This window comes from Photorhabdus akhurstii (assembly GCF_018448925.1).
Taxonomy (GTDB): domain Bacteria; phylum Pseudomonadota; class Gammaproteobacteria; order Enterobacterales; family Enterobacteriaceae; genus Photorhabdus; species Photorhabdus akhurstii.
The window spans coordinates 57,672-173,014 of the sequence record NZ_RCWE01000007.1 but is presented as its reverse complement, the minus strand read 5'-3'; the positions used below and the strand labels follow the sequence as shown (position 1 = coordinate 173,014).

The 115,343-nt window shown below is 41.6% G+C and carries 108 protein-coding genes, 1 other RNA gene and 1 pseudogene (1 of these 110 only partly in view); 46 read left to right on the top strand and 64 right to left on the bottom strand.

Annotated features, from left to right (window positions below):
* Positions 1-1,420, top strand: partial view of a tRNA uracil 4-sulfurtransferase ThiI gene (gene thiI / locus EAE93_RS11020; protein WP_214039656.1) — the 3' portion only. 29 nt of this gene lie to the left of the window's left edge; only the last 1,420 of its 1,449 coding nucleotides appear in the window; the start codon falls outside the window, past its left edge; its stop codon occupies positions 1,418-1,420.
* Positions 1,421-1,498: 78 nt separating this feature from the next.
* On the opposite strand, the gene yajL is transcribed toward thiI, so the two are convergent.
* Positions 1,499-2,089 carry a protein deglycase YajL gene (gene yajL, locus EAE93_RS11015; protein ID WP_214039655.1) on the bottom strand — a complete coding sequence of 197 codons (591 nt, stop codon included), beginning with the start codon at positions 2,087-2,089 and terminating at the stop codon, positions 1,499-1,501.
* Between the two features lie 2 nt (positions 2,090-2,091).
* A complete protein-coding gene (panE, locus tag EAE93_RS11010) occupies positions 2,092-2,964 on the bottom strand; it encodes a 2-dehydropantoate 2-reductase (RefSeq protein WP_214039654.1) in 873 nt (290 codons plus the stop codon).
* 134 nt (positions 2,965-3,098) lie between these two features.
* Here panE and EAE93_RS11005 point away from each other — a divergent pair, with 134 nt between their 5' ends.
* Complete coding sequence (locus EAE93_RS11005) at positions 3,099-3,590, top strand: YajQ family cyclic di-GMP-binding protein (protein WP_036775093.1); 492 nt, start codon at positions 3,099-3,101, stop codon at positions 3,588-3,590.
* A gap of 119 nt (positions 3,591-3,709) precedes the next feature.
* On the opposite strand, the gene EAE93_RS11000 is transcribed toward EAE93_RS11005, so the two are convergent.
* The 9 genes from EAE93_RS11000 to EAE93_RS10960 all read right to left on the bottom strand — a co-directional run bounded on the left by EAE93_RS11000 (position 3,710) and on the right by EAE93_RS10960 (position 13,502).
* A complete protein-coding gene (locus EAE93_RS11000; RefSeq protein ID WP_214039653.1) occupies positions 3,710-5,089 on the bottom strand; it encodes an MFS transporter in 1,380 nt (459 codons plus the stop codon).
* A 155-nt stretch (positions 5,090-5,244) separates the two neighbouring features.
* Positions 5,245-6,129, bottom strand: coding sequence for a heme o synthase (cyoE, locus tag EAE93_RS10995; protein ID WP_011148018.1), 885 nt, complete (start codon positions 6,127-6,129; stop codon positions 5,245-5,247).
* 12 nt (positions 6,130-6,141) lie between these two features.
* Positions 6,142-6,474, bottom strand: a complete 333-nt coding sequence (locus EAE93_RS10990; protein WP_036775099.1) for a cytochrome o ubiquinol oxidase subunit IV — start codon at positions 6,472-6,474, stop codon at positions 6,142-6,144.
* On the bottom strand, positions 6,474-7,088 hold the full coding sequence (locus EAE93_RS10985; protein WP_214039652.1) for a cytochrome o ubiquinol oxidase subunit III: 615 nt from the start codon (positions 7,086-7,088) through the stop codon (positions 6,474-6,476). The genes EAE93_RS10990 and EAE93_RS10985 overlap by 1 nt, the downstream gene beginning before the upstream one ends.
* A complete protein-coding gene (gene cyoB / locus EAE93_RS10980; protein WP_036775101.1) occupies positions 7,078-9,069 on the bottom strand; it encodes a cytochrome o ubiquinol oxidase subunit I in 1,992 nt (663 codons plus the stop codon). Before cyoB ends, EAE93_RS10985 begins: the two co-directional genes overlap by 11 nt.
* 4 nt (positions 9,070-9,073) lie before the next feature.
* Positions 9,074-10,009, bottom strand: a complete 936-nt coding sequence (gene cyoA / locus EAE93_RS10975; protein ID WP_110085833.1) for a cytochrome o ubiquinol oxidase subunit II — start codon at positions 10,007-10,009, stop codon at positions 9,074-9,076.
* Between the two features lie 349 nt (positions 10,010-10,358).
* Positions 10,359-11,120: a nucleoside-specific channel-forming Tsx family protein gene (locus EAE93_RS10970; protein ID WP_036775106.1), complete on the bottom strand. Its 762-nt coding sequence runs from the start codon at positions 11,118-11,120 to the stop codon at positions 10,359-10,361.
* A 243-nt stretch (positions 11,121-11,363) separates the two neighbouring features.
* Positions 11,364-12,851: a muropeptide MFS transporter AmpG gene (gene ampG / locus EAE93_RS10965; protein ID WP_214039651.1), complete on the bottom strand. Its 1,488-nt coding sequence runs from the start codon at positions 12,849-12,851 to the stop codon at positions 11,364-11,366.
* 72 nt (positions 12,852-12,923) lie between these two features.
* Positions 12,924-13,502 (bottom strand): lipoprotein, encoded by a 579-nt coding sequence (locus EAE93_RS10960; RefSeq protein ID WP_036775110.1) that lies wholly within the window; start codon positions 13,500-13,502, stop codon positions 12,924-12,926.
* Positions 13,503-13,745: 243 nt separating this feature from the next.
* Here EAE93_RS10960 and bolA point away from each other — a divergent pair, with 243 nt between their 5' ends.
* From bolA to EAE93_RS10915, 9 genes are all read left to right on the top strand, one after another.
* Positions 13,746-14,060, top strand: coding sequence for a transcriptional regulator BolA (gene bolA, locus EAE93_RS10955; protein WP_036775112.1), 315 nt, complete (start codon positions 13,746-13,748; stop codon positions 14,058-14,060).
* Positions 14,061-14,440: 380 nt separating this feature from the next.
* Entirely contained in the window at positions 14,441-15,745 is a 1,305-nt protein-coding gene (gene tig / locus EAE93_RS10950; protein ID WP_214039650.1) for a trigger factor, read from the top strand.
* 271 nt (positions 15,746-16,016) lie between these two features.
* A complete protein-coding gene (clpP, locus tag EAE93_RS10945) occupies positions 16,017-16,640 on the top strand; it encodes an ATP-dependent Clp endopeptidase proteolytic subunit ClpP (protein WP_036775116.1) in 624 nt (207 codons plus the stop codon).
* A gap of 137 nt (positions 16,641-16,777) precedes the next feature.
* Positions 16,778-18,049, top strand: a complete 1,272-nt coding sequence (gene clpX, locus EAE93_RS10940) for an ATP-dependent protease ATP-binding subunit ClpX (protein ID WP_036775117.1) — start codon at positions 16,778-16,780, stop codon at positions 18,047-18,049.
* A gap of 207 nt (positions 18,050-18,256) precedes the next feature.
* The gene (gene lon / locus EAE93_RS10935) at positions 18,257-20,611 is read left to right on the top strand and encodes an endopeptidase La (RefSeq protein WP_036775120.1); all 2,355 of its coding nucleotides are present in this window, start codon (positions 18,257-18,259) and stop codon (positions 20,609-20,611) included.
* A 228-nt stretch (positions 20,612-20,839) separates the two neighbouring features.
* Positions 20,840-21,115 carry a nucleoid-associated protein HU-beta gene (gene hupB, locus EAE93_RS10930; RefSeq protein ID WP_011148005.1) on the top strand — a complete coding sequence of 92 codons (276 nt, stop codon included), beginning with the start codon at positions 20,840-20,842 and terminating at the stop codon, positions 21,113-21,115.
* Positions 21,116-21,292: 177 nt separating this feature from the next.
* Positions 21,293-23,164: a peptidylprolyl isomerase gene (gene ppiD / locus EAE93_RS10925; RefSeq protein ID WP_036808866.1), complete on the top strand. Its 1,872-nt coding sequence runs from the start codon at positions 21,293-21,295 to the stop codon at positions 23,162-23,164.
* A 150-nt stretch (positions 23,165-23,314) separates the two neighbouring features.
* Positions 23,315-23,689, top strand: coding sequence for a ComEA family DNA-binding protein (locus EAE93_RS10920; RefSeq protein ID WP_036808869.1), 375 nt, complete (start codon positions 23,315-23,317; stop codon positions 23,687-23,689).
* A 155-nt stretch (positions 23,690-23,844) separates the two neighbouring features.
* Positions 23,845-24,252, top strand: a complete 408-nt coding sequence (locus tag EAE93_RS10915; protein WP_036775130.1) for an acyl-CoA thioesterase — start codon at positions 23,845-23,847, stop codon at positions 24,250-24,252.
* Between the two features lie 28 nt (positions 24,253-24,280).
* On the opposite strand, the gene queC is transcribed toward EAE93_RS10915, so the two are convergent.
* Entirely contained in the window at positions 24,281-24,979 is a 699-nt protein-coding gene (gene queC / locus EAE93_RS10910; RefSeq protein WP_036775131.1) for a 7-cyano-7-deazaguanine synthase QueC, read from the bottom strand.
* Positions 24,980-25,011: 32 nt separating this feature from the next.
* Entirely contained in the window at positions 25,012-26,064 is a 1,053-nt protein-coding gene (locus EAE93_RS10905) for a PLP-dependent cysteine synthase family protein (protein ID WP_036775132.1), read from the bottom strand.
* A gap of 127 nt (positions 26,065-26,191) precedes the next feature.
* On the opposite strand from EAE93_RS10905, the gene EAE93_RS10900 reads away from it, so the two are divergent.
* The 5 genes from EAE93_RS10900 (at position 26,192) to amtB (ending at position 32,150) form a co-directional block, all read left to right on the top strand.
* Entirely contained in the window at positions 26,192-26,653 is a 462-nt protein-coding gene (locus EAE93_RS10900) for an Lrp/AsnC family transcriptional regulator (RefSeq protein ID WP_036775135.1), read from the top strand.
* Between the two features lie 122 nt (positions 26,654-26,775).
* Positions 26,776-28,530 (top strand): SmdA family multidrug ABC transporter permease/ATP-binding protein, encoded by a 1,755-nt coding sequence (locus EAE93_RS10895; RefSeq protein WP_036808872.1) that lies wholly within the window; start codon positions 26,776-26,778, stop codon positions 28,528-28,530.
* Between the two features lie 11 nt (positions 28,531-28,541).
* A complete protein-coding gene (locus tag EAE93_RS10890; protein ID WP_036808875.1) occupies positions 28,542-30,326 on the top strand; it encodes a SmdB family multidrug efflux ABC transporter permease/ATP-binding protein in 1,785 nt (594 codons plus the stop codon).
* A 179-nt stretch (positions 30,327-30,505) separates the two neighbouring features.
* Positions 30,506-30,844, top strand: coding sequence for a P-II family nitrogen regulator (glnK, locus tag EAE93_RS10885; RefSeq protein WP_036808877.1), 339 nt, complete (start codon positions 30,506-30,508; stop codon positions 30,842-30,844).
* 22 nt (positions 30,845-30,866) lie between these two features.
* Positions 30,867-32,150: an ammonium transporter AmtB gene (gene amtB / locus EAE93_RS10880; protein WP_044467060.1), complete on the top strand. Its 1,284-nt coding sequence runs from the start codon at positions 30,867-30,869 to the stop codon at positions 32,148-32,150.
* A 72-nt stretch (positions 32,151-32,222) separates the two neighbouring features.
* Here the strand turns inward: amtB and tesB are convergent, their stop codons facing one another.
* Positions 32,223-33,086: an acyl-CoA thioesterase II gene (tesB, locus tag EAE93_RS10875; protein ID WP_036808880.1), complete on the bottom strand. Its 864-nt coding sequence runs from the start codon at positions 33,084-33,086 to the stop codon at positions 32,223-32,225.
* A 370-nt stretch (positions 33,087-33,456) separates the two neighbouring features.
* Here tesB and EAE93_RS10870 point away from each other — a divergent pair, with 370 nt between their 5' ends.
* Both EAE93_RS10870 and ffs read left to right on the top strand, forming a co-directional pair.
* On the top strand, positions 33,457-33,909 hold the full coding sequence (locus tag EAE93_RS10870; protein WP_235319401.1) for a YbaY family lipoprotein: 453 nt from the start codon (positions 33,457-33,459) through the stop codon (positions 33,907-33,909).
* Between the two features lie 134 nt (positions 33,910-34,043).
* Positions 34,044-34,140: signal recognition particle sRNA small type (gene ffs / locus EAE93_RS10865), an RNA gene on the top strand.
* Positions 34,141-34,245: 105 nt separating this feature from the next.
* Here the strand turns inward: ffs and EAE93_RS10860 are convergent.
* The 3 genes from EAE93_RS10860 to EAE93_RS10850 all read right to left on the bottom strand — a co-directional run bounded on the left by EAE93_RS10860 (position 34,246) and on the right by EAE93_RS10850 (position 39,860).
* Positions 34,246-34,449 carry an HHA domain-containing protein gene (locus EAE93_RS10860; RefSeq protein ID WP_011147992.1) on the bottom strand — a complete coding sequence of 68 codons (204 nt, stop codon included), beginning with the start codon at positions 34,447-34,449 and terminating at the stop codon, positions 34,246-34,248.
* A 1,049-nt stretch (positions 34,450-35,498) separates the two neighbouring features.
* On the bottom strand, positions 35,499-38,648 hold the full coding sequence (locus EAE93_RS10855; protein ID WP_036808883.1) for an efflux RND transporter permease subunit: 3,150 nt from the start codon (positions 38,646-38,648) through the stop codon (positions 35,499-35,501).
* An 18-nt stretch (positions 38,649-38,666) separates the two neighbouring features.
* Positions 38,667-39,860, bottom strand: a complete 1,194-nt coding sequence (locus EAE93_RS10850; protein ID WP_036808887.1) for an efflux RND transporter periplasmic adaptor subunit — start codon at positions 39,858-39,860, stop codon at positions 38,667-38,669.
* Positions 39,861-39,989: 129 nt separating this feature from the next.
* Here EAE93_RS10850 and acrR point away from each other — a divergent pair, with 129 nt between their 5' ends.
* From acrR to EAE93_RS10830, 4 genes are all read left to right on the top strand, one after another.
* The gene (gene acrR / locus EAE93_RS10845; protein WP_036775150.1) at positions 39,990-40,631 is read left to right on the top strand and encodes a multidrug efflux transporter transcriptional repressor AcrR; all 642 of its coding nucleotides are present in this window, start codon (positions 39,990-39,992) and stop codon (positions 40,629-40,631) included.
* Between the two features lie 411 nt (positions 40,632-41,042).
* On the top strand, positions 41,043-41,717 hold the full coding sequence (locus tag EAE93_RS10840) for an energy-coupling factor ABC transporter ATP-binding protein (protein ID WP_040150038.1): 675 nt from the start codon (positions 41,043-41,045) through the stop codon (positions 41,715-41,717).
* Positions 41,714-42,343, top strand: coding sequence for an energy-coupling factor transporter transmembrane component T family protein (locus EAE93_RS10835; RefSeq protein WP_214039649.1), 630 nt, complete (start codon positions 41,714-41,716; stop codon positions 42,341-42,343). The genes EAE93_RS10840 and EAE93_RS10835 overlap by 4 nt, the downstream gene beginning before the upstream one ends.
* 40 nt (positions 42,344-42,383) lie before the next feature.
* Entirely contained in the window at positions 42,384-42,932 is a 549-nt protein-coding gene (locus tag EAE93_RS10830; protein ID WP_036775155.1) for a biotin transporter BioY, read from the top strand.
* Positions 42,933-43,134: 202 nt separating this feature from the next.
* On the opposite strand, the gene EAE93_RS10825 is transcribed toward EAE93_RS10830, so the two are convergent.
* Positions 43,135-43,899, bottom strand: coding sequence for a 2OG-Fe(II)-dependent halogenase WelO5 family protein (locus tag EAE93_RS10825; protein ID WP_036808898.1), 765 nt, complete (start codon positions 43,897-43,899; stop codon positions 43,135-43,137).
* 122 nt (positions 43,900-44,021) lie between these two features.
* Between EAE93_RS10825 and EAE93_RS10820 the strand changes: the two genes are divergently transcribed.
* Entirely contained in the window at positions 44,022-44,459 is a 438-nt protein-coding gene (locus EAE93_RS10820) for a DUF1284 domain-containing protein (RefSeq protein WP_036775159.1), read from the top strand.
* Positions 44,460-44,587: 128 nt separating this feature from the next.
* Here the strand turns inward: EAE93_RS10820 and rsmS are convergent, their stop codons facing one another.
* Positions 44,588-44,755: a pleiotropic regulatory protein RsmS gene (gene rsmS / locus EAE93_RS10815; protein WP_065389291.1), complete on the bottom strand. Its 168-nt coding sequence runs from the start codon at positions 44,753-44,755 to the stop codon at positions 44,588-44,590.
* 22 nt (positions 44,756-44,777) lie between these two features.
* Positions 44,778-45,320: a primosomal replication protein PriC gene (gene priC, locus EAE93_RS10810; protein WP_036808903.1), complete on the bottom strand. Its 543-nt coding sequence runs from the start codon at positions 45,318-45,320 to the stop codon at positions 44,778-44,780.
* A 145-nt stretch (positions 45,321-45,465) separates the two neighbouring features.
* Here priC and apt point away from each other — a divergent pair, with 145 nt between their 5' ends.
* The 10 genes from apt (at position 45,466) to EAE93_RS10760 (ending at position 57,551) form a co-directional block, all read left to right on the top strand.
* Complete coding sequence (gene apt / locus EAE93_RS10805; protein WP_036775164.1) at positions 45,466-46,017, top strand: adenine phosphoribosyltransferase; 552 nt, start codon at positions 45,466-45,468, stop codon at positions 46,015-46,017.
* A 96-nt stretch (positions 46,018-46,113) separates the two neighbouring features.
* Positions 46,114-48,108, top strand: coding sequence for a DNA polymerase III subunit gamma/tau (dnaX, locus tag EAE93_RS10800; RefSeq protein ID WP_110085828.1), 1,995 nt, complete (start codon positions 46,114-46,116; stop codon positions 48,106-48,108).
* 56 nt (positions 48,109-48,164) lie between these two features.
* Positions 48,165-48,494, top strand: a complete 330-nt coding sequence (locus EAE93_RS10795) for a YbaB/EbfC family nucleoid-associated protein (RefSeq protein ID WP_021323842.1) — start codon at positions 48,165-48,167, stop codon at positions 48,492-48,494.
* Complete coding sequence (gene recR, locus EAE93_RS10790; RefSeq protein WP_040150051.1) at positions 48,494-49,099, top strand: recombination mediator RecR; 606 nt, start codon at positions 48,494-48,496, stop codon at positions 49,097-49,099. The genes EAE93_RS10795 and recR overlap by 1 nt, the downstream gene beginning before the upstream one ends.
* Positions 49,100-49,345: 246 nt before the next feature.
* Positions 49,346-51,238: a molecular chaperone HtpG gene (htpG, locus tag EAE93_RS10785; RefSeq protein ID WP_214039667.1), complete on the top strand. Its 1,893-nt coding sequence runs from the start codon at positions 49,346-49,348 to the stop codon at positions 51,236-51,238.
* Positions 51,239-51,422: 184 nt separating this feature from the next.
* Positions 51,423-52,067 (top strand): adenylate kinase, encoded by a 645-nt coding sequence (adk, locus tag EAE93_RS10780; RefSeq protein ID WP_036775173.1) that lies wholly within the window; start codon positions 51,423-51,425, stop codon positions 52,065-52,067.
* Positions 52,068-52,243: 176 nt separating this feature from the next.
* Complete coding sequence (hemH, locus tag EAE93_RS10775; RefSeq protein WP_214039648.1) at positions 52,244-53,221, top strand: ferrochelatase; 978 nt, start codon at positions 52,244-52,246, stop codon at positions 53,219-53,221.
* Positions 53,222-53,399: 178 nt separating this feature from the next.
* Positions 53,400-54,503 (top strand): LPS O-antigen length regulator Wzz(fepE), encoded by a 1,104-nt coding sequence (wzz(fepE), locus tag EAE93_RS10770; RefSeq protein WP_214039647.1) that lies wholly within the window; start codon positions 53,400-53,402, stop codon positions 54,501-54,503.
* 96 nt (positions 54,504-54,599) lie between these two features.
* Positions 54,600-55,910: an inosine/guanosine kinase gene (locus EAE93_RS10765; protein ID WP_214039646.1), complete on the top strand. Its 1,311-nt coding sequence runs from the start codon at positions 54,600-54,602 to the stop codon at positions 55,908-55,910.
* A gap of 1,029 nt (positions 55,911-56,939) precedes the next feature.
* Positions 56,940-57,551 (top strand): LysE family translocator, encoded by a 612-nt coding sequence (locus EAE93_RS10760; RefSeq protein ID WP_214039645.1) that lies wholly within the window; start codon positions 56,940-56,942, stop codon positions 57,549-57,551.
* 216 nt (positions 57,552-57,767) lie between these two features.
* Here the strand turns inward: EAE93_RS10760 and ybaL are convergent, their stop codons facing one another.
* Complete coding sequence (gene ybaL / locus EAE93_RS10755) at positions 57,768-59,474, bottom strand: YbaL family putative K(+) efflux transporter (protein WP_036775184.1); 1,707 nt, start codon at positions 59,472-59,474, stop codon at positions 57,768-57,770.
* 241 nt (positions 59,475-59,715) lie between these two features.
* Complete coding sequence (locus EAE93_RS10750) at positions 59,716-60,933, bottom strand: MFS transporter (protein WP_214039644.1); 1,218 nt, start codon at positions 60,931-60,933, stop codon at positions 59,716-59,718.
* Positions 60,934-61,212: 279 nt separating this feature from the next.
* On the opposite strand from EAE93_RS10750, the gene ushA reads away from it, so the two are divergent.
* Positions 61,213-62,871, top strand: coding sequence for a bifunctional UDP-sugar hydrolase/5'-nucleotidase UshA (gene ushA, locus EAE93_RS10745; protein ID WP_036808925.1), 1,659 nt, complete (start codon positions 61,213-61,215; stop codon positions 62,869-62,871).
* 61 nt (positions 62,872-62,932) lie between these two features.
* On the opposite strand, the gene ybaK is transcribed toward ushA, so the two are convergent.
* From ybaK to copA, 3 genes are all read right to left on the bottom strand, one after another.
* Positions 62,933-63,409 (bottom strand): Cys-tRNA(Pro)/Cys-tRNA(Cys) deacylase YbaK, encoded by a 477-nt coding sequence (gene ybaK / locus EAE93_RS10740; protein ID WP_065389278.1) that lies wholly within the window; start codon positions 63,407-63,409, stop codon positions 62,933-62,935.
* Between the two features lie 197 nt (positions 63,410-63,606).
* Positions 63,607-64,419: a TraB/GumN family protein gene (locus tag EAE93_RS10735; protein WP_214039643.1), complete on the bottom strand. Its 813-nt coding sequence runs from the start codon at positions 64,417-64,419 to the stop codon at positions 63,607-63,609.
* Positions 64,420-64,756: 337 nt separating this feature from the next.
* Positions 64,757-67,492, bottom strand: coding sequence for a copper-exporting P-type ATPase CopA (gene copA / locus EAE93_RS10730; RefSeq protein WP_214039642.1), 2,736 nt, complete (start codon positions 67,490-67,492; stop codon positions 64,757-64,759).
* Positions 67,493-67,630: 138 nt separating this feature from the next.
* On the opposite strand from copA, the gene cueR reads away from it, so the two are divergent.
* The gene (gene cueR / locus EAE93_RS10725) at positions 67,631-68,032 is read left to right on the top strand and encodes a Cu(I)-responsive transcriptional regulator (RefSeq protein ID WP_040150066.1); all 402 of its coding nucleotides are present in this window, start codon (positions 67,631-67,633) and stop codon (positions 68,030-68,032) included.
* Here the strand turns inward: cueR and EAE93_RS10720 are convergent.
* The 5 genes from EAE93_RS10720 to tesA form a co-directional block, all read right to left on the bottom strand.
* On the bottom strand, positions 68,026-68,481 hold the full coding sequence (locus EAE93_RS10720; protein ID WP_214039641.1) for an NfeD family protein: 456 nt from the start codon (positions 68,479-68,481) through the stop codon (positions 68,026-68,028). The genes cueR and EAE93_RS10720 overlap by 7 nt on opposite strands.
* 2 nt (positions 68,482-68,483) lie before the next feature.
* Positions 68,484-69,404, bottom strand: a complete 921-nt coding sequence (locus EAE93_RS10715) for an SPFH domain-containing protein (RefSeq protein WP_036775200.1) — start codon at positions 69,402-69,404, stop codon at positions 68,484-68,486.
* A 24-nt stretch (positions 69,405-69,428) separates the two neighbouring features.
* Entirely contained in the window at positions 69,429-70,286 is an 858-nt protein-coding gene (locus EAE93_RS10710; protein ID WP_036808944.1) for a co-chaperone YbbN, read from the bottom strand.
* A gap of 68 nt (positions 70,287-70,354) precedes the next feature.
* The gene (locus EAE93_RS10705; protein ID WP_036775204.1) at positions 70,355-71,140 is read right to left on the bottom strand and encodes an SDR family oxidoreductase; all 786 of its coding nucleotides are present in this window, start codon (positions 71,138-71,140) and stop codon (positions 70,355-70,357) included.
* Between the two features lie 50 nt (positions 71,141-71,190).
* The gene (gene tesA, locus EAE93_RS10700; RefSeq protein WP_181147764.1) at positions 71,191-71,823 is read right to left on the bottom strand and encodes a multifunctional acyl-CoA thioesterase I/protease I/lysophospholipase L1; all 633 of its coding nucleotides are present in this window, start codon (positions 71,821-71,823) and stop codon (positions 71,191-71,193) included.
* Here tesA and ybbA point away from each other — a divergent pair.
* Together ybbA and ybbP are read left to right on the top strand one after the other, a co-directional pair.
* Complete coding sequence (gene ybbA, locus EAE93_RS10695; RefSeq protein ID WP_105397709.1) at positions 71,794-72,480, top strand: putative ABC transporter ATP-binding protein YbbA; 687 nt, start codon at positions 71,794-71,796, stop codon at positions 72,478-72,480. The two genes, tesA and ybbA, sit on opposite strands and share 30 nt — an antisense overlap.
* A complete protein-coding gene (gene ybbP, locus EAE93_RS10690) occupies positions 72,477-74,909 on the top strand; it encodes a putative ABC transporter permease subunit YbbP (RefSeq protein ID WP_214039640.1) in 2,433 nt (810 codons plus the stop codon). The genes ybbA and ybbP overlap by 4 nt, the downstream gene beginning before the upstream one ends.
* A gap of 212 nt (positions 74,910-75,121) precedes the next feature.
* Here the strand turns inward: ybbP and EAE93_RS10685 are convergent, their stop codons facing one another.
* From EAE93_RS10685 to EAE93_RS10670, 5 genes are all read right to left on the bottom strand, one after another.
* On the bottom strand, positions 75,122-76,177 hold the full coding sequence (locus EAE93_RS10685; RefSeq protein ID WP_214039639.1) for an LLM class flavin-dependent oxidoreductase: 1,056 nt from the start codon (positions 76,175-76,177) through the stop codon (positions 75,122-75,124).
* A gap of 60 nt (positions 76,178-76,237) precedes the next feature.
* Complete coding sequence (locus EAE93_RS10680; RefSeq protein ID WP_036808959.1) at positions 76,238-77,512, bottom strand: MFS transporter; 1,275 nt, start codon at positions 77,510-77,512, stop codon at positions 76,238-76,240.
* 55 nt (positions 77,513-77,567) lie between these two features.
* A complete protein-coding gene (locus EAE93_RS24500; RefSeq protein ID WP_250150980.1) occupies positions 77,568-78,143 on the bottom strand; it encodes an outer membrane protein OmpK in 576 nt (191 codons plus the stop codon).
* Between the two features lie 29 nt (positions 78,144-78,172).
* A complete protein-coding gene (locus EAE93_RS24495; RefSeq protein WP_250150979.1) occupies positions 78,173-78,454 on the bottom strand; it encodes a hypothetical protein in 282 nt (93 codons plus the stop codon).
* Between the two features lie 547 nt (positions 78,455-79,001).
* The gene (locus EAE93_RS10670) at positions 79,002-79,895 is read right to left on the bottom strand and encodes a LysR family transcriptional regulator (RefSeq protein WP_214039638.1); all 894 of its coding nucleotides are present in this window, start codon (positions 79,893-79,895) and stop codon (positions 79,002-79,004) included.
* A 172-nt stretch (positions 79,896-80,067) separates the two neighbouring features.
* Between EAE93_RS10670 and EAE93_RS10665 the strand changes: the two genes are divergently transcribed.
* Positions 80,068-81,249, top strand: a complete 1,182-nt coding sequence (locus EAE93_RS10665) for an MFS transporter (RefSeq protein WP_110090801.1) — start codon at positions 80,068-80,070, stop codon at positions 81,247-81,249.
* A 342-nt stretch (positions 81,250-81,591) separates the two neighbouring features.
* Positions 81,592-82,212, top strand: a complete 621-nt coding sequence (locus EAE93_RS10660) for a riboflavin synthase subunit alpha (RefSeq protein WP_214039637.1) — start codon at positions 81,592-81,594, stop codon at positions 82,210-82,212.
* A gap of 299 nt (positions 82,213-82,511) precedes the next feature.
* Here the strand turns inward: EAE93_RS10660 and EAE93_RS10655 are convergent, their stop codons facing one another.
* From EAE93_RS10655 to ppiB, 5 genes are all read right to left on the bottom strand, one after another.
* Positions 82,512-82,766, bottom strand: a complete 255-nt coding sequence (locus EAE93_RS10655; protein ID WP_036808970.1) for a type II toxin-antitoxin system RelB/DinJ family antitoxin — start codon at positions 82,764-82,766, stop codon at positions 82,512-82,514.
* Positions 82,767-82,871: 105 nt separating this feature from the next.
* Positions 82,872-83,954 (bottom strand): 5-(carboxyamino)imidazole ribonucleotide synthase, encoded by a 1,083-nt coding sequence (purK, locus tag EAE93_RS10650; RefSeq protein WP_214039636.1) that lies wholly within the window; start codon positions 83,952-83,954, stop codon positions 82,872-82,874.
* Entirely contained in the window at positions 83,951-84,481 is a 531-nt protein-coding gene (gene purE / locus EAE93_RS10645) for a 5-(carboxyamino)imidazole ribonucleotide mutase (protein ID WP_214039635.1), read from the bottom strand. The genes purK and purE overlap by 4 nt, the downstream gene beginning before the upstream one ends.
* Before the next feature lie 147 nt (positions 84,482-84,628).
* Positions 84,629-85,351 carry a UDP-2,3-diacylglucosamine diphosphatase gene (lpxH, locus tag EAE93_RS10640; RefSeq protein WP_110085820.1) on the bottom strand — a complete coding sequence of 241 codons (723 nt, stop codon included), beginning with the start codon at positions 85,349-85,351 and terminating at the stop codon, positions 84,629-84,631.
* Positions 85,352-85,361: 10 nt separating this feature from the next.
* Positions 85,362-85,856, bottom strand: coding sequence for a peptidylprolyl isomerase B (ppiB, locus tag EAE93_RS10635; RefSeq protein ID WP_011147946.1), 495 nt, complete (start codon positions 85,854-85,856; stop codon positions 85,362-85,364).
* A gap of 267 nt (positions 85,857-86,123) precedes the next feature.
* Here ppiB and cysS point away from each other — a divergent pair, with 267 nt between their 5' ends.
* Positions 86,124-87,509 (top strand): cysteine--tRNA ligase, encoded by a 1,386-nt coding sequence (gene cysS / locus EAE93_RS10630; RefSeq protein ID WP_214039634.1) that lies wholly within the window; start codon positions 86,124-86,126, stop codon positions 87,507-87,509.
* A gap of 351 nt (positions 87,510-87,860) precedes the next feature.
* Here cysS and EAE93_RS10625 read toward each other — a convergent pair whose 3' ends face one another.
* Positions 87,861-89,084, bottom strand: coding sequence for an insecticidal delta-endotoxin Cry8Ea1 family protein (locus tag EAE93_RS10625; protein WP_036808984.1), 1,224 nt, complete (start codon positions 89,082-89,084; stop codon positions 87,861-87,863).
* Positions 89,085-89,593: 509 nt separating this feature from the next.
* Between EAE93_RS10625 and EAE93_RS10620 the strand changes: the two genes are divergently transcribed.
* Positions 89,594-90,187 (top strand): tail fiber protein, encoded by a 594-nt coding sequence (locus tag EAE93_RS10620; protein ID WP_250150978.1) that lies wholly within the window; start codon positions 89,594-89,596, stop codon positions 90,185-90,187.
* A 12-nt stretch (positions 90,188-90,199) separates the two neighbouring features.
* A pseudogene (locus EAE93_RS25735) lies at positions 90,200-90,439 on the top strand (gp53-like domain-containing protein); the annotation flags it as partial.
* A gap of 235 nt (positions 90,440-90,674) precedes the next feature.
* Here EAE93_RS25735 and EAE93_RS10615 read toward each other — a convergent pair.
* From EAE93_RS10615 to EAE93_RS10585, 7 genes are all read right to left on the bottom strand, one after another.
* Complete coding sequence (locus EAE93_RS10615) at positions 90,675-92,528, bottom strand: phage tail protein (protein WP_214039633.1); 1,854 nt, start codon at positions 92,526-92,528, stop codon at positions 90,675-90,677.
* Between the two features lie 429 nt (positions 92,529-92,957).
* Positions 92,958-93,875, bottom strand: coding sequence for an AEC family transporter (locus tag EAE93_RS10610; protein WP_040150095.1), 918 nt, complete (start codon positions 93,873-93,875; stop codon positions 92,958-92,960).
* Positions 93,876-93,997: 122 nt separating this feature from the next.
* Positions 93,998-94,216, bottom strand: coding sequence for a hypothetical protein (locus EAE93_RS10605; protein WP_214039632.1), 219 nt, complete (start codon positions 94,214-94,216; stop codon positions 93,998-94,000).
* A gap of 697 nt (positions 94,217-94,913) precedes the next feature.
* Positions 94,914-95,573: a CoA transferase subunit B gene (locus tag EAE93_RS10600; protein ID WP_214039631.1), complete on the bottom strand. Its 660-nt coding sequence runs from the start codon at positions 95,571-95,573 to the stop codon at positions 94,914-94,916.
* A gap of 2 nt (positions 95,574-95,575) precedes the next feature.
* Positions 95,576-96,235: an acetate CoA-transferase subunit alpha gene (gene atoD / locus EAE93_RS10595; RefSeq protein ID WP_214039630.1), complete on the bottom strand. Its 660-nt coding sequence runs from the start codon at positions 96,233-96,235 to the stop codon at positions 95,576-95,578.
* On the bottom strand, positions 96,225-96,506 hold the full coding sequence (locus EAE93_RS10590; RefSeq protein ID WP_214039629.1) for a hypothetical protein: 282 nt from the start codon (positions 96,504-96,506) through the stop codon (positions 96,225-96,227). The genes atoD and EAE93_RS10590 overlap by 11 nt, the downstream gene beginning before the upstream one ends.
* 222 nt (positions 96,507-96,728) lie before the next feature.
* Positions 96,729-97,811 (bottom strand): hypothetical protein, encoded by a 1,083-nt coding sequence (locus tag EAE93_RS10585; RefSeq protein ID WP_110085816.1) that lies wholly within the window; start codon positions 97,809-97,811, stop codon positions 96,729-96,731.
* Positions 97,812-99,041: 1,230 nt separating this feature from the next.
* On the opposite strand from EAE93_RS10585, the gene EAE93_RS10580 reads away from it, so the two are divergent.
* Positions 99,042-99,497 carry a hypothetical protein gene (locus EAE93_RS10580; protein ID WP_036775245.1) on the top strand — a complete coding sequence of 152 codons (456 nt, stop codon included), beginning with the start codon at positions 99,042-99,044 and terminating at the stop codon, positions 99,495-99,497.
* A 605-nt stretch (positions 99,498-100,102) separates the two neighbouring features.
* Here EAE93_RS10580 and EAE93_RS10575 read toward each other — a convergent pair.
* Positions 100,103-101,179, bottom strand: a complete 1,077-nt coding sequence (locus EAE93_RS10575) for a hypothetical protein (protein WP_181148280.1) — start codon at positions 101,177-101,179, stop codon at positions 100,103-100,105.
* Between the two features lie 873 nt (positions 101,180-102,052).
* Here EAE93_RS10575 and EAE93_RS10570 point away from each other — a divergent pair.
* The 3 genes from EAE93_RS10570 to cspE all read left to right on the top strand — a co-directional run bounded on the left by EAE93_RS10570 (position 102,053) and on the right by cspE (position 103,964).
* Positions 102,053-102,358, top strand: coding sequence for a hypothetical protein (locus tag EAE93_RS10570; RefSeq protein ID WP_036809005.1), 306 nt, complete (start codon positions 102,053-102,055; stop codon positions 102,356-102,358).
* Between the two features lie 624 nt (positions 102,359-102,982).
* Positions 102,983-103,285 (top strand): hypothetical protein, encoded by a 303-nt coding sequence (locus EAE93_RS10565; protein WP_036775251.1) that lies wholly within the window; start codon positions 102,983-102,985, stop codon positions 103,283-103,285.
* A 463-nt stretch (positions 103,286-103,748) separates the two neighbouring features.
* Entirely contained in the window at positions 103,749-103,964 is a 216-nt protein-coding gene (cspE, locus tag EAE93_RS10560) for a transcription antiterminator/RNA stability regulator CspE (protein ID WP_021323801.1), read from the top strand.
* Between the two features lie 222 nt (positions 103,965-104,186).
* On the opposite strand, the gene EAE93_RS10555 is transcribed toward cspE, so the two are convergent.
* The 15 genes from EAE93_RS10555 to EAE93_RS10485 all read right to left on the bottom strand — a co-directional run bounded on the left by EAE93_RS10555 (position 104,187) and on the right by EAE93_RS10485 (position 114,751).
* The gene (locus EAE93_RS10555) at positions 104,187-104,579 is read right to left on the bottom strand and encodes a CesT family type III secretion system chaperone (RefSeq protein ID WP_036809011.1); all 393 of its coding nucleotides are present in this window, start codon (positions 104,577-104,579) and stop codon (positions 104,187-104,189) included.
* Positions 104,576-105,511 (bottom strand): YopT-type cysteine protease domain-containing protein, encoded by a 936-nt coding sequence (locus EAE93_RS10550; protein ID WP_040150106.1) that lies wholly within the window; start codon positions 105,509-105,511, stop codon positions 104,576-104,578. The genes EAE93_RS10555 and EAE93_RS10550 overlap by 4 nt, the downstream gene beginning before the upstream one ends.
* Positions 105,512-105,686: 175 nt before the next feature.
* Entirely contained in the window at positions 105,687-106,304 is a 618-nt protein-coding gene (locus EAE93_RS10545; protein WP_040150108.1) for an HrpE/YscL family type III secretion apparatus protein, read from the bottom strand.
* Complete coding sequence (locus tag EAE93_RS10540; protein WP_214039628.1) at positions 106,283-106,909, bottom strand: Yop proteins translocation protein K; 627 nt, start codon at positions 106,907-106,909, stop codon at positions 106,283-106,285. The genes EAE93_RS10545 and EAE93_RS10540 overlap by 22 nt, the downstream gene beginning before the upstream one ends.
* On the bottom strand, positions 106,910-107,647 hold the full coding sequence (gene sctJ / locus EAE93_RS10535) for a type III secretion system inner membrane ring lipoprotein SctJ (protein ID WP_272946430.1): 738 nt from the start codon (positions 107,645-107,647) through the stop codon (positions 106,910-106,912). It abuts the gene before it with no gap.
* A gap of 6 nt (positions 107,648-107,653) precedes the next feature.
* Complete coding sequence (gene sctI, locus EAE93_RS10530) at positions 107,654-107,992, bottom strand: type III secretion system inner rod subunit SctI (protein ID WP_036809025.1); 339 nt, start codon at positions 107,990-107,992, stop codon at positions 107,654-107,656.
* A 75-nt stretch (positions 107,993-108,067) separates the two neighbouring features.
* Positions 108,068-108,634 carry a YopR family T3SS polymerization control protein gene (locus EAE93_RS10525; RefSeq protein WP_214039627.1) on the bottom strand — a complete coding sequence of 189 codons (567 nt, stop codon included), beginning with the start codon at positions 108,632-108,634 and terminating at the stop codon, positions 108,068-108,070.
* Positions 108,627-108,980 carry a YscG family type III secretion system chaperone gene (locus EAE93_RS10520; protein WP_082301027.1) on the bottom strand — a complete coding sequence of 118 codons (354 nt, stop codon included), beginning with the start codon at positions 108,978-108,980 and terminating at the stop codon, positions 108,627-108,629. Before EAE93_RS10520 ends, EAE93_RS10525 begins: the two co-directional genes overlap by 8 nt.
* Before the next feature lie 2 nt (positions 108,981-108,982).
* On the bottom strand, positions 108,983-109,237 hold the full coding sequence (gene sctF, locus EAE93_RS10515; protein ID WP_040150114.1) for a type III secretion system needle filament subunit SctF: 255 nt from the start codon (positions 109,235-109,237) through the stop codon (positions 108,983-108,985).
* The gene (locus EAE93_RS10510; RefSeq protein ID WP_040150116.1) at positions 109,203-109,442 is read right to left on the bottom strand and encodes an EscE/YscE/SsaE family type III secretion system needle protein co-chaperone; all 240 of its coding nucleotides are present in this window, start codon (positions 109,440-109,442) and stop codon (positions 109,203-109,205) included. Before EAE93_RS10510 ends, sctF begins: the two co-directional genes overlap by 35 nt.
* Positions 109,439-110,710, bottom strand: coding sequence for a type III secretion system inner membrane ring subunit SctD (gene sctD, locus EAE93_RS10505; protein WP_040150117.1), 1,272 nt, complete (start codon positions 110,708-110,710; stop codon positions 109,439-109,441). Before sctD ends, EAE93_RS10510 begins: the two co-directional genes overlap by 4 nt.
* Positions 110,707-112,557: a type III secretion system outer membrane ring subunit SctC gene (sctC, locus tag EAE93_RS10500; RefSeq protein WP_110085810.1), complete on the bottom strand. Its 1,851-nt coding sequence runs from the start codon at positions 112,555-112,557 to the stop codon at positions 110,707-110,709. Before sctC ends, sctD begins: the two co-directional genes overlap by 4 nt.
* Positions 112,545-112,967: a YscB family type III secretion system chaperone gene (locus EAE93_RS10495; RefSeq protein WP_036775278.1), complete on the bottom strand. Its 423-nt coding sequence runs from the start codon at positions 112,965-112,967 to the stop codon at positions 112,545-112,547. Before EAE93_RS10495 ends, sctC begins: the two co-directional genes overlap by 13 nt.
* Before the next feature lie 14 nt (positions 112,968-112,981).
* Positions 112,982-113,818 (bottom strand): T3SS regulon anti-activator ExsD domain-containing protein, encoded by an 837-nt coding sequence (locus tag EAE93_RS10490; RefSeq protein WP_040150124.1) that lies wholly within the window; start codon positions 113,816-113,818, stop codon positions 112,982-112,984.
* A gap of 114 nt (positions 113,819-113,932) precedes the next feature.
* A complete protein-coding gene (locus EAE93_RS10485) occupies positions 113,933-114,751 on the bottom strand; it encodes a helix-turn-helix transcriptional regulator (protein ID WP_040150126.1) in 819 nt (272 codons plus the stop codon).
* Between the last annotated feature and the right edge of the window lie 592 nt (positions 114,752-115,343).

Sequence of the window (115,343 nt, the reverse complement as noted above, 5' to 3'; positions counted from 1 at the left end):
AATCACGATCAAGAGCCAAACTGTTCGTTTGCGCTTTATTAAAATTCTCGCTAGTAATATTCGCAATGTGCTGAAAACGTTAGGAGATAATATTGCAGTGGTTCGCCATTGGGATAATATCGAAGTTCGTACTAAAGATGAAAACCTTGGCGCTCAAATTTGTGATGTGTTGACACGTATCCCCGGTATTCACCATATTCTGCAAGTAGAGGAGCGTGAGTTTCGTGACATGCATCATATCTTTGAACAGGCTTATGAGGCTTATGGCGAATCTCTCCACAATAAGACATTTTGCGTGCGGGTAAAGCGCCGCGGTAAACATCAATTTACTTCTAATGAAGTAGAACGCTATGTCGGTGGTGGTTTAAACCAGCATATTGAATCTGTGAAAGTAAAACTCAATCATCCTGATGTTACCGTCAATTTGGAAATTGATCAGGATGTGCTGATTTTGGTAAAAGCCCGTTATGAAGGGATTGGTGGTTTTCCTATCGGAACGCAGGAAGATGTATTGTCTCTGATTTCTGGGGGTTTTGATTCTGGTGTTTCCAGCTATATGCTAATGCGCCGTGGCTGCCGTGTTCACTATTGCTTCTTCAATCTTGGCGGCTCCGCTCATGAAATTGGCGTGAAGCAGGTTGCTCATTATCTTTGGAATCGTTTTGGTAGTTCCCATAAAGTCCGTTTCGTTGCTGTGGATTTTGAACCTGTTGTCGCTGAAATTTTGGAAAAAATTGATGATGGTCAAATGGGGGTGGTGCTTAAACGGATGATGGTAAGAGCGGCATCTAAAATTGCAGAGCGTTATGGCGTGCAGGCTATTGTTACCGGTGAGGCTTTGGGACAAGTTTCCAGCCAAACACTCACTAATTTGCGTTTGATTGATAATGCATCGGACACATTGATTCTGCGGCCGCTGATTTCTCATGATAAAGAGCACATTATCAGGTTGGCACGTGAAATTGGCACTGAGGATTTTGCCCGTACGATGCCTGAATTCTGTGGTGTTATTTCAAAAAGCCCGACGGTAAAAGCCGTTAAAGCTAAAATTGAAGCAGAAGAAGCGAATTTCGATTTTAATATTCTGGAAAAAGTGGTCAGTGAAGCTCAGAATATTGATATTCGCCAGATCGCAGAACAAAGCAATGAGCAAGTGGTTGAAATTGAAACGGTGACAGCGTTCGCTCCAACGGATGTGTTATTGGATATTCGTTCGCCTGATGAACAAGATGATCGGCCATTGCAGTTAAATGGTGTGGAAATCAAATCATTGCCATTCTATAAGTTGAGCAGCCAATTTGGTGATTTGCCAAAGGATAAGACCTATCTACTCTATTGTGAACGTGGAGTTATGAGTCGTTTGCAGGCACTCTATTTATCTGAACAGGGTTTTGATAACGTGAAAGTTTATCGGCCTTAATTGTTTTAGTTATACATTTCGGGGTTCTTATTACGTGAACCCCGAATCGTATAAAGTAAGATGCTTTTGTCTATTTTTTCAATCTTGATAAGAATATACACCTAGTGGCAATATGAGTTGAGTCGCCACTTCTGCTGCTGTTTCTCGTCCTTTTAATAATTCAATGAGTTTTAATGCGAAATCGAAAGCTGTCGCTGGCCCTTGGCTGGTCAATAGATTGACACGATCATCAAAACAGACTCGGCAATCAATCCATTTATCGGACGAAATTTTGTCTTGCAAACCGGGGTAACCGGTCATTTTGGCAGTAGGGAATAAGTTGTGGTGTTCAAGTACGATAGCAGGCACGGCACAAATTGCAGCGATAATTTTCCCTTGATAATGTGCCTGGCGGATTTTTTCGATAACGAGTGAATTATCACGGAAACACTCGGCACCTTGCATACCGCCGGGTAATATAATGGCATCGAAAGATTCATCAATAACCTTTTCCAGAGGGACATCAGCAACTAGTTTTACACCTCTGGAGCAAGTTAAAACCAGTTCTCCATCGCTGGCGGTGCTGGCGATCGTAACATTGATGCCAGCGCGTACCAGTAAATCAATAGTTGTAACGGCTTCTGTTTCTTCACTACCGTGAGTCAGGCAGATGAGTGCTGAAGGGGTCATAATCATCTTTCCTTATGTTTAACTAGGTTATAGATACGGGTATTTTCAGGGGCTGCCAGACCATGTGCACTGGCCCGGCGTAATAAATAACCGGTGATATAGTCAATTTCAGTGCGACGTTTTGCGCGGACATCCTGCAACATGGAAGAATAGTTTTTTGCTGTAAGTTTAATCACATCGTAGACATAGGCAATCAGGTTATCAATAGTGGTATGTATGTTCTCTCGTTGTATAACCTGAATAATCTCTTCGCACAAAGTATTTAATTGTTCCGGATAGCGAAGCAAATCGCCATTTTGGCATTCATAAAGTGCAGTCAGCGGGTTTACGACACAGTTAGCGGCAAGTTTCAGCCAACTAATAGAGAGTATTTCGTTATGCCATGCAACGTCTGGCAAAGATTGGTGTAATACATTAGCCAGAGAGCTAAGTCCAGTTGCATTTGACGTTGCCGAGCCAATATGGGTTAGCCCGGACGCAGTATGATAAACCTGTTGATCATCCTGATATGCGCCATGTGTTGTGACGCCAAGCAGTATGGGATTTGGCGCTGATAATAGTTCTTCTTGGCTACCCATGCCGTTGTGTAGTAATAAAATTGGGCAATTAGGTGAAAGCTTGGGGAGTAAATTATTCACTGCATCAGCGACTTGCCATGCTTTCAGGCAGACAATCAGTAATTCGCTGTTAGCAAGATGGTTACTGTTATTAGTTGGGATTGGTTGGTTGAATACTTGCCCATTCATTTCGTCAATATGAACAGATAAATGAGATTGTGGGGTTTTTAACCAGCCCTGTACTTGATGTTTTTGTTGTGATAATGCAGCTAGCCACAGTTTTCCTATAGCGCCACAGCCAAGAACGGTTATCTTCATATACACCTTTTGAAAGACGCTGCCATAATATTGGATGGAAATAATAAGATCCCGCTAATCCAAGTATAGCGCTTTTGCTGACAGTGGAAAGCGGTTATCATGCCAACTTATTGATTATCAGGAGGTCATGGATAATGCCATCTTTCGATATTGTTTCAGAAATTGATATGCATGAAGTTCGCAATGCGGTAGAAAATGCGCAGCGCGAGCTTGCTAGCCGTTGGGATTTCCGTAATGTCAGCGCCAGTTTCGAATTAAATGAAAAAAGTGAATCTATCAAGATCGCTAGTGAGTCAGATTTTCAGGTAAGTCAGTTGGTTGATATCATACGTGAAAAGTTGGCTAAACGTGGTATCGATGGCGCTGCATTGAATATCCCTGATGATATGTTGCACAGTGGTAAGACTTACAGCGTTGAAGCGACTTTGAAGCAGGGGATTGATACCCCTACGGCGAAAAAGATTGTGAAGCTGATTAAGGACAGTAAACTGAAAGTGCAAGCACAGATTCAGGGTGAGCAGGTGCGAGTGACAGGTAAAGCTCGTGATGATTTGCAAAGTGTTATGGCATTAGTTCGTGGCGCAGAGCTGGGACAGCCATTCCAGTTTACTAATTTCCGGGATTGATTTTCCGCCTAATGGTTTGAGATATCTAGCTTAATGTGGAGTGGGGTATTCTGACTAGGAATACCCCACTCCCAGTTTCCCTTAATATCGAATCGGGTAGGGGTTATCTGGTTTGATACTTAATCTATCATGTCACTATTGTTAGCTATCAATTGTTCAAGTTGTGCTCTGCTTGTCAGTTTAGTGTCTACTTTTATGTAGGCACTATGCTCCTCCGGCACAATAACGACGTCGCAAACGCCTGGCTGAACAAGAATTTTTTGTTCCAGCAATGCTTTATTGACTATATTTTCTGGCAGAGAAATTCTGATGCTGCTGACATAGGGGGATTGTTTCATTGTTGTGCTGATAATCAACCAAATGATTGTCAGAACGATACCTGCCATAAATACCAGCGGTGCTCCTTTTAATTCAGATAACCAACCACCAAGGCTCCCCCCTAAAGCGACACCTAAAAATTGGCTAGTGGAGTAGACGCCCATTGCTGTACCTTTATAACCTGCCGGTGCTTCTTTACTGATAAGTGATGGCAGGATAGCTTCCATTACATTGAAAGCAATAAAGAAAATTTGTATGCCGATGAAAATTACCCATAAGTGATGTCCCGCCGCCCACAATACAATTTCAGCAATCAGTAGCATTGTGATACACAGTGAAAACACTTGTTTCATGCGGCGCTTTTTTTCTGCGTAAATAATGAAAGGTAAAACAGATACAAATGAAACCAGCATGGTGATCAGGTAAACCTTCCAATGTTGTTGGTTAGGGAATCCTGCTTGTTGCATCACCAAAGGAAAGGCGACAAAACTTGCCATTAGCAAAGTGTGCAAACTGAGTATGCCAAAGTTGAGTTTCAGCAATTGGCTATCAGCCAGAACCTTACTGAAACTGTGACGAACAATGCCTGATTCGCGGTTGAGGATGTGTTTATCTGTGGAAGGAACAGCAAATAGTGTTATCAGAATGCCACAACCAGCCAGAATGGTAATTACCCAAAACAGACCGTTTAACCCAATAGCGTGAGCCAGGATTGGGCCAAGTACAATGGCTGCGGCGAAAGTTATTCCGAAACTAATGCCAATAAAAGCCATCGCTTTAGTTCGATTTTGTTCACGGGTTAAATCAGAAAGTAGCGCCATAATTGCAGCAGATATGGCTCCAGCGCCTTGTAGCGCTCGTCCAATTATTATGCCCCAGATAGAGTCACTGAGAGCAGCAATGATACTGCCGAGGACGAATAGTAGTAACCCACCAACAATTAAGGGCTTAGCGCCAATTTTGTCAGAAAGCAGTCCAACAGGGATCTGTAAAATTGCTTGGGTTAAACCATAAATGCCAATGGCGATGCCAATAAGTGTTTTAGTGGCATCTTCTAGATTCAGGCCATAGGTTGTTAATACAGGAATCACCATGAACAGACCTAGCATTCGCAGAGAAAAAACTGAACCTAGGCCCCATGTCGCCCGAAGCTCAAGTGGCGTCATTTTATTATCGTTCATGATTACCTCGAGATATTTTGATGTGTCATTGTAGATAGGTTTTCAATAAGGGGTAAATAGTTAATTGAATTAATAATATTGAAGTATTAAGGAGAGGAGATAACAGGCTGGAAAGAAACTGATGGCAGAGGGGACACCTCTGCCATCAGGGAAAATTACCGGACGTAAGTTAGGAAGGCTTCTGAGGGCACATGTGGGTCAATAGACATCATGACACTCAGGGAAGTGATTGCCACAATGGAAAATATAAATAATTTACGAGCCCAAATGCGGTCATTATCAGTTTTGTAACCGGATAACGCCATTCCTAGCCACCAGACGCTCACTGCTGCTGCAACAACCAAATATTTGTAACCAGCGTAACCGCTGATGGCTAACATAAGGGTTGCAATCATAAATGCCAGGATATAAAGGATAATGTGGTTTTTCGCCACAGATATGCCTTTGATAACGGGCAGTACAGGAATATTGGCTGCCTGGTAATCTTTGAAACGAAAAATAGCAATGGCATAGGAGTGCGGCATTTGCCACAGGCTGAAAATCAGTAACAGGATCAACGCGCCCGTATCAAACTGACCAGTTACTGCACAATAACCGATAACCGGAGGTGCCGCACCGGACAAACTGCCGATCAACGTGCCATAAACAGATTTCCTTTTCATATAGAGGCTATAAACCCCTACATAGACAACAAAACCGATAATCGCTAATTGCATTGCTAAAGCATTGGCTGCTGCATAGAGCAGCACTATGCCAGCAATACCCAGTATTGATGCATAAATCAGGCTGATTTTCGGATCAATAAGTCCTTTTACAAGGACGCGGTTTTTTGTTCTTTCCATGATCCGATCGATGTCTCGGTCAATGTAGTTGTTAAATACACAACCAGAAGCCACGACTAATGAAACGCCGAGCAGAGTCGAGATGAACAAAGGGTAATCAATCACCCCTTTCGAGGCGAGTAGAAAACCACCGATCACAGAAATTAAATTGCCGAAAATAATTCCTGGTTTAGTTACTTGCAGGTATTGCTTAATCATATATGCAGCTCTTTAATCAACCATCATATTAATGTTGAGGTTGTACATAATCCATAGTGAGCCAACAACAACAATACCGATAATTAAAATGGTGAACAGCAATGCTACTAAGTTCCAGCGCTCTTCTGACGAAGTGTTCATGTGCAGGAAGTAGATAAAATGAACAATAATCTGCACCACAGCCAGAGCGACTACCGTTGTCAGGATAGTCGTATGGGAGGCAGAACCATCCATTACCATCCAGAACGGAATCACTGTCAGGATGACTGAAAGAACAAAGCCGATCAGATAAGACTTCAGGCTACCGTGGCTAGCTCCAGTATGAGCAGTATTAGAATGACTCATTACATAGCTCCTAACAGATAAACAACGGTAAATACACAGATCCATACCACATCCAGGAAGTGCCAGAACAAGCTCAGGCAGTTCAGACGGGTTTTATTGACATCAGTTAAACCGCGGCGGGTGACTTGGATTATCATGATGATAATCCAGACCAGACCACAGGTAACGTGGATACCGTGAGTAGCAACTAGTGCGAAGAATCCGGACAAGAATGCACTGCGGTCAGGACCGTAGCCTTCAACAATCAGGTGATGGAATTCGTACAATTCCATCGCCACGAAGCCAAGGCCGAACAGGAAAGTCATACCGAGCCAGGCGTTAACCTGGCCGATTTTTCCTTTGTTCATTCCCAGCATGGCAAAGCCATAAGTGATACTACTGAATAACAGTAGGAAAGTTTCAACCAATACAAAAGAGAGGTCGAAAAGCTCTTTACCAGATTTGCCGTCCGCGGTTCCGTTAACGAGTACTGCATAAGTCGCAAACAGACATGCGAACAGAATACAGTCACTCATCAAGTAGACCCAGAAACCGAATACTTTAGTGGCTCCCGCATTGTGGTGCCCATGATGCTCGTGGGCATGATTGTGGTTAGTCATAGTTTCAGTTGACATGGTTCAGACCTGCCTTGCTAATTTGTTCATGGTGTTGATTCTCAATTTGCTCAACTTCAGCAACGGGTACGTAGTAATCAACATCTTCATCAAAGCTTTTTGCAATCCAAGTGATAATCATGCCTGCAAAGCTTGCGATAACCAGCCACCAGATATGCCAAATCATGGCGAAACCAAACAGCAAGCTAAAGCCAGCAATGATTACACCTGCCCCGGCATTTTTAGGCATATGAATTTCTTCATACTGAGCAGGACGCTTATAAGCAGTGCCTTTTTCTTTCATATCCCACCATGCATCACGGGTTTGCACATGTGGAACGTCAGCAAAGTTGTAGAACGGTGGTGGAGAAGATGTTGCCCACTCCAAAGTACGTCCGCCCCAAGGGTCACCGGTCAGGTCACGGTTTTGGTCACGGTCACGGATACTCACGTAGAATTGAATGACCTGACACAGGATACCAACGGCAATCAGTGCAACACCAATCGCGGAGACGACCAGCAGAGTATGGAATTCAGGGTTGATATCTTGGCTAATACGACGGGTCATTCCCATAAAGCCGAGCGCGTAAACTGGCATAAAGGCGATAAAGAAGCCGATGATCCAGAACCAGAATGCGCGGACACCCCATTTTTCATTCAGTGTGAAACCAAAAGCTTTCGGGAACCAGTAAGCAGTACCGGCGAAACAACCGAAGACAACACCACCGATGATCACGTTATGGAAGTGTGCAATCAGGAACAAGCTGTTATGCAGAACGAAGTTTGCGCCTGGAACTGCTAGCAGAACGCCGGTCATACCACCGATAGAGAAGGTGACGATGAAGCCAACGGTCCACAACATCGGTGTTTTATACTCAATACGGCCTCGATACATGGTGAACAGCCAGTTGAAGATCTTAACGCCTGTCGGAATCGAGATAATCATGGTGGCTATGCCGAAGAAGGCGTTAACGTTCGCGCCAGAACCCATTGTAAAGAAGTGGTGCAGCCATACGATAAATGACAATACGGTGATGGCAATGGTTGCCCACACCAGAGAAGTGTAGCCGAACAGTCGTTTTTTCGAGAACGTCGCAGTCACTTCAGAGAAAACACCAAAGACTGGCAGCACCAGAATATAAACTTCAGGGTGACCCCAAGCCCATATCAGGTTGATATACATCATCATGTTACCGCCCATATCATTGGTGAAGAAATGGGTACCCATGTAACGGTCAAAAGTTAGCAGGGCAATGGTAACGGTCAGAATTGGGAATGCGGCGATGATAAGTACGTTAGTACAGAGTGCTGCCCAAGAGAATACAGGCATTTTCATCATGGACATGCCAGGGGCACGCATACGCAGGATCGTCGCAAAGAAGTTAACGCCTGTCAGCAAGGTACCGATACCGGATATTTGAAGACTCCATATCCAATAATCGACTCCAACGCCTGGGCTATATTCTATACCTGAGAGCGGAGGATAAGCTAACCAGCCGGTCTGAGCGAATTCACCCACACCCAGAGAGATGTTAATCAGCGCAACGCCAACGACGAAGAACCAGAAACTCAGTGAGTTCAGGAATGGGAATGCTACGTCACGAGCGCCGATCTGTAGTGGAACCACGATGTTCATCAGGCCGACAACAAAAGGTGTCGCCATGAAGAAAATCATGATGACGCCGTGGGCGGTAAAGATCTGGTCATAGTGGTGCGGCGGCAGGAAACCTTCTGCACCCGCAGAGGCGACAGCCTGCTGACCACGCATCATGATGGCATCGGCGAAGCCACGGAGCATCATGACCAGCGCCACGATAATGTACATAATACCGATTTTCTTGTGGTCAACGCTGGTTAACCACTCGCTCCACAGCCATTTCCATTTACGGAAATAGGTCAGGGCTCCGACAATCGCGAGCCCTGCGAAGAGAATCCCAGCAAGAGTGACCATGACAATGGGCTCATGCAATGGGATTGCATCAAGTGTTAATTTTCCCAACATTACTTTATTCCTCAACTCCGGCATGAGCGATCTCGCTCATATTCATGTTATGACCTGTCGTTGCACCGTGGCCGCCATGCATATTCATGTTGCCCATAAATTTGGCAATAATGTCTTGATACAGGTTAGGCTTAACGCTTGAGAAGTATTCAACCGGATGGTTCTGGCTCTGTTTAGCTAACTCGTTAAATGCCTGCATGGTATCCAAGGTTTTGGGAGAGGCTTTCACTTTTTGAACCCATTGTTCAAAACCTTCACGATCTGCGGTAGCGGTAGCAGTAAATTTCATGCCGGAGAAGCCGTGGCCACTGTAGCTACTGGACAAACCTTTATAAGTGCCAGGTTCATCGGCAATTAAGTGAAGTTTAGTCTGCATGCCAGCCATTGCATAGATTTGACCACCTAATTGTGGGATGAAGAATGAGTTCATCACAGAATCAGAGGTGATTTTGAAGTTAATAGGAACTCCAGTAGGGAAAGCAATTTCGTTAACTGTAGCGATACCTTGCTCCGGGTAAACGAATAGCCATTTCCAATCAAGGGAGATAACTTCAATAGTCACGGGTTTTTCATCACTGACCAGTGGTTTATATGGGTCAAGCTCGTGGGTTGTTTTCCAGGTAATGGTTGCTAAAATAATAATGATAATGATAGGAACGGTCCATACTACCAGCTCAATTTTATTTGAGTGTGCCCAGTTAGGGTGATAGGTAGCACTTTTGTTGGCTTCGCGGTAACGCAGGGCAAAAGTGAATGCCATGATGATCACCGGAATAACGATGATTAGCATCAGGCCAATAGCCGTAAGTATCAGCATTTTTTGTTCAGCGCCGATAGCGCCTTTAGGATTCATCAATACCATATCGCAGCCACTCAGCATAAGAGTAGCCGCTAGTATTGACAATATCCCAATACTTTTATTGTATTTCATAAGTCTCATCTAACGACCCCAAATAACAAAAGCTCTATTGTCGTTTCATCAGTGCGGGCATTCTACGGTAAGGCTACTGGAGTGTAAACATTTGTAATAGTTAGTTGAGGGGTTGTTAACCCTTTATGTTACTGGGATCACATGCAACTGTAAGATTAATCAGAAGTTAGCTTGAAAAGGTTATTTAATTGTAACGAAATAGTGCGGAAATATGAATTTGTACTGAATCATTTTATATTTTTTAGGTGAAAGGAAAAAAATAAAAAAATTTGCTTTAAAAATTTCCACCGTAGTCATTTTATTTAGGAATTAAATTAATTGTGAGCCACTTTTGGCAGCTCACAATTAAAATCAATAATTAGAAATTATATTTAATGGAGTAGACAATCGCATCCTGCCAGAAGTCTTCACCTAATTTATGATCGGCATATCGATATTGAATGCCGGTTGTGAAGGATTGGTGAGGTGTCCACCATAACGCGATTGCACCATTGGTACCGTTCCGACCACCGTTGCCGTAGCGTTCATTCCGGTTAAGTTCTATTTCATTCCAGTTAGTTATGCTGAATTTTTCTTCCCAGAGCTGAAAATCGTAACCCGCAACCCAGCCAACAACATAGCCGTTATTACCGGAGTAGAAAGTTTGGTCAACATAGTGCAGCGCAACAAACGGTTTGAACCAGACACCGGCGAAATCAGTGTTGTAGCCAATACCATAAAGGGTATTTACCTCATGAAAGTTCCCGCCGTGCGCTGTACCTGGGAGAGAGTAAGTACCGTAAACATGACCATAGAGATTGAAACCAGTATCAGCCAGATAAAAGCGACCGGTTGTTTTAAAAGTGTATCTTTGGTTATCCCCTGGTTCAGCATGCTGACTGTTGAAAGCATTTTCCAGATCAAAGAACCCGTATAATTCACCCCAGTCAAAGCCGGCTCCGCCTTCCAGTTCCAAATAGGCAAAGTCGTCTTTATGAGAGGTTTGCCCTGACTTGTGTGTGGTATGGCTAGTCCAGTCGAGGTAGTTCATGCTGATATTAGCAAAGCCCCCTTGATATTCAGCATAAGCGGGAACTGAGACGGTGGTGAGTAAAGCAGTAGCCAGAATGGTTGTTCTCATAAATTTCTCTAACGCATCCATGAAAAGAGGTTTTGGGTTTTAAAGCTATATTAAATAACCCTTAAAATGGTAGTCTGATTCTACGCAGATATGAATATTGAACAATCAAATAATCACTCGAAAATAGCACTTTTGGCAAATGACTATTTGAAGTGTGATCGCTATCACTTAAATATTTAAGAAAGAGGGCATGAATATCAAAGGCTGACAGTGATCAACCTTTGATAAATTAACTAAATATTTTTACCTTTTTAAATCAATTTGCACCTTACTTAATGCAAGATAATCTAGAAAGCTACCGAGAATGATGCTTGTGATACCAATTTGTACTCCCCATGATAGTAATGTTTCGGCCAGATCAGGTATATGAGTCCAGTTAAGAGCATTGGTGATGATGATAAGTAACCAAAATGTGAGCAAGATGCTTGCTAATGATAGTAAGCCAAGCGCTAGACGATAGAAATTTTTGAACTCAGTACGTGGCATAAAATCATTAGTTCGCTGGGTATAAACCAGAGTCTGGCGGCAGACAAATAACAGTAATAAGCCTGGAACAGAGGCCGCTATAGAGAATAGATAGAAGTTTGGCCAGCCATGTAATTCAACGAACCAACCCGCAATTGGGCCGACATAGACTCGTCCAACAGCAGATAAGGCAGATAATAAAGCAAATTGTGTTGCAGAGAACGATTTATGACATAACGCCATAATTAGGGCAACAAATGCAGCGGTTCCCATCCCGCCACAGATATTTTCCAGAAAAACGGCGCTACCCATAGCGTAGATATTTTTGTCAGTAATAGATAACAGCCAGTATCCGATATTGGAAATCGCTTGAAGGATGCCAAAGATCATGAGTGAGCGGAATAAACTCCATCGTTGCATTAAATAACCACCATATAATGCACCAATGATAGTTGCTATTAATCCTAGCGTTTTGTTGATCATTCCGACTTCACCAGCATCAAAGCCAATACCACGGATCAGAAATGGGGTACTTAGGCTGGCGGCAAAGGCATCTCCCATTTTGTACATGACAATTAACAGTAGTATCAGCCATGCATTATTGCGATTAAAAAAATCGGCTAATGGTTCTATTGCGGCTTGCTGGAGTGTTTTTGGTGGCGGAGCGTCAATGTCAGGTTCTTTAGCTTTTAACGTCGTATAGATGCCAATTAACATCAATCCAGCCATCAACCAGTAGGTGTGTTGCCAGCCAAGATAGCGGTCTGCGATCCATAGTGCTAACCCGCCTGAAACCAACATGGCTAACCGATAACCAAGTACTGAAACGGCAGCGCCTACACCCCGCTCTTCGCTACTCAATAAATCGGCTTTATAAGCATCAAAGACGATATCCTGTGATGCGGAGCAGAAAGCAACAGTTACCGCTAGTATGGCCAGCCACCATAAATGTTGAGATGGTTGGAGAAAACCCATTGCAGCGATACTGGCTATGAGTAATAACTGTGTAACAAGTAGCCAACCACGGCGCCGTCCAAGAAAAGGGAGGGTAAATCGGTCCATAAAAGGGGACCAAAGAAATTTGAAAACATATGCTTGGCCGACAAGAGAAAAGAAGCCAATTGTTTTAAGATCAATGTCTTCAACAGTCATCCATGCTTGCAGGGTGCTGGCAGTCAATGCGAGCGGTAAACCAGAAACAAAGCCGAGTAAGAGCAGGATTCGTGAGTTATGTTGGGTAAAAACGGTGAGATAACGATAAGACATGTGCCTCCCAAAACCCTGCCCTTGGCGGGCAGAGTAAATAATTAGTCCTTTAATAAACAATTAATCCTTTAATTAGCGAGCATTTTGTTTGATGAAATTGCTGACGGAGGGATCTTGAGCCATATCGGCTATGACTTCTGATAAGACAGTATTGACCGCATCAGCAATTTTTTCGTTAGTTGCGCCTAAAGGGCCTTGTACATTGTAACTAGTGCGGTAATTCTTAACTTGTTTACTGCCGTTTTGCGCTGTACTAATGATGGAAATATCAGCTTTTGTTGAAATGTTATGGCGCAGGCTACCTTCTTTAACGTCTGCATATAGATTGTTCACAATAATTTGCAGATTGGCATTGGCTGGAGAGCCAATCATATAACCACGGGCGGTCATCTGTTTTTCCAGGATTTCCTGGAGTAGAAAGCGCAGATCACGGGAGGGTTTCAGTATTTCCAGCTTTGCATTGCGGTTAACTTGAGCAAGTGTCTGAGACTGACGATTGTCGGCACCGCTGATACTGATGGTAATCGCGCTCATTGTTGGATCTGCTGTTGGCAATGTAATTTTAGGTTCAATGGTCAAGGTATTGCTGGGAGCAGCACAACCAGCAAGAAGAAAAAGCGCAATGAGTGGGAATAAGATTCTTTTCAACATGTTAATTTTCTCATCGGTGATAAGGATATCCAGTAATACTTATCAATAGCATAAATTGCGTCAATAATAGCACCGCCTTTTGATCATGGCATATCCCTGATGGGGTAAACGCATATAAAAACCTTATGATGTGGGATTCGATTAAAAGATATTTTAATGCGTTGGGGCTATAACTCATGGAGAATAGACTAAAATTATTAGTATGGTTGGCAGTACGACTGCTGTGTGGTTAAGGAGAATGATATGGTGTATCAGGATATAGAAGAGAAATTACAGGCTGCATTTAATCCCTCATATCTTGAGGTCATTGATGAAAGTTATCGTCACAATGTACCCGTAGGTTCTGAAAGCCATTTTAAGGTCGTAATCATCAGTAATAAATTTGCTGGTGAACGTATGCTGAACCGCCATCGTTCTGTTTACAGCGTATTATCGGCAGAATTGTCCGCAGGTGTTCATGCTTTGGCGTTGCATACCTATACAGAAAAAGAGTGGAATGAATTACAGGATACTGTTTTAGCGTCACCGGCATGTCGCGGGGGTAATATTGTTGCCTGAAATCCGCTGATTGATACTTAGTTTTGGGCATTTTCTTACACAATAGAATAAATTTAGCAAACGGTCTTCGGGCCGTTTTTATGTTTTATATATGCATCCGTTTTGGATGTAAATTTAGCCGCTGAATAATCGTTATCCTGTGAAGTTGATGAATAGTTCGGCCTTTTTTCAGCAATTCTCGACTCACACCGTCTGCATCGCTATAATGTCGCGTCTAATTTTTAGAATGGTTTCGGGACGCTTCTGACATCAGGGATTCTCGGTTTTTAAATGCGACCGCCCCGGTTCTTAGAGAGTGTTGCGATTGGTACATACAAATATGTGCTGGTTGTATGGTCTCTGGAGTTGACCGAGCACTATGATTTTTTTGAGGTAAAAAGATGCAAGTTTCTGTTGAAACCACTCAAGGCCTTGGGCGTCGTGTGACAATCACCGTTCCTGCTGCCGATGTTGAGAAAGCAGTTAGTAGTGAGTTGGTCAATGTAGCAAAAAAAGTTCGTATCGATGGTTTCCGTAAAGGCAAAGTGCCTATGAACATTGTTAAACAACGTTACGGTGCTTCTGTCATTCAGGACGTTCTGAGTGATCTGATGCAACGTAACTTTATTAATGCAATCATCGAGCAAAAAATTAATCCAGCAGGTGCGCCAAGTTATGCACCAGAACAATTCAAAAATGGTGAAGATTTCACTTACTCTGTAGAGTTTGAAGTTTATCCAGAAGTTGAATTGAAAGATCTGGAAGCCATTGAAGTTGAAAAACCTGTTGTTGAAGTAAAAGACGAAGATGTTGATGCGATGCTGGAAACATTGCGTAAGCAGCAGGCTAATTGGAAAGAAACCGAAGAAGCTGTTGGCGCAGAAGATCGTGTTACTGTTGACTTCAATGGCTCTGTTGATGGTGAAGAGTTCGAAGGTGGTAAGGCTTCCGATTTTGTTCTGGCTATGGGCCAGGGCCGTATGATCCCAGGTTTTGAAGAGGGCATTGTTGGTCATAAAGCAGGGGAAGAATTTTCCATTGATGTTAATTTCCCAGAAGATTATCACGCTGAAAATCTGAAAGGTAAAGCGGCTAAATTTGCGATCACATTGAAAAAAGTGGAACAGCGTGAATTGCCGGAGTTGAATGAAGAATTCATCAAACGTTTCGGTATTGCTGATGGCACCGTTGATGGTCTGCGTGCAGAAGTACGTAAAAATATGGAACGTGAACTGAAAAATGCGGTCCGTAACCGTATTAAATCTCAGGTTATCGATGGTTTGGTTAAGGCTAACGAAATCGATGTTCCGGCCGCTGTTGTTGATAGCGAAATTGATGTTCTGCGTCGTCAATCGGCTCAGCGTTTTGGCGGCAATGAAAAACAAGCTCTGGAACTGCCTCGTGAACTGTTTGAAGAACAAGCTAAACGTCGCGTTGTGGTTGGCCTGCTGTTAGGTGAAGTTATCAGCAGTAATGAACTGAAAGCTGATGAAGAGCGTGTTAAAGCATTAATCGAGGAAATGGCTTCTGCCTATGAAGATCCTCAAGAAGTGATCGAATTCTATGGTAAAAACCAAGAATTGATGAACAATGTTCGTAATATTGCTTTGGAAGAACAAGCTGTTGAAGTTCTTCTGGGTAAAGCAAAAGTTTCTGAAAAAGAAACCACTTTCAATGAGTTAATGAATCAGAATCAAATGGCATAAGTTTTAATTTTGTCATGAGATAATGAATTTTTGTCTTAGTGAAATGAACCCGCAGATAAATCTGCGGGTTTTTTTATAAGTAAGAGGCAAGATTTTTCTTGAAAAAAGTGGGTTTAACCCCAGATCCTTTTTAATATTATGTATATGATTGCAAAATTTTTCAGGGGTAATTCCCCCTTGATTGGTTAACTTTGAATCATGGTCATCATCGCTTATCTCAAGTAGAATTGGTTATGAATGGCACCAACATGAATTCTATTAGGAGACGAAAATGTCATATAGCGACAAGCGGGATCAATATGCGCCTCACATGGCTCTGGTGCCGATGGTAGTTGAACAGACTGCGCGTGGGGAACGTTCGTACGATATCTATTCGCGCTTATTAAAAGAACGTATTATTTTTCTGACCGGTCAGGTTGAAGATCATATGGCAAACCTGGTTGTAGCTCAGATGCTGTTTCTTGAGGCGGAGAATCCGGAAAAAGATATTTTCTTATATATCAACTCGCCAGGTGGTGTGATTACTGCGGGAATGTCCATCTATGATACGATGCAGTTTATTAAACCGGATGTCAGTACTATTTGTATGGGGCAGGCATGTTCAATGGGAGCATTCTTGTTGACTGCTGGGGCAAAGGGAAAACGTATCTGTTTGCCAAATTCCCGGGTTATGATCCATCAGCCATTAGGCGGTTTCCAGGGACAAGCTACAGATATTGAAATTCACGCTCAGGAAATATTGAAAGTAAAATCGCGTATGAATGAGTTAATGGCAAAACATACGGGAAGACCTATTGAAGAGATCGCGAAAGATACAGAACGTGATCGTTTCTTGTCGGCAGATGAAGCCGTAGAGTATGGATTGGTTGATAAGATTTTCACCCATCGCGATTAATTTATTATTCCCGGAAGCTATAATATAAACATTCGGCTTACCATTTGGTAAAGCTATGACGTTTGGGGTAATAGCAGAAGTTTCCTGCTTTGCCAGATAAATCTGGGGGAGCAGTTGATAAAGTGAGGTTGTGACTGATGACAGATAAGCGCAAAGACGGTTCAGGAAAGCTGCTGTATTGCTCTTTCTGCGGGAAAAGCCAACATGAAGTGCGAAAATTGATTGCTGGCCCGTCAGTATATATTTGCGATGAGTGTGTGGATTTATGTAACGACATTATTCGCGAAGAAATTAAAGAGCTTGTACCACATCGTGAGCGTAGTGCATTACCAACGCCTCATGAAATCCGTCAGCATTTGGATGATTATGTTATCGGCCAGGAAACGGCGAAAAAAGTGTTGGCGGTTGCTGTTTATAACCATTACAAACGGTTACGTAATGGCGATATCAGTAACGGTGTTGAATTAGGTAAAAGTAATATTCTGCTTATTGGGCCGACAGGGAGTGGTAAAACGCTATTGGCTGAAACATTGGCTCGTTATCTTGACGTTCCTTTTACCATGGCCGATGCGACTACGCTGACCGAAGCGGGATATGTGGGAGAAGACGTAGAAAACATTATTCAGAAATTACTGCAAAAATGTGACTACGATGTACAAAAAGCTCAACGCGGTATTGTTTACATTGATGAAATTGACAAAATTTCACGTAAATCTGATAACCCATCAATTACTCGGGATGTTTCAGGTGAAGGTGTACAGCAAGCGTTGCTGAAACTGATTGAAGGTACAATTGCGGCAGTTCCTCCTCAGGGGGGGCGTAAACATCCACAACAGGAGTTTTTACAGGTAGATACCTCCAAAATCCTATTTATTTGTGGTGGTGCGTTTGCAGGTCTGGATAAAGTCATTGGCCAGCGTTTAAATACCAGTACGGGTATTGGATTTGGTGCGAAAGTCAAAGGTGAGTCAGAAAAAGCGACTGAAGGCGAATTGCTTGCACAGGCTGAGCCGGAAGATCTCATTAAGTTTGGGCTTATCCCTGAATTTATTGGGCGGTTACCTGTTGTTGCCACGCTCAGTGAATTGAGTGAGGAAGCGTTGATTCAGATTTTGAAAGAGCCTAAAAATGCGTTGACCAAGCAGTATCAAGCACTGTTTAACCTTGAAGGCGTTGATCTGGAATTCAGAAGTGAAGCCTTGACTGCTATTGCTAAGAGAGCAATGGTTCGTAAAACGGGGGCCCGCGGCCTACGCTCTATTGTTGAAGGCGCCTTGTTGGACACTATGTATGATCTACCATCAATGGAAAACGTTGGAAAAGTTGTTGTAGATGAATCTGTTATCAATGGTCAATCTGCGCCTTTGCTGATTTACAGCAAACCGGATGCCCAGGTTTCTGGTGAATAATTGAGTCTAGGGCAGAGAATTCACTAAACGAGATATTATTGAATAAAATGAGGGGATTACCCTCATTTTGTTTTTATTAAAGTGCCATACCATTGAATGTCAAATTCCTGTCCCCATATATTTTATATTCTATGGAGTGAAACTCGTGAGAACCGTGTTTCACGAGATTCCTAAAAACTGGCGAAAGCTAAACGAAGAGAGAGCTCTATGAATCTTGAGCGTTCCGAACGCATAGAAATCCCTGTATTGCCTCTGCGCGATGTGGTGGTTTACCCGCATATGGTGATCCCATTGTTTGTAGGGCGTGAGAAGTCTATTCACTGCCTGGAAGCAGCAATGGATCATGACAAACAGATCATGTTGGTTGCGCAAAAAGAAGCTTCAACTGATGAGCCAGGGGTTAATGACCTTTTCTCCGTTGGTACCGTAGCTTCTATTTTACAGATGTTAAAACTGCCTGACGGCACGGTAAAAGTGCTTGTCGAAGGGTTGAAACGTGCCCGCATTACGACTCTGGCTGATAATGGCGAACATTTTTCTGCTCATGCTGAGTATCTTGACTCGCCGCTCGTTGATGAGCGTGAGCAAGAAGTTATGATCAGGACTGCTATTAATCAGTTTGAAGGCTACATTAAATTAAATAAGAAAATTCCGCCAGAGGTTCTGACCTCGTTACACAGTGTCGAAGATGCCGCTAAATTAGCTGATACAATTGCTGCGCATATGCCATTGAAGCTTAGTGATAAACAGACTGTTTTGGAAATGTCTGATGTCGTTGAGCGTCTTGAATATCTGATGGCAATGATGGAGTCAGAAATTGATTTGTTACAGGTAGAAAAACGCATTCGTAACCGCGTGAAGAAACAAATGGAAAAAAGCCAGCGCGAGTACTACCTGAATGAACAGATGAAAGCGATTCAGAAAGAATTGGGTGAAATGGATGATGCGCCTGATGAGTATGAAACCCTAAAGCGTAAAATTGAAGCAGCAAAAATGCCCAAAGAGGCTCGTGAAAAAGCCGAAGCTGAATTGCAAAAACTGAAGATGATGTCTCCTATGTCGGCGGAAGCGACGGTTGTCCGTAGTTACATCGATTGGATGGTGCAGGTTCCGTGGGTTGCTCGAAGTAAAGTCAAAAAAGATTTGGTTAAAGCTCAGGAAACTTTGGATACCGACCATTATGGTTTGGAGCGTGTGAAAGAGCGTATCCTTGAGTACTTGGCAGTACAAAGCCGAATTAGTAAAATTAAAGGGCCGATTTTATGTTTGGTTGGGCCTCCTGGGGTGGGTAAAACCTCTTTAGGTCAGTCCATTGCGCGAGCGACCGGGCGGAAATATGTGCGTATGGCACTGGGTGGGGTTCGTGATGAGGCTGAAATCCGTGGTCATCGCCGAACCTATATTGGCTCTATGCCGGGCAAATTGATCCAAAAAATGTCCAAAGTTGGAGTGAAGAACCCTCTGTTTCTGCTGGATGAGATTGATAAGATGTCATCCGATATGCGTGGTGATCCAGCTTCTGCCTTGCTGGAAGTTTTGGACCCGGAACAGAACGTGGCATTTAACGACCATTATCTGGAGGTCGATTATGATCTGTCAGATGTCATGTTTGTTGCAACATCCAACTCTATGAATATTCCGGCGCCATTGTTGGATCGTATGGAGATTATTCGTCTTTCCGGTTATACCGAAGATGAAAAATTGAATATTGCCAAACGTCATTTGCTGCCTAAGCAGATTGAACGTAATGCCCTGAAAAAAAGCGAATTAACTGTTGATGACAGTGCTATTATTGGGATTATCCGTTATTACACTCGTGAAGCAGGAGTGCGTAGTTTAGAGCGAGAAATTTCTAAGCTGTGCCGTAAGACGGTAAAAGCATTGTTAATGGATAAAAATTTAAAACATATTGAAATCAATTCAGATAACTTAAAAGAGTATCTGGGTGTTCAACGTGTGGATTATGGCCGTGCAGATACGGAAAACCGTATTGGTCAGGTCACAGGACTTGCATGGACTGAAGTTGGTGGTGATTTACTAACCATTGAAACCGCGTGTGTTCCAGGGAAAGGTAAACTAACCTATACTGGCTCACTCGGTGAGGTTATGCAGGAATCCATTCAAGCAGCATTAACCGTTGTTCGTGCTCGTGCTGATAAGTTGGGTATCAACGCTGATTTTTATGAGAAACGGGATATTCACGTCCACGTTCCGGAAGGTGCGACGCCGAAAGATGGCCCAAGTGCGGGTATCGCCATGTGTACAGCATTGGTCTCCTGTCTGACCGGTAATCCGGTTCGAGCTGATGTTGCTATGACCGGTGAAATCACATTGCGTGGTTTAGTTCTGCCAATCGGTGGCTTGAAAGAGAAGCTACTGGCTGCTCATCGAGGCGGAATTAAAACAGTCTTAATTCCGGAAGAGAATAAACGTGATCTGGAAGAAATTCCCCAAAATATTATTGCAGATCTACAGATCCATCCAGTAAAACGTATTGAAGATGTTTTGGCTATTACATTGCAGGATCCTGTGTTTGGCGCAGAATTAGTGTCAGTTCAATAGTGCAAAAATAGTGAACTATCTTAATAATTATGGATGAAATATAGGCTGGTAAGCGAATTCAGGCTTGCCAGCCTTTTTATATTGCTAACTTGGATGAACTGTCTAATAAATATTTTGTTGTCTTATGATTTCTTGCCAATATCGGAAAGGATTGATATAACGGCACTGCTATCGGGTTATCCGTTAGGATTCTGATGCGATAGTAAAAACTATATGGGGATGATAAGAGTGAATAAATCACAACTGATCGACAAGATTGCTGCTGACTCTAATATTTCTAAAGCAGCCGCAGGGCGTGTAGTAGATGCATTTATTTCTTCTGTAACGGGTGCATTGAAGGATGGCGATGATGTTGCTCTGGTGGGATTCGGTACTTTTGCTGTTCGTGAACGTTCTGCACGTACAGGCCGTAACCCTCAAACAGGAAAAGAGCTCAAAATTGCTGCGGCTAAAGTACCTGCTTTCCGTCCAGGTAAAGGTTTGAAAGACGCTGTTAATGGGTGACATGAACCAAATATTGTTTATCAGTCCTTGTTATATTGGCAAACATAGACTGACGAGACAGGTTTGGTAAGTTAAAATAGAAGCGCATCAATTGATTGGTGCGCTTTTTTTCTCTTATCGCTTGAATTAGCGTAATATGGCGTTTTCAATTTCACCAAAGCGGAGTTTTGCCTCTTTATGATGGACAACCTACGCACGGCGGCAAACAGTCCTGTGCTTAAAATCGTGCTGGCTCTCATTATCCTGTCTTTTGTTTTGACGGGGGTTGGCGGCTACCTGACAAGTGGAGCTGGTAGTTATGCTGCCGAAGTGAATGGCCAGGCTATCAGTCGTGCTCAATTGGAGGGTGCGTTTCAGCAAGAGAGAAACGCATTGCAAGAGCAATTGGGAGATAAATTCTCAGTGTTGGCAAGTGACGAACAAAGCATGAAGCAGATTCGTAATCAGGCTTTGGAGCGTCTAATTAATAATGTACTGATTGAGCAATATTCCCGTGCATTGGGTTTATCTGCCAGCGATGAGCAAGTTAAGGATTCTATCCGAAATATCTCTTACTTTCAGACAAATGGTAAATTTGATAACAACAAATATCTGGAGTTGCTCGATCGTTCCAATATGAGTCCAGATATTTTTGCTGAACAAACACGCCAGAATTTAGTTAATCAACAATTAATTATGGCTTTTTCTGGTAGTGAAATAGCATTGCCTAGTGAGGTAAAACTCAGCGCTGAATTACTTCTGCAACAGAGAACTGCCCGTATGGCTACACTGGAGCTGAAGAAAATTCAGGCGCAGCAGGAAGTAACAGATAAAGACTTACAAGATTACTATAATCTGAATAAAAGCAGCTTTATTGCTCCAGAAGAAGTGAAAGTTAGCTATATCAAGATGGACGCTGTAGATGAAATGAATAAAGTTTCAGCTACATCTGCTGATGTTGATGCTTACTACGAACATAATCTGAAACGTTATACCCAACCAGAGCAGAAAAAATACAGTCTGATTCAGCTTGCAACTGAAGCTGAAGCCAAAACAGTGCTTGATGAGTTAAATAAAGGTGCTGATTTTGGTAAATTAGCGACTAAAAAATCTACGGATAAGTTTTCAGCGAAAAATAGTGGTGAGATCGGTTGGATGGAAGAGGATGCTCTTCCTGAAGAGTTGAAACAAGCTAATTTGAAAGAGAAAGGCCAAATTTCTTCTGTGCTTAAGGTTTCTAATGGCTTCGCTATTTTCCATTTGGATGATGTTAAGCCTCAAGTAATTAAGCCCTTATCTGAAGTTCGTTCTGAAATTGAGAAAACGGTTAAGCAGGAAAAAGCAGTAGATGCTTTCTATGCTCTGCAACAGAAGGTTAGTGATGCTGCTACTAGCGATAATGAATCTCTAGCTGCGGCTGAGGAAGTTTCAGGTATTAAGATTGTGACGACTGATTGGTTTGATCGCAATAGTGTGCCGACAGAGATTAATTTTGGGGCCGTCATTCATGCCATTTTTGAAGGTAATCTTGTTGATGGACAGGGGCCAACAGGGACTAACTCTGATGTTATCTCCGTTGAAGGTGATCGTGCATTTGTTCTCCGTGTAGATAATTATAAGCCAGAAACAGTACAACCCTTCGAGAAAGTTAAAGAGCAAGTTACTGAATTGGTTAAACGTCAGAAAGCTGAAAAACAACTTCAAGTCGAAAGTGAGAAATTACTGGCTGCCTTAAAAGAAGGTAAAGGTGAGCAAGCCTTGAAAGATGCAGGTATTCAATTTGGTGAATCTCAGGTTATTCAGCGTACATCTCAGGATAATGTGTTAGTTGGTGCAGTATTTGCTTTACCACGGCCGAAAGGAGGTAAGGCAGAATATGGTTTGACGAAAAATAGTTTGGATGATGTTGTGTTGATCCAACTAGATAAAGTTACTCCAGGTGTTGTATCCGAAGAACAAATTAAAAGCATGATTGATAGCTATCAGAGTGAAATGGGTAACGCTATGCTGGAGTCTTTACTGGTTAGCTTGCGTGAAAAAGCCAAAATTAAGTTAGGTCATATCGAATAAAAATTTGCGGAGAATATCGCAAATATCTTTGTAATTATCTTGTCAATAAAGGCCGCTTTCGCGGCCTTTCGCATATCTGATCTTTGTCCATTGTACTCAAATTTATCTGTGGCAATCTTTTTTCCGCTCATAAAACATGGAGGAATTAATATGAAAAAATCGGGAATTTTATCTGTTTTGCTCGTTGGCTTGCTTTATGCGTGTGGAGGGCAATTCGCGATTGCCACTGAACAAGTAAAAGATAAAGTAGCTAAAACAGCCAATACTACCAGTAATTCTTCATCAGAAAAGCAATTACAGCAGCAGGATGCTTTGAAAGTAGAAGAAAAGGGAAAGGTGAATATTAATACTGCAAGTGCGGAAGAGTTAGCAAAAGCACTAAATGGTATTGGGGTAAAAAAGGCACAAGGAATCGTTGAATATCGAGAAAAACATGGTGCGTTTACTACGGTGGAGCAGTTACAGGAGGTTCAGGGAATAGGACCAGTTTTTATTGAACGAAATAGAAGTAAGTTGAGTTACTAGTATATTATCTATCATCCTCATTCATGATTTTTTTTATGAATGGGGATGTTGTGATCAAGGTTGCAAATAAATCACTTTAATTAGTGTGAATTTTTTGTTTTGCTATTGTGAAATCAACCTGGTCAGATGAGTGACTTTAACATAAAGGCAATATTATGAGTTCAATTATAAAAGTTCATGGTTATCATATAGATTTGTTTCAGCATGTGAACAATGCTCGCTATTTGGAATTTCTGGAAAGTGCTCGGTGGGAATGGTTGCATAAGCATTCTGTAGTGGAATGGATACAGAAAAACAATGTTGGATTTGCAGTGGTCAACATTAATATTAATTATCGCAGTTCAGCAGTTCTTGGCGATGAATTGGAGGTGGATTGCCGATTGACGGAGCTGAGAAACAGAAGTGGTGTATTTTCTCAGGAAATCATACGCAGAAGGAACAATCAACTCATCGCAGATGCTAAGACTACATTTGTTTGGATTGATAGAAAAACGCAAAGAGCATTATCTATTGAAGGTGAATTACGTGAAATAATGGGAGCTTTGGTGAAAACAGAGCAATGAGAGGGGATGGCTCTCATTGCCATTTGGATTAAACTAAATGTGTTTTTGCTTTCATTTCAGCCATTATTTTATCCGGAGCATTCAAATATTGTTCTAATCCGTTAGCTCTGAGATGACAAGCGGCACATGTACCACATCCATTACCTTGAATGCCGTTGTAGCAAGTTAATGTCTGACTACGAACAAAGTCTAAATGCTGGTAGTAGTCGGACAATGCCCAAGTTTCAGCTTTGTTGAGCCACATTAATGGCGTTTCAAAACGGATATCACGGGCAATGCCAAGGCTTACAGCTTTATTCAGCGCTTTGACGAATTCATCACGGCAATCAGGGTAACCGGAGAAATCAGTTTCACATACGCCAGTAATAACCGCTTCCGCTTCAACTTGGTAAGCATATATAGCAGCCAGTGTCAGGAACAAAATATTGCGGCCAGGGACAAATGTACTGGGTATGGCACTCTTTTCACTTTCACTATAGTCGGGAACAGGGATGTTATCACGAGTCAGACTGCTGAGGGCCAGTTCATTAAGTAATGTGACATCCAGTACTTTATGTGCAACAACACCAAGAGAATGGCTGACATTACGTGCAACATCAATTTCGGCACGATGGCGCTGACCATAATCAAAAGTGACACAATGTACTTCGTCATATTGATTAATTGCCTTGATTAGGCAGGTAGTGGAATCTTGTCCACCACTGAATACAACAACTGCTCGTCTCATTGTAACATCCTCATTGGAATAAAATGGTTATGTTACTTATAACTACGGAAATTGGATAGTTGTTTGAGATAAGGTGAAATATCGCCGATGTTATTTTTTACCCAATCTGGATTGTAATAGGTATCGAGATAACGTTCACCACTGTCGCACAATAAAGTTACTATTGCACCTTGTTCTCCACGCTCATGCATTTGGTTAGCAAGCAGGAGAGCTCCCCAGACATTGGTCCCCGTAGATGCGCCAACTTTTCTGCCTAACAATTTTTCCAGCCAGTAAATTGTTGCAATGCTGGCGCAATCGGGTATTTGTATCATGTCATCAATAACCGAAGGAATAAAAGAAGGCTCAGCCCGAGGGCGGCCAATACCCTCAATCTTACTGCTATAATTGCCATGAATATCACAGCAATTTTGACGGTAATAGTCATAGAATATAGAGTTTTCTGGATCGACAACAATTAGTTTCGTGTTATGCCCTTGGTAACGGATATAGCGTCCTAACGTTGCAGAAGTTCCCCCAGTACCAGCGCTCATAACGATATAATCTGGTTCAGGAAATGGTTCCATTTGCATCTGGCGAAAAATACTTTCAGCAATATTGTTGTTACCTCGCCAGTCTGTTGCTCTTTCGGCGTAAGTAAATTGATCCATATAATGTCCATTTAGTTCTTTCGCCAGTCGTTCTGACTCGTCATAAATTTGTGCTGAATGGTTAACAAAATGGCATTTACCACCATAAAATTCAATTTCCTGAATCTTACGTTTAGCGGTATATGAGGGCATAACAGCAATAAAAGGTAACCCAAGCAGGCGGGCAAAATAGGCTTCGGATACAGCGGTACTACCCGATGAGGATTCAATAACCGGGGTACCTTCCTTTATCCAGCCGTTACTAAGTGCGTAAAGGAATAAAGAACGGGCAAGCCTGTGTTTCAGACTACCGGTTGGGTGGGTGCTTTCATCTTTTAGATATAAATGGATACCTGGGAAAACCGGTAAATTAAGGCGGATAAGATGAGTGTCAGAACTGCGTTGATGGTCTGCTTGAATCTCTCTGATTGCCTTGGTGGTCCAACTGTGTGACATTAATTATTAACTCTGTAATTTAAAAATAATTGGTGGCGGGTAGATTAACTTGATACTGGGAGAAAGAGATTGTTATTTTTCTTAATGTGTGGTTTCTTTATGGAAAAATTTTCTATGAGAGGTAGTTATGTTAGATAAAACAGACCGCAAATTGCTAAAGTTACTACAGAAAGATTGCAGTCTGTCTCTGAATGCATTGGCGGAAGCTGTTAATCTTACCTCTACTCCTTGTTGGAAGCGGCTAAAACGACTTGAAGATGAAGGTTATATTATCGGTAAGGTTGCTTTGCTTGATAGTGAAAAGTTAGGACTAGGGCTGACAGTAATTGTGATGATCAGAACTCAGCAGCATAATAGTGCTTGGTATGAGCAATTTGTCGCATTTATAAAACAAATGCCAGAAGTCTTGGCTTTTTATCGTATGGCTGGTGAGTGTGATTATCTGATGCATGTTGAAGTTGTAGATATGAAAAGTTATGATCTTTTCTACAAGCGTATGGTGAACGGTATCCCGGGGTTGATTGATGTTACATCCAACTTTGCAATGGAAAAAATTAAGTATACTACAGTATTGCCGATACCAGATTAGTCCATTATTATTCAGAGAATTAATTCAATTATTTTGAGTTTGGTTCAATGTTCTTATTATTTATTTAAATTTATATTTAAGTTTATATTTAAATATAAATTTATATTTCGGGATATACATTTGTGATATTATTTTCTCAATTAAGTTGGTACTTCCGTCGCGAATGGCGTCGCTACCTTGGAGCAGTAACCCTGCTTATTATCATTTCTGTTCTGCTACTGATTCCTCCATATTTGGTGGGTATCATTGTTGACGGCATTAGTACTCGATCTATGTCATCTTACCAATTGATGATATGGATTGGTGTTATGTTGGTCGTAGCGTTGTTTGTCTATATTCTACGATATATATGGCGATTATGGTTGTTTGGGGCGTCATATCAATTAGCGGTTAAATTACGGAATAATTTTTATCAGCAATTCAGTCGCCAAAATCCGGAATTTTATCTGCGTCACCGTACCGGCGATTTGATGGCTCGTGCTACTAATGATGTGGAACGGGTGGTGTTTGCCGCGGGGGAAGGTGTGTTAACGTTGGTTGATTCGCTAGTTATGGGCTGCGCGGTGTTGATTGTAATGAGTGTCCAAATTAGTTGGCAGTTAACGTTATTGGCTATGTTACCTATGCCTATTATGGCAATTATTATTAAACGATATGGTGATCAGCTACATCATCGTTTTAAATCGGCACAAGGTGCATTTTCTGCTCTGAATAATCAAGCTCAAGAAAGTTTGACTAGTATTCGTATGATCAAGGCATTTGGTCTTGAAGATCTACAAGCAAATCAGTTTGAGCAAGTTGCAGTAGAGGCTAGCCGTAAGAATATGTATGTTGCCAGAGTAGATGCCCGGTTTGATCCGACAATTGTTATTGCAATCGGTATATCAGATTTGTTGGCTGTCGGAGGGGGTAGTTGGATGGTGTTGAATGGGGGATTAACACTGGGTGAACTTACTAGCTTCGTAATGTACCTTGGTTTGATGATTTGGCCAATGTTGGCGCTAGCATGGATGTTTAATATTGTTGAACGGGGAGGTGCTGCATATAGCCGTATCCGTAGTTTATTACAAGAACCTCCTGTCATTAAAAATGGTCTCCGTCATTTATCACCTGAGCGTAGTATCCTGAATGTGGATATTAAATCTTTTAATTATCCTCAAAGTAATAAAAGTGTTCTGAATCAAATTAATTTCAGGTTATCTCCTGGGCAGTTACTAGGGATCTGTGGTCTAACAGGTTCAGGTAAGAGTACCCTGCTTGCTCTGATGCAGAGACAGTTTGATGTAACTGAGGGAGAAATTCTTTTCCAGTCGATAAAAATTGCAGATATCCAGTTGGATGAATGGCGGGCTCGTTTTGCCGTTGTCAATCAAACACCTTTTCTGTTTTCAGATACCGTTGCCAGTAATATTGCTTTGGGACGTCCGGATGCTACACAGGAGCAAATTGAAGAAGTTGCTCGTTTTGCCTGTGTTCATGAAGATATTCTTCGTTTACCGGAAGGGTATCAAACGGAGGTGGGGGAGCGTGGTGTGATGCTTTCTGGTGGGCAGAAGCAGCGTATCTCTATTGCGAGAGCATTACTCTTAGATACAGAGATTTTGATTTTGGATGATGCCTTATCTGCGGTTGATGGGCAAACTGAATACAGTATTTTGCAAAACTTAAGGCAATGGAGACAACAACGTACTGTCATTATTAGTGCCCATCGTCTGTCGGCATTAACTGATGCTGATAATATTTTGGTGATGCAGCAAGGTTCGATTATACAGCAGGGACAGCATCAGCAACTGGTGGAGCAACCAGGATGGTATCGTGATATGTATCATTATCAGCAGATTGAAGCAGCACTGGATAGTGAGGATGGAATCGTATGAAGGAGATAGAGATGACTAAGGTTCGTCAATTGTGGCCGTCTCTGAAACGTTTGCTGGTTTATGGGAAAGATTATCGTAAGCTGCTGGTGCTGGCGGTACTTATGTTGTGGGTGGCTGCAATTGCGGAGGTAAGTGGTCCTGTTCTAATTTGTTATTTTATCGATAATATGGTTGCAACAGGTAATATGCCCATTGGATTGGTTATTGGCTTGGCTGTAGCCTTTATTGCTCTGCAACTGATCACCGCTGTATTACACTATTTCCAGGCTTTATTGTTCAATCAAATATCAGTTGATGTTGTTCGTCAACTTCGTACTGATGTGATGAATGCGGCATTGCGTCAGCCTTTGAGTGCTTTTGATAATCAACCAGTAGGGCAATTAATTTCTCGTGTAACGAATGATACAGAGGCTGTTCTAGATCTTTATGTCAATGTGGTCCCTACGATATTCCGTGGTATAGCATTAATTAGCGCTATGTTGATTGCCATGTTTGTACTGGAATGGCGTATGGCATTGATTGCAATTCTTATTTTTCCTATCGTATTAATTGTTATGGCGATATATCAGTATCTAAGTACACCAATTGTCCGACAGGTACGTAGTTATTTAGCTGACGTTAATGATAATTTTAACGAGATTATCAATGGAATGAGTGTCATCCAACAATTCCGGCAGCAGGCCCGTTTTGGTGAACGAATGCTGGCAACTAATCTTGCTCATTATCAAGCAAGAATGCAGGCACTACGGTTAGACGGGCTTTTATTACGACCATTACTGAATTTTGTGTCAGCTATGGTACTGTGTGGCCTTATCATGCTATTTGGTTTTAATGGAATCGGCGTAATTAGTGTTGGGGTGTTGTATGCCTTTATCGATTACTTGGCACGGTTGAATGAACCACTCATTGAGTTGACCTCCCAGCAATCTATCTTGCAGCAGGCTGTGGTTGCTGGTGAGAGAATATTTGAATTAATGGATAGTCCTCAACAAGGCTATGGCATGGATAATCAGCCACTGTCTAGCGGTCGAATTGATATAGAAAATGTTAGCTTTTCTTATCGGGATGACAAAGTAGTTTTACAAGACATCAATTTACAGGTTCCGGCTCATGGTTTTGTTGCTTTGGTTGGTCATACCGGTAGTGGTAAAAGTACGTTGGCAAATTTACTGATGGGATATTATCCGTGGCAGAAAGGGGAAATTTACCTCGATGGTCGGCCTGTATCATCCCTGTCTCATTCGGTACTACGCAATGGTATAGCGATGGTTCAGCAGGACCCGGTCGTTCTTGCTGATTCTTTTTTTGATAATATTACGCTTGGCCGGAATATCTCAGAAGAGAAAGTTTGGCAGGTATTGGAAACCGTGCAATTAGCTGAGTTAGTACGTACATTACCTAATGGACTTCATACTATTTTGGGAGAGCAGGGTAATACGTTGTCGGCTGGTCAAAAACAGTTGCTTGCTATGGCGAGAGTGTTAGTGCAAACGCCACAAATTTTGATCCTTGATGAAGCGACTGCAAACATTGATTCTAGTACAGAACAGACGGTACAACAGGCTTTGAGGTTGATTCGTCAGCAAACGACGTTGATCGTGATTGCTCACCGCCTGTCTACTATTGTGGAAGCTGATACCATTCTGGTGCTACATCGTGGTGCAGTTGTTGAACAGGGATGCCATCAGCAATTATTGGCGAGGTGTGGACGTTATTATCAGATGTATCAATTGCAACAAGTCGGTGAGACACTAAATGAATGTGGCACAATCTCTGAAAAAGAGGTACTAATTTAATCAGGCTTGCACTGATTAGGTGCACTCTGGGAGAGTATATCCGCTACTCTCCCTCCTTCTTACTTCTCCAGAATTTTTATTTTCTTTATTATTATTTGATTTTTATATTCTTTTAGTTTCTGGCACACCCTTTGCTATTTCCTTATTGCAAACATAATAGCCGGATGGAAAGGGGATATATGAAGCTCATTACGACAATTATAAAACCATTCAAATTAGAGGATATTCGGGAAGTTCTCTCTAATCTTGGTGTTCAGGGGTTGACCATAACAGAGGTAAAAGGATTTGGGCGTCAGAAAGGGCATGCGGAGCTTTACCGTGGAGCTGAATATAGTGTCAATTTTTTACCTAAAATAAAGATAGATATTGCTGTAGCAGATGAATTAGTTGAGGAGGTAATTCATGCTATTCAGCAATCAGCTTTCACTGGAAAAGTTGGCGACGGTAAAATCTTTGTCGTTGAATTACAACAGGCTATTCGTATTAGAACAGGAGAAACTAACGATGCGGCACTGTAACTCACTGATAGAGAAGATAGATGTGAAAAGACAATTCTCAGTGGCTGCCGGTATTGTGGCCAGTTGTGTACCATCATTATCTCAGGCTGCGGAAGGCGTTGCTGACAAAGCTGATAATGCTTTTATGATGATTTGTACAGTCCTTGTTCTGTTTATGACCATTCCGGGAATTGCTCTGTTTTATGGTGGATTGTTACGGAGTAAAAACGTTTTATCGCTCATGGCTCAGGTTATGGTGAGCTTTGCTTTAGTATGTGTGTTGTGGGTGATTTACGGTTACAGCTTGGCTTTTGAACCAGGGAATGGTTTTCTCGGTGGTTTTAGTCAAATGATGCTAAAGAATTTGGCATTCACTGACTTAAGTGGCAGTTTTTATCAGCTAATTCATGTGGCATTTCAGGGTTCTTTCGCTTGTATCACTGTTGCTTTGATTGTTGGTGCATTAGGGGAGCGTATTCGCTTTTCGGCTTTGTTAATTTTTAGTGTGCTGTGGTTGACATTTTCTTACCTGCCTATGGCGCATATGGTTTGGGGCGGTGGTGTACTTTCACAGGATGGAGCATTGGATTTTGCGGGTGGTACAGTTGTTCATGTTAACGCTGCTGTAGCTGGATTAGTTGGTGCTTACTTGCTGGGAAAACGCACTGGTTTTGGGAAAGAAGCATTTAAACCACATAATTTACCGATGGTTTTCACTGGTACTGCTGTGCTCTATATTGGTTGGTTCGGTTTTAATGCGGGTTCTGCTAATGCTGCTAATGAGATAGCTGCTCTGGCATTTTTAAATACCATTGTGGCGACTGCTGCCGCTATTCTGTCATGGGTTTTTGCAGAATGGTTTTTCCGTAATAAGCCGTCTCTTCTAGGAGCATGTTCAGGCTGTATTGCTGGACTGGTTGGTATTACACCTGCTGCTGGAATGGTGGGTGTTGGTGGTGCATTAATCATTGGTCTGATCGCGGGTTTTACCGGACTTTGGGGGGTGGTGGCTTTAAAACGATGGTTACGCGTTGACGATGTATGTGATGTATTTGGTATACACGGCGTATGTGGGATCGTGGGTTGCCTCCTGACTGGGGTTTTTACGGCTAAATCTTTGGGAGGAACCGGGCATGCAGAGGGTATAACCATGTTGGAGCAAGTTGGTATCCAGGCTTTTAGTATACTGGTTTGTGTGGTTTGGTCAGTCATTGTTGCCTTTGTTGCTTTTAAAATAGCAGAGCTGTTGGTAGGGCTGCGGGTTACAGTTGAAGTTGAAAGGGAAGGGTTGGATATTAATTCTCATGGAGAGAGTGCTTATAATTAAGTTGTAATATTAAAAGGCAGCAATAAGACCATAAAATACAATGCTGGTTTCTTAATTTGCTGCCTTATTCATTTATCTGTTGCGTTTCCTAATCAGACCTTCCTGTACAGTGGAAGCAACAAGTACCCCTTCACGATTATAAATTTGTCCCCGAACAAAACCACGGGCACCGGAAGCTGATGGACTATCTATAGCATATAGTAGCCAGTCGTCTAGTTTAAACGGGCGGTGAAACCACATAGAATGGTCAATTGTTGCTATCTGAATATTTTTCTCAAGGAACCCGACACCATGTGGCTGTAATGCTGTTGGCAGAAAGTTAAAATCGGAGGCATAGCCAAGTAGATATTGATGAATAAAAGGGTCATCAGGCATATTGCCATTACTGCGGAACCAAACATAGCGTATAGGTTCTTCTGGTGGGCAATTAAATGGACTGTGATATTTTACGGGCCTCATTTCTAGCGGGCAGGGAAAGAGAAGAATATTCTGCATCTTCTGTGGCAGCAGATGCGACATCTTTTTCACGATTTCGTTCTGAGGGATAAGTTCTTCTGGATATGGTATATCCGGCATCATATTCTGATGTTCAAAACCTTCTTCGTGACTTTGAAATGAGGCAGTCATATAAAAGATAGGTTTGCCATTTTGAATGGCACTGACTCTCCGGGCACTAAAACTTCCCCCATCACGTAGAATTTCAACATCATAGACGATAGGTTTGTGGCTGTCTCCGGGGCGTAAGAAATAGCTATGGAAAGAGTTGCCCATCCGGTCATCGACAACGGTTTGTTTGGCTGCATACAGTGCCTGACCAATCACTTGCCCCCCGAAAACCTGAGGAAAACCGAGATCTTTACTTTGCCCTCGGTAAATACCTTCCTCAATTTTTTCCAATTTCATCAAATTTATCAGATTCTGTAATGACTTGCTCATAATATGCCTTTGTTTTCTATTAGGTTATAGAGAGTACAAGGGATAATTATTGTCTCATTAATATATGATTAATAAATAACTAAATTGTAAATGTTTTAAGTCCTGACAGTAGTGCAATAAAGAATATGAGATTTGTTGGTGTCTGATATTCAATTTTTTAATCTATAATCCAGATGGTTTAGATTTAATGATTTGATATTTCAATTTATTTTAATGTTTAATATATACCCTATGGATTTCAAGATGCATCGCGACGGCAAGGGAGCGAATCCCCGGGAGCATAGGTAACTATGTGGCCGGGGTGAGTGAACGCAGCCAACAAAGAGGCAACTTGAAAGATAACGGGTAGAGGTTAGTTAATAATGGAGGAATGTATATGAAGTTATGGCAACTCCCCGTTGGTGTACTACTAGCGGTTGCTTTGGTTGGGTGTAATGCTCAAGGTGCTGAGGTAGTAGATACTCAGGTGGAAAAGATTGAAAATCCAATGAAACGTTCTTTTGTTGAAGGCAATATTAATATACTACAGCGTATAGCATTGCCAGCAGATGCTGTTCTGACAGTGGCTTTATCTGATGTATCTTTGCTTGATGCACCTTCAGTTACTCTGTCTCAGAAGGTTGAGCGTTTAGGAGGGAAACAATCGCCTTTCCATTTTGTTTTGCCTTATCAATCAGACAAAATTAAGCCGGGTGCACGCATTGTTGTCAGTGCTTCTGTTTCGCTGCATAGTCGATTGATGTTTGTTACAGATACAGCGTATGAAGTGATTAATAATGGGAAGACTAAAAATATCGAAATTACGTTGAAAGCCGTTAGATAATACATTTCCTTAATTGTATTCACTTGTAATGTGCAATAAATCAGCATTCGGGCCTGCTTGTCTTGCTATTTGAGTAGGTATGAATGATAATGGCGCCGCTTTGAAGTTAAAGCAACACGTCACAATGGGGGCTCTGTTGGTTCTCCCGCAACGCTAACTTGTTAACTTGGTCAGGTCCGGAAGGAAGCAGCCATAGCAGGGGATGTGTGTGCCGGGATGTCGCTGGCAGAGCCCTCGCCAATTTTCATTGATAACCTAAATACATAGATGATCTAAATAAGCCGATAGCACTTTACCGGCTCGGATCACTTTCTATCTGATAAAGACTATTTTAGTTTAGCGAACGTATTTCCATACTGAAGGTGGAATTCTATCATACAGTTTATTCATGGTCAGCTCAGCTAGGCGGTGATCCGCAGCAGAGTAGAATAGTTCAAGTTCATCTCCTGAAAGTTCATATTTGTTCTTTTCAATCACACGTTCTAGTGTATCAATCGTGGTGCATTTTCTTAAACGCATCAGATAATCAGTTTTAGTCATAATCGCCTTTCTTATTTAACATATATAAAAAATTATTGAGGGAAATATTCAATCAAATTTTGCTCAAGGAACAACTTAAATCCTGTAACAGGACGCTGATTGAGCGTTCATTAGTTTTTACCATTCCACAAGTCTGGAAACGCTAATCTTAATTTGTTTCCAAGAGATTTGTAAGTATATGTATTATCAATACATTTATCAATTCAAGAGAGAAGGTTGAAATCATCAGAATATTTTATTTTAAAGTACTAAACGAAAGTTGATATGTATTCGTTCTATTTGTTTAGCTCTAAATTATTCTGAGATGTAAAAATTATTTTCACAACCAGTCTCATCTCTGTGTACTTTGTACTAGACGTACCTCTTGCCTTAGATTCTCACATAAGCATTTTAATTCATCAATATTATGTCATCTTGAGTGAATATTCATCCATGCTATGTTGATCTTCCAGTATATGCCATTACTTAATTTTTTGAGTTAAACACTAAGCATATACACGTATTATAAAATTTTTTTCGAGAGATTATTATTATGTATCTATAATCGTTCTTTGGGATTATTTATCTTTTTTACAGATAGCTCTGATTTTCTTCTAGTAAATCAGGATCAGCTCTTAACAAAAATTCATACCTTAACTCAATAAACTATAAATATCGGCTAGTATGTGTGAGTTAATATGTAGGTTTATATAAAACAGTATTACTCTCAGATACCAGTAACGGCAGATTATAGCCTGATGGCTACAATAATCAATGAATATAACATCATTATTACATAAGTCACTATGTGCTGGTATTGTTTTTTGTCATTTAGTGTAAAAAAAGATAAAGTAATTTTTGTCCGACAACTTTCATATTAATTTTATTAAAGTCACTAATGCTTGGATTTTTAAAGCTATTTTATACTCATAAGTGGTGATCATAATTAAATTTAAACAAAATTACTTAAAGATTAAGCGGATAGGTTAATGATCAGAATCTTGCCAGGTGGAAGCAACTATTATATTAAGAAGGCCGATCTGACGGCCTTCTGGTTATTGTTGGTAGCATTAATGAGATTCTGACGCAGGTTCAATCTCCTCCGCTTTCTTACTGAAACGTCGTCTTATAACCACAAAGAATACTGGCACGAAAAAGATTGCTAGCGAGGTTGCGGCAATCATTCCGCCTAATACCCCAGTACCCACCGCGTTTTGAGAGCCAGAACCTGCACCATTACTCAGTACTAGGGGAATAACACCTAACATAAATGCTAGTGATGTCATTAGGATTGGGCGAAGACGCATTCTTACCGCATCTAGCGTAGCTTCTATCAACCCCTTGCCTTCTTTTTCCATCAGATCCTTAGCGAATTCAACGATGAGTATCGCGTTCTTCGCCGACAACCCGATAGTGGTTAATAAGCCAACTTTAAAATAAACATCGTTATCCAAACCGCGGAATGTTGTTGCCAACAAGGCCCCAACAATACCCAATGGTACTACTAACATAACTGAGAATGGAATTGACCAGCTTTCATATAGTGCTGCCAGACAGAGGAATACCACTATCAACGATAATGCATACAGAGCTGGAGCCTGATTACCGGATAGGCGTTCTTGATAGGACATACCTGTCCAATCGAAACCGATCCCATTCGGTAGCTTGGATGCCAGCTCTTCCATCAGGGCCATTGCATCGCCGGTACTTTTACCTGGAGCTGCTTCACCCAGAATTTCCATTGATGGTAAACCGTTGTAACGTTCCAGACGTGGTGAGCCGTAGGTCCAGGGTTCTTTGGATGTATCTATAAAGGCAGAAAATGGAACCATTTCACCTTGTTTGTTACGGACATACAGCTTGTAGATATCACTTGGCAACATACGATAAGGTGCTTCCGACTGAACGTAAACTTTTTTGACGCGACCGCGATCAATAAAGTCGTTCACATAGTTACTACCAAACATCGTGCTGAGTGTTGAGTTAATATCAGCAATGGAAACACCCAGAGCTTCAGCTTTTTCCTGATCAATTCTGAGCCGATATTGAGGAGTATCTTCCTGACCATTAGGACGAACACCTACTAACATATCTGGATGCTGTTGTATCATGCCAAGTAATTGGTTACGAGCTTCTGTCAGTTTGTCATGTCCAAGGTTTGCTTTATCAATTAATTCAAAATCAAAGCCGGTTGCTGAACCTAACTCTACAATTGCCGGGATGTTAAACGCAAAAACCATACCTTCTTTGATTTGCTGGAAGTGAGCGCTAGCCCTGGCAACAATAGCAGGTACTTTGTTTTCAGCGCCAGGGCGTTCACTCCAGTCTTTCAGGCTTATAAAGCCCAACCCAGTGTTTTGCCCTTGACCACTAAAACCAAAGCCGCTGACGGTAAATACAGAAACCACACGATCTTTTTCTTCTGTATTGAAGTAATCGCTTATTTTATCCAGAACTTTCTCTGTTTGTTCCTGTGTCGCCCCCGCAGGTAATTGAACCATTGTCAGCAAAACTCCCTGATCTTCTTCAGGAAGAAAGGAAGATGGTAAACGTGTGAACATGACGGCCATACCAGCCACCAGGAATACATAAATTACCAGATAACGGCCTGTATTGCGTAGAATACGACCAACACTGTCAGTATAGTGGTGGGTACTTTTGTCAAATATTCGGTTGAACCAGCCAAAGACGCCGGTCTGCTTACCGTGGCTACCTTTGGCAATGGGTTTCAACATAGTGGCACATAGAGCTGGTGTCAGGATTAAGGCTACCAGCACAGAGAGTACCATTGCAGATACGATAGTAATCGAGAATTGACGATAAATTGCACCGGTTGAACCGCCGAAGAAGGCCATTGGGATAAATACAGCAGACAGCACCATTGCAATACCAACCAAGGCGCTTTGGATTTGTCCCATTGATTTCCTGGTTGCTTCTTTTGGCGATAGACCTTCTTCCTGCATAACACGTTCAACGTTTTCTACAACAACAATGGCATCATCTACCAGTAAGCCAATGGCAAGAACCATAGCAAACATGGTTAATGTATTTATTGAATAGCCAAATGTAGCGAGTATCGCAAATGTTCCTAAGAGTACGACTGGAACCGCAATGGTTGGAATGAGTGTTGCGCGGAAATTTTGGAGAAATAGGTACATTACCACGAACACTAGCATAATTGCTTCAACCAGTGTTTTTACCACTTCGTTAATAGAGATTTTAACGAATGGTGTGGTGTCATATGGATAGACAATTTTCAGCCCGTGAGGGAAGAAAGGTTCCATATTTTTTAGTGCTTCTTTTACTGCTTTGGATGTATCCAAAGCGTTAGCGCCTGTCGCTAGTTTGACACCGATACCCGCAGCAGGTTTACCGTTATAGCGGGCAATGATGTTGTAGCTTTCTGCACCTAGTTCCACGTTTGCTACATCTTTCAGACGGACTTGAGAACCGTCAGTATTGACGCGCAGGAGAATATTACTGAACTCTTCTGGTGAGGTTAGACGTGTTTGAGCAATGATCGAAGCATTCAGGCGTTGACCTGGAACGGGAGGAGTTCCCCCTAATTGACCGGCGGCTATTTGGTTATTTTGCGCTTTGATTGCATTTATTACATCTAAAGTCGTCATTTTGTAGTTAACGAGCTTGTCAGGATTTAACCAGATACGCATGGCATACTGGTTACCGAAAAGCATTGTGTCACCTACACCGGTTACGCGACTTAAAGGGTCCTTGACAGTTGCACCAACATAATCAGAGATATCGTCCTGTGACATGGAACCATCTTCAGAGATGAATCCGGCAACCATTAGGAAAGAGGTTGTGGACTTATCTACACGTATCCCTTGCTGTTGTACTTCTTGTGGTAACAGAGGCATAGCGAGTTGCAGCTTGTTTTGCACCTGTACCTGTGCAATGTCGGGGTTAGTACCTGCTTCAAAGGTTAGTGTGATATTCATGTTTCCAGCAGAATCACTGTCGGAAGACATATAAACCAGGTTGTCGATACCATTCATGTTCTGTTCGATAACCTGAGTAACTGTGTTTTGTACAGTGGTGGCATCTGCGCCGGGATAAGTTGCAGCGATAGAAATCGCCGGTGGTGCGATAGTAGGGTATTGCGCCACGGGTAATTTCATAATTGCCAGCAGCCCAGCCAGCATGGTGATAATTGCGATTACCCATGCAAAGATTGGCCGATCTATAAAAAACTTAGGCATGAATCACCGACTCCTAAATTAAGACTTTTTCGCAGGTTCAGTTTGGTTCGCAGCAGATTTTGCATTTAAGTCTACTTCTGCTGCTTTAACCGGGATGCCGGGTTTAATTTTTTGCAAACCAGTAACAATGACCCGATCACCTGCTTTCAGACCGGAAGTTACTAGCCATTTATCACCAATAGCTTGGTTAGCGGTGATAACGCGTGGTTCGACTTTTTCGTCTGCACCAACCACCATGACAGTAGCTTCACCACGAGGTGTACGGGTAACTCCTTGTTGAGGAACGAGTATTGAATCCCGGCGAATACCCTCTTCCAGTTTTGCTCGAACAAACATGCCTGGCAGTAACTCTTCATTTGGATTAGGGAATATTGCACGGATAGTGATAGAGCCCGTTGTTTCATCTACAGCGATATCAGAGAATTCCAAATAGCCTGTTTCACTGTAATTTTTACCATTCTCCATGATCAGGTGAACTTTAGCCTTACTGTCCCCTTTCTGCACAACACCTTTGGCGATTTCACTTTTAAGGCGCAGATAATCATCACTTGACTGAGTGACATCCACATAAATTGGATCTAGTTGTTGAACAGTTGTCAGTGCTGTTGGTTGACCAACAGAAACAAGAGCGCCTTCAGTTATAGTCGATTTGCCGGAACGACCACTAATCGGCGCTGTAACTTTGGTATATGCCAAATTGATACGGGCAGTCTCTACAGCCGCTTTTGCTGCCTGTACTATAGCGTTCGCTTCAGCATAGTCAGCGCTGGCTTTATCAAATTCCTGTTGACTAACATAGTTTGTACCTAACAGTGACTTATATCGGTTCACTGTCAAGCGTGTGATCTCTGCATTAGCTTGAGCTTTTGCCAAATCAGCTTTAGCACTGTCATAGGTAGCCTGGTAAGTTGCTGGATCTATCTGATATAAAGATGTGCCTGCTTTTACATCGCTACCTTCTTTATAATTTCGTTTCAGAATTATACCACTTACTTGTGGACGAACTTCTGCAATGCGGAAGGCTGACGTTCGGCCTGGAAGTTCTGTCGTGACCATCAGAGGTTCATTTTTCAGCGTCACGATACCGACTTCAGGAGCCTGTTGATTCCCAGCAGCTTGCTGAGAGTCTTTGTCGTTACATCCTGAAAGAGCTAAGCTGCCTGAGAATACCAGTATTGTAGCCAGAGGCAAAACTCCCCTGTTTATTCGCATAAGTAAACCTCAATATTTTTAGATGTTGACCCTTCAATCCGTAAAACCATTACTCCATTAATAACAGCATGCTATAATACAAACATACGTGAATGTATGTAAATCCATTTTAGGTTAAAATTAGAGTGTATGGCACGAAAAACTAAACAACAGGCTGAGGAGACCCGGCAACAGATTATAGACGCAGCTATAAAAGAGTTTTCTGAGCGCGGTGTCTCTGCTACTTCACTGACAGATATTGCCACAACGGCCGGCGTAACCCGAGGGGCAATTTACTGGCACTTTAAAAATAAAGTAGACCTGTTTTCCGAAGCCTGTAGAATAACAGATTCTAAGATTGACGAATTAGAAAAAGAGTATCAAGCAAAATATCCTAATAATCCACTCCTGATTTTAAGAACTTTAATCATCCATATCCTGACGTCGGTCATTGACGATCCGAAAAACCGGCTATTAATGGAGATTTTTTTCCACAAATGTGAGTTTGTTGGTGAAATGTCTGCCTTGGTGGAAGTCCGTCAGGAGCTGTGTGTTGCAGACTATGTTCGTATTGAAGAGTCTCTTTCTAGTTGTATTGCATCAGGCCAGCTTCCTTATAATCTTCATCTGCGGCGAGCGGCTATCATGTTAAGAGGATTGATAACGGGCTTGCTGGAAAACTGGTTATTTGCGCCAGATAGTTTTGATATTCAGAAAGAAGCGGAGTCGTTAGTAGATAGTTTTATCGATATGCTTAAATATAGTGAGCATATGAAAGTTGCTGAAAAATGAAGAACCAGAATAATAGAGGTGAATTCTATTTTGGTAATTGCTAACAATGTGGCTAATGGCAAAAAATCATTATCTTATGCTCTTTATTTATCTGCTGCTATATAAGAGATGAGACAGAGAAACTAAGTTGAAAATATTTCTAATATCAGATGCTGTTGCCGGTTTTGTTAGGGAAGAGGTCAAAGAAAAGCTATAACTTAAGGTAAATTTTTAAGATTCTGACTGTATAAAATGTACTGATTAAATTTAGAAGGGTGGAACAGGAGCTTGTGATATCAGCAAGTTGGAACTGGTTGATAACGCTGAAATCAGTATATTGATTGAATTTTCCCTACGGATTCTGTAGGCAGACACAGTGCTAAGTAGGAGTAGTGTTAAGTTGCTGGCTGCAATGTTAAGAGATAACCATCTATGTTGGAAGTACGAAATGTGACGCATGCCTATGGCGAGCGAGTAATATTGAAAGAGTTAAATTTGCAGCTTAAGGAAAAACGGATTGCCATCATAGGTAGTAACGGTTGTGGCAAAAGTACATTTGCACGTCTTCTTAATGGATTATTGGTACCGAAAAGTGGTGATGTTTTGGTGGATGGTTTGAACACCAGAACAGAGGGTAAGGCGATCCGACGTAAGGTTGGTTTCGTATTCCAGAATCCTGACAATCAGATCGTTTTTCCAGTCGTTGAGGAGGATTTGGCCTTTGGAATGAAAAATCTCGGTTTTACCAAGGACAAGATTCGGCAAAGAACGCAGGAAGCTCTTTCTCGGTATGATTTACTTCAATTTAGGGAGCATCCTGCCCATCTTTTAAGTGGTGGTCAGAAACAACTCCTTGCGATTTCTGGTGTCCTTGTGATGGAGCCCGATTACATTATTTTCGATGAGCCTACAACCTTGTTGGATTTACGAAACAAGCGCCGTGTTGCTGAAGCAATCGATAACTTATCTCAAACTGTGATTGTAGTTTCTCATGACCTTGATTTTTTGGCGGGATTTGATCGTGTTCTGGTTTTTGATGATGGTCGCGTTGTTGTTGATGACATACCCTCTATTGCTATTCCTGAATACGTAAGGATGATGTTATGAGCCTGTCTGGGTATGACCCTGGTTCATCATTTGTACATAGAATTAGCCCGGGGCTTAAAATTATTGCTTTGGTCATTCTGGGAACATTACTTTTCGTTATTCCACGTATCGATCTCTCTGTTGCAGCGTTGGCGTGCATAGTACTTTTATACTTATTAGCCAGAATCTCATTAAAAACTGCTTGGATGCAATTACGGTCAGCGCTATGGATCTTCGTACTTATTTTTATAGTCCAATTGCTTCTACACCACTGGACCGCAGGTGTACTTGTGGTAGTTCGTCTTGTCTCACTTTTATTGCTGGCCTCACTTGTCACTCTTACTACTCGCTCTTCTGATATGATCGACGCCTTGGAAAAGGGCCTTGGGTGGTTGTACTATCTTGGCATCAATCCTGGAAAAGTGAGTTTGGCTCTATCGCTTGCTTTGCGGTTTATCCCTGTTCTGGCGTCAATTACAGAAGAAGTACGGGAGGCGCAGAAAGCAAGAGGTCTCGATAAGAGTGTCATTGCAATTGCAGTTCCTGTTATTGTGCGAATGCTCAAAATGGCAGACGATATTTCTGCTGCTATTGAAGCTCGGTCCTATGATCCAGGATTTGACAGAAATAAATCAAGCAGCAAGTAAAGCAGGGGTTGTGGCTTTATCGAAAAGAAAGGGGGATTAAATGTCTACCAAAGATATTGTTTATATAGCACTATTTGCCTCTCTAACCGTAGCACTGGGTTTATTTCCGCCACTGACACTTCCCGTTGTGGGCGTTCCGATAACAGCGCAGTCAATGGGAGCAATGCTTGCTGGTGCCATCATTGGTGCGAAACGGGGTGGATTAGCACTGTTGCTCTTTTGTGTGTTTGTTTCCGTTGGATTACCGGTAATGTCTGGAGGGAGGGGAGGATTGAGTGTATTTCTCAGTCCAAGTGGTGGTTTTATTTTGTCATGGCCGATTGCCGCTTTTGTCATCGGCTATTTGTATGAGAAGAATCTTGCAAAACTGAATACCTTTAAAGAAGCTGTATTTCTTGTCTTTGGCGGCATTATGGTTGTTTATGTCATCGGTATCCCGTGGATTGCCTTATTTGCTAATATCAGCATTCGGCAAGCAGCCGTAGGTTCAATTGGGTTCATACCGGGAGATATTATCAAAATCGTACTGGTTATTTTGATTGCGAAGACGGTCCGTCGGGCTTACCCTACTCTTGAACCGCGTTCTTAAGTGTCATCATTGTGCTTATTATGGACCAGACGATTGGACGATAACCTTCAACGGTAACTTAAAGATATAATGTCAGTTAATTGTAGTTTTTCTGCATATCACGACATTTCCCTCGTGATAATTGTTACAACATATAAAATAGCGGTAGGGTAGGAAAAAGTGCTCTTAATGTTCAACTTCCAGATATCTTACTGAAATACTATTACGACCATAAAATCAACTTTTTCTCATTTAATACACCGATGAAGGAGCCTGTTGCAATGCGATTGCTGCTTGCAGGCAGGATAATATGAGGGTTACTGGTGTTGAAAATGACGACAGAGCCAACTTGAGGTCGGAAAGTGAAAGACTCACAATCAACCAATAAAGCACGATCATACGGTTTGTACGTTTTATCAACGACAGTACTCTTGAATGGTTGGTTATAGATCACGGTTTCTCCTCCCTGAGAGGGAGATAAAATATAGAGGTTCCAGGCAAGTTGAGTCGATATATCTCCGACGACTAAATTTCCTTTCGCAAAAGTAGGTGCGTAGTCCACATGTAGATCCGAACCACCGGAGATAATCCGGACGATACCGGCAAAATAGGGGCCAAATCCCGGTTCTTCAGCGACCGAAATGCTGAAATTTGTATCGTGATTGATATATCGTATGAACCGAGCAACTGGATCAAAAGCTTGATTGATAATTTGGGTGAGATCTTGTTCAGCTACGCTAACTTGAGCGAAATATTGCTCTTTTGGTCGATTACGGTAATGAGCGAGTGGATTTCCTAAATAAGACCCCGGCCTTCCAAACTCATATGGCTTTGCCTTCATGCTCAGTATTGCAGACGAAAGCTGTTCTGCTTCTTCTTGAGTTGCAAAATCATCTATCATCGCTGCTGGAATCTTGTTATCTATGATTGCCTGCAAGCTTTCTGATGATAATTTGACAAGCTCGTTTGATACCCACCGTGACGACATAGTAGTCGATTCCTAGCCGATTTTCTTTATATTAGAAAAACTGATCTATTGATGGTCAGTATTAATCATATAGCATTGGTTGTATAAAAATGCAACATCTGATCACATTCTGGAGCGCAATAATGACAATATCTCTGAGAGGTCATCACCTTTTGTGTATTCTTACCTACGCTGGCAACGGATATTCCCCTGATTTTGTTGAAAATTATAATAGGATTATTCCTCGAATTCGGGATGAAGATATTCTGATTGTGGCAGGGCCGGATGACATATGTATTCCTTTGCTTGGAGAAGACAAACCTCATTGTTTTGGCGAGAGTGTTATTGTCCGGGATGGTCGAGCTTTGGAAGCCATTGGTTCTCTTATGGGCCGATCAGTTGAGGTAGGTTATACGTTGAGGCTTGATGAAACCTATTTAGAACGGGCTCGATGGGCTTTTAATCGCGGGATCATAAGAGCCGCTTGTGTAGGTTGTGAATGGGAACCGCTTTGCACTCGAATTGCTGCGGATGATTATTCTTCAACGTTTCTTAAACGAAATAGCGGAAAGAGCGAGTGACGATATAAAGCCGTTTGAAATTTTGCAAAGGCTGATATTGATATGAATGTATGACCACATACTTAAGACAAATGTGAATCTCTTATAGTATCGATCAGGGTATCTATTAAGGTGTTGAAGTAAATGGCTCAATACTCCTTTGTCGACGGTGATTGCTTCGCTAATTTTGCTTGATAGTCGTGTTTGACTATTTCCAGTGCGGCGAGGGCGATTTCAGGAGTGATTTCATTGCATTCCAGTAAATAGATCAGATCAACAGCAAGTTGAACTTCGGGTGGTGCATGTTCGACGGACATAAAACATTCCTCATCTGAATCGTTAGTCCATGTTCTCTTTGTATTCGATTGATTTTTCAATTCGCATCAGAGATTGACGGCAACGTGCTAGCCTTCCGGCTAATGCCGCGATTTCTTTCTGTATTTTTTGTTGATGACTAAGTGTAGTTTGTTGATTCAATTTTAGCTCTCTATCATTGATCATTGCGAGTAGACGGCGTTCATAATCCTGATGTTCAGCCAGTTTGTGATACAGGTCAGTAGCTTGTTGTTTATGTTCAAATCGGCTCTCTTTTTTTCTCAATGATTGGGTGGACAATTCACGCTTTAATGCCTCTATTTGGGCAACTAGGCGTTCAGTTAGAAATGCGACCTGTTCGGTTCGGTGATCCTGAACACACTCTTTGAGTTGTTCCATGTTGTGCCTGACTTCTTGTAGATAGCCTCGGAGTTTATCGCTATGTCGGTTAAATAAAGCCTGATCAAACCGGGCAGTAGAGAATGGCGTGTCAGCTAATGGTGCTATCTCTTCTGCCAGTATATCGACCTGTTTTTCGAGTAAATTTAATAACGGCTGTGTATTCATTTATACCCTAAAATGGTTATGTCTTGCGAAGCAGAATTAATCTGGGACGACAAAAAGTAGGCTGATGCGTGTTCATCAGTTGCTTTTTTCTATCAGTTTACATAGATTTTAGAACCTCCGTGTTCTACTCATCATTGGCCCGATTATGACCGCAAACGCGCAGCAACTGCAATTTATTAAAGACAGCATTGAAACGATTCCTGATTACCCGAAACCAGGGATTCTTTTTCGTGATATTACTACTTTATTGGATAACCCTCTTGCCTACCAAATGACAATTGATCTTCTGGTAGCGCGATATCAGGACAAAGGCATTACAAAAGTTGTTGGCACAGAAGCTCGCGGTTTTCTGTTTGGCGCTCCGGTTGCGTTACGTCTTGGTGTTGGTTTTGTTCCTGTTCGTAAAGCGGGCAAACTACCTCGGGAAACATTGAGTGAAACGTACGATCTAGAGTATGGCGCTGATAAGTTGGAAATGCATAAAGATAGCGTAAAAGAAAACGATAAGGTGTTGGTTATTGATGATTTGCTGGCAACGGGGGGAACGGTTGAAGCCACTGTTCGTTTAATCCGTCGCTTAGGCGGTGAAGTTTTTGAAGCGGCCTTTATTATTGGTTTGCTTGGTTTAGGCGGTGCTGAGCGTCTGCAAAAACAAGGTGTAAGTAGTTTTACTCTACTTGAATTCCCAGATCATTAATCTACTTATTTTCGTATTACTAACATATCGGCCTCGCTGTCTGTAGTGAGGCTGTGTTAGCATGGTACCCAACTGTATTCGATTTTCCCGGTATCAATGAGCTATCAGGTACTTGCCCGTAAGTGGCGCCCACAAATATTTTCTGATGTCATTGGTCAGGAATATATCCTGACTGCGTTGGCTAATGGTCTTGCCCACGGTCGGCTTCATCACGCCTACTTATTTTCTGGCACGAGAGGTGTCGGGAAAACAACGATCGCCCGTTTGTTTGCCAAAGGGCTAAATTGTGAAACAGGTATTACTGATGAGCCTTGTGGTAAATGTGTTAATTGCCTTGAGATTGAACAGGGGCGATTTGTCGATTTAATTGAAATTGATGCGGCTTCCCGTACCAAAGTCGAAGACACGCGTGAATTGCTAGATAACGTGCAATATGCTCCGGCTCGTGGGCGTTTTAAAGTCTACCTGATTGATGAAGTGCATATGCTTTCCCGCCACAGCTTCAATGCGTTATTGAAAACGTTGGAAGAGCCGCCTGAGCATGTGAAATTTCTACTGGCAACGACTGATCCGCAAAAATTGCCAGTGACTATTCTTTCCCGTTGCTTGCAGTTCCATCTCAAATCGCTGGATATTGGTCAAATAAGCGATCAGCTTGAACGTATTCTTAAAGCTGAACATATAGAGAGTGACAGCCGTGCTCGTCAGCTATTGGCTCGCGCTGCTGATGGCAGCATGCGTGATGCGTTGAGTCTAACAGATCAGGCTATTGCTATCGGGCAGGGCCAGGTAACAGCCGAAATAGTTAGCTTGATGCTAGGAACATTAGATGATGAGCAACCGTTATCAATTATTGAAGCATTGATTCGAGCTGACGGTCAGCAGGTTATGGCATTGGTGGAACAAGTTGCTTCACGTGGTGCTGACTGGGAAGATTTGTTGGTAGAGATCCTTTCATTGCTACATCGGATTGCAATGCTCCAACTATTACCTTCCCAACCAGAGATCGTTTCTTCATCGATTGAAGGTCGTTTGCGCATATTGGCAAAAGCTATTTCACCGGAAGATTTGCAACTTTATTACCAAACTTTGCTGATTGGTCGTAGGGACTTGCCGTATGCACCGGAGCGCAGGATGGGGGTTGAAATGGCTCTGTTCAGAGCTTTGGCATTTCATCCCAAAAAAGTTATTGAAGAGGTTGCTGCGCCGGTGGTAAATCCTGCGGTTATACCATCAGTTACAACACCAGTTACAGCACAGCCGAAACATAAACAGAGTGATCAGGGGGATGTGCCACCTGCTAATGATATTAATGAACCGGCACAATTGGATAGAACTTCTCCGTCGCAACCTCAGATACCTCAGGCGCTTTCATCAAGCCCAACCGCGCAGTTGCTGAAAGCAAGGAGTGTGTTATCCCGACAACAAGAGCAAGCGCCAGCAAAAAAGCCTGAATCGGCTACGTCGGTTAAGATGAAGTCAGCAACTTCAACACTGGAACGGCTTGCCGCAGTGTCAGGGCAGCGACCTCAGTCATCAATAGATAAAAAACAGGAAAACAAACCTGAGAAAAAAGAAGCTTACCGTTGGCGTGCCAAGAATATTGAGGAGAAAACAGAAACTCATGTGGCTACACCAAAGGCTTTAAGAACAGCTTTGGAACATGAGAAAACACCGGAGCTGGCAGAGAAATTAGCGGAAGAATCTAAACAGAGAGATGAATGGGCCGCAGAAGTTGGTAAACTTAAAATTCCTAAACTGGTGCAACAATTGGCATTAAATGCGTTCAAAGAGCAGATTAGTGCAAATAATATCCGTTTACACCTACGTTCGAGCCAGCGTCACCTTAATTCCGCTTTCGCACAAAAATCATTAGCGGGGGCTTTGAGCGAGTTGTATGGCGCAACGGTTGAATTCAGCATTATTGAAGATGATAATCCTGCGGAGAAAACTCCGCTGGAGTGGCGACAAGCCATTTATGAAGAGAAATTGGCACAAGCTCGCCAATCAATTATTGCGGATAAAACTATTCAAACATTGCGGCAGGTATTTGATGCTGAATTGGATGAAGAGAGTATCCGACCGGTTTAACCATGCTGCAATCTGTACCTTGTTGTACGATGTAGCCATAGCGAAGAGAGAAATCTATGTTTGGTAAAGGTGGTTTGGGCAATTTGATGAAACAGGCCCAGCAAATGCAGGACAAAATGCAGAAAATGCAAGAAGAGATCGCCAATCTGGAAGTGACGGGTGAATCGGGTGCAGGTCTGGTTAAAGTGACTATCAATGGTGCCCATAATTGCCGTCGTGTTGAGATCGATCCAAGCCTGATGGAAGATGACAAAGAGATGCTGGAGGACCTGATTGCTGCTGCATTCAACGACGCAGCTCGTCGTATTGAAGAGACTCAGAAAGAGAAAATGGCAAGTGTTTCCAGTGGGATGCAACTGCCGCCAGGCTTTAAGATGCCATTCTGATGCAAACCAGTCCTCTCCTTGAATCCTTGATGGAAGCATTACGCTGTTTACCAGGGGTTGGCCCTAAATCTGGGCAGCGGATGGCTTTTCATCTGCTACAGCGTGATCGCAGTGGTGGAATGCGTTTGGCTCAGACATTGACCAGAGCGATGTCAGAAATTGGACACTGCAAATATTGCCGGACTTTTACCGAGCAGGAACAGTGCACGATTTGTGCTAATCCACGCCGTCAACAAAATGGTCAAATCTGTGTGGTTGAAAGCCCTGCGGATATTCATGCTATTGAACAAACTGGGCAGTTTGCCGGGCGTTACTTTGTATTGATGGGGCATTTATCCCCATTAGATGGTATTGGCCCAATGGATATTGGTTTAGATCGTCTTGAGGATCGGCTCGCCACTGAAGAGATTTCAGAGGTGATTCTGGCGACTAATCCGACAGTAGAGGGAGAGGCCACTGCCAATTATATCGCAGAGATATGCGTTCAATACGGTGTAACAGCAAGTCGTATTGCTCATGGCGTACCAGTTGGTGGTGAACTTGAGATGGTAGATGGTACAACATTGTCTCATTCAATTGCCGGGCGGCAGAAGATTACTTATTGATTTTCTGTTAGTGCCTTACGGTTTTGACCGAATAGTGTTGTAACCAGATTAGAGCAAATCGTAAAGGTTTTGAGGCGCTACATTTATGTGGCGCATGCCTTTTAGTTCATTATTGCTATGATCAAAAGTTACTTCATAATTCTTTTGGATAATCAAACTTGAAATTCAACTTATTTATCCCCATTTGCATATCATCGTCTGATTTTGTCTGTCTGAACTGGATTTAGATTGAGGTAATAAATGAGTATGAAAGGTCAGGAAACCCGTGGATTTCAGTCTGAAGTAAAACAACTTCTGCAATTAATGATCCATTCACTCTATTCCAATAAAGAGATTTTCCTTCGTGAGCTAATCTCAAACGCTTCCGATGCTGCTGACAAATTACGTTTCCGCGCATTATCTGCTCCAGAACTTTATGAAAATGATGGTGAACTACGTGTTCGTCTTTCTTTTGATAAAGAAAAGAGAAGCATCACGATTAGTGATAATGGCATTGGTATGACTCGTGATGAAGTTATCGATAATCTTGGAACAATCGCTAAATCGGGAACAAAAGCTTTTCTGGAATCTATTGGTTCAGATCAGGCTAAAGACAGCCAGTTAATTGGTCAGTTTGGTGTTGGGTTTTACTCTGCGTTTATTGTGTCTGATAAAGTCACTGTACGTACTCGTGCGGCTGGCGCTTCGATTGATCAGGGCGTATTTTGGGAATCTGCCGGAGAAGGCGATTACACGGTTGCTGATATTGAAAAAGAGACGCGCGGTACAGAGATCACCCTTCATTTACGTGAAGGAGAAGATGAATTCCTGAATGACTGGCGTTTGCGTTCTGTTATCAGTAAATACTCTGACCATATTGCTTTGCCAGTTGAAATTGAAACCAAAAACAAGAGCGAAGAAGAGGGAGAAGAGGATACAGTAACTTGGGAAAAGATTAATAAAGCTCAAGCTTTGTGGACTCGTGGTAAATCTGAAATTACAGATGAAGAGTACAGAGAGTTCTACAAACATATTTCTCATGATTTTTCTGATCCGCTTATCTGGAGCCATAACCGCGTAGAAGGTAAACAGGAATATACTAGCATGCTCTATATTCCGTCCCAGGCTCCGTGGGATATGTGGAACCGTGAGCATAAGCACGGTCTGAAATTGTATGTCCAGCGAGTGTTTATTATGGATGATGCGGAACAGTTTATGCCGAACTATTTACGCTTTGTCCGTGGCCTGATTGACTCCAACGACTTGCCGCTGAATGTTTCCCGTGAAATTTTACAAGATAATTCTATTACCCGTAATTTACGTAATGCATTGACCAAACGTGCATTACAGATGCTGGATAAACTGGCGAAAGATGATGCAGAAAAGTACCAGCAATTCTGGCAACAGTTTGGTCTGGTAATGAAAGAAGGTCCGGCAGAGGATAGTACCAATAAGGAAACTATCGCTAAATTGCTGCGTTTTGCTTCTACTCATAATGATAGCTCGGCACAGACAGTTTCTCTGGAAGAGTATGTTAGCAGGCTGACCGAAGGTCAGGATAAGATCTACTACATCACCGCAGACAGTTACGCTGCGGCGAAAAACAGTCCTCATTTGGAGCTGTTCCGTAAAAAAGGTATTGAAGTTCTGTTGCTGTCAGAGCGCATTGATGAATGGATGATGGGATACCTCACTGATTTTGATGGTAAAAAATTCCAGTCAGTCAGTAAAGCCGATGAGTCCCTGGATAAACTGGCAGATGAAAACAAAGCCGAGCAGGAAGAAATTGAAAAGCAACTGGAACCGTTTGTTGAGCGTGTGAAAACACTGCTTGGTGATCGCGTGAAAGAGGTTAAATTGACTCACCGTCTGACTGATACTCCAGCAATTGTGACAACAAATGCGGATGAAATGAGCACGCAGATGGCGAAATTGTTTGCTGCGGCTGGTCAACAAGTGCCGGATGTTAAGTACAATTTTGAACTGAATCCTGATCATCAGTTGGTAAAACTGGCTGCTGATATCAGTGATGAGGCTCAATTTGCGGATTGGATTGAACTGTTGCTTGATCAGGCATTGTTTGCCGAACGTGGCACATTAGAAGACCCAAATCAGTTTATTCGCCGTATGAATCAGTTGCTATTGTCTGAAAAAGCTTGATTTAACTATATTTCTTGATAACGATTGTAAACCACGCCTCTAATAATAAGATGGGGCGTGGTTTATTTTTACAGAAAAATATCACGAAATCGTTTACCTGTTTCCTTGAGCGAACCCCATGCTAAATGGTATGGTGATTCGTTTTCTGAAAATATAAAAACTAACTAGCAAGGGGATTTACGCAATGCGTATTATTCTGCTGGGCGCTCCGGGCGCCGGTAAAGGGACTCAGGCGCAATTCATCGTGGAGAAATATGGGGTCCCTCAAATTTCTACTGGCGATATGTTGCGTACTGCGGTTAAGGCTGGCACAGAATTGGGTTTAAAAGCGAAAGCGCTGATGGATCATGGTAAGCTGGTTACTGATGAACTGGTTATTGCTTTGGTCAAAGAGCGTATCAAACAAGATGACTGCCGCAATGGTTTCTTGTTGGATGGGTTCCCTCGTACGATTCCCCAAGCTGATGCAATGAAAGAAGCGGGGATTAATGTTGATTATGTCCTGGAATTCGATGTTCCTGATGAACTGATTATTGAACGTATCATTGGGCGCCGTATACATGTGCCATCTGGCCGTGTTTATCACATCAAATTTAATCCGCCGGCAGTGGAGAACAAGGATGATGTGACGGGTGAAGAGTTGACCGTTCGTAAAGACGATAACGAAGATATCGTGCGTAAACGTTTAGTTGAATATCATCAACAGACAGCACCTTTAGTATCCTACTATCAAAAAGAAGCAGAGGCAGATTATACCAAATATTTTAGAATTGATGGTACTCGTAAGGTATCTGAGATTAGTGAAGAATTATCTAAAATTTTGGATTAATCAACCTGAATGATTCTTAGAAGGCGACTAATAAGTCGCCTTATCTTATATTATTTATTTACTGTATCAGGTAAATTAGTCGGTTTTTCCTCATTGTTTTCGTATATAAACATGATTTTCATCTGTACTTTATTATGCTAGGGTTTTCACCAGCGAAACAATTAAGGATCGACATAATGAACAACGGTAAATATGGTGTTTTATTAGTTAATCTTGGTACTCCTGATAAGCCAACAACTGCGGCTATAAGACGTTATTTAGCCGAGTTTCTGAGCGATAAAAGAGTCGTAGACTTATCTCGATTTATCTGGAAGCCGATATTATATGGTTTTGTTTTGCCTTTACGTTCTTCACGTGTAGCAAAGTTATATCAGAAAATTTGGACTGATGAAGGTTCTCCTCTGTTAATATATGGCCGTCGGCAACAGAAATTACTGGCAGAGAAACTTGCTGACATCCCTGTTGAACTGGGAATGAATTACGGTTCTCCATCTCTTGAGCAAGCGATTGATAACTTACTTAAGCAGAATGTTGAACAATTGATTGTTTTGCCGCTTTATCCCCAATATTCCAGCTCCTCATCTGCGGCGGTATTTGATGGTATCAGTCGGGTATTGCAAAAATATCGCACTATTCCTGGGATTCACTTTATTCGTAATTATGCTGCTCATCCGGCTTATATTTCTGCACTGAAAGAGACTATTGAGCAGAGTTTCGATAAGCATGGTCAACCAGACAGATTATTGCTTTCCTATCATGGCATTCCGCAGCGTTTTGTTGATACGGGTGATATTTATGCTGAGCAGTGTAAATTAACAACACGATTGCTAAAGCAAGCAATTAATTATCCGGCAGAGCAGGTAATAATGGCTTATCAGTCGCGTTTTGGTCGTGAACAATGGTTGACGCCATACATGGATCAAACAGTGAAATCCCTGCCTAATCAGGGAATAAAGCATATTCAGGTGATTTGCCCCGGATTTTCGTCTGATTGTCTGGAAACTTTGGAAGAGATAAAACAGCTAAATAAAGAGATATTTCTTAATGCTGGAGGGGAAAAATTTGAATATATTCCGGCGCTTAACGACAATACTAGTCATATTTTACTCCTTGAAGCGTTGGTTAACGGGTTTGTCAGAAACAGAAATGAATAGTGATAGGATTAATCTATCATTAGGGTTCATTGGCTTTTTAAGGTATATTGCTACAAGGATGCCAGCCTAGTGGAACTGCCATACTTATTTCAGAGTAAATGGGAACTAACCTATAGGCTAGTGGGATGATTTTTTGTATATCAATTAGTAACAGCATATTTGAATTTGGATATAAATAATGAGTAATAAACCGATTAAAAGCACTAATTTCAGTGAAGAATATTTTAATTATTACAACTCAAAACAAGATGATGAAATTGATTTGTTTGAGTTATTCTCTGTTTTATTTCAATCAAAGTTATTGATTATTGCTGTTACTATTCTTTTTGCTGTTATTGGCTTTGCAGCAGCTTCTTTGATGCCACAAAAGTGGAGTAGTTCGGCTTCTGTTGTTAAACCTCAACTTGAAGAGATACAACCACTTAAAGATACCCTGACTAAGTTAGAGGTTTTAAGTTTACAACCATCAATAACTTCGTCGTCGTTGTATAATAATTTTTTAAATAATTTTAATTCACGGGTTTTACGTGAAGAATATCTGATCAATACAGATTATTTTAAAAATCTGATAGCGAAATCAGATGATCATTCACCGCTTGCAAAAAGAAAACTTATTGAAAAGATTGTAAATGATAATATTTCATCTTCTTCAAAAGCGGAGAAAGATGATGAAAATGGTGAAACTAAATTGATTTTCAGTGCTGGAACTGCTGAGGATGCATATAACCTGTTAAATGGCTATATTGACTATGTGTCGTCTGTTGTTCATGAGCAGGTGAAGAGTGAATTAAGTGATATGGTAAAACAAAAGCTTGCTTACTCTGAAGGTTTATATAAGGTTGATTTAAATCGTGTGAATAACGTACAGGAAGCAAATATTGAGCGATTGAAACATGCATTATCTATTGCTAATTCAGCAGGAATTAAAAAACCTATTTCCAGTGAAGGTGCAATGATCAAAGACGATCCAGATTATTCCATTGCTTTGGGGGCTGATGCATTACAACGTAAGCTGAAAATTACGGAGGATATTAAAGATCCCGCCTCAGTTGATGCTGACTTACGTAACCGTTTGTTCTATATAAAGGCGCTTAAGGCACTTAAAATAGACACAGTTAATTTCCAACCATTCAAATATATGCAGGCTCCTTATGAGCCAACGGCGAAAGATTCACCGAAACGTTTACTTATTTTGGTAGGCAGTGCTTTTATTGGGCTGATCCTAGCTGTGGTGTTTGTTCTGATCCGTCATATGGCACGTAGTCGTCAGAAAGCGGCGTAGTTTTTTTGGTAGCAAATGTCGAATGACATTTGCTGCCTGTTAGTCTTTTGTTGTGCTAATATGCTGCATCTTTTAGCGTTATAGCATCAACCAAAAATGAAATTCCCCGGTAAACGTAAATCAAAACACTATTTTCCCGTCAGTCTGCGTGATCCTTTACTCCAGCCAATTAAAGAGATGATGGATGGTGAGAATAACCGAGCTTATATCGTTGGCATCGATCAGACATTAGTAGATATTGAAGCGAAAGTAGACGAAGATTTTATCCAGCGCTATAACCTCAGCCAAGGGCATTCATTAGTTATTGAAGATGATGTCGCTGAAGCCCTGTATAAAGAACTTACTGATAATAATCTTATTAGCCACGAATTTGCTGGCGGCACTATTGGTAATACCTTACATAATTACTCGGTTCTTGCCGATGATCGTTCTGTCTTACTAGGTACTATGTGCAATAATATTCAGATTGGCAGCTATGCTTACCGCTATTTATGTAACACATCTAGCCGTACTGATCTGAACTACTTACAAGGTGTGAACGGGGCAATTGGGCGCTGTTTTACGCTAGTAACGGAAAATGGTGAGCGCACTTTTGCCATCAGTCCTGGGCAAATGAATCAACTTAAGCCGGAGAGTATTCCTGAGAAGATTATTGCTGAAGCTTCTGCGTTGGTGTTAACTGCTTACCTGGTTCGCTGTAAACCGGGAGAACCAATGCCAGAAGCGACCATGAAGGCCATTGAATATGCGAAAAAACATAGTGTGCCTGTCGTGCTGACGCTGGGGACAAAATATGTTATTGCTGATGATCCACAATGGTGGCGTGACTTTTTAGTTGAGAATATTTCTGTTTTGGCAATGAATGAAGATGAGGCTTATGAGCTTACTGGTTGCAGTGATCCGCTATTGGCTTCAGATATGGCGCTGGATTGGGTCGATTTAGTTTTGTGTACCGCTGGTCCAGCTGGATTATACATGGCAGGTTATACGGAACAAGATTATAAACGTCAGACAACCCATCCATTGTTACCGGGGGCTATTGCTGAATTTAACCGTTATGAGTTCAGCCGCGCTATGCGTAAATCTGATTGCCAAATCCCAATGAAAGTTTATTCGCATATTGAACCTTATATGGGGGGGCCGGAAAAAATCATGAATACCAATGGTGCTGGTGATGGTGCTTTATCTGCTTTACTGCATGATATAACGGCTAATAATCACCATAGAATGAATGTGCCTAATTCCAGTAAACATCTCCGTACTTATCTGACATATTCATCACTTGCTCAGGTTTGTAAATATGCTAACAGAGTTAGCTATCAAGTATTGAGTCAGCATTCCCCACGATTAAGTCGTGGCTTACCTGAAAAAGAAGACAGTTTGGAAGAGTCTTATTGGGAGCGATAATTCTGAAATTTCGGCGCCGTATTAATTTATACGGCGCCGAAATTTAGGTATAAAATCATTTATTAAGATTATGAATGATAGTTAAAGTTTATTTTATTAAGAATAATGATTTTTTGTTGAATTGATAAAAGAAAAAGTATTTTGTTCTTATTTATATATCTGTCTAAATAAATTCACATAATATGTAAAAACATTCTGAAATAGAATATTTATATCATTCAGATAGCAAAAATATGCAAATGAAATTTTCTGTTTATTTTTCTTTTTCAACTTACCCTATTGTTTTATATATGATAATTACGTATGGTAGAGCATTTATAATATAGCTAGATATCGCTAAAATTATCAACCAGATCTGTGCTGATTTAATGATCTCTCTAATTTTTCTATTTATTTTATGAGGGAACAGATGGAAGATGAGTTTGGACTAAAATCACAATTTTTAAAAATATTGGAACTGATTTTTCAATTGTTGATTCTAATAATTATAATCAAGATGATTGGCTAGAGGATACTCCTTTATTAGTAATATACTGAAATGATATTCTTTATATATTGAAATGATATCGACCATATATAGAAATGATATTAGTTATATATGGATTGGTGCTGCTATATTTTAGAAATAGCCCCTAGGCTGATACGGAGTTTCATATTTTTTTGTATAGTATTGATATGTGAGTTAGTGTTTTCTAGTGCTAATTCCGATAGCGAAATTTTATCGATGATTGATAACTTAGAAGGATCATTTAGCGAAATACTTTTTGTTTACTATAATTATTTGATTTTGTGGCCTATATTAGGATGGTTTTTTGTATCTTTTATTATTGAATTGGAGTTATTGAGACTACTAACATTTGAAGAAAATACGCAGCTAATAGCCATTAAATGAAAGTCATAGTATTTAATGACTATAACTTATTATTGCTAATTTAAATAAATGGAGGAACGTGATGAAATTTTTTATTAAAAATTTCCTATTATATTTCAAGTAATTAATTATTATCTATAACAGCTATTGAGGATACTATGAATAATTATTACGATTATATAAGAATTGCCAGTATGGTCAGTATGGTCTTAATTATGCCGGGACCAACCAATACTCTATTGGTATCGTCTGGATATTCACATGGTTTTATTAGTACACTCAGGCTGATATTAGCTGAGGCACTGGGTTATATAACAGCAATTAGTTTGTGGGGGTTGTTTTTATCTACTGTCTCTCATGCTTTCGTATGGTCATTAGTTATCTTAAAAATGTGTGCTTCGACATACATTGCTTATTTGGCTTTTAAAGTTTGGCATTTCTCATTAGACAAGAATGCGGCGAAAATCCATTTTATCACGGTATTATTTGCCACGTTGCTGAATCCTAAGGCTTTTGTGTTTGCTACATATATATTTCCTCTTACTGCATTTACTTTGTGGTCAGAATACATTCCATGTATGGCGGTTTTTGTTTGCGCGTTATTGCCTGTTTCTTTAATTTGGGTGGGGGTTGGGAAAATGCTATATGCAGGAAAGCTGGGAAAAGGGAGTTTAAAACCTGATCTGTTTTATCGTCTCGCTTCTGTAGTGTTATGTGTTTTCTCTGTTTCAATGTTTTACACGTCAATGAAAGGTGTTTTATATCTTTGACGTAATGAAATATTTGATATTACGACTTTCCGATTGATTTTTGCTGTACAGAATTGAGTAGATCGATATTGTAACTGAAAGCTTTGTTTCCTCTGAGCCGTTCTTATCGCTGGTACTTAAAGTGATAAGAACGGCTCATATGGTTCACTATAGAATAGAAGAAAAAACCCTACTCGGTAACGAATAGGGAATGATTTCATCAACAGTCGCGTCTTCTTAGATTAATGGCGAAAAGGGCGACGCAGGGGGAGGCTCAGTCGGATAGCCTTGCTCACTATTGGCTAATACACTTGCCATTGTTTTGGCAATTTCACGCTCGCCAATAATAACGTGGCTAGCCCCACGCTCCGTGATATAGGTAACTTCATCGTCATAGTCAGCTCGGACAATGATATTAATATCTGGGCGTGCTTCTCTTGCACTAGCGACAATCTCACCTGCTTCATAGCCATTGGGAATGGTCAGTAGAAGGGAGCAGGCGCAATCCAAGCGAGCCAGTGACATAATATCTTTGCTGGCGGCGTTGCCCATGACGGCACTGATACCTTGTTCACCGAGTTCCTCAAATTTGGCTCTGGTGTTTTCAATAACAACCAGAGGGATCTCTTTTTCCTGCAAGCGTTGGCATAGCAAGCTGCCGATACGTCCGTAGCCGACAACGATAGTGTGACCGCAGATATCGACAGGAATTTGCGTCTCTTCTTCCAGCGTTTCTTCCAGCAACTGTTCCTCAATAGTTTCTGTTTTTTCCAGATAGCGATCCAACAGGCTAAATAGAACTGGGTTTAGCATGATAGAAACAATCGCGCCAGCTAGAACAAGGTTACGGGCATTTGCATCCAGTAAGCCAAGTGCGACCCCAAGACCAGCCAGAATAAAGGCAAATTCACCGATTTGTGCCAGACTGACTGAAATTGTCAACGCAGTCCGGCGTGAGTGGCCGAACATCTTTACGAGTAACATTGCAGCCGCGGACTTACCAATAATAATGATTGCTAACGTTGCCAATATAGATAGTGGCTGTTGAATGAGGACCATTGGATCGAACAGCATGCCAACAGAAACGAAGAACAATACGGCGAAAGCATCTCTGAGTGGCAGCGTATCTTGGGCGGCACGGTGGCTTAGTTCTGATTCGTTTAATACCATACCGGCGAAGAACGCCCCTAGTGCGAATGAAGCATCAAACAGAGCAACGGCGCCGTAAGCGATACCCAAGGCGATAACCAACACGGCAAGGGTAAACAGTTCCCTGGAGCCAGTACTGGCGGTTTTTGCCAGTACCCACGGAATTAGACGACGGCCAACAACAATCATCAGCAGGATAAACGCGATAACTTTGCCGACGGTCATGGCGAGTTCGATAACTAACTGCCCAATATCGGCTTCTTTATTACCAAGAATACCGGCAGCCGCAGGCAGTAATACCAGAGTCAGCACCATCGCCAGATCTTCGACAATCAGCCAGCCAATAGCTATTTGACCTCGTTGGCTATCGATCAGTTGGCGCTCTTCTAGCGCTCGTAACAGAACAACGGTACTGGCGGTTGATAGACAGAGACCAAAGACGATACCGCTAAATAATTCCCACCCCAGTATTGCTGATAATCCTACTCCGAGTAATGTCGCGACCAATATTTGCGCAATCGCTCCGGGGATAGCAATGGATTTTACAGCGAGTAGATCTTTGAGTGAAAAATGCAGTCCAACACCAAACATCAATAAGATGACACCAATTTCTGCCAATTCTGGGGCCAGTGATGCATCAGCGACAAAACCAGGAGTGAAAGGACCAGCGAGTACTCCCGCAGTAAGATAACCAACCAGCGGTGAGATTTTCAGGCGTTGTGCCAGCATACCGAGCAGATAAGCGATAAAGAACCCGCCAACGATAGTGGTGATAAGTGGTGTCGAGTGCTCCATTAAGACTCCTTCGTGCTGAGGCTAGTAAATAGCATAGTGAAGAGGTAGGTGTAACTGTATTTTATAGATAATTCGAGGTAAATTCGCTAAAAAAATGAATAAAACATCAAAAAATATGGATTGAAAGGATTAAATTACCCGTAACAGGGATTTGTGTTGTTCTATTTGAATATTTATAAGGTAAATAAGCACTATTCCCACATAAAAAGTAAATTTTATGTGGGGTTGGATGGTGATTTTTCTAGTTCTTATCTTCTATATTAGGTAATAAAGCGGTAAATATGCCAAGTAATGGCAGAAAAGCACAAATCTGATAAACCAGTTCAATACTTGTTCTGTCTGCAATATCACCAAGTACCGCTGCGCCAATACCTCCCATACCAAAAGCTAGCCCAAAAAACAGGCCGGATACCATCCCGGTTTTACCTGGAATAAGTTCCTGAGCGTATACCAGGATTGCAGAGAACGCAGATGCTAGAATCACACCAATAATCACTGATAGAATACTTGTCCAGTATAGAGAAGCGTAAGGCAGAACTAAGGTAAAAGGTGCAACTCCTAGGATAGATATCCAGATAACATACTTTCGGCCGATCCTGTCGCCAATTGGTCCACCAATAATGGTTCCTGCTGCAACTGCGAATAAAAAAATAAACAGATGAAATTGGGCGTTTTGTACGGAAATGCCAAATTTGTGTATTAAGTAAAAAGTATAATAGCTACTGATACTGGTGAGATAAAAATATTTGGAAAATATTAAAATTAGCAAAATAACCAAGGAACCTATCACGGTTTTTCTTGATAAAACTTTGACGGCGAGGTCAGTTTTAGCTTGATTTTTCTTGATGTAATTCTGAGCCTTATACCATTTACTGATCTGTAGCAGCACGATGATGCCGAGTAATGCTGCCAGAGTGAACCAGCCAACGTTGCCTCTGCCATAGGGAGCAATAAACACAGCAGCTAGCAAAGGCCCAAGGGAACTGCCGAAATTACCGCCGACCTGGAAAAGAGATTGAGCTAATCCGTGTCGACCACCGGATGCCATACGTGCTACGCGCGACGATTCCGGGTGGAATACCGAAGAGCCTGTACCAATTAATGCAGATGCTAATAGAATTAACGAGAAATTGTTGGCGTAGGCCATCAGTAATAGACCGGATAAAGTGAAACTCATTCCAACAGGTAATGAATAGGGTTGTGGATGTTTATCAGTATAGAGGCCTATCAGTGGTTGTAATAAAGAGGCGGTAATCTGATAGGTCAGTGTGATCATACCGATTTGCACAAAACTTAGGTTAAATTCTAATTGTAGTAAAGGATAAATCGCCAGAATCAGCGATTGGATCATATCGTTCAATAAGTGTGAAACACTGATTGCACCAAGAATAGTAAAAACAGTATTCCTGGTTTTTCTTGTGGGAGATGGGGCTATAGTAGTATTGCTCTGTTCACTCATATTCGCTGCCAACCTGTCTTAATCAGTAATCAGTAATCAGTAATCAGTAATCAGTATATTGGTTATTTGTTGAATTTTAATACATATTAGGTAGAGAGTTGATTTTTTACTATTTTGGGTATAGTTTTATGGTACTCCCGCGAAGACGAAGCAAAACATGTTCTAATAACTGCATAACATACATAACCTATCTCAAGAAATGATCAATTTATCCCGCCTTGTTAGCTTTTGAAGCTGTTTTTGCATGGCAATTCACTAAAAAAAACATGGAGATATACCATGAAACTCTCGTTCAAGACCTCAGCTTGCGCTTTGGTTGTATCTATAGCATTACTTCCTGCAATCGCAAGTGCGTGGGAGAAGGACAAAACCTATGACATTACCATTTTGCACACCAATGACCATCATGGGCATTTTTGGCATAACGATTATGGCGAGTATGGTTTAGCCGCTCAAAAAACGGTAGTTGATGAAATCCGCCAAGAGGTCGTGAAAAAAGGTGGTAGTGTGTTGCTACTTTCCGGCGGAGATATTAATACCGGTGTACCAGAATCTGATTTGCAAGATGCCGAACCTGATTTTAAGGGCATGAATTTGGTGGGCTATGATGCAATGGCGTTGGGGAACCATGAGTTTGATAATCCTTTGTCAATACTACGTCAACAGGAAAAATGGGCAAATTTTCCATTTCTGGCTGCCAATATTTACCAAGCAAGCACCGGCAAACGTTTGTTCAAGCCTTATACCATTTTCGATAAACAGGGTGTGAAAATTGCCGTTATTGGTCTGACGACTGATGATACGGCGAAAATCGGCAACCCGGCTAATTTTCCTGATGTTGAATTTCGGGTTCCTGCGACAGAAGCCAAAATGGTTGTTGAAGAACTAAAGAGAGATGAAAAGCCAGATGTGATTATTGCCGCAACCCATATGGGGCACTATGACAACGGTAATCATGGTTCTAATGCGCCGGGCGATGTTGAAATGGCTCGCAGTTTGCCAGCAGGCTATCTGGATATGATTGTTGGTGGTCACTCACAAGATCCGGTCTGTATGTCCGCGGAAAAGAAAAATTATAAGCAGATCGATTATGTGCCAGGAACGCCATGTTCGCCGGATCGTCAGAACGGTACTTGGATTGTTCAGGCTCATGAGTGGGGGAAATACGTTGGTCGAGCTGATTTCCAATTTCGTAATGGTGAATTGAAGTTGACTCACTATCAGTTGATCCCTATTAACCTCAAAAAGAAAGTGCAGAAGGGAGACGGTTCTACTGAACGTGTTTACTACACTCATGAAATTGCACAAAACCCGGATATGTTAAAGTTGCTGATGCCTTATCAGGATAAAGGTGATAAACAGCTTGGTGCAAAAGTGGGTTCTATTGAGGGTAAATTGGAAGGGGATCGCAGCAAAGTTCGTTTTGTTCAGACTAATATGGCCCGTGTTGCCCTCTCTGCCATGATGGAACGCGCGGATGCCGATTTTGCGATTATGAGTGGCGGTGGTATTCGCGATTCGATTGAATCTGGCGATATCACTTATAAAGATGTGTTGAAAGTGCATCCATTTGCCAACTCATTGGTTTACGTTGATATGAAAGGCAGCGAAATTGAACCATATCTGGCAGTGATTGCTAATATGAAAGTTGATTCTGGTGCTTACGCACAGTTTGTGAATGTTAGCCTGATCGCTGATGGTAAAGGCGTTAAAGAGGTAAAAATCGGTGGAAAACCACTAGAGCCGAATAAAACTTACCGCATGGCAATGCTTGACTTTAATGCTATTGGTGGTGATGGTTATCCACGAGTTGATAATTATCCAACCTATGTCAACACCGGTTTTGTTGATGCAGAAGTTTTGAAAGACTATATCGAGAAGCATTCACCATTGAAAGCGGCTGATTATGAGCCAAAGGGTGAAATTATTTATCAATAATCCCTGACAGAATGATAAATCGACAGGGCTGCAATCTTGGCAGCCCTTTTGGGGGAATAATTTAAACTCTTGCGATATCAGCGAAGGTGCCTTTCGCTAACCTACAGAGATCAGATGGCGCTAATTCAATATCTAACCCTCGTTTGCCACCAGAGACAAAGATAGTAGGGAACTGTCGCGCCTGATTATCAATAACCGTTGGCAAGAGTTTTTTCTGTCCTAGCGGACTGATCCCGCCGACGAGATATCCTGTCACTTTCTGGGCGATTTGCGGATCAGCCATCTCGGCTTTTTTGACTTTAAAAACTTTGGCGACCTTTTTTAAATCTAGTTCACTTGAAACGGGGGTGACCGCTACTACCAAATTTTTAGCCTCACCATTAAGTGCAACCAGCAAAGTTTTGAAGACTTGCCTGGCATTGAGTCTTAATTTCCTCACTGCTTCATCACCAAAGTTATGCTCATTTGCGTCGTGTTCGTAGGTATGAAGAGTAAAGCTAACTTTCTGTTTCTCTAGCAAAATGATCGCAGGTGTCATGATTTCATTACATAGGATGATTTTGTAATTAAAGATAATGGATGAAATGGAATGATGGAATTGATAATCTGACTACGGCTCTGTTGCTTGTATACAAACAGGTAATATCCCGTACTTAAGAATAACAAAAATGACAGATTATACCTCATATGATTGGCCAATATTATTATAGCGATATATGTAATATTGGCCTTTTTTTAATGCTGTTCTTCTGCCAGCATCTTGGGCAAATTCCCCTCACCATACAGATGCAAAACGCCAACAGCAACGAGGTATCGACCGGCAGGTAATTCCTGTAAACGCTTATTCCATCGTTTATTGCGTTCAGTCATCAATAGTTGGTATATCTCTTTACTGAAAGTTGTTGGTAAAGCATGTTCTTGTTGTTCTGGTTGATAGTCCATCCACCAACTGATCATAGTTTGTAAAGCACGGGCATTTGCGTGCCAATGGGTTAATGTATCTTCCAGTAGTGGCAGGCCGTTATTGGGAATTTGATTAAGTAAATTAATTTGTGATTCGGTACCTTCTAGTTCAATAATCGTTTTCCCTTGAGCCTTGGCCGCATTCAGGAGCTGATAATCGATACCGTATTGGGGATGCAATCCAAGGTTTTGTGCTTGTCCAGCTTGTAAAATTAAAGCGATTTGCCATGAGGGCAATAGATTGAGGAATTCTTCTTGCTGTTGGATCTCATTGCAACAGTCCTGAAAATTCTGATACATCTCAGAAGATAAACGTTGTTCGATACGGTGATATGATTGAAATTCATCATGAAATGGAGAGTCTGACTGAGTAATATCCGCTTCCACGATTAATGTATCGGATTGATTAAGCTGTGCTATCAATATTTCCGACAGCGGGAACATGTTTTTCGTACCCATATGAATACTGCCTACCAGATGCAAATGTCTATCACCTGCCAGTGTAATATCGTGAGCGGGATAGGGATAACGATGGAGAGCATTGATTCCTAATATATTGGTAAGGTGTTTAATCAGTCGTCCCATTTGAGCTCCGGTTTAGCATTTATTCTTTAAACTAGCTATTTTTCTAGGTTAATATTACAACTGTATCTCTATCCATTTCCATTGAATGTTCTTTTACTACTATTCAGTATACAAGGAGATTTTACTTGACCTCCGCATTTACCTTTCCAGTTCTTTAAAAATGATAACTAGAGATTTGTAATGAAAACATTGTCGGAGATGTGGTGATTTGATGCAGTAACATGGGGGACATTGCTATATGAAAAAGTGCTGGGGTAGAAGTGTAAAATGCGATCATGGATGCGCATTTTTACGACTCACCCCAACATCATCAAAGCAGACTTATTTCTTTAGTAATTCATAATTTAGGTTTAAACCTCAATAAGCGGTTAGCATTACTTACTACCGTAATTGAAGAGAGCGCCATTGCCGCACCTGCGACTACCGGATCTAACAGGGTTCCGGTAAAGGGATAGAGCACACCAGCGGCGATGGGAATCCCCAATGTGTTGTAGATAAATGCGCCTAATAGGTTCTGTTTCATATTGCGCAGCGTTCCTTTGGACAGTTCAACCGCATCGGCCACACCATGCAGACTATGACGCATCAGTGTTATCGCCGCGGTTTCAATGGCGATATCGCTACCACCTCCCATTGCAATCCCCACATCAGCTTGAGCTAGGGCAGGAGCATCGTTAATACCATCCCCCACCATAGCAACCTTGCGACCTGCTGCTTGCAGTTTCTGAATCGCCTCAGCTTTGCCATCAGGTAATACACCCGCAATCACTTGATCAATACCTGCTTCTTTTGCAATCGCATTGGCAGTAGCCGGGTTATCACCGGTTAACATCACTAAACGGTAGCCTTGGTGATGTAATCGCTGCAATGCAGTAATGGTATCTTCACGCAGTGGATCGCGAATTGATAGCACTGCCGCCGCTTTACCTCCTGCTGCCAGGAGAACCGGTGTGATGCCTTTTTCTGCCTGTTGAGCAATCAGCGGTTTTAATTCTTGCGTATCAACTTGATTTTGTTCTAGCCAGACTTGATTACCTAGCAACAAGATTGTGCCATTCACTTCACCACTGATACCGAGTCCAGCCAGAGTGCGGAATTGTTCAACTTGCGGTAATTCCAGCCCTTCGGCTTTGGCAAGAATGGCTTTGGCTAATGGATGGTTAGAACCTTTTTCCAGTGCGCCAGCCCAACGCAATACCTCTTGTTCACTATACCCATTAAAAGTATGGATATCAGTCACTTGAGGCATCCCTTCCGTCAGCGTACCGGTTTTATCGAAAACAAGGGTATCTAAGGTGCTCGCTTGTTGCAGCGCATCCGCATCCCGAACCAGAACCCCAAATTCTGCTGCCCGGCCGACACCAGAGATAATTGACATCGGAGTCGCCAGCCCAAGAGCGCAGGGACAGGCAATAATCAACACGGTGGTAATAATGACCAATGAATACATGATCTGTGGCGCTGGACCTACGAAATACCAAATAGCACCGGCAATCAGGGCAATGGCGACCACAACGGGAACGAACACGGAGGAAATTTTATCTGCTAACTGACCAATTTCGGGCTTACTACTTTGCGCCTGACGGACCAGTTTAATGATTCGTGCTAATGTTGTCTGACTGCCAACTGCGGCGGCAGTAAACAGTACCGTACCGTCTTGCACTGTCGTACCGGCATGAATGTTATCGCCTTTAGATTTTTGCTGTGGAATCGGCTCACCGGTGAGCATTGCTTCATCTATCCAGATCTCACCTTGAATGATTTCACCATCAACGGGAACACGATCACCGGTTGCCAAACGTAATGTCATGCCGGGTTTGACATCAGCCAATCGCATCTCTTTTTCGCCATCTTCTGTCACCACACGGGCCGTCGGTGGTGTCAGGTCTAGCAGACGCTCCAGTGCTTTTGAAGAACGCTGACGAGCACGTTGTTCCAGAGCATGACCCAGATTTATCAGACCAATAATCATCGCGCTGGCTTCATAATAGAGATGACGGGCTGGTGGCGGAAAAATATCCGGCCATAGATTGACACTGATAGAGTAAAGCCAGGCTGCGCCGGTTCCTAATGCCACCAATGTGTCCATTGTGGCACTACGGTTTTTCAGGCTTTGCCACGCATTGCGATAGAAGTGACCACCGGCAAAGATCATTACGGCAAGCGTGATAACGCCGATAGTCAGCCAGATATGACGGTTTTCAGGCGTGAGCATCATATTATCGCCCATCATGCCCCACACCATCACGGGAATACCGACGACCAATGCTAATGCTGATTGCCAACGAAAACGGCGCATATTAGCGTCAGAAACTTGTTGCTGACGTTCACGCCGTTCAGCTTCGTCCTGAATCAGTTCTGCGCCATACCCGGCTTTTTCTACTGCTTTAATCAGCGCCTCCGCTGAGGCGCTGCCGGTAATTAAAGCGCTGCGTTCAGCAAGATTCACTCTGGCATTTTCCACGCCACCAACGCCCAGCAATGCTTTCTGAACTTTGCTCACGCAACTGGCACAAGTCATGCCGTCCAACAACAACTGGATGCTCTCATCGCTATCACTCACAACGGAGGCGTCAGTTTTTTCGACCGGAACGGAAGAGGTTGCCGCTGCCAAAGGTTCCGGTCTATTCGAAGCAGGTAATGTCAGCGGCTCAGATTTTGGGGAGTGTTGACCAGAAGCGAGTTTTGCGTGATAACCCGCCTGCTCAACGGCGGCAATCAGGGTAACGACATCGGCTTTACCGTAAATTTTAGCTGTTTCAGTGTTCACATCTGCGGCGATAACGCCATCTACGTCCTCCAGCGCTTTACGAGTCGTACCGGCACAATGCATGCAACTCAGGCCGGAGAGCGCCAGTTCAACGTCAGGTTGGCTGGCGATTATCGCATCGTAACCGGCTGCTTGAATTGTTTCGATTAATGATTCAGCAGAGGCTGCGCCGGTGATTTTGGCATAATCAATCGTAATATCCGCCTGTTCCACATCTGCACGATTTGCCAGTGCCTTTTTCACACTGTTAACACAATGCATACAGGAGAGTCCCTGCAAGGTTAAAATGATTGTGTGTGACATAAAAAAACTCCTAACACATAGTGATGTAATTATTCTTCACACCTGTGTGATAATTGATGATATCTACACAGTTCAAGTGAGTTTCTGACTTGTTGCGAAGGTTAAACCTTCCCGCAAGGGTAAGGTCAAGGGGAAAAAATGAACATCAGTGAAGTTGCCCAAAAAACCGGTCTTACCAGTAAAGCTATTCGGTTTTATGAAGAAAAGGATCTGATTACACCGCCGGCAAGGGGGGATAACGGCTACCGTTATTATCAGCAGAAACATATTGATGAATTAACGCTGTTGCGTCAGGCGAAACAGGTCGGTTTTACGCTTGATGAATGCCGTGAATTTTTAGTGTTATTTCGCAATCCCAATCGTCACAGTGCTGATGTAAAAACGGCAACCTTGCATAAGGTGGCTGAAATAGAAAAGGCGATTGAAGAGTTGCAGAAAATGAGAAGTAAATTGTTATCTTTGGCGGAAGAGTGCCCTGGAGATGATGGGGCTGAATGCCCCATCATAGATCATTTATCGGGTTGTTGCTCTCATCACTGAGAACTGACCGGCTTTACTTTCAGGGTAATGCCATCAACAGCGATTACCTCTACTTCGGTATGGGCGGGTAGTTCACTGTCACAGTGAATCCGCCAGCTTCCATCAGCCAGTCTGATCCGGCTGTAACCATTTTCAGTGTCTGTAGCTAGTTTGGCCCGGATACCGATGAGCTGGTGGTCTTTCTGGTTCAGGGTATCGCTGCCTTTTGAGGGGCGGCGACGTAACCAGTAGCGCCATAGCATTGCGGAAAGCAGTGTCAGAGTGGCAAACAAAATGCCTTGCCATTCCCAGCTGATTCCTGGTAGCAGCCAAGTGACAAACGCAACAACGATAGCGGCTATCCCCGTCCATAACAGATAGCCGCCGGTTCCAAGAAGCTCTGCAATTAACAGTAAGCCGCCAAAAGAGAACCAGAGCCAGGGGGTTTGAGCCGCAATCTGTGCAATCATGATTACTTACCTTTTTTGCTTTCGCCAATCAGTTCAGTAATACCGCCAATCGCCCCCATTAGGTTGCTCGCTTCCAGAGGCATCATAATGACTTTGCTGTTATCGGAGGCGCCGATACTGGTCAGTGCGTCCGTATATTTCTGGGCAACAAAGTAGTTAATTGCTTGCATGTTACCGTCAGCAATCGCATCGGACACCATTTTAGTTGCGCGAGCTTCCGCTTCGGCGGCGCGTTCACGTGCTTCTGCCTGGAGAAATGCCGATTGACGTTCCCCTTCCGCTTTCAGAATTTGAGACTGTTTTTCTCCTTCTGCTTTCAGAATAGCCGCCTGACGGATACCTTCCGCTTCCAAAATATCAGCACGTTTTGTACGTTCTGCTTTCATTTGGGCGTTCATGGCGGAGATCAACTCTTTGGGTGGACGCACATCACGGATTTCAATACGGGTAATTTTCACTCCCCACGGGTTAGTGGCTTCATCAACAATATGCAATAGACGGCTGTTGATAGAATCACGCTGTGATAGCATTTCATCCAGCTCCATTGAACCCAAAACGGTACGGAAGTTGGTCATCGTCAGATTAATAATGGAGAGCTCAAGGTTGCTGACTTCATAAGCAGCCCGAACAGGATCGACAACCTGAATGAAGCAGACCGCATCAATGGTAACATTGGCGTTATCGCGGGAAATCACCTCCTGTGAAGGAATATCCAACACTTGTTCCATCATATTAATTTTACGGCCAATGCGATCGATAAAAGGGACGATAATATGCAAACCCGGTAATAAAGTCCGGGTATAACGACCGAAGCGTTCTACCGTCCATTGATAGCCTTGTGGCACTGTTTTTACGCAAGTAAAGACAATAACCACCGCAATAAAGATCAGAATGGGTACGGCACCAAAAGCGAATAAATCCATAGCAATTCCTTACAATTAAATAAATCAGTAAAGCAGTGAATAGACCTGGCGACGGTATTTTGAAGCCAGGGTGTTACTGGTCCCCATTGCAGACATAATATCCATCATTGTTTTCCGTACTGCGCCATTGGCAGCGGAAAGGTCCTTTTTCAGGAAGCTAAGTAATAATTCCAGCGCTTCTTCATTACGACTAACTTCGTGCAGTTTCAGCGAGAGCTTAACAGCCAGCTCTGCATTTTCTGGTTGAATGGCGAATTCTTGCTGCAATTGTTGGATCTCTGGTGTATCCGCCGCTTGCTTTTGTAACTCAATTTGAGCCAGTAAACTGTGATAATGAGTATCTTGGTCCTGTAATGGAATAAGACTCAGAATTTCCTCGGCCTCTGCTATATTATTGAGCATAATTTGCACTTCGGTCAACATAAGTGCGATTTCACTGTTTTTGGGGGCTAATTGCCAGGCTTCTTTCAGTAGTGGCAGCGCTTCCTGATGTTTTCCTGCTGCGATAAGTTCCTCTGCCTGAGCGACTTTCAACTCTTCCGGCTTGGGTAATACGCGGGCAAGCATCTCTCTAATAACTGTTTCAGGTTGTGGCCCTTGAAAACCATCTACCGGTTGGCCTTGTTGCATAATATAAACCGTAGGAATGGCTCGTAAGCCAAACTGTGCCGCGACCATTTGCTCTTTATCGCAATCCACTTTTGCCAATATGAATTGATTTGCATATTCTGCGGCCAGTTTATCCAATATTACGCCTAATTCTTGACAATGAGAGCTACGTTCAGACCAAAAATAAAATAAAACAGGTACAGTCATAGACTGTTCAACGGTTTGATGTAGATTGCTTTCGTTAACATTAATTCCAGTAGAAGTTGGTAACATATAATTAGTCTCTTAAATTTGGTTGTCGCAGGGTATGATTAAATAGATTGAGGTTATTTTCTTAACTTTCAAGTTGTACCACTCTGCTTACTCAGTATTTTATCCATTACTCTTCCTGGTAAAATCCGGCGCATAATCGTGACTGCGTGGGTTATCCAAGTCACTGGATAACGTAATTTGGGGTTCGGACTTTCCAGAGCATGGATCAGTTTGCGCACAACGGCTTCGGGGGTTAGGGTAAAATGGCGGGCGATCCTAGGGTTTCTGACCGGTTTATCGCTTTGCGTTTGATTCACGTTTTCTGCGAAACGTGTTTTTATCGGGCCGGGGACAATCAGACAAGCTTTAATTCCGGTTCCGGCTAATTCCATTCTTAATGCATCTGACCAGGCTTCCAAGGCATATTTACTGGCGGAGTAAGCGCCGCGGCCTGGGGTTGAAATTAGTCCCATAACTGAACTGGTTTGGATAATACGGCCTTCACCATGAAGTTGCATTGCTGGAAGTAATAAGCAGGTAAGTTGATGGGTACCAAATAGATTAGTAGAGAATTGCCGTTCCAGTTGTTCACGACTGATCGTATTTAGTGGGCCATAAATACCAAAGCCGCCGTTATTAAACAGCCCGTAAAGACGGCCATTGGTGAGCCTGATGACCTCGGCGGCGGCGCGTTCAACACTCATTTTGTCATCAAGATCCAATTCGATAGGTTCCAGTCCTAACTCGCGCATATGTTGTAAATCTGCGGGTTTCCGGCAGGCTGCTAATACTCTATAGCCCCGCTGATGTAGTGTTTTGGCCGCCACCAGACCAATTCCACTGGAACAGCCGGTGATAAGAACGGACTTTTGCATAACTTTACCTGCTTATAGACATCAATTTGTTGAAACTAATAGTTTACTACTTAAGAATAATTAAGATGTGCTGATAGTGTGTCAGACATCCAGTCGGCGATAAATGGTTGGGCTGCCAGATTAGGATGTAATCCATCTTGTTGCACCCACTCCGGTTTAATAGCGACTTGTTCCATATAAAACGGAAGCAGGGGGATTTGATTGTGTTCTGCCAGTTTGGGATAAATCTTGGCAAAAGATTCGGTATAACGGCGCCCATAGTTTGGCGGCAGACGGATCTGCATCAATAAAGGTTGAATATTGGCTTGTTTCACTAACGTAATGATCTGTTGCAGATCTTGCTCTGTTTGTTGTGGAGGAAAACCGCGTAGTCCATCGTTGGCGCCCAGTTCTATCAGTACCCAACGGGGTTTATGTTGTTTAAGTAATTCAGGTAGCCGCTCAAGACCTTGAGCGGCGGTATTACCGCTGATACTGCCATTGATGACCGTGATTTTATTACCGGATTTCCGCCACTTTTTTTCCATCAAAGCAGGCCATGACTGCTCAATAGGCAGATGATAACCGGCACTAAGGCTATCTCCGAGAATCAGAAGGGTATCAGCCGCAGTCGCTCTGGCGCTAAATAGCATCACTAATAAAAGGAAAAGTAAATGGTAACGGGGAGTATTCTTGAAGTTCAGCATCTTAGTAAGCACGTTGGTCAGGGAGAAAATAAGATCACTATATTGCAGGGAGTCGAGTTGGTTGTCGAGTCGGCACAGACTATCGCTTTAGTGGGAGAATCGGGTTCGGGTAAATCCACATTGCTTGGCATTATTGCCGGGTTAGATGATGGCAGTGACGGCGAGGTTTGGCTGCTAGGGCATAATTTAAGCCAGATGAACGAGGAACGGCGGGCGCAACTGCGGGCTGAAAATGTCGGTTTTGTCTTTCAGTCATTTATGTTAATTCCGACGTTGAACGCATTGGAAAATGTCCAGCTTCCTGCTTTATTGCGTGGCGAATCTGAACAGAGTAGCAGGAAACAAGCGGTTGAATTGCTGGAACAATTGGGATTGGGAAAACGTTTGAAACATATGCCGGCCCAACTTTCTGGTGGTGAGCAACAGAGGGTGGCATTGGCACGGGCATTCAGCAGCCAACCTAAAATTCTGTTTGCTGATGAGCCGACAGGTAATTTGGATCGGCAAACCGGTGATCGGATTGCTGATTTACTGTTTTCTCTCAATCGTGATTACGCCACAACATTAATTCTGGTGACGCATGACAGCCAGCTTGCGGCTCGTTGTCAACGTTGTTTGCGGTTAGTTGATGGCAAATTGAGGGAAGAAAGATGATTTGGCGTTGGTTTTGGCGCGAGTGGCGCACCCCTTCTTTATTGATTGTCTGGTTATCGCTTACGCTGGCGGTGGCTTGTGTGCTGGCACTGGGAAGGATAAGTGATCGGATTGATCAAAGTGTTCATTATCAGAGTCGGGATTTTCTGGCGGGTGATTTAGTCCTGCGTGCGGCTTATCCGGTAGATGAAGGATGGTTACAACAGGCGAAAAGTCTGGGATTAAAACTGAGTCGCCAGCTCTCTTTCACCACAATGACTTATGCCGGGGATATTCCTCAACTTGCGAATGTAAAAGCGGCGGATAGCCGTTACCCGCTATATGGTGAACTGGAAACCCATCCACCGGGTTTGAAAGCGGAAAAAGGAACAGCACTGGTTGCGCCTCGTTTGCTTGAACTGTTGAAAATCAAAGTTGGCGATAATCTGGATGTCGGAGATACCACGCTTAAGGTGAGTGGAGAATTAATTCAGGAACCGGACAGTGGTTTCAATCCCTTTCAGATTGCGCCTCGGATTTTAATCAGTCTTGATGATGCTCAATCTACCGGAGCGATTCAACCGGGTAGCCGTCTGACTTATCGTTATATGTTTTCTGGCGATAAAGAAGCGATTTATCAGTATCAGCAGTTCATTGATCCCCAACTTAAAGTTGATCAGCGCTGGTATACCTTGAAACAGGATAGCGGGGCGCTCGCAAAATCCATTGAAAGGGCGCAGCAATTCTTGTTGTTATCGGCTTTGCTGACGTTATTACTTGCTGTCGCTGCGGTAGCGGTATCAATGACCCACTATTGCCGTAGCCGCCATGATTTAATTGCAGTACTAAAAACACTGGGTGCCGGGCGTTGGGCGTTGCGTAAATGGGTGATTGGTCAATGGCTAGTGATATTGATTGCGGCGGCGGTAGTGGGGACACTTCTGGGATTGATGTTTGAATATCTGCTCGTACAGATTTTGGCGCCCATGTTACCGAAAATGTTGCCGCAAGCCGGATTCTGGCCGTGGATATGGGCGTTAGGCGCGTTATCGGTTATCGCTTTACTGGTGGGAATACGTCCGTACAAGCAGTTAATGGCAACTCAACCATCAAGGGTGTTGCGTGATGATATTATCGCACCTATCTGGCCGTTGCGCTATTACCTGCCGTTGGCGGCATTGGTGGTCATTAGCGGGTTGGGTCTGTTGGTTGGAACCAAACCTATGCTATGGGCGTTACTGGCTGGCATGGTGATGGTTGCGCTATTACTGGCGGTGTTTGGTTGGGGAGGATTGTGGCTATTACGCCATTTGAAACTCCGCCAACTCAGTTTTCGCCTGGCGGTTAATCGACTATTGCGGCAGCCGTTCCAGACAGTGGCCCAACTGGCCGCTTTCTCTTTATCCTTTATGTTATTTGCTTTGTTGCTGGTGGTCCGGGGAGACTTGCTTGACCGTTGGCAGCAACAATTGCCGCCGGACAGTCCAAACTATTTTCTGATTAATATGACTGGACAGCAAATTCCACAAGTAGAACATTTGCTGGCTCAGTATCAGGTTAAACCTACGGCATTCTATCCAGTGGTATTGGCTCGCTTAACGGAAATTAATGGTCAGTCAGCTATCGCGTGGGCAGAGGCCAGGGAATCGGATAGCAACACGGTACAGCGGGAGTTGAACCTGACATGGAAAGAGGAATTACCTCCGTTTAATACTTTGGTGGAAGGTCACTGGCCGCCAAAGGCGGATGAAGTTTCTATTGAGCAAGGGCTTGCTGAGCGTTTAGCAATCAAGATCGGCGATAAGCTAACATTTAGTGGTGATACGCAGCAATTTAGCGCCATAGTTAGCAGTATTCGACTGGTGGATTGGGAAAGTTTGCGGCCAAATTTCTTTTTTATTTTCCCGAAACAAGCATTGGAGAATCAGCAGCAAACCTGGCTGACTAGTTTCCATTATGAAGGCGATGGCCGACTTCTGACGGATCTTAATCGTCAATTTCCAACCTTGAGCCTGCTTGATACCGGCGCGATGATTAAGCAAATTCAGGCTATTTTGCAGCAGGTCAGTAAGGCGTTGGAGGTCATGGTTGGGTTGGTCATGGTCTGCGGCGCATTACTGCTATTGGCACAGGTTCAGGTAGGGATGCATCAACGGCAACTTGAACTGGTGGTTTACCGCACCTTGGGAGCCAGTAAACAGTTACTGCGTCGTACCCTTTGGAGTGAATTTGCTTTGCTTGGATTAATGGCGGGTTTTACTGCGGCACTGGGAGCTGAGGTTGCGCTTTGGTTGTTGCAGACCAAGGTATTTGATTTTCCGTGGCAACCAGCATGGCAGATGTGGCTATTACTACCAATAATCAGCAGCTTGTTACTTTCATTGTGTGGAAGTGGGTTGGGGCTTCGGTTGTTACGGGGTACGGGATTACACCGGCGAGTTCAGGGATAAAAGGGCGATATTTGCAGACATTCAGGGAATGGGTAATCGCTCGTCGAGATGTGATGAACCCATTCCAGGCTTATTGGCCTACTATACCCTATGGATTTCAAGATTCATCGCGACGGCAAAGGAGTGAATCCCCGGTCGCATAGCGAACTATGTGACCGGGGTGAGCGCAGCCAACAAAGAGGCAACTTGAAAGATAACGGGTATATCGTTGTTTAAGTAAATTCGGCTCTAAGTTGTGGCAATATTTGCTCGCCGAAAGTGGTCAATCCCTTAACATAATCAGGGAAGATCAACATAACCCCGTCCAGTTCGCATTCACGCAGTAAATCTGACAATTGTTTACGACATGTTTCCGGGTTGCCGATAGCAGTGTGGGTCATAAAAGCGTTTTGGGATCTTTCAACCATCGCATTGCTTTTTCCGCCAATATCGACGCCAAAACTGTGCATCATGCTTTTAACTGCGTCTATATCCAAGCCATCACGATAGAACTCAGCCAGCGTTTTAGCTTCTTCATCTGTTTCAGCGCAAATAATCGTACACATACAAAAGGTTTTGGTGGTTGTGTCGTATTCGGCTGCAAGACGCTTAGCCATTAGATTAATTTGTCGCGTTTCTTCTTCATCTTTACCACCAATGAAACACACATCGGTGTTCCGTACACTAAAACGTAGCCCACATTCTGATTGACCGGCACAGACCAAATAAGGGCGCGGAACGGAAACAGGTTTAGGCTCAGAAACACAATTCTTGAAATTAAAGTAATCTCCCTGATGATTAACCTGCTTCTCACTCCAAAGCCGTTTGATCAATTGGGTCCACTCTTCGGTCATTGCGTAACGTTGATCGTGGTCTAAATTGTTATCCCATTCCCCCATCTGTTCAAATTCGTCTTTGAATGAACCAGAGACAATATTCAGCCCGGCGCGGCCATGACTAATTTGATCCAGTGTCGCAATCATTTTGGCTGTCACGGCGGGATTATGCAGCCCGGCATGCATGGTTGCGATCAGCCGGGCATGATGAGTCACTTCGGCAATACCTGCCATCATCGTAACGGATTCCAGCGAACAGCCCCAATGTTCCGTTTCACCGCCAAAGCCGCGCCATTTACTCATCGACATGATGAAATCCAAACCAATTTGATCAGCCAGAATAGCCGCTTCACGGTTTTGCTGATAAGAAGCATCGAGTGGTGGTGTATTTTTGGAAATAATCCATCCACCTTTCGCTATGGGTAGAAATACACCGAATTCTTTTTTTGCCATGATTAATTCCTTGTTTGTCTGTTGTAAGGAATATTTTATAGGTTCATTTTATTGTTAAATTCAGTTAAGTAGTGTGTTGTCATCAGAACATTTCTTCACGACTTGTGACGGTGGTTGCATCATGAATGTGATGATCAGAATAGCTAGCACTGGTATGGCGATAATGAGAAATGCCGGTGTAAAACTGCCTGAATAATCCTTAATTGCGCCCACTAGGAAAGGGGCGATACAGGCGGTAGTAGAGATTAGATTCATCACCGAAAACAGTTCCAAGTAAGGCGTGCGCCCAAAATAATTGAATAGCAATATACTGGATGCCAGAAAAGTCATGCCATAACCGATGCCAATACACAATGTGAACAGGATTAAAAATGTCCATGAAGTGGCGGCACTGAGTGCGATAAGGCCGCAGATAATTATCGACAGACTACCGATAAGCAATTTTTTGGGATCGAGCCATTCACCAACTGCGCCTCCTGCAAATCGTGAGAATGCGTTGATAAAAGCCAAAATACTGAGTGAGGAGGCAGCGACAGATTCACTGAATCCGTTTTCAGTAATATGGGCGACTGCAAAACTATTAACGGTTATCCCACACAGTAAAAAAGAGGTATAAGCGGCGGCAATGGCATAAAATTGCCAGGTGTGCAGCGCCTGCCGGACGTTCCATATTTCCTTGGTGCGATAGATACTGGTGGGGAGCTGGTCTTGTTGATTTTTACTAACCTTTTCTGCGTGGGCGTTTTCCTTTTTACCTTCGCGCATAAATAAAATGGTCAATAAACTAATCAGGGTGAGTGATATCCCGGAAATTGCCCAGTGCATACGCCAGTTTTCCCAAAATATTGTTGCTAGGAAATAGATCCACGGACCGACCACGCCTCCTAATCCCCCAATGGTGAAATAGATACCAAAAGCCAATGACTGTTTTTTAAAAAGTCGGCTAATGACATAAGTACCGGGAACCGTCGCCATAAGACTAAAGCCAATTCCTAATAATGTGGTACCGGTAAAATAGGCTGCGATACTGTGGGTGTTATAGAGGATGTAAAAACTGGTGATAAAGGTGAGCGTACCGATCATTAAGGTAGCGCGGACGCCGGTACGACGAATAAACATCGCTGGAAGGTAACTGGACAGCCCACATGACAGGCCAAGTAACGTGAACCCCAAACCGGCATCGGTCCAACTCCAGTGTAATTCCTTAATCATGCTAGGTAATACAACTCCCAGCGAAGTAAATGTGGTTGCGGTGACCAGAAAGTAAATCAAACCCAAAAGTATCAGTAGGAGCCACTGATAAGTACGTCCGAACTGGTCATGTTGAATGGGCATTTTGACTCCATCAGGATAAAGGCCATCAGAAAATTTCTGATATTTTATTCCGATATCAGAAAAAACTATATCGAATAAAGATCCCGTAGCTAAATTGATCCGTTCGATAATAAGGGGTATCTCTTATTTTGTATTTATTTTTTATGGGGTTCAGAACAATGCCTGTCCATAAATGACCGGATTGATGACCAAGGAGTTTCCCTAAATCGTAATGTAACTCTGGTTTGAAATCGATAGTTTCAGGCTGTCCATGCAAACCTAAGGTATAGTCAAAAGTGCCGACAACCCGAAAATCTCCTAAGCTATTATTGAAGGGAATGCCGTAATCGATATGAATTCGCTGATCATTCCAGCTTCCTTTGGCATTATTCTCAAAATAAAAAATTGTACGTAGCCAGCTAATCCAGCTAGCTTGCCAGTCAATACTGATACCGGGGAAGTAGTCGTAATCTATCCCTTTCGTTTTGGCAATCCATTGAGTGAACAAAATATCTTTTACCGGCCCAAAAGAGATGTCATTACCAGTGACTTTACTCAAGCTTACTCTGGGGACAACTTTATAATAGTAGGTGCTTTTATCACCTTGGTAATCACTTTGCAGCGAGTTTTGCCAAATACTATAGACGTACATATCGCCGATACTGTAGTCGCCGAAAGCCTCTAAAATCGGCGAAATGGTTTTTTGGGATCGACCCGATTTTCAAATTGCATATAAAGGCTGGTATCAATCGATTGAAAATTAACAAAATGACCGGCTTGAGCTTGATTGATTGCCGACAACAATAATAGCATTGCAGGTAATCCGCTCTTCTTTAATCGAGTGCCTATCCAGCGCCAAGTCATTGCCAGATAAGCGGCGCCACAAAATGGAGAAGAGAGCCTTGAGGTGAAAAAAAGCGGGGGATAGTTTTTCGTATTATGGATTTTTGTGGCAAGTAACACGAAGATTCCCTTTCTCATGCGGTATCGGGCTGGTGATTGCTAACATTGATCTAATGAGACGGTTTTGTCAAAGGGATATTTGATTTTATTGATGAAAGGAGGAGGGAGTAGAAAGATAAGATTATTTTAACCTTAGTGATTTTTCAGTGTTACTAATACACTGATTATTGAATTAGTAATAGGTTTTTTATTTAACTTTGTGTTGAGAGTTGGGGAAATATTGTTGATTAATGGTTTTGTGAAAATATTTTTTAATTATATTTTAGTTAACTTAAATATATAATTTATTTTAAATGGAAAATAGTAATGAAAAATAATAATAAATTGGCGTCTTTTTTTGTATAATCAAAATCATTTTCGAATTTAAATAATTATTGCTTTGGTTTTAAAATATATAGATAAAATATCTTTGTTAATATTTATCTTGAGTAATTAACCCTAACTAGCTCAATGTATCTTTGCATTTTTCGCAAATCACTTATACATGAAATACATATTCAAAAAATTAAAATAAAGAATAGATTATGGATAGTTAGGTATTCCAAGACTAAATCGTCTTGGCAAGCCATTTTTGCAATAGTGACATAAATACCATTAATTTTGCTGGCGGGTGAGCAAGTGCCCGCAGTAAATAAATATCTTCTTTACGTCCATCAGGATCATTAAATAAAGGCACCAGTTTTCCAGAACGAATATCGGTGGATATCACCCAATTAGGTAAAAGTCCTACCCCAAATCCACTGACAGCGGCCATTCTCAATGTTTCAAAGTTATCACTGCGAAAGATCCTGTTATCATCGTTGAAGTTAATAGCACTGCGATAACGTGACCAGCAAATACCTGCGGGGTCATGATGTTTATCAAGCAAATAGTGTTCACTCAGTTCCGTCAGTGTTGTCGGTGTTCCATGCTTTTGAATGTAGTTTGGGTTGGCACAAATAACCCAAGTTTGTGTGGCGATGCGTTTTGAATAAAGTGTGCTGTCCTTTAATTCACCAATACGAATAACCGCGTCGAGACGATCCCTGACCGGATCAGTCAAACGCTCGGTTTGATCAAGTTCAACCTGAATTTTAGGATATCGCGTGAATAGTTCCGCTAGCATCGGAATAATATGTTGGCGTCCAAACGTTGGCAGGCAAGCTATGCGTAATGCCCCTTGCGGTTCGCCATTCAACGCCGCCAACTCAGCCTGGACATCGACAAGATCATTGATAATACCTTGCGCCCTTGCAAATAAAATCTCCCCTGCGTCAGTCAGTGATAAACCACGAGTAGAGCGAAAGAATAGTTTTGTCTCTAGCATTTTTTCAAGGTTGTCTATCTGACGAGTGATAGAAGACGCAGTCATACCTTGCAAACGAGCAACGGCAGAAAAACTTTGTGAACGGACAACATGAATGAATGTTGTTAGCATATCGGTACGTAATAAATCTTTCATCGCAATTTTTACCTATACATTTCATATATTACAAATAATACATAACATCTGGTAGCGCTATCACTTTTGCATTCTATGCAAAACAATTTCGTTCGCTCTCTTTATTCCCACGATTTCAAAATAGTGCCAGAATCACTTCATCATAATTCCGGCCCAAATGCTGAGAGTTCCCATGTCAAATACAGCAATTAAACCAAATCCTATTTCTTCCATTTCTCTTATCTTATTATCTGTAGCTTGTGGTTTTGCTGTCGCGAATATTTATTATAACCAACCACTATTGCCAACAATTGGGACAAGTTTTAGCGTTAATGGTTCAATATCCGGCTGGATCGCGACACTAACGCAGATTGGCTACGCGGCGGGGCTTCTCTTTTTTGGGCCGCTTGGCGATACACTAAGCCGTCGCAAGCTGATTTTCTGCCTCTTAATCGGTAACATAGTCAGTCTTATCTTATGTGCCACAGCCCCAAATTTTACATGTCTTTTGACAAGTAGTCTGATTGTGGGGCTAACTTCTATTTCAGCACAAATCATCATTCCCGCCGTATCCGGTTGGGTAATACCAGAAAAGCGTGGCCGGGCGGTAGGAAGTCTGATGAGTGGCCTTTTCGCTGGAGCACTGCTTGCCAGAGCATTGAGTGGTGCGGTTGGAGAGCATTTCGGTTGGCGTGAAATGTTTGTATTAGCAGCTTTAATTGATATCTTCCTGTTTTTTCTGGTCTGGTTTGTACTGCCAGAAATAAAAACATCACACACTATGACTTATAGCCAACTTCTTATTTCACTTGGTAAGTTGGTAAAGCAACAACCCCTTTTGCGTGAAGCAGCATTATCCGGTTTTTTACTGTTCGCCGCTTTTAATACTTTATGGGGTTCTCTGGCCTTATTACTTTCCCAACCACCTTACGGTTGGGGAAGCGATATCGCCGGTCTTTTTGGCTTAACGGGCATTGTGGGAATGCTAGCTTCACCAGTAATAGGTTCGTTGACAGATCGCCTCGGCGGGAGAGCGATTGTTACCACAGGCGCTTTATTGGTGACGTTAGCCTTGTGCCTAATTAGCGGCGCGAACCACAATATTCTATTTTTATTCGCCGGTATTATTCTGTTAGATCTTGGCAGCAGAGCGGGTTTAGTGGCAAATCAAACACGGTTATATACATTATTACCTGATGCCCGCAGTCGACTAAATACCGTATTTATGACCTGTTATTTCGCCGGTGGCGCAATAGGTTCTTCTTTGGGAGCTGTCGCAGCCTGGCATTTTTCTTGGTATGGCGTCGCTTGCAGCGGCGGAGGATGCGCATTATTAGCCGCTCTAGTGGTTATATTTAGTTCAAAGAGCAGTTAGTGATGAATATTCAAATTAAAGTGTTTCCATAAGTTAGAAAAATAATCTTCGATTCTATCTTGGTTTATGTTTGATAATTGTCAATTTAATAGTAAGAAATCATCCATTCTACAAAAAGCTTGATATAATTAAAAACTATAGGGTAAAGTAGTTTATTGGCTTTTAAATGTTTTATTGAAATTTTTATTTAAATCAAGTATATAAAAGATATTTTGTAAATATGGGGTAGGAAAATATGGTTAATAGAGCTAATAAAATTTTATTAGATATATTCATGAAAACCATAAATTCTCTTAATGTAACAAGGGCATTTCTACTTAATATAAATAAAAGAGGGTGATTATGTATACTGGAATTGTGCAAGGAAAAGAAAGCGTATTATCTCTTGATAAAAAAGACGGGTTTAGTACATTAACCGTCAGTAATAATAACCATTTCTTTGATAATGTCTCTGTGGGGGCTAGTGTGGCGATTAATGGTACATGCCTGACTGTCACCCAATTTAAGAACGATATCGTCTGGTTTGATATATCAGATTTTACGGCTGATGTGACCACATTAAAGTTTTTAAATGTGGGGGATGAAGTTAATATTGAAAGATCACATCAAATGAATAAAGAAAATGGCGGTCATAGTCTATATGGGCATATTGAAGGTGTGGCAGAAGTCGTTGAATTTATCAAAACTGGCGAAACTTATCGATTGGTGATTAATATTCCTGGAGATAATATAAGATATTTTTTCCATAAAGGTTTTATTGGGTTACATGGTTGTAGCTTGACAATAAATGGTATAAATGAAGAAGATAAAACCATAGAATTGAATTTAATTCCAGAAACGTTAAGGGCTACCAATCTTAGTAATATTAAAGTTGGTAACTTACTTAATTACGAAATAGATCAAACAACCAGAACGATTGTAGACACAATATCCAGATCGATGAATGCTAATAGATCAATATGATAATTGAAGTTTGAAGTTTGAAGTTTGAAGTTTGAAGTTTGAAGTTTGAAGTTTGAAGTTTGAAGTTTGAAGTTTGAAGTTTGAAGTAATATATACCCTATGGATTTCAAGATGCATCGCGACGGCAAGGGAGTGAATCCCCGGGAGCATAGAAAACTATGTGACCGGGGTGAGCGAGTGCAGCCAACAAAGAGGCAACTTGAAAGATGACGGGTATAAATAAGCTGGAATGTGGGGCGGTAAGTTATTTACCTCCGCTTCCATAGTTAATCCCAAGCCATTAAATGACAAACGTTTGATTATTTTGATGGACGTTTGTCATCTATTATTTTATCCCAAAATTCATCTATGGTACCTACACTTGTACCGCCACCACTTTCCAGCTCATGGATCGCTGCCTGTGTTGTAGCATTAGGAACATGGTGTTCTTTTGTCGCTCTAGTTAATACCAGACGGACAAAGCTAGACATATTCAAATTATTATTCCGGGCGGCTTGTGCCATCGCATTTTTCAGTTTTTCAGAAACACGAACTTTTAATATAGCCGTATTCATATGTCCCTCTTTGTCTCTTAATTTGTATCCTTACTGTGGGACTATTGTGGATACAAATCAAGATAACAAGATCGATAAATAAACAACGTTAGTGTTAGGCGTTAGTTAAATTAGTTTTTCCTGCGCCCATTCAAGGCCACTCTGATATTCAGGAGGCAGCATAGGAACAAGTTTCTGCAATGTATCTTTTAATTCATTTTTATCAAAGTGAGAAAGATTAAGATGACCCACTTTACGTGCAGGACGGACTTCTTTCTCATACCAATGTAAATGTACCAAGGGCAAACTGAGCCATTGTGTATTGATATCTGTACCAATCAAATTGATCATAACTGACGGCGCAGTGACTTCTGGCCGAGGCAGGGGCAAATCCAGAATAGCGCGAAGATGTAATTCGAACTGGCTGATAGACGCGCCGTTCTGAGTCCAATGACCGCTGTTGTGAACGCGTGGCGCGAGTTCGTTAATCAATAAATTATCACCGACAATAAAACATTCCATTGCCATCACGCCGATATATTTCAACTCGTGCATAATAGCTGACAGCATACTCTCAGCCTGCTGTTGTAAATGGTAATGTTGTAACTGGTTATTTTCCTGAGGAGAAACAATACTGGCGCGGAGAATGCCATCTTGATGCAAATTGTGGGCTAAGGGATAGAACACACAATCGCCATTTTTATTGCGGGCGCCGACCAGTGAAACTTCGCCCGAAAAAGGAATGGCTTGTTCAGCAATACATTCACCATAAATATCAGCGGGTAATGCTATTTCATCTCCGGGACGAATACGCCATTGCCCTCGGCCGTCATAACCACCAGTACGGCGCTTAACGATAACGAGATTACCGAGTTCAGAGAATAATTGCGGCCATTGGTTGGTATCAGAGAGTAATTGCCACGGAGCCGTTGCCAGCCCAAGGTTATCCATTAACTGTTTTTGCGGCAGCCGATCGGCCAGACGAGGAAAAATATCTCGATTAGCGAAAGCCTTATGGCGGGCAAGTTCCTGAGTAAGAGCCGTTTCCGGCCAGCGCTCAATTTCAGCGGTAATCACGCTATTCTGATAAGGAACCGCTTCGGGTTCTGCATCCAGGCCAACAGGATAAACCGTGATACCTAAAGGCTCACCAGCTTGACGTAACATGCGACCGAGCTGACCATTGCCTAATACACAAACTGGCTTCATGCTTCCTCCCGCGGATCGGGATTATCAAGCACATACTGAGTTTGTATTTCACGCCAATGGCTGAAGCGTTGCAGTAAATCTTTATCATGACGAGCCAGAATCTGTGCCGCCAGTAGAGCTGCATTTGCCGCGCCGGCTTTCCCAATTGCAAGTGTGCCGACAGGAATCCCTTTTGGCATCTGTACGATAGAGTAAAGACTGTCTACCCCATTCAGTGTAGCGCTTTGTACGGGTACGCCGAGAACCGGCACCAGCGTTTTAGCCGCCAACATGCCGGGTAAATGAGCAGCGCCGCCGGCGCCGGCGATAATGACATCAAAACCATTTTGTTCAGCTTGCTCGGCAAAACTGAATAGTTTATCGGGTGTACGGTGAGCAGAAACAATTTCAACATGAAAAGGTACATTAAGAGAAGTGAGAATATCAGCCGCGTGCTGCATCGTCGTCCAATCGCTTTTAGAACCCATGACAATGGCGATTTTGGCATTGTGTTGAGTTGTTCCTGCTAAATCAGGCTGGGCAGTCATAAATCAAATGCTCCTGTGTTTTAACGTCCACCAGAATGAAAATAACGCTTTAAGGCTGCGGATCATATCATGCTCACAAGCTAAGGAAAACGATTGCGTTACTTTATACTTTTGTTGTGACACTTGGATGTCGGGGTTCCCGGTTAATCAGAATGGGAAAGAGATAAGATCGATTGATGTATCCGTTACTTTGAACATCGATCCCTGATGATGCCATGCGCCAAGCACACCACGGTAAACGGTTTTATCATGCAGAGGAACTTCATGTACAAAAGGGCGGTGGGTGTGTCCATGAATCATCCAGTCAGCTTGATGCCGCTCAAAAGTATCAATAACAGCTTGCTGGTTTACATCCATAATGGCTTCGGATTTTCTGCTGTTGACCGATTGGCTGTTGGCTCGCATTTTTACGGCAATTTTTTGGCGGATAGACAGAGGTAGCAGTAGAAACAGACGTTGGACCCACGGGGTATGAACCCGCTTACGATATCGTTGATAATCTTCGTCATCAGTACACAAGGTATCGCCGTGCAGAATAAGTACTCGCTTACCGTGCAGTTCTAGTACTTTTTCCTGTGGAAGCAATATGACGCCGCTCTCTTTAGCAAAGCGCGAACCGAGCAGAAAGTCACGGTTGCCGTGAATAAAGTAACAGGTAACACCTTGTTGTTGCACAGTTTTTAATGCGCTAGCGATTTCACGGTGGAGAGGATTGTTATCATCATCGCCGATCCAGTAATCGAACAGATCACCGAGAATATAGAGGCTATCGGCCTGAATGGCATCCTCATGCAAAAAACGCAGAAAACCGGCAGTGATTGCCGGTTCATGTTCGCTGAGATGCAAATCTGCGATAAAAAGTGTGCACATATTCAGTGAGTTATTCGCTGACAGTTACTTTTTCGATGATAACATCTTCGAGTGGTACATCTTGGTGCATACCGCTGCGACCGGTAGAAACGCCTTTGATCTTATCAACAACATCCATACCTTCGATCACTTCGGCAAAGACGCAGTAACCCCAACCATCAGGGCGCTCAGAACGGAAGTTCAGGAAATCATTATCAACAACGTTAATGAAGAACTGCGCAGTTGCTGAGTGTGGATCGTTGGTGCGGGCCATTGCCAAAGTACCACGGTTGTTTTTCAGACCGTTATTGGCTTCGTTTTTGATAGCTGCATCTGTCGGCTTTTGTTTCATACCAGGTTCAAATCCACCACCCTGAATCATGAAACCGTTAATAACACGGTGGAAAATAGTATTATCGTAGAAGCTATTGCGGCAGTAGTTCAAGAAATTCTCAACAGTTACAGGAGCTTTGTCGGCGAAAGTATTAATTACGATATCGCCAAAATTGGTATGGAAAGTCACCATAATTGAAATCCTAATAATAGTTTTGACTAACCCAGTTAGGGCATTCGGACCAGGCGGCTTTTATATCACATATACCATAATGAGTCAGTACCTATTAGTTTCAGTAAGCTATATTGATCGCTAGCCTTGCAAAGCGCTTGATATCAGGTTTCAATATCCTATTGGACTATGCCATATCGAGCCGTTATTGATGAGATAGGGACATAAATCCAGAATTATCAATTCGTTATTTTTAACACACGTACAGTGAATTTACGGAAAATCTCGATGCTAAAAATTTTCAATACCCTCAGCCGTCAGAAAGAAGAATTTAAGCCAATCCATCCAGGGAAAGTAGGGATGTACGTGTGTGGTATCACGATTTATGACCTGTGTCATATTGGTCACGGCAGAACCTTTGTTTCTTTTGATGTGGTTGCTCGTTATCTGCGTTATCTGGGATACGATTTAACTTATGTACGCAATGTGACCGATGTTGATGACAAAATCATTAAGCGGGCGGCAGAAAACCGTGAAAGTTGTGATGACCTGACCGGCCGTATGTTGGCGGAAATGTATAAAGATTTTGACGCGCTGAATATCCTACGCCCTGATCTGGAACCACGTGCGACCCGGCATATCCCGGAGATTATTACACTGACCGAATCGTTGATAAAACGTGGTCATGCTTATGTTGCGGATAATGGCGATGTCATGTTTTCCGTCGAGAGTGATCAGGATTACGGATCACTTTCCCGTCAGGATCTCAGCCAGTTACAAGCCGGGGCGCGAGTGGAAGTGGCTGATGTTAAGCGTAACCCGATGGATTTTGTGTTGTGGAAAATGTCCAAACCCGGTGAACCAAGCTGGGAATCGCCGTGGGGAGCGGGCCGTCCGGGTTGGCACATTGAATGTTCTGCCATGAACAGTAAACAGCTAGGTAATCATTTTGATATTCATGGTGGTGGCGCTGATCTGATGTTTCCCCATCATGAAAACGAAATTGCACAATCTACCTGCGCCCATGATGGTCCGTATGTGAATTACTGGATGCATTCAGGGATGGTGATGGTGGATAAAGAGAAGATGTCCAAATCGCTGAACAATTTCTTTACTATCCGTGACGTATTGGAATATTACGATGCAGAGACAGTGCGTTATTTCTTGTTGTCAGGCCATTACCGCAGTCAACTTAACTATACAGAAGATAACCTAAAGCAGGCCCGTACCGCACTTGAACGATTTTATACAGCTCTGCGAGGTACAGATGCTTCTGTACGGCCAGCCGGTGGTGAAGTATTCGAGGCGCGTTTCATTGAAGCGATGAATGATGACTTCAATACGCCAGAGGCTTATTCGGTATTGTTTGATATGGCACGTGAAATTAACCGTCTGAAATCAGAAGATATGGACGCAGCGAATGGTTTAGCGGCTGAATTACGCAAGTTGGCTGGTATTCTAGGTTTATTGCAACAAGAGCCGGAGCAATTCCTGCACCGTGGTGTTCAGGCTGACGATGAAGAGATTGCTAAAATTGAAGCGCTAATTAAGCAGCGTAATGATGCCCGTAAAAACAAAGATTGGGCGCTGGCAGATTCTGCTCGTAATCAGTTAAATGAGATGGGTATTGAACTGGAAGATGGTCCGCAAGGGACAAGCTGGCGTCGTAAGTAAGTTCGATCTATTTTTGGTGTTAATTTATAATTTAGGCTCCCTACTTAGGGAGTCTAAGATTGATGGTTTATCTCTATTATCCCACTTGTTGCTTTATGAAATTTCCTGATTAAGAAATAAGGCAAGTTTGAAAAAAATGTTTATGATTTTTTGAATAAATTCAAAAAAAACTCTCTGGCTTATAAGGTTTCTATTTAAACAAGTCACAATCTTTTAATTCCCACAAGCTGAATATCTATAAAAGTATATTGCTTGTCATGTCTGAATGGATAACTCAACAACCACCGACTAAAATCGGTGGTTGTTGAGTTGAGACTGTCACCAAGGTCTCAGTGACAATCTCATGCAACATTATAGTCCTAAAAATTCAATATGCTGAATTAACCCTTGACCAGATAGACGTTTACCTTCTTCTTCATGTAATGTTAACAATAGAGGCCCTGCCTCTAAATCAACTTCAGTTGTACGATATACAACCGGCCCGTAGTTTGAACCTGATTTATAAGGTGTTAAAACTCTTTCGGTAAAGAATTTGATATTTTGATCGAAAATAGTGTTGTTTGATTGTTCTAACTTCATTTGGATTGCCGAATCAAAATTGAATGAATCTGCCATATAAGCATAATACATTCGTAAACGATACCGTCCTGCTGATTTAACCTGTAAGGTAATTTGAGTCGGGCCACGCTCATACATTTGCGGTTCTGCCGCTGAAAGATAATTATAGCCCTTGTTAATAGATGTCCTACCGCCATTCAAAAATACATCACCGAGAAAAATATTGTTATAGTTATGGTCGATAAATAAATTATCTGTGTCACTTGGATTTAAACAGACACGTGAAGATTTTCGTTGTGCGCCAAAAGTTAAATGGGATTGAATATTAGTATAGTCACTTGTCCAATATATCATTGAACGCTTTGCCTGTGATTCCGGCTCGTAAAAGTCGTCACTGTTATATCTATGAATAGCAGCAACTATGATATCGTTAAACATAATATCTGCTTGTTCGGCTATTGCTTTGCTGTATTTTTGAAGATCATCAGGTGAATAACCCCATTCCGATCCATTAACCAAGGTATCTCTTAATGTAAAGAAATATAATAAACAGGAAAGGGAACAAATGCTGGATAAGAGCGTAATACTGTTTTTCTTCGCTGTATTAATACTGAGAATACACAAACGACGCATATCCGCTATCGCGATTTCATTACGAACTACAATTAATTGTCTTGCTTCATCTGTGGGATTTTTTTGATAAGATGCGATGGCATCTTGTAAACTTTCTGCATCTTTTCTTACGGCTTGATACTCTGCTTCTAACCATTCACTAGTATATTTAATTAATGCATCTTGAATAATCCCAATGACATCGACTTCTTTAGGTTCTGTCAGTTTTTTGTACGTCAGTTTTAATAAAATACTTAATACACTGGATACAACACCTTGTGGAGACACAGAATCTGACTGATTAAAACTTTTCTTTTTAATCATATCTAACGCTTCTAAAGTCAAAAGGTGTAATTTAATATTATTGTCTTGTACATCTATATTATTTTCCAATGATATTGTCATTTTAGTTACCTTATTTTTGGTTATAAAATACATTCTTGTTTTTAATTATATTACACGACCATTTGATGGAATGGAATTTTATTTCATAATATTTGGTTGATAAACAAGACTTATTATTTAAATCCTTAGAAATTTAATTCGGTTCTGATGTCAATCAAGCGAACAAACTATAGCACTATTGTGAAATGCTATTTATATCCAGTAATTTATAGCCATAATATTTCAAGCAATTATTTTCTTTAATAATAATCTTGGTAATAACCGTTAGAGTAATGAATTGATAATAATAAGATTATTGATAAAGTTTTTTTACTTTTATTGAATAACTTATAACTTATAACTTGTAAAATAATAACGATGAATCATCTAATTAATAAATGATGAGGTAGTGAATGTAATTATTGTTGTTTTTGAGCCAGACTGTGATTATTGTGAATTATAATGAGTTATTGACATAATAATTTAATATGTTAATTGTAAGGTAATATTATTTAATCTAAGGAGAGTATATGAGCCAAAAAAATGATTTTAAAGCTTTTTCTATTAGTAATAATGCAAATGTAGTGAGCCAAGAGGGATATGAAGAAAGCCGGAGTTTGAGTACTGGATTTCCACCTGAGAATATTACTACTCACTTATTAAATAAGGTATTACGTCAATCTTCAACAATAGCATCCGTGGTTGCTAATTTTATTGCGACACAATCTGGCGATAATGTTTTAGATGATGGTAATATCGCTAAGCTTTCTGCTCAATTAAACAGAGCGTTGGAACAAAAAATCACTACAACAGCACCAGATGCTTCGTTAACACAAAAAGGGGTTGTTCAGCTTACTGATGTGATTGGTAATAGTGACTCATTGGCAGTAACGCAAAAGCTTGTCCAGGAGATAATAAATTCGTTGCGTGAGAATATTAATAGTAGAGTACTTAATACCCGAAAAGTGAATGGGAAGGCATTGTCGAGTGACATCAATCTGAATGCCGGGGATGTGGGAAGTTACGATAAATCTGAATCTGATTCTCGTTATGGTAATAAAAATACATCCTTAAAATCGGTAAATGGTTGGTGGAAATGTGGCAATACTGGGATGATATTTTAATGGGGAGTTTCAGATGTTACTGCGTATGATAATCCTGATAGACATGTTAATTTCCCAATTCCGTTCCCAGAAAAGGTTGTTGTAGTTAGTGAACACGACAACGGAGGTGGTGTTAATAAAGCAATTTGGCAAATAAATAATATTCAATTGTCAGGTTTCACTGCGTCAAATCTTGGCATGTTAAGCCGAGGTGTTAAAGAATTTGGACCGATACCTGGGGCAAGATGTGCTTGGTTTGCCTGGGGATTTTAATATGGAAACCGATGACAATAGTTCTTTGCGTTAATAATCATTCGTAATTTAAATTGGATTGATTTATTTTAGTCATTTGTTATTAAATGTATTTAATCGGTGATCTTTCCTTTATCAGAATGTTTTATGGATGAAAAAACAAACCTCGCTATTTTGAACGAGGTTTGTTAACCGATTTTCTGTGTTTCAATGAGTTGTAATAATGCAGGAGAGCTAAGTAGCCCTGATTACATTATTATGACTTCTCAGGTAGTTGCACACGAATATTAATTACTCTTCCGTCTGGAATATCGCATGGTTCAGCATCATGGTAATAAACGACTTCTCCTGTTGCAGTTACGCTTTTGACACGCTTATTTTGAGCAAATTCAGGAGCGTCTTTATTTTGACGATGGTAACATTCGATGGTTATATCGCCGCTGGCGGTGTCTACCGATTCACGAACCCAAATGAGATTTAACCCGTTGCTGTCTGCCGGAATGATAGTACCGCCGTGAATTCCCCACGCGCCATCTTTGGCAAAACCATTGCAACCGCTGATACGATATTTCCCTGTATCTATACGCTTAACCGTCACTCCATCAGCTTCGCTGGTTAACTCGTAAGTTCCGTCTGGATGAATATCTACAACTGGGCTGGATGCTCTGAGAATGCCGTTAGTGTCGAAGTGTGTGTTTTTATCTGTCCGAAGTTGGCTAACTTTTGTATTTCCGCCTACATCATTTCCGTGGATAAAGCTAATACCGGCAGAGTTATAATCCGCGACAAATCCCGCCCATATGTCATGCATTCTTGTTACATAGCCGCCTGACCACGGATATCCAATGCCACCATGATTTTCTGCAAATCTGAATGCATGACCACCCTGCGGCAATGATTTTATCCATGCGGTAAGATCACTGATATTCGCTGGATTAATATACTTTGGCTGGATAAATTCAGATCCTTCGGATTTTGTATATGCCCCGATATCCGCCGCCGTTGGTTTATTTTTTGTTGTATAAATATCAGTCCAATCTTCCTCAAAGCCATAATTATCACGGGAAGAGCGATAAGCAATCCCGCCGTTTCTGTATCGTACTTTCAACTGAAAAGCTGGGCAACTTCCAGCTCCATTATTGAAATGAGCAATATGTGAAGAATCTATGCCAGGGTTCAGTAAATCATATAACCCTGTGTTTACGTTCCAAGGGACTTGATTACTAATAGTGTATCTTTCTGTTAATCCGAGCTTAACTGCCCCAATATCCGCCGCCGTTGGTTTATTTTTTGTTGTATAAATATCAGTCCAATCTTCCTCAAAGCCAAAATTATCACGGGCAGAGCGATAAGCAATTCCGCCGTTTCTGTATCGTACTTTCAACTGAAAAGCTGGGCAACTTCCAGCTCCATTATTGAAATGAGCAATATGTGAAGAATCTATTCCCGGGTTCAGTAAATCATATAACCCTGTGTTTGCGTTCCAGGGGACTTGATTACTAACCGTGTTGTTTCCTGTTAATCCAAGCTTAAATGCCCCAACATCTCCGGCATTCAGATTGATATCCCCGGTTAACGCTTTCCCATTAATTTTTCTACTATTCGGTACCGCATTTTTAGCTAAATTGCCGGTTTCTGCTAAGCCGAGATTTTTCACAAACGCATTTTTATCAGGAATGTCTGCGCCATTTTGGTTTTTTGCTAATCTGTTGTTAGCATTATCATTTACATCAGAAACAAGTTTTTGAGTGACTGCAAGTGAATTGCTGTTGCCTATTTTATCTGTGAGTTGAACAATTCCTTTCTGGGTTAGTGAAGCGCTTGGAACTTCTGCGGCGATCTTTTTTTCTAAGGCTTTATTTAATTGAGTAGTGAGTTTGACTATATCCCCATCATCCAGAACATCATCACCATATTGTGTCGCGATAAAATTAGCTATTACAGAGGATATTGTTGAAGATTGGCGTAATACCTTATTGAGTAAATGAGTAGTAATATTCTCTGGTGGAAATCCGGTCTTTAAAGCCGGGTTTGCTTCATACCCTTCTTGGCTTACTACATTAGCATTATTACTAATAGAAAAAGCTTTAAAATCATTCTTAGGACTCATATACTTTCCTTAAATTAAATAATACTATTTTATAATTAACATGTTGAATTATTGTGAAAATAACTCCTGGCAACTCCCTCTGAACATAGTCTAGTTAGGAATGGGAATAATGGAATATTCTTATATCTTATGAGGTTAATTATTTTTGTATGGTTGGTGGCAATAAATAACTGTAAATTTTGTAACCATAAACATGTCAAAGTTATTTATATTTAATATATGAAATTACTTCTTATATCTCTTCCTGCTTTTTCTGTCAGATGTACGGTATGTTTTTTTATTTTTAACGATTGAATAGATTGCTAAAAACGGATTGAATTCTATTAAGTGATCTACTGTTTGACATGGTTATTTAGTAATAGAAAACATATTGCATTTATTCTGAATAATATGTTTTCTATATAATGACGCTCTGTTTTATGCCTATTTCTATAACTTCATATTACCAAGAATTAAAGTTACAGTAATAATGGATAGCAACGTTGTCCATGTAATAATAGATGCCATTGCCTCATGATCACCACCCATTTGTTTAGCTAATATATAAGCATTACCAGCACAAGGCACTGCGGAATATAGAATAGCAATGTTTGCGGGAACGCCTGATACACCTAGATATTTTATTATCAATATGGTGATAAGTGGCATTACAACCAGCTTAAGTATAGTCGCATAGGAAATAGAAAGTATCTTTTTTATATGCATGCTGATGATCAATCCAGCGCCTACGGACATTAAGCTTAATGGTGTAGCTGCGTTCGATAAGTAAATAAAAAGTTGCCTGATTGGTCCGGTAATATGAATGTTAAAGTAGTTTAGCAATACTCCAATAATTGCACCAATGATTAGCGGGTTTTTAGCTAAAGCAAGGATAGCGCCACCGAGACTTTTCTTACTTCCGTGACCATAATGATTCATTACGAGTACACTCATAATATTGGTAATAATTATCATATAGGCCACAAAGAATCCGGATAATGCAACTCCCTCACTGCCGAATAGTGATTGTGAAAGTGCTATAAAAACATATGAGTTATATCTAACTCCTCCTTGGAAAATAGATGTAAATAGATCTGGTGTAGTGTTAAAGAAAAATCTACTGATGAAAATAATAATAGCGATTATTATTGTTGAACTTATGGTTGATACGATTGGATAGAAGTTATCGGAACCAGAGAAATTAGCCTCACTAATATCTAATATTAACAAGCAAGGAAAAAAAAGATAGTAAACAAATTTATCTGAAAAATTCCAGAAAATAGAAATATCCTTTATATATATTTTAGATAGGAATCCAAGAGTAATTAGTAAGAATATAGGTAGGATTGAAAAGAAAACATTTAACATCTGGTGGTCCTTTTAGACAGAGAAAACTCTATGCTCTATTTGATTTAAATACCGATGATTCCAAAGGTTAGATGAGATAAATACGCGTTGTAGTCGCCAGTTAAAATATTTATATTGATGTTTTATAATTTTCCAAGAGAATATATTGGCTTAGGGTTTATGGGTGTTCGTTGTTTATTTATGGTTGATATTATTCTTATAGATAAAGAAGACATCATGGAGGATTTAACTAAATGAATATATAAATCGCCACCGGTAGAATCGTAATCAATTTTGTTTAATGCTGAAAATAGATCCTGTTTTTCTTGCATGGTTAATTGAAATATATTTTGGTAATCCATTTATATTCTCTTTGAAAAATTATAATGTTAACTAACCCTAAAAGTAGGAATATATTACATATATTGTTCTTCTTTAAAACCAAAATTAATAGATAGTGTGATTTGAATCACCTAAAATAAAATTATTATATTTGATTTTTTAAATCTTAAAGTGTGATAAAAATCATCTTTTTAATAGCTAATGATCACTGTAGCTAGATAGTCTAAAGATTAAGTAGGATGTATTAATGGAAAAATAAATTGATTTATCTGTAGCCCTACAATTGACAAAAAACGATAAAAGTTATGTGGTTGCATGAATACGCCTATATTAAATAGGCTGGCATGATTACAGTTATATGTTAACTGTTTCGTTAAATAAGAATACTAAGATTCTTCTTGTAAAAATAACTATATAATTTTATGAGAATTCAATGAGTATTTATTATAATTACTCTATGCTTTATCTAGAATAAAGAGACAGTTCTTGAAGGGTTATTACTTCATTTTATTAATATTTGAGTGGCTATTTGTTTTAATTACAGTATCTTCAAATTTCTTGATGTGATTATTGATAATGATGATGAGTTAGCGGGAATATGAGCAATGCTAATAATTAGCAGATTCCAGCAGCCATTGCCTCACATCTGAACTGTCTAGATTGGTGGGGCGGTAGGATAGTACTGATAAAACCAGCTAATGATTTCGCTAATTATGCTCATTTCTCCTGTACCGGAATAGGCATGATTTTGAGGTCATGTGCGATACTAAATTCTGCTTCGGTTTTTTCTCGCAGAGCCTCTAATGTGACATTTGGCGCATGTTCTTTCAGGATTAACTGGCCCTGTTCAAAGCAGAAGACAGCTAATTCAGTGACAATCATGCTGACTTTATTGATGGCAGTGAGTGGCAAAGTACACTGCTTGAGGATTTTTGCTGAACTGTCTTTGGTGCAATGTTCCATTGCAATGATGACTTTACGTGCGCCGGTGACAAGATCCATTGCTCCTCCCATACCAAGGACCATTTTCCCCGGTATCATCCAACTGGCTAGATTGGCGTGCTGATCAACTTGCAGACCTCCCAGAATGCAGGTATCTACGTGACCACCGCGGATCAGGGCAAAAGAGAGGGCACTGTCAAATATGGCAGCGCCGGGCAGGATGCCACAGGGTTTTCCGCCCGCGTTGACCAAATTAGGATGTACTTCTGTAATCGGTCCAAGGCCCAATATGCCGTTTTCTGATTGGAGAGTAATATGAATGTGATCTGGCAGATAGTTCGGGACTTGCGTGGGAATGCCGATGCCAAGATTAACAACGTCGCCGTCTTGTAGTTCGAGAGCAGCGCGGTGGGCAATAACTTGTTGAGCATTCATTATTAGTTTCCCCTTGGATAAACGATGTAGTCGATCAATGCGCCAGGTGTTATCACGCAGTCTGGTGTAATCTCGCCGACTTCAACCAGCCTATCGGGTTCAGCAAGCGTGATGTCCGCTGCCAGAGCGATCACTGGGTTAAAATTTCGGGCGCTTAACTGGTAGGTCAGATTACCGTGATAGTCAGCAAGATGAGCTTGAATCAACGCGAGATCAGCGCGTAGCGGGAGCTCCAGCAAATAGTCTGTTCCATTGACGGTGATTTTTTGTTTTCCCTCTTCTACAACAGTACCTACCCCGGTTGGGGTCAGGAATCCGCCCAGACCGGCTCCGCCGCAGCGAATACGTTCGATCAACGTACCCAAAGGAACCAGTTCCACTTCTATTTCTCCAGCAAGCATTTTGCGTCCGGTTTCTGGATTAGTGCCAATATGTGAGGTGATGACTTTTTTCACTCGGTTATTAACCACAAGGGGGCCGATACCAACGTCAATCCCGGCGGTATCGTTAGCAATGATGGTCAAATCTTTGACGCCGGAGTTCAGCAATGCGGTGATTAAGTGAGGGGGTGTACCTACGCCCATAAAACCGCCAGCCATAATAGTCATGCCGTCATAAAAATGCTCCATAGCTTGTTGTGTGCTAATAAGTTTATTTTTCATATTGATTCCCTATATAGGATATGTTGGACATAGGCGAATGTCCGTAAGGCAATGAATATGCCAGTAAAGCAATATCTTCAGAACGTCCCCGGAGGGGAGAAAGATGAATAGCGTTAAGGCGGTACAGTTTGGCCTGTAGGGTAAGGGGCATTTCTCCAACTTTCACTGTATCACAGCACAACGCCATCATTTTGGGGCTGTTAGTCAAGATCCGATCCCAACCGTAGTTGTCGGATGAGGCACGGTGTCGTTGATTGACTTCCTGCTTCATCAATTAGCCTCCGAAAAACCTCGCCATTTAGGATAAGGGGAAAGGCGGTAATTGGGAGTATAGAAAGCGTTGCCGAATGGGAGCAAGGGGGAAAATGGGTAAGTGTGAGGGGCTTCTAATGGGTTTGACTCACTTTAGCCTTATAGGTGTATGGCGTAGGGATGATCTGTTAATACCGGGAGGCACAGCGTTGTATTCTATGCTGCGCCTTGAATCTATTTGCTAAGACAATTTTAGGTGAGGGTTTCTAAGAGAGATAATTATTGTTCCGACTTGATTATCGTTGCGGGTATCTTTTCCATAACTAAAATCAAAATATTTCATTTGGTCTCCAGTTTCTACCACTGCTCCATTAATCGCTATGAAATTTTTACGGAGCATGGTGTTAAGACCATAGGCATTAGCATCTTTTGGTGCAACATCAATGACGACTTTTCCTGTGTTCTCTTTTCCTTCGGCCATGAAATTGAATACACCTTTAGGATAATCTTCTCTGTGAATATCTAATGGAAAGTCGGTGCCATTTGGAGAGTTAAGATTTAATAAAGTCGCTCCGGCTTTTAGAGTGAAATTTGTGTAGAATAAAGGTTGACCTTGTTCATCTAAATCAGTTCTTATGTTTAATATTTGAGAGCTTATTAACATCTGTGCATTATCTTGTAAGATAATATTGCTATTGTATATATTGACCAGATGGCTTTTAAGCATAGCTTTAGAGGATTCAGTGATAGAGAAATCACATTCTAGTGAAATATTACCTTTTATCACTTCATTTTCTTGCTGTATTTCTACCGAAGCCTCTACAGTAAGGTGACTTAACCCTGATATAGCGACTGCTGATTCTTCTGGTTTCAGTGTTTTATTTTTAGGACCGCTAATTCTTACCGTGTTTGCCTTTGCTATTGCAAGGGTACTTGAATTTTGTAATTTTATTCTATATCTATCTGTAATTTGAGAATTAAGATGAAAATTAACAGGTTTTTCTTGACTTCCTGATATTATAAGATTTCCTGAGGAGATATTTATTGTTTCTCCTAAAGTTTTATCTGTATTTTCTGCCTTATGTACTATCTCATATTGCTCTTTAAGTTCAACTGGAATTGATGGTCTGGGCCAATGAATATCGTGTGCTTTAATGCTATTTGTGTTATCCGTATTCAGTGTTAATGTATTTTCTCCAGCGTCCATTTTGAAGGTGAAACCAATGTTTTTATCGAAAGAGCTTGATGGAGTAATAGTTTGACTGCCGTGTTGATGACCGTATGATTGATCTTCATCAGGGACCCAGATAAATTTTTCGCTCATTAATTTTACCCTTTTTTGAGTTAATATTATTTCATTATTAAATGTAGATTAATATAAACATAGTTCAAAATAAGTAAGTTTCAAGATACTTTCTCCTATTTTATTGTGATTTTGTTGCTGATCAATGGAGTTTGATATCAGCGCTTTTTCCTGTTTTTGCTAGAGATTTTTCAACGGTTTATTTATGTAAGGAATGATATTATCGGAGAATAGTTTATTACTACTTGCTAACTGAATAATTCGGTTTAAATGCAGGTTTGATTGAGCATAATTGGTGAAGAGAGTTGTTCAAGTTGATAAATAATTCTTTGTGAATGAGAAAATAACGATAGGTGAAAATCCTGTGTCAAGATAGTTATGTTTGGTGGGGCGCTGATGTAATCAATACATATTATGTATAATCCGAAGACGATATTAATTTCAAGCTGAGAATTTTACTCTCTGTGAGTAGCCAGATATCTTAGTCGTAAATTTAATCTATTTTTTGTATCTGTTTTGTTGGATAAGTTGATGTTAGGTAAGCTTATCAACGCATTTTAATAGGTTGTTATTACCTTATTTCTTGTCGTATAGAAAATTAAGGTACTTGATTGAACTAATCGGTTTACCTATATGTGATTTAAATCTCAAAAAAGAAAATTTCTAATTTCTGCACGCTTTATTGTCGATTGTCAAATGAAGTAATCCTCTGACGAGGATCTTGTTGGGGAAATATGTGCAAAATACTATAATGCATTGTAAATACTGAAATAATTATAAAATTAATTGCGAATACATCTGAGTGTGATGATTTTTAAAATGGTTAATTTTATTATGAAATAATAATAAGTATGAGCATAATATTATTCTGTTTTATATTGTTTATTGGCATTAATATAGAAATAATTATCTGATTTTATTTTTTTGGATAAATGATTTTATGGTTTTTAATGTTTCAAAGTGAAAATGGATAAGATGTCATTAAATAATTTTTAAATTTAGTGGAAAGGAATAGAACTTTGTCTATATTTAATTAACAACGTAACATGATAAATAAAAATAGTAACGCCTTCGTAGAATAGAAGGGAAAGTTTTACGTCAACAATCCATTTCAAGCTTAAGGAGGTGCTCAGAGATTAGTTCATCAATTTAATTAAGTCAGGGTTTATATTTAATTTTTAATGTGAAGATGAATGTTATTCAAGATTCTATGACGTTTTTTATAATTTTCTAATAATATAGGTGAATGAAATGATAGAAAAAACAGAGCGTATTGCAGAATTAGAAAAGATTATCGATTCACAATTAACTTCATCTATTTATAGTGTTAGTAATTTCGTAGGTAACGATAATGATGTACATTTGACTGGAGGCAGTCTGACGAGAACATATACGATTATGCCAATGGAGACAGTGTGGGGCATATATGCAAGCGTTCCAATTATAGGTCCTAATACGGATATTAAAATTATTAAGCCACTTGATTTCCATGTTATGACAAAGTATTGGGAAAATGTTGGAAAGATTTGGTTATTCCAGGAAGCAAGAGCTATTAATGGTGTTATTAAATATTGTGTAGGTGATAATTTTAATTACTTAGCTTCAAGAGAAGCGCAAGGTAATAATAATAGTGGGGGAAGTAAAAATCTGAAAGTTGTGTGTAGGGTTCCGGGAGATTTGAATACTGCTCAAATGATATTGTACTAACACAAGATAGCTCGGTTTTTAAAGTAGAGTTTTTACAGATTAATTGTGTTCTTGATATATTATAAACTGGTTGTAAACTCGAATAAGCTTTTTTAAGGTTATAAATGAAAAGAGACATGATTGCTTGACGAGTTCTCTGGTTTTTAATTCTGGATTTAAGGCTACACTCCGATGTAGCCTTATCTTTTTATTTTAATATAAGGTATTGTATATTTTGTTTGATATTTAGAGAAATAATGTGTGGCTTGCTAAATATATGTAATATTACTGTGTTTGTATTTTCATGAGCATAGAATTTGTTTTTATGGATATTCTTACCATTTTAAGAAATTACTGAATATAATAACACAGAGTATTTGTGATGACTGTTTGTGAAGTGATGACTCGATATTTTTCGGTTTTGTTAATTCATGTTAAATATATTGTTGAAGTATAAAATTGTTTAATTCTGGGTTTTATGAGTAAATTTACACATTAGATATCATTTATAAAGTATGTGTTTTATAGTTTACCATGATTAAATAATAGCTGATTTATATCGATGTTAAGTGGTACATTACCTTATTTGATATCGTACCACAAAGAGTAAAATTAATTTTGAACTGCTAAACATTTACTTTTTGATATGATTGGTATTGATCTTTAAGTGATATTGTTATAATCATAAATTTATGATCATTTTTTAATTGGTCTGGTTTATAACCAATATTAAAATAATCTTCGTGTTTTTCTTTTTTAATTATTTTATTATTGATAGCTATTAGTTTTTTGTCAAATATCTTATTTATATTGTCTTTTATATTATTAGGATTTTGTTGTGAGAATTCAATCATAATTTTTCCTTCATTCTTGCCTTCTGTAGTAATGAAATTAAATAGACCTTCTGGATATTCTACGTTGTCAAGGTAGAGTGGGAAATTGATACCATCGAAAGATTCTAAGTTTAGTAAAGGAGAACCTGCTTTAAGCTTGAACCATGTCTTGTTTTTTTCTATGTCATTTTTTTGCATTATGCCATTATTAATCAAGGTCACTGTCGATTTATCTTGTATGCTTATATTGCAGTAATTAAAGTTTCCATCTCCAAGGTAGAGATTACTACTTTCAAAAGTGAGCTTAGATGATTCACTTAAAGAAATTTCACTAGCTAGAAATATAAAAGCCGGAACATCATCTTCTATTTTTGTTGTTTGTTTTATTTCAAATTCACTGTTCCCTGACATTATGAGTTTTGGCGGTTTATTGGAAACGACATAATCTATAAACATAAATACAGTTCCTGGATTTTTGATGCTTAAGGAGCCTGAATTTTTAAGAATAAAATTAGCGCTTTCAGAACACCCTAAATAAGCAACTGTATGGCTTCTATCAACTGTATGGTTTTGATCATTTAGCCGATAGTCTACTAATAGTGTTCCAGCAGATACATTTATATCTAATCCTTTGCCGCTATCAGTCATTGTTCCGTCATTGTTGCGGTTAAATTCTGGCCAATAGATAGGTATATTATCGGAATCATTCTGTAGTGTTAATGTTTCACTTTCAGCGTTCATTGTGAAATTAGCGCCACCTAATTTATCGAATGAATCTGACTGAGTAGATGAAAGAATAATAGATCCAGTTCCATAATCTTTGGTATATACCTGAGAATTATTTGGGTCCCATTCAAAGACTGTGCTCATTTTTAACCCCTCATAAGGATGAATATTTTTTTCATAATTAAACATAGTTAAAATAAATATAGTTCAAAGTGAGAGGGTTTCAAGGTATTGAATGAGATTATTGTATATTTACTCAAATTTTCTTGCTAGAAATAAATTCAATTACAGTGCATAGCATAGTGCCCTTTACGTCAATAATTTTACCTAAAAATATATTTTATTGTAATTCGGTTATTGTTTAATACTGGAATTAATTGTTAACATTATTCCATATTTATCTTATAGCGTCTCTTTAATTATTACTTTGTTATTAGGATGGTTACATTACAGATGAATAGCCTGGAATTATCTAACGCTTGTGGGGATAATTGAAATATTTATCCAGTTTTAAAGTAATATCATAGATATAACTTATAATGTATGGTCATAATATTTCTTTTTGTCAGTATTTTTCCATAGCGATTTGCATTATTTAAAGCATATAAATATTATAGTGAATTGATTTATCTCAGTTTTAATTTAAGTGCTGTTTGCCCGGAATTTATTCATATTGCTCTGTCTAATTAATGCTTGATGAATAAAAAATAATATTTAACTCACTGGAATCTTGTAGGGTAAATAATATCATTTTAATGATAACCATTTGAAATCAATATATGGTTTTTTCATATTATATTCCAATTGACTTGTAATAATGTGAAAGATGGACTACTTTCTTAATGTGGATATATGAAGCTCTCCGATTCACTAAAGAATATTGATTATATAATTTTATTCAGAAATTAAATATTATTTAAGAAAGATATTTACATACCTAAAATAGCTATGAAAATTAATTTCAATTAGTTAATGCCATTATACGATAATTGAATGATTCTTAAAGGATATATAAATATGAAGAAATTTATGTTAGGAGTATTGCTTCTCGGAATTGCGTCTGCCGCAAACGCAGGCAATGGAGCCGATAAGTCTATTGAACTAACTGATCAAGAGTGTATTGCGCAGTGGTATATGTCTAGTGCTTCCCAGTCTTGTGATATATTATCAATTTGGAAACTCGGAAATGATACTTGTGCTATTACAGCACAATGTCGTGCTGTTCATGGACCAGTTGTCGAGAATGGTACTCGGTTTTTCCCGTATTCTCAGGTATCACAGATCGCGAACTGCGGTGGTTATTTAAAGACTGATGGATGTTAATTTTATTTTCATTAATTTCAGGCTACGGATTGTAGCCTGATTAGGGCGTTAGGGAAAAGTTGTAAATTCAAATCAGTGCCGTAATCTCGGCAAATAGGGATTATGGATGAAATTTTTTATAATTAATTAGTTATGGCTATGGCAAAGCCGAAAATTACAGTGCATAGATCAATGTTCTTTCCGTCATTAAGTTTACCTGAAAATATATTTTATTGTAATTCGGTTACTGTTTAACGCTGGAGTTAATTATTACTTTGTTATTAGGATAATTACATTACAGATGAATAACCTGAAATTACTTAATGCTTGATGAATAAAAAACATATTTAATTCACTGGAATCTTGTAGGGTAAATAATATCATTCTAATGATAACCATTTGAAATCAATATACGGTTTTTTCATATTATATCCCAGTTAACTTGTAATAATGTGGAAGATGGACTACTTTTTTAATGTGGATATATGAAACTCTCCTATTCACTAAAGAATATTGATTGTTTTATTCAGAAATTAAATATTATTTAAGAAAGATATTTACATACCTAAAATAGCTATGAAAATTAATTTCAATTAGTTAATGCCATTATACGATAATTGAATGATTCTTAAAGGATATATAAATATGAAGAAATTTATGTTAGGAGCATTGCTTCTCGGGATTGCGTCTGCCGCAAACGCAGGTAGTGGAGCCGATAAGCCTATTGAACTAACTGATCAAGAGTGTATGGCGCAGTGGAATATGTCTCGTGCTTCCCAGTCTTGTGATGTATTCATTTGGAAGCAAGGAGATGAGACTTGCGCTATTACATCACAATGTCGTACTGATAATGGAGGATTTATCGATAACGGTACTGAGTATTTTCCGTATTTTAAGGTATCAGAGATCATGAACTGCAATGGTCGTTTAAAGATGGGAAGATGTTAACTTTATTTTCACTAATTTTAGGCTACGGTATTGTAGCCTGATTAGGGCGTTGGGGGAAATTTGTAAATTCAAATCAGTGCCGTAATCTCGGCAAATAGGGATTGTGGATAAAAATTTTTTATAATTAGTTAGTTATGGCTATGGTAAAGCTATTGTAATATTGGTTAAGGTCGAAATTTAGGATAAGGGAGAGCAACAAATAGGAAAAAATAAATGAAATTAAGATTTGCTAACAACCGATCAATGTGATTTAATAGCGTCACTGGTTTGGAAGTACAGACCTATTTATGAAAAGTTTTTATGAAAAGTATTAAAGTTAAAGCAGTTCACCATTTAGCGTTATCCCTGATACCACTTCATTGCGAATTCCTTCTAATTAGTACCCGTAATAGTACCCATAAGTAAAACTGAAAAACAGACCTCATAACGCCTTATGGCAACTTAAAAATTAAAGGAAAATTCTATGTCTAATGCAATGACTGGTTCAGTAAAATGGTTTAACAACGATAAAGGTTTTGGCTTTATTTCGCCAAAAGATGGTAGCAAAGATGTTTTTGTTCATTATTCTGCAATTCAGAGTAATAATTTCAAAACATTGGAAGAAGGTCAGGAAGTTTCATTCTCTATTGAGAATGGCGCTAAAGGTCCATCCGCAGTAAATGTTATCGTATTATCTTGATTTAACTTAACTGCTTAAATCTATTAGCGACTTTACGATAGCGATGAAGGTAATATCCTGAGTAGTTAAAGTTGTTAATAAGTAAAAACCCGCTTAGTTGCGGGTTTTTTGCATGGTGACAGTAGTATTTTGCTTTGATTATTTTGTCTTGGTAGTTTAAAGGGAACCAAATATTGAAGCTCCCATTGAACTGATATTCCGGTAGTGGTTTGTATTTAGCGCTCAAACCCGCATCAAGGAAGGCGGCAGATTTTTAGGCTGTTGGGTTGTGTTAGGTGTCAGGCGTTGTTCAATATCATCAATAAATCGTTCCAGCCAGGCTTGTAGCTCGGCGACATCTACTTCGGCCAGGGGACGTTGTGACCATAGAATGGTTTGTCCATCCAAATCTCCCTGGACATGAGCCGGCCAATGTTGCCCAAAAAGATTGTTGGCATGACTGATTTCGGCCCCTAATTCGCAGAACAACTGTAGCCAGTTGTCGTGATAACAACCAATCAGTACTTGAAAGCGTCCATCAACTTCCAGAGTGTAGATATTATCGTCAGTAGAAGATGCAGGTACGCCAAGTTTAGAGAATAGAGCTTCTATAAGCTGGTGATAGTCGTGTGTCATCGTGTTTTAGGCTCGAAGTTGGAAACGTAGAAATTTTGTCCTAGTCCGATTTCCTTGTTATACATGGATTTAGACCAGAAGTCTTGAGAGAACCAGTTGGAGAATGAGGTTTTGTCCGGGAAGCTGAACTCGCCGAAGTTAGGATCGAAGAAGGTAACACCCTTTTGGTCATCTACATAAGCGGCTACTGTGTGCCCGGCCATTTGTCCTTCAAAACTGATCTTCTTGTAGCCTGAGCCTTTATCACCTGTATCCAGGATGGCGTTTAATAGATCTTTTGTGCCTTTACTGCCAGTTTCTCCGCTTACTTCAAGTGGGCTTCGTGGTTGGATACCGTTCTCACGGAGCCAGGATTCGGTTATTTGGCTTTGCTCGGCATATGGGTCCAGGCCATCCATTTGTAACTGCTTAATGGAAACCAGAGAGTCGATATGAAATTGACCTTTTTGGCCGCCCACATAGAGCTGGTTGAAGACGCTTTCACCCTTGGCATGAGCGCTTATCCAGTGTGCGGAGATGGACTCACAAACCCCGCCGGAGGTGTCTTGATGTTTCATGATTTGGTCCAGAAAGGCGCCTTTGGTCTGAGCGAACTTGAAAGTAACTTCGCCGCCGTGCTTACTGGCAGAATCTCGAACACTCCCTAATTTGGTGCTCACCGCAAAGTGAACGATTCTGTCTTTTATCATGCTGAACGAGAAGCGGCTCTCTTGATTCTTCTTGCCATCGGTGGTCAGTTGACGATCGAGCATGGAGTGGCCCGGTAGATTGCGTTGAATTGTCGCGGAAAGGCGTTCTAGTAATCCTGGTCTGGGTGAAGAGACTTTCAGAGATTTACCCGACAGTTCCCCCTGTGGTTGATTAACGGCTGTGGTATCAAGCTGTTGGGTAGGAAATATTCTTTGGTGATTAATACCTGAGATGGGAGACAATGGTCACTCCTTTAGTAGTTTCTTTTGAGATTATTCCAAGAGATACGCATATGCGCTTGGATATCAGATAGAGTGAATCATAATGTTTTGTTGAAATAGAGAATATTAATAACGGCGGAAGAAATTTTCATTTTCCGTCGAAAACTGGTTATCTCTTTGAAGCGTGATGGCGTCTTCAATTTTGCCATTGGTTATTGATGGCAGACATCAGCGCTTCTAATTGGCTATCCAAACTGGCATCTATGATCCCGACTTCTGTTTCCAAAATACAACCCCCTTGATCGAGACGCTCATCAGCGGTGATCTCTAAGTAGCCGATCTCAGGGAAATCTTTGTGTACCCGTGATATCTGTTCACGAACTGTCGCGGCCTGTTCAGGATTAACGCGTAAAATAACCTGTTTTTGGTTGCTGACTAATGACAAGGCTTCACGAACTATCTGTAAGGTGAGGGAAACTTGGTCATAATTCTTTAGGATTTTACGTACAGCTTGCAAGACTACATTGCTCATCTGTTGTTCCACCTGCCGGTAGTATTGCTGGCATTGCAACTGGGTTTGATGAATCAGATTAGCTTGTTCCGCGCGGGCAGCATCAATACCAGCTTGCCAACCTAACTCTTTTTGTTGCTCATATACCGCCTGTGCGTCACGTTCAATTTCTTGTGCCTGTATCCGGGCGGCATCGAGCAGAGATTGCGCACTCAGACAGGTCTGATAGTCCGCTTTACGCAGTATCTGGAGTTCAGGAGCCAGTTGAAGGTGCTCTGTTGTTATTTTAATAAATGGTAACATTCTGTGTTCACTTGCTTAGCCAATTTAAGACACAATGCTTGTGCCAATGGTCGTTCTGCCTGGCTGACAGGCCAGGCCGCGAGGTTTTCATAAGGTGGAAGCCGTAGGCTCAAGCGTTTAGCGAAATCAATAGAAAGAGGCTCCATTGCTGTTAGCCAGAACTGTAAGGCACTGGTACGAAAATAGTTTACATTGATTGCCGGTGGTAATGAGCGTTGCCAGCCAGTCGGCCAGTTGCCGATAATGATGTCGAAATATTTTAAGCAGAAGCGGTGCCCCTCTTTTCCTAGTGAATCGTGTAAGTGGCGAAGTTCTGTCGCCAGCAGGCAATGGCGGATAGCTTGCCCGTGCAGTAAGGCTCCTAGCCAGGTAAGAAGTTGTTCTAAGCACGATTGTTCTAACAGGGCGAGATTTCCCAACCCGGTTGGTAATTCATAATCCACATTCAGATCAAATTGGGTTAGCAGTAGCCCATTTAGTCTGGGAGAATTTCGCCACTCAGGCAGGGAAGATAAGACTGCAAGCCATTCTGATGGTAGGTGGTCAGAATGAATATAGCTGGCAGGGCAAAATCGAAACTGATAGGGCGTTAATACTGTTGCCATTTATTGCATCCTGCTTCGATGCCACAGGAATTGCGCCAGATTACTGACAAATAATAAAGCTAATAATAGTACCAACAGCCCAATCAGACGCCCCTGTGACTCTTCGGTAACTTGGATAGAGAACAGAGTGGAGTAGCGTGGCGCCAACGGTACCTGACGTACGCCCGCTGCGGGCACTAGTACGACACTGATCCGATCATAACTCAGCCCTTCAATGCTGTTATTAACCAGTTGCTTGATTTGGGGAATGTAAGTGTCGAGTTGCACGTCCGCCGCATGTTTGATAAACACCGAAGAAGAAGCTGGAGATAGCTTTTTACCCAGTTTGTCTTGCTCCTCGGGTAAAACAACATGTACCCGTGCGACCAGCACTCCGTCGATCTCAGAAAGTGTTCGGGCAATCTCCTGTGCTTTGGCGAAGTTAAGTCGCGCCCGCTCTTCTATTGGCGAGGAGATAAGGCCGTCTTTGGGGAAGACATCTTGTAACGAAGAGAAGTTCTCCCGTGGATATCCTTTACGTTTGAGCACTTCAACCGCTTGCGCCACATCAGACTCTTCGACTAACAGTTTGATATTGCCATCTTTGTCTGGCTGTTTATCAGAGGAAATGCCCGCTTCCCTGAGCAAGGCTAACATTTCGTTGCCTTCTTTTTGACTGACGCCGGTGTAGAGTTCGATTTTACAGCCAGTTAGCATCAGGACAGCGAGCATAACGCAGATTATATAGGGTTTCTTCACAGCTCCTCACTGGGCTTTCATTAAGGTTTCAATGTTTTGATTGAGCCGTCCTACCGTTTTGGCGATTAGCTCCTCTTGCAGGGTGATTCGCATCAGAGACCACTGCATTTGCATCAGGCTGTTAGGGTCGCTACCGGGCACGGCTAGTTGCGCTTCCAGCTCCTGTTTGGCCTGAGTGAATTGTTGTCTGAGCTGACCCAATTCACTGATCAGATTGTTTTCAATCCCCTGATCTTGATTGGACATAGCGTGTTCAAAACTCGCAATATTTTCGGCACTGGCCTGAGGTGTGTTGAGTTCATCCAGGCTGGTGATCAGTGTCTCACTTATCTGTGGTAGATCCATTGTTCCTCCAAATTTGAGGTAGGTTGAGTTTGTTTAGGTTGTCTATCCCTGTTTCACTGAGTTGTGGTTGGTCCATTATTCTTCCAAATCGAGTTTGTGTGAGTTTCGTATCAGGTTATCCACCATACCGTTACGGGGGATCAGTGTTTTCAACTCTTGCCGGATAAGGTCACTCAGGTACTCATTGCCCGGAATAGTCCCAATCTTGCCGAGTATCTTGAGAAGCGCCGTCTCCTGTTGTCGGCCTGTGGGGGCGAATTCACGAACAATCGCTCTCAGTTCTGGCATATCCAGCGGCGGATTGACGGGCAATGTCAGGCCGCCAAACTGTGACCATAGCCGCTCTTGTACCGGAGCGATCAGCTTGTCTTCTAACTGAGCACGCTGGGCGGGCTGTTTATCAGATGTTGAAGCCTGATACCACTGCCATGTCACTTGGCGCTGTGTCGCTGGATCAAAATCGCCTAAAACGTTTTCCAGCGATTCTCCCTGTAGCCAGCGTTGTTGGCGCTCTTTCAGCATTTGCTGATCCGGTGTGGTTTCCAGTGCTTGCTCAAAGCTGTGCTGGTGCTTGGAACTGGCCGAAGGCTGTACCGTTGGCTGCGGCACGGTGTTATGGGATGGCCCTTCAATCCTATCCATGAGCTATCTGTTCCCGCATGCCGTCAACAAAGGAGAGCAATTGTGGATCGTCACTGCCAGCCATTCGCGTCAGTCTCTGCTCCAGAGCTGATGCCAGCCCCAGACGCCACTCGCACAACGCTAACCAAGGTTCCAGACTAGGCCAGGGAAGATCCCGACCAAAATCCAGAGCCTGTTGATATTGGCCTTGGTTCGTCAAAGAAGAGAGCCGAATCAGGTTTGCTGCTTCTTGCCCCTCTTCGCTTGACATCAGCCAGTCAGCAATCATATTGGCTTCGTCATGGCAGTGATGGCCGCTTCCAACCAGAGCAATATCTGCCAGTAACCCTTTGAGTGAACGTGTCATGATTAGATCTTCTGTAATATACCCTGCATCAGGTCTTTCATGGACCGGGTGACAGTAGAGTTAATGTTGTAGATTACCGACCATTTGTTGATTTTGTGCTGTAAATCAGCTAGCAAAGCGGGGTTGTCTGGGCCATCCTTGAGGGCTGTAATGGCGTCATTGACATCTGAGTTGGCTGTGTCAGCTTGTTTCTTTAATTGGTCAGCAACCTTATCGAGGGTATTAACTGTTGTTGCGGAAGTAAAAATTTGGGCCATGATGGTCTCCTTCTGTTGTGTTAAGTATTGCGATTGCTGCTTGGATGGCATCAGCCTCCAGTTGCCATTGTTGGTATTCTTGTACCGAACCGCCACGTCTCAGTCGTTGTTGGATATCGTTCAGCGCTTGAGAAAGGCGGTGCTGCATTTCGTTGACATAAGTGGGATCGGCGCCAAACAGTCGTGCCTCCAGGGATGTCATCATAAAACCGGGCTCCTGTTGAGTTTGATAATAAATTGCTGCTCGCCCTTGGTAATAACAATCGCATCTTGGCGGATGGCCTCGATTCTTAAACCGTTTTCTGTTGTTGCTCCGACGGGGTAACGCAGGTTGTTTTTGAGTACCACATAGGGTATACGCCCGAGGGACACTGCCCGGACATCGAAATTTAGCTCATCATTGCGGGTGAGCCGCTTATTATTCAGTAATACCAATGCTGGCCGGTTGCCGAACTCTTGTTTAAATACTTGCTGTAAGCGTTGGAAATTGTGAGCTTGGTGTTCATCCAGTTGACCTGTGAACTCGATACGATCATTTTTATCTTTGTAGGTCAGCGTGTTGGGTAAATCATGTTTAGCTAACAGCATATCTAGCCGCTTGATATGATTACCCGTGAACTTCGTTTGGTTTTCTATGCCTAGTAAGCCCGGAACATCACGTTTGAGCAGTGATTCGATATCGTTCCATTGCTGGCTGGTATCAGTGACTTCGCCCATAAGGCGAACCCAGCCCGGTTGTTTGCCATTGTAGCTTTGAAGCTGGGCATAGCCTAGTTTTTGTAAAATGAAATCCACCCCTTGACGCAATTCTTCCATAGTGCGTAATTCCAGCCGATAACTGAGAGAGTGAGTATCAAGATACTGTTGCAGCGCCAGTCGTTGTTGATTGAGGTTTACATAACCTTTGAGCAATAGCGGCTCGTTATTGGGCATCATTTGTACACTTACATGACGATAGGCTGAATCGCCATTGAGAAAACGGCGCAGCTCTTGCTCGGCCATACCGTTGGACATGCTGCTTCTTTGCCATCCTTCATGTCCAAGCAGCATCAAGAGACCAAGTGCCAGTACCAAACACAGTATCAACATTCCACCAGCTACCCGGCTGCGATTTTGGCGGACAGGATGCTGGCGTGGTGTGACCGCCGGTTCTGCGAGTTGGTTTGGGAATGTATGTTGTTGGTCACAAAAAGCCCACAATAACGGACCTGCCTCCTGACGGGCTAACGCTTGCAATGTCGCTCCCGGTGATAGCGGTTCGCCATTCTGACTTGGCGCGGTTTCACCGGCCCATTCCAACAGGCGAATTGAGTCCGGTTCGACTTCTAAGATCAGGTGCGCTGGGGCAACATCTTCATCCACCAGAACGATATCTGCCTGTAGGGGGTCTGAGCCGATGGCTAAACGCCCCTCAGCTAAATTGACCTCAATACTTTTATTCAGTCCGCGGTAAAAGCGAATTTTCCAACTCATCTGTTCGCCTTATTTTGCACACGAACACACCAGGTTTCTTTCAGTGAACATTGTTGCTCAATGACTCGCCATCCGTAAGTTTTACCCATTCGGCATGAGTCTAAAAATGAGCTTTTACCTGCTTGCCGTAGTGTTTCTTGTACTTGACGGGCCGAGGATAGTGGCTGGCATTGCGCACTCCCCAGAGCTTTACTCAACGATAAGCTATGATTAGAGATATCTTGTGTTGCCAGTAATCCAGGACGCAGATCTTGCCCGTTGCCAAGAGCCAGATAATGGGCTATCCCACTATCAATCAGACGTGGTTCAATAATGAATAGCCGTACTGATCGCCGAACTTGCTCACTGGTATTGCGAAACAAGACGCCCAAATAGGGGATATCGCCTAAAAATGGCACCTTACGTGTTATTTGACTCATTTCGTCGCGATAGATGCCGCCGATCAGCAGACTTTGCCCATGTCCAACTCTGGCAACGGTATCGACAACGGTTCGGCTGATAGTCGGGATACCATCCCGACCTGAACTATTAGGTTTCTGGTTACCATCCTCAATATGCAGATCTAAACTGATTTCGGGAGAATCTCCTACTTGGATGACTCTGGGGATCATGCGTAGCATAGTGCCATAGGTCAGGCTTTTAAGTTCCGCAACCCGTTCGCCATTCACTTTCACGTAGTAGGTTTCATTGTTGTCAATGACCGCTTGCGTATTCTCCTGCGTTAAAAGCGTTGGGCGGGAAATCACCTGAGCGCTTCCTTTACTCTCTAGTAAGGTTATTTTGGCGAGCAAGTAATCCAGACCACGGCGATCAACCAGACTACCTAATGCGGCTGAACCAATGCTTTCACCTTTTTCCTTGCCCTCCTTTTTTTCCCCAGCGGAGGTTGTGATATCAATAATATGACGAGGCCCGGTGTTGATGCCGACTTGCCAGTCAACTCCCAATTCTGAAAGGTTGTTTGCGTCGATGTCGACAATGGAAAGGGCGACTTCAATCCGGGCGGAAGGTTTGTCCAATACGTTGATCAAGTGGGCATACATGGGCATCCTTTCCGGGTTATCCCGTACAATGATGGCATTGAGGGAGGGTTCTGCCTGTACAACCGCACGGCTTGAGTAGCTTCCTCCCGTAGAAGAAGACGCTTCACCAGTAACAGTGGTCACATTGGTATCACTGAGCAAACGAGAGAGAATGGTAGCTACGCCAGGTGCTTCAATGCTGGTATCACGATATTGAATCTTGCGATCGACTACTGAGGCGTATTTAAGCGGGAAAATTTCCACTGTTAAGGCACCGGTTTTTTCGCTACGCAGCAATGATTGCTGTTCCAGCGCAGATGCGGTTTGATCAACCAGTTCGAGATAACGGGGAGGGCCTGATATGTAAACCAGTTGATTGCCTGGATCAGGACGCCAGCCAAAGCGTGGTTCCCAAATACCTGAACGTTTTAGGGCCTGCTGTAGTTCCGTTGCGTTGGTTTGTTCAAGCTTAAGCAGGCGCGATTGTATTTCGCTGTTTTTGAATACATACAGCACGCTCCCGTCGTAATACCAGACCAGATTATAGAGAGAGGATAAATGTTGCAGGAATTCCTGAGGAGTGTTCTGCTCAAAATGGCCGTTAACTTGATCGGTCACTTTGTCACTGACAACCACTGAGGCTTCATAGTTAGCGCCGAAATCAACCAGTACATCCCGCAAGCTTTCTCCTTTTGCCAAATAGCTATAAGGCGTAGGAAACCAATCCAGATCTTGGCTATAAGCAGAGGGAATCATCACGCCGCTGATGCTCAACGACAACAGTAGGGAACGGCATAACCGTTGGAACTGTTTCATGGTTGCCATATTACCTGTTTCCATTGGGGGGAGGATTGGGTTTCTGACAATAAAGCCATAACTTGTTCCAGTAGATCGACGTGCATGGTTAGCATCTGTTCCAGTATTTGAGCATCCAAACTATCAAGGTCAAGGCGTGCCTCCAGAATAAGATTCTCTGATTCATCCAAGGTCAGTGCGTGGGGAGCATGGCGTCCCCAACGTGTGACCTGCTGCAATAGTGTTTTCAGTAACTCTGCGCCTGACGGATCTTTTGGGTTATGGCGCCAGCTTAACGGGCTGGATAACACAAGTTCAGTTCCCTGTTGGCGAAGGAACAGGTTGTAGTTATCAATGTGCAAATGGTAATGCCCTTGTCTATCGGAAACGAAAGGCTTCTGGCCCAAGCGACTGGCCAAATGATTGAGTAGAGTTTGCATGTTTCCTCTAATAATTAGGTCGTCGTCGATTGCCAATAAAAACTGTCCTGTGGCAGACACAGAACACGGGCACAAAGCCATTTTTGTAAGTGAATGGCCGACTCGTTGTCATGCTCTAAAGCGGTTAACCACGTCCAACAGGATGACAGTGCTTCGGGAACTGGTGTAAAAGCGGTCAGGTCGCCGCCAGCTTGGAGTGCATCCAGCCCAGTAAACCAGTTGGGCCATGCTTCGCGAGCTTGGGTTTCCGTTGTCAACAGCAATTTTTCTAATAGTTGTTTGCGTTGGTTAAGCGCTGTTTGCAAAGATATAACCTCTTGATGATGTTGTTTACGGCATTGAGATGGGACACTTTCCACCTGCTGCCAAAAATGCGCTTTAGCCCGCAATTGCCGTTCTTGGATCTGTAACTGCTCAAATTCAGTGAACCAGAAATCTATCTCTGGCTCCAACAAACGGAGCCACCAGTCAAATAGCGGCTGTAATACCCAGTGCTGTAAAAGATGCCTGTCAGCCAGGTTTATGCGGTCGCCCAATACCTTATTCCAGTCACATTCCGGTTCTGCCGCCGCTCTGATGAGCTGTTGTAGATCATCACGCCGCAAAGCTTGTCCACAATTTAACCGTCTACGAAACCAGACGGACTTCATCAAGCTTTCCAGCAGATGTCTGGGTAGCAAGCGTTGTAATAAAATAAACTGTTGGCTATTAATAATGTCGCTATTTTGATACTGAATAGCCGATGATTTTCCGAGTAACTGATCCCGGCGTGGAATTCCCGACTGCATGACAGAGATCTTGCGGCCGAGAAACATGCTGGTTCGAGTCTGATTATGGTCTTGCTGGCTCATGCTATGCTCATCTTGCTGCTAGTCACTCTTGTCGATTAAATTAGGAATGGCCTTATTTTATCTGTCAGGCCAATGGTTAACTTGTAAAAAACGTCAGATTATTTTAGCCAATCGTTACTCTTTGCCATACCTGGCCCGACTGGGGGTGCAATCAAAGCGTCTTCGATAGCTTTGAGTAAAGTAAGATTGGCTGGAGAATCCAGCTTCCATTGAGATATCAACAATACTCATCTCACTGTTGAGTAGTAGTTGGTGTGCATAAAGAATGCGGCGTTCACTGATCCAGGCGCGTGGTGATATTCCGTATACCGAACGGAACAACTCTTTGAAGGTGGTTAATCCCATACCAAATTCTTTAGCGAACTCACTGAGTTTCCACTCCTTAAGGTAGTGGTTTTCCATAAAACTCTGCAAACGTTCCACTTGGCGGTTGCTCAATTGTCGTAATACTGACATGAGCAAAGTGCCTTGTTCTCCAAATGCTAATAGCAATAACAACTCTTCTGTTCTGAGTTGACCCAACGCTGTGGGGTAATCATGAGCCAGTAAATCGACCAGCCCATTTATACTTTGAGATAACAGAGGCGATGAGGTAAATGCAATTAATTCGGGTGTTGGCATATTGTGCCGCTCGACCTCACTGAGCAGAGTGCCAAAACGTTGCAAAAAACCGTGGAGAAAAGCGGTGCTCAGAGGCAACCAGAGTAGCTTACAGGTATCACTACGCGTTTTTGCTGCATAACTGCCACGACGAACAAAAAGCAGTTCGTTGTGGGAGATATCGTAGGTATTGGTACTGTCCTGCCATGTCATTTCACCTTCGAGTAGGATATATATCCCTTCCTGAGGATGTTCTATAACGTTAAAGGCAGGCATGCTACGTTGGAATAGCGAGATATCCATTCCCTTCCCTGATGTTGTGATGCCGTTCATTCTATTGTCCTGGATCTGTTGGTGTATGTCTTAAAAATACAAATCACATTATTATTATTAATAGATATTTTCTTCGTTTTCGCTGCCTGAAATAGACAGAAAGAATAGTTTATGTATTTAACCTGATGGTTAACTATAGCACCTTTTAATTAAAATGATTTTTGCTAGTGGGCCTATTTATGTTCTTTGGCCCGAATACCGAATTATTCTCACGTTTTATAAACGAAGAGTAAAAAGCGATCAAATTTTTATACGATAACCATTGCCGATAGATTTCGCACTTTTAATCATAAACTGGGCCTTTTTTCCTGACTGATATTGATAGTTATCTCCTTTTATTCAGACAATGTATTAATGGTTTAGAATACGTTAATAATTGTAATGACTAGAGTAATATTAACGGATTAACAGGTATAGAAGTCAGCGCAAAGTGAAACCCAAATGGCTATATGTAATATAAATTACTTAATAATAAATTCAATCTGGTTTCAACGATTTGATCAATCGATAAAAAGGTAAAATCAACCGAACTGAATTGGATTGTTTATGATAATATTGTTTAAGAAATGTTGGTTTATTAGCAGTAATTTTT

Excerpts from the sequence above, each read along its gene's own strand:
- yajL (WP_214039655.1), bottom strand. The coding sequence starts at position 2,089 with ATGACCCCTTCAGCACTCATCTGCCTGACTCACGGTAGTGAAGAAACA.
- panE (WP_214039654.1), bottom strand. The coding sequence starts at position 2,964 with ATGAAGATAACCGTTCTTGGCTGTGGCGCTATAGGAAAACTGTGGCTA.
- EAE93_RS11005 (WP_036775093.1), top strand. The coding sequence starts at position 3,099 with ATGCCATCTTTCGATATTGTTTCAGAAATTGATATGCATGAAGTTCGC.
- EAE93_RS11000 (WP_214039653.1), bottom strand. The coding sequence starts at position 5,089 with ATGAACGATAATAAAATGACGCCACTTGAGCTTCGGGCGACATGGGGC.
- cyoE (WP_011148018.1), bottom strand. The coding sequence starts at position 6,129 with ATGATTAAGCAATACCTGCAAGTAACTAAACCAGGAATTATTTTCGGC.
- EAE93_RS10990 (WP_036775099.1), bottom strand. The coding sequence starts at position 6,474 with ATGAGTCATTCTAATACTGCTCATACTGGAGCTAGCCACGGTAGCCTG.
- EAE93_RS10985 (WP_214039652.1), bottom strand. The coding sequence starts at position 7,088 with ATGTCAACTGAAACTATGACTAACCACAATCATGCCCACGAGCATCAT.
- cyoB (WP_036775101.1), bottom strand. The coding sequence starts at position 9,069 with ATGTTGGGAAAATTAACACTTGATGCAATCCCATTGCATGAGCCCATT.
- cyoA (WP_110085833.1), bottom strand. The coding sequence starts at position 10,009 with ATGAGACTTATGAAATACAATAAAAGTATTGGGATATTGTCAATACTA.
- EAE93_RS10970 (WP_036775106.1), bottom strand. The coding sequence starts at position 11,120 with ATGAGAACAACCATTCTGGCTACTGCTTTACTCACCACCGTCTCAGTT.
- ampG (WP_214039651.1), bottom strand. The coding sequence starts at position 12,851 with ATGTCTTATCGTTATCTCACCGTTTTTACCCAACATAACTCACGAATC.
- EAE93_RS10960 (WP_036775110.1), bottom strand. The coding sequence starts at position 13,502 with ATGTTGAAAAGAATCTTATTCCCACTCATTGCGCTTTTTCTTCTTGCT.
- bolA (WP_036775112.1), top strand. The coding sequence starts at position 13,746 with ATGGTGTATCAGGATATAGAAGAGAAATTACAGGCTGCATTTAATCCC.
- tig (WP_214039650.1), top strand. The coding sequence starts at position 14,441 with ATGCAAGTTTCTGTTGAAACCACTCAAGGCCTTGGGCGTCGTGTGACA.
- clpP (WP_036775116.1), top strand. The coding sequence starts at position 16,017 with ATGTCATATAGCGACAAGCGGGATCAATATGCGCCTCACATGGCTCTG.
- clpX (WP_036775117.1), top strand. The coding sequence starts at position 16,778 with ATGACAGATAAGCGCAAAGACGGTTCAGGAAAGCTGCTGTATTGCTCT.
- lon (WP_036775120.1), top strand. The coding sequence starts at position 18,257 with ATGAATCTTGAGCGTTCCGAACGCATAGAAATCCCTGTATTGCCTCTG.
- ppiD (WP_036808866.1), top strand. The coding sequence starts at position 21,293 with ATGATGGACAACCTACGCACGGCGGCAAACAGTCCTGTGCTTAAAATC.
- EAE93_RS10920 (WP_036808869.1), top strand. The coding sequence starts at position 23,315 with ATGAAAAAATCGGGAATTTTATCTGTTTTGCTCGTTGGCTTGCTTTAT.
- EAE93_RS10915 (WP_036775130.1), top strand. The coding sequence starts at position 23,845 with ATGAGTTCAATTATAAAAGTTCATGGTTATCATATAGATTTGTTTCAG.
- queC (WP_036775131.1), bottom strand. The coding sequence starts at position 24,979 with ATGAGACGAGCAGTTGTTGTATTCAGTGGTGGACAAGATTCCACTACC.
- EAE93_RS10905 (WP_036775132.1), bottom strand. The coding sequence starts at position 26,064 with ATGTCACACAGTTGGACCACCAAGGCAATCAGAGAGATTCAAGCAGAC.
- EAE93_RS10900 (WP_036775135.1), top strand. The coding sequence starts at position 26,192 with ATGTTAGATAAAACAGACCGCAAATTGCTAAAGTTACTACAGAAAGAT.
- EAE93_RS10890 (WP_036808875.1), top strand. The coding sequence starts at position 28,542 with ATGACTAAGGTTCGTCAATTGTGGCCGTCTCTGAAACGTTTGCTGGTT.
- glnK (WP_036808877.1), top strand. The coding sequence starts at position 30,506 with ATGAAGCTCATTACGACAATTATAAAACCATTCAAATTAGAGGATATT.
- tesB (WP_036808880.1), bottom strand. The coding sequence starts at position 33,086 with ATGAGCAAGTCATTACAGAATCTGATAAATTTGATGAAATTGGAAAAA.
- EAE93_RS10870 (WP_235319401.1), top strand. The coding sequence starts at position 33,457 with ATGTATATGAAGTTATGGCAACTCCCCGTTGGTGTACTACTAGCGGTT.
- EAE93_RS10860 (WP_011147992.1), bottom strand. The coding sequence starts at position 34,449 with ATGACTAAAACTGATTATCTGATGCGTTTAAGAAAATGCACCACGATT.
- EAE93_RS10855 (WP_036808883.1), bottom strand. The coding sequence starts at position 38,648 with ATGCCTAAGTTTTTTATAGATCGGCCAATCTTTGCATGGGTAATCGCA.
- EAE93_RS10850 (WP_036808887.1), bottom strand. The coding sequence starts at position 39,860 with ATGCGAATAAACAGGGGAGTTTTGCCTCTGGCTACAATACTGGTATTC.
- acrR (WP_036775150.1), top strand. The coding sequence starts at position 39,990 with ATGGCACGAAAAACTAAACAACAGGCTGAGGAGACCCGGCAACAGATT.
- EAE93_RS10840 (WP_040150038.1), top strand. The coding sequence starts at position 41,043 with ATGTTGGAAGTACGAAATGTGACGCATGCCTATGGCGAGCGAGTAATA.
- EAE93_RS10835 (WP_214039649.1), top strand. The coding sequence starts at position 41,714 with ATGAGCCTGTCTGGGTATGACCCTGGTTCATCATTTGTACATAGAATT.
- EAE93_RS10830 (WP_036775155.1), top strand. The coding sequence starts at position 42,384 with ATGTCTACCAAAGATATTGTTTATATAGCACTATTTGCCTCTCTAACC.
- EAE93_RS10825 (WP_036808898.1), bottom strand. The coding sequence starts at position 43,899 with ATGTCGTCACGGTGGGTATCAAACGAGCTTGTCAAATTATCATCAGAA.
- EAE93_RS10820 (WP_036775159.1), top strand. The coding sequence starts at position 44,022 with ATGACAATATCTCTGAGAGGTCATCACCTTTTGTGTATTCTTACCTAC.
- rsmS (WP_065389291.1), bottom strand. The coding sequence starts at position 44,755 with ATGTCCGTCGAACATGCACCACCCGAAGTTCAACTTGCTGTTGATCTG.
- priC (WP_036808903.1), bottom strand. The coding sequence starts at position 45,320 with ATGAATACACAGCCGTTATTAAATTTACTCGAAAAACAGGTCGATATA.
- apt (WP_036775164.1), top strand. The coding sequence starts at position 45,466 with ATGACCGCAAACGCGCAGCAACTGCAATTTATTAAAGACAGCATTGAA.
- dnaX (WP_110085828.1), top strand. The coding sequence starts at position 46,114 with ATGAGCTATCAGGTACTTGCCCGTAAGTGGCGCCCACAAATATTTTCT.
- EAE93_RS10795 (WP_021323842.1), top strand. The coding sequence starts at position 48,165 with ATGTTTGGTAAAGGTGGTTTGGGCAATTTGATGAAACAGGCCCAGCAA.
- recR (WP_040150051.1), top strand. The coding sequence starts at position 48,494 with ATGCAAACCAGTCCTCTCCTTGAATCCTTGATGGAAGCATTACGCTGT.
- htpG (WP_214039667.1), top strand. The coding sequence starts at position 49,346 with ATGAAAGGTCAGGAAACCCGTGGATTTCAGTCTGAAGTAAAACAACTT.
- adk (WP_036775173.1), top strand. The coding sequence starts at position 51,423 with ATGCGTATTATTCTGCTGGGCGCTCCGGGCGCCGGTAAAGGGACTCAG.
- hemH (WP_214039648.1), top strand. The coding sequence starts at position 52,244 with ATGAACAACGGTAAATATGGTGTTTTATTAGTTAATCTTGGTACTCCT.
- EAE93_RS10765 (WP_214039646.1), top strand. The coding sequence starts at position 54,600 with ATGAAATTCCCCGGTAAACGTAAATCAAAACACTATTTTCCCGTCAGT.
- EAE93_RS10760 (WP_214039645.1), top strand. The coding sequence starts at position 56,940 with ATGAATAATTATTACGATTATATAAGAATTGCCAGTATGGTCAGTATG.
- ybaL (WP_036775184.1), bottom strand. The coding sequence starts at position 59,474 with ATGGAGCACTCGACACCACTTATCACCACTATCGTTGGCGGGTTCTTT.
- EAE93_RS10750 (WP_214039644.1), bottom strand. The coding sequence starts at position 60,933 with ATGAGTGAACAGAGCAATACTACTATAGCCCCATCTCCCACAAGAAAA.
- ushA (WP_036808925.1), top strand. The coding sequence starts at position 61,213 with ATGAAACTCTCGTTCAAGACCTCAGCTTGCGCTTTGGTTGTATCTATA.
- ybaK (WP_065389278.1), bottom strand. The coding sequence starts at position 63,409 with ATGACACCTGCGATCATTTTGCTAGAGAAACAGAAAGTTAGCTTTACT.
- EAE93_RS10735 (WP_214039643.1), bottom strand. The coding sequence starts at position 64,419 with ATGGGACGACTGATTAAACACCTTACCAATATATTAGGAATCAATGCT.
- copA (WP_214039642.1), bottom strand. The coding sequence starts at position 67,492 with ATGTCACACACAATCATTTTAACCTTGCAGGGACTCTCCTGTATGCAT.
- cueR (WP_040150066.1), top strand. The coding sequence starts at position 67,631 with ATGAACATCAGTGAAGTTGCCCAAAAAACCGGTCTTACCAGTAAAGCT.
- EAE93_RS10720 (WP_214039641.1), bottom strand. The coding sequence starts at position 68,481 with ATGATTGCACAGATTGCGGCTCAAACCCCCTGGCTCTGGTTCTCTTTT.
- EAE93_RS10715 (WP_036775200.1), bottom strand. The coding sequence starts at position 69,404 with ATGGATTTATTCGCTTTTGGTGCCGTACCCATTCTGATCTTTATTGCG.
- EAE93_RS10710 (WP_036808944.1), bottom strand. The coding sequence starts at position 70,286 with ATGTTACCAACTTCTACTGGAATTAATGTTAACGAAAGCAATCTACAT.
- EAE93_RS10705 (WP_036775204.1), bottom strand. The coding sequence starts at position 71,140 with ATGCAAAAGTCCGTTCTTATCACCGGCTGTTCCAGTGGAATTGGTCTG.
- ybbA (WP_105397709.1), top strand. The coding sequence starts at position 71,794 with ATGGTAACGGGGAGTATTCTTGAAGTTCAGCATCTTAGTAAGCACGTT.
- ybbP (WP_214039640.1), top strand. The coding sequence starts at position 72,477 with ATGATTTGGCGTTGGTTTTGGCGCGAGTGGCGCACCCCTTCTTTATTG.
- EAE93_RS10685 (WP_214039639.1), bottom strand. The coding sequence starts at position 76,177 with ATGGCAAAAAAAGAATTCGGTGTATTTCTACCCATAGCGAAAGGTGGA.
- EAE93_RS10680 (WP_036808959.1), bottom strand. The coding sequence starts at position 77,512 with ATGCCCATTCAACATGACCAGTTCGGACGTACTTATCAGTGGCTCCTA.
- EAE93_RS24500 (WP_250150980.1), bottom strand. The coding sequence starts at position 78,143 with ATGTACGTCTATAGTATTTGGCAAAACTCGCTGCAAAGTGATTACCAA.
- EAE93_RS10670 (WP_214039638.1), bottom strand. The coding sequence starts at position 79,895 with ATGAAAGATTTATTACGTACCGATATGCTAACAACATTCATTCATGTT.
- EAE93_RS10665 (WP_110090801.1), top strand. The coding sequence starts at position 80,068 with ATGTCAAATACAGCAATTAAACCAAATCCTATTTCTTCCATTTCTCTT.
- EAE93_RS10660 (WP_214039637.1), top strand. The coding sequence starts at position 81,592 with ATGTATACTGGAATTGTGCAAGGAAAAGAAAGCGTATTATCTCTTGAT.
- EAE93_RS10655 (WP_036808970.1), bottom strand. The coding sequence starts at position 82,766 with ATGAATACGGCTATATTAAAAGTTCGTGTTTCTGAAAAACTGAAAAAT.
- purK (WP_214039636.1), bottom strand. The coding sequence starts at position 83,954 with ATGAAGCCAGTTTGTGTATTAGGCAATGGTCAGCTCGGTCGCATGTTA.
- purE (WP_214039635.1), bottom strand. The coding sequence starts at position 84,481 with ATGACTGCCCAGCCTGATTTAGCAGGAACAACTCAACACAATGCCAAA.
- lpxH (WP_110085820.1), bottom strand. The coding sequence starts at position 85,351 with ATGTGCACACTTTTTATCGCAGATTTGCATCTCAGCGAACATGAACCG.
- ppiB (WP_011147946.1), bottom strand. The coding sequence starts at position 85,856 with ATGGTGACTTTCCATACCAATTTTGGCGATATCGTAATTAATACTTTC.
- cysS (WP_214039634.1), top strand. The coding sequence starts at position 86,124 with ATGCTAAAAATTTTCAATACCCTCAGCCGTCAGAAAGAAGAATTTAAG.
- EAE93_RS10625 (WP_036808984.1), bottom strand. The coding sequence starts at position 89,084 with ATGACAATATCATTGGAAAATAATATAGATGTACAAGACAATAATATT.
- EAE93_RS10620 (WP_250150978.1), top strand. The coding sequence starts at position 89,594 with ATGAGCCAAAAAAATGATTTTAAAGCTTTTTCTATTAGTAATAATGCA.
- EAE93_RS10615 (WP_214039633.1), bottom strand. The coding sequence starts at position 92,528 with ATGAGTCCTAAGAATGATTTTAAAGCTTTTTCTATTAGTAATAATGCT.
- EAE93_RS10610 (WP_040150095.1), bottom strand. The coding sequence starts at position 93,875 with ATGTTAAATGTTTTCTTTTCAATCCTACCTATATTCTTACTAATTACT.
- EAE93_RS10605 (WP_214039632.1), bottom strand. The coding sequence starts at position 94,216 with ATGGATTACCAAAATATATTTCAATTAACCATGCAAGAAAAACAGGAT.
- EAE93_RS10600 (WP_214039631.1), bottom strand. The coding sequence starts at position 95,573 with ATGAATGCTCAACAAGTTATTGCCCACCGCGCTGCTCTCGAACTACAA.
- atoD (WP_214039630.1), bottom strand. The coding sequence starts at position 96,235 with ATGAAAAATAAACTTATTAGCACACAACAAGCTATGGAGCATTTTTAT.
- EAE93_RS10590 (WP_214039629.1), bottom strand. The coding sequence starts at position 96,506 with ATGAAGCAGGAAGTCAATCAACGACACCGTGCCTCATCCGACAACTAC.
- EAE93_RS10585 (WP_110085816.1), bottom strand. The coding sequence starts at position 97,811 with ATGAGCGAAAAATTTATCTGGGTCCCTGATGAAGATCAATCATACGGT.
- EAE93_RS10580 (WP_036775245.1), top strand. The coding sequence starts at position 99,042 with ATGATAGAAAAAACAGAGCGTATTGCAGAATTAGAAAAGATTATCGAT.
- EAE93_RS10575 (WP_181148280.1), bottom strand. The coding sequence starts at position 101,179 with ATGAGCACAGTCTTTGAATGGGACCCAAATAATTCTCAGGTATATACC.
- EAE93_RS10570 (WP_036809005.1), top strand. The coding sequence starts at position 102,053 with ATGAAGAAATTTATGTTAGGAGTATTGCTTCTCGGAATTGCGTCTGCC.
- EAE93_RS10565 (WP_036775251.1), top strand. The coding sequence starts at position 102,983 with ATGAAGAAATTTATGTTAGGAGCATTGCTTCTCGGGATTGCGTCTGCC.
- cspE (WP_021323801.1), top strand. The coding sequence starts at position 103,749 with ATGTCTAATGCAATGACTGGTTCAGTAAAATGGTTTAACAACGATAAA.
- EAE93_RS10555 (WP_036809011.1), bottom strand. The coding sequence starts at position 104,579 with ATGACACACGACTATCACCAGCTTATAGAAGCTCTATTCTCTAAACTT.
- EAE93_RS10545 (WP_040150108.1), bottom strand. The coding sequence starts at position 106,304 with ATGTTACCATTTATTAAAATAACAACAGAGCACCTTCAACTGGCTCCT.
- EAE93_RS10540 (WP_214039628.1), bottom strand. The coding sequence starts at position 106,909 with ATGGCAACAGTATTAACGCCCTATCAGTTTCGATTTTGCCCTGCCAGC.
- sctI (WP_036809025.1), bottom strand. The coding sequence starts at position 107,992 with ATGGATCTACCACAGATAAGTGAGACACTGATCACCAGCCTGGATGAA.
- EAE93_RS10525 (WP_214039627.1), bottom strand. The coding sequence starts at position 108,634 with ATGGATAGGATTGAAGGGCCATCCCATAACACCGTGCCGCAGCCAACG.
- EAE93_RS10520 (WP_082301027.1), bottom strand. The coding sequence starts at position 108,980 with ATGACACGTTCACTCAAAGGGTTACTGGCAGATATTGCTCTGGTTGGA.
- sctF (WP_040150114.1), bottom strand. The coding sequence starts at position 109,237 with ATGGCCCAAATTTTTACTTCCGCAACAACAGTTAATACCCTCGATAAG.
- EAE93_RS10510 (WP_040150116.1), bottom strand. The coding sequence starts at position 109,442 with ATGATGACATCCCTGGAGGCACGACTGTTTGGCGCCGATCCCACTTAT.
- sctD (WP_040150117.1), bottom strand. The coding sequence starts at position 110,710 with ATGAGTTGGAAAATTCGCTTTTACCGCGGACTGAATAAAAGTATTGAG.
- sctC (WP_110085810.1), bottom strand. The coding sequence starts at position 112,557 with ATGGCAACCATGAAACAGTTCCAACGGTTATGCCGTTCCCTACTGTTG.
- EAE93_RS10495 (WP_036775278.1), bottom strand. The coding sequence starts at position 112,967 with ATGCAAACTCTACTCAATCATTTGGCCAGTCGCTTGGGCCAGAAGCCT.
- EAE93_RS10490 (WP_040150124.1), bottom strand. The coding sequence starts at position 113,818 with ATGAGCCAGCAAGACCATAATCAGACTCGAACCAGCATGTTTCTCGGC.
- EAE93_RS10485 (WP_040150126.1), bottom strand. The coding sequence starts at position 114,751 with ATGAACGGCATCACAACATCAGGGAAGGGAATGGATATCTCGCTATTC.